This window comes from Chitinophaga oryziterrae, from assembly GCF_009758125.1.
GTDB lineage: Bacteria > Bacteroidota > Bacteroidia > Chitinophagales > Chitinophagaceae > Chitinophaga > Chitinophaga oryziterrae.
Genome location: NZ_WRXO01000004.1, coordinates 346029 through 461371, shown reverse-complemented (window position 1 = coordinate 461371; position 115343 = coordinate 346029). Strand labels below are relative to the sequence as shown.

Genomic DNA, 115343 nt, shown 5'->3' with positions numbered 1-115343 from the left:
TGTCCAGTGTACTGCATATCCGGCGGACCTTTACCATTATGTCGTTACTGATCATAAAAGGGAAACGTTGCATTCGCGGGCGTTCCTGTTTTATGAATTGCTTAAAGGGTACACGGGCCGTATTTTCATATCCTTCCAGGTAGCGGTTCCAGTATGTTTTACTGATACCGGCATCCAAACGGACCAGCCAGTTAATGTAATTCACATAAGGGAATACAGGATGAAGCATGGGACTGCCACCTGCCAGTATAGAACGGTAAATTACATATAGCTCGCTAATCAGCACTCCACTGCACCAGCCATCCATCAGGATATGGTGATAAGTCCAGATAAAAACATACTGATCTTTGCCTGTTTCCACAATGGATAAACGCATCAGTGAATCTGTATGAAGATCAAATCCCTGCTGAATATCACTTTCTTTACAGCTACGTATAAACACCTCTTCCTCAACATCTGCCGGCATCAGTATATGTTTCGCCTCATTACCAGCCTTTCTTTTTACTATCTGCAGATTTTTTTCTGCATAACGGTGCGTGAAAGAGGTACGCAGAATAGCATGACGGTTACACAAATAATCATAACTTTTCTTAATCACGTTTATGTCCAGTCGTCCGGATACCTGGTAAGACACCTGGTTTACATAAGAAGCAGAGGCTGGTGAAGATAACCAGTGATAATAAATCCCTTCCTGCAAAGGCGACTGTTCGTAGATGTCTTCTGTTTGCCCGGTGGGATTCAGTGACTTCAGTTCTCCTATACTGATCCCTTTAAAACTAAGATCTGCCGGTGTAACCCAGGTGTTTTTTTCCACAGCTAACCGGGAGATCATTGTTGACAGATGACCTTCCATCCCCTGTAACAATTTTTGTATAGTGGCCGGTTTGTATTGTGCACCGGAGAAACTGACACTGCATAACAGCGTTCCTTCCGCAATCACAGATGAGATCATTAATTTATGCCGTTGCAGATAGCTGCCGGAAGTTTCCAGGCCTCTGTAACGGCCAGACAAACTAAATACTTCTTTATCAGATGCTGTATCAAAAGTACCCAGGTAATTAAATGTAATATCCGGCAGGCGGGATAGTTTCAATGATTGCTGTAAATAGCGCAGCATCCCATACCCTATTCCTTTGTTGGGAATATTCCGCAATGTTTCTTTCAGTTGTACCAGGTTATCGGTAATATTCTCTCCGGGTATTGTAAGAACAAAAGGATACATGCTGGTAAACCATCCTACCGTACGCGAAACATTACACTCAGGTATGATCTCTTCGCGACCATGCCCTTCCATTTCCAGTAATACACTGTTTATTTTGAAAACATCTTTTAAAGACATTCCCAGCGCTAACAACAACAAGTCCTTTACATCCGTATTATAAACTTTCCCTGCTTCATTAACAAGGGAAGTTGTTTGTTCTTTACTCAAACTGAAAGACAGTGAAACAGGGTTTGTAGCCGGAAGATCAGCATCCTGTGGCAAAGGATTGGCGGCCATTGATTCCCAATAACTGATTTCGGAAAACAGTGTATTACTAACCTGATACAGTCCGGCAGCCCATTTAAGGAAAGAATCTGTTTTGGCCGGTAATTTTACAGGCTGCTGATTTTCCAGTTGGGCATATAACAGGGACAAATCTTCTATAATAATACGCCAGCTTACGCCATCTGTTACAAGATGATGCGCAACAAGCAACAGGCAATCATTTTCGGAAAAATGGAACAATACTGCCTTAAACAGCGGACCTCTAGCCAGGTTGAAAGAAGATTGTACTTCATCGCAGATCTCTCTCATCTCCTTTTCTACTTCCGGATGTTTGCGCAGATCATGCTCTTCCAGGTGATACGCCTTTTCATTATTGTTCCTGTTATACTGCTGCCAGCCAACATTTTCCTCAGTAAATACCATGCGCAGGGCATCGTGATGTGCCGTTAAATATTGCAGGCATTTTTCTATAATGCCGCTGTTTAAAGGGGAACTGCTTTCCAGTAATACGGATTGGTTGTAATGATGTTTATCAGCGTAATTATTTTCAAAGAAGGAAGTTTGTACAGGTGTCAGTAATACCTTCCCTTCTATTGTTTCCTGTATCGCAGCAACCGGTTGTACCGTACCTGTCACGAATCTGCATAATACTTCCAGTACAGGGTATTTAAGTATATCTCCCACCTTTACAGTATATCCGCGCTTTTTAAGCTGTGTGGCCAGCAGGATGGCTTTGATGGAATCTCCGCCGGATTCAAAAAAACTGTCTGTCATACCACCGGGCAATTCTCTTTTAATCACATGCTGGCAGGATTCAAGTACGGCTTGTTCCACTTCATTACGCGGGGCGGTATAATGTACCTGTACAGGTGATAAGATACCGTCTGGAGCAGGTAATGCCCTCCGGTCTGTTTTACCGTTTTTCATTAATGGCAGATGGTCCAGATGAATAAACCAGGCTGGCAGCATATACTCAGGTAGTTCTGCAGACATACCTGTACGCAGCACTGCGGATGTAAGGGCTTCCCCGGTATAATAAGCGGCCAGCGAATTTTGTCCGGTTGCATCTTTGAATACAGTAACTACGCCTCCGGTGATACCAGCCTGTTTTAGCAGCACATGTTCTATTTCCCCAGGTTCAATACGGTAACCTCTTACTTTTACCTGGTCGTCGGTACGGCCGATATAAAGAATCTCTCCTTCTGTATTACGGCGTACCAGGTCGCCGGTACGGTATACAATGGCACCGGGAGTAAAAGGGTCTGGTATGAATTTCTCTGCTGTAAGCAAAGGATTGTTCAGGTAACCAAGTGCTACGCCATCTCCTCCTATAAGTAATTCACCTGCAACACCCTCAGCACATAAGCGGAGATATCTGTCTGTGATATATACCTGTGTATTGGAATAAGGACGCCCAACAGGCACCTGTATATACGGACGGTCTATATCTACCTGGTGAAGCAATACACCGATCGTGGATTCTGTAGGGCCGTAATGATTAAATAAGCGCCCTTTATAGCCCGATTCTCTTATCCGCTTTAACAGATGATTGCTGAATGCCTCACCTCCGAATATGAGCACCTTATGTGGCAGTATCACGATATCCTCACCGGCATACGATTGCCAGAGGGAAGGAAAAATCTTAATCCCATCTATCCGGTTCTCTCCCAGGTATTCTTTTAGCAATACCCCGTTAAAGAGTATTTCTTCTGCAGGCAGATGTAGTTCACCTCCCTGTAACAGGGACGCAAAGAAGATGGTATAATAGGCATCCGCGGCAAGGGAGGCAAGAATAGCAAATGAGTGGCATTCATCCAGTCCGGTACGCGGGATAATATCCAGCAGGTGATCTGTAAGTGAATAATGCGCAATCACCACTCCTTTTGGTTTACCGGTAGAGCCGGAGGTATACATGACGTAAGCCGCCTGATCAGGCCGGATTGTAACGGAAGGTGCTGAGGGTGACATATGTGCCCAGTCCTGTGGCTGAATAGCCCTAATGCCCTCCATATCGCCTGTAATGAACCTGGCATTGGTATCTGCGATGATATACTGAAGCCTGTCTTCGGGCGTACCAGGATCTACAGGTACAAAAGCGGCACCTGCTTTTAGAATACCCAGTATGTTAATAACCAGCGAAACGGATTTACGGGCAATCACGATCACAGGTTCTTCACGTGAAGTACCGGTAGCCAGCAGGTAGTTGGCCAATTGGTTACTGCGTGCCTCCAGTTCCGCATAGGAGATTGTTTCCCCGGCTGCTATCACGGCTGTTTTTTCCGGTGTACGGGCGGCCTGTTCTTTAAACAGTATGATAATATGCTTATCACGGTTATAGACATGCCTGTTGATATTGATCCCCCTGGTTAAATGGGTATGTTCTGCAGCAGAGAGATAGTCCAGTTTCCATAAAGGTGCTGCCGGACTGTCTACCACTATATCAATCAGCCGGCGCAGGTGCTGTAATATTTTACGGGCATCAGTTTCACTGTATATATCAGCATTATAACGGAGGTCCAGCCGTATTCCTTTTCCTATCTGCTGAATATTGAACAGCATATCATATTTCACATGGATCATGCCTGTGGCAAAAATCTCTTCCCTGGCTGGAACATCTGCGGCATCACTATTGTCCTGCTGATTCTGCATAGTCATCATCACATCAAATAAAGGAGAACGGGCGGTATCTCTCTTCAGTTCCAGGCCCTCTACCAGTCTGTCAAAAGGATAACCCTGATGTTCATAGGCAGCTAGTGTGGTAGCTCTTATATTGGTGAGCAAATCTGTAAACCCGGCTGCAGGAATGATCCGCGTGCGCAAAACAAGAGTATTGATATAAAAACCTATCTGGTCTTCCAGGGCAGCATGTTCGCGACCAGCAACAGGGCTTCCGATAATAATATCTTCCTGCCCGGTATAACGATATATCAATGTCTTAAGTACGCCAAGCAATCCCATAAACAGCGTTGCATTATGTGCATTACACAGTTCCTGCAAAGGTGATACGGACGAACCAGGGATAAACATGGCTAATCCCTTACCATTCTGCGTTTGCAACAGCGGGCGTGGATTAGTGGCCGGCAATTCCAGTACGGGAAGATCTCCCTGTAATTGTTGTTGCCAGTATAACCGGTGTGCTGCCGCCTGAGGCATATTTAACTGTGCCTGTTGCCACGCTGCATAATCTTTGTATTGTATGGATAGCGGTGGCAGGATAAGTCCGTTCCCTTTTGTCTCTGCCATGTACAACTGTTGCACATCTTTCAACAACACCTCCATAGACCAGCCATCACTGATAATATGATGCATATTGAACCAGAGCTGATAATTGTCGTTGCTTTTGCGGATAAGGCCGGCACGGAATAATGGTCCGTGCCGGAGATCAAAAGGCCTGCAGGAGACTTCCGCAATATACCTGCTGATCTCCTGTTCATCTGTATCTTCCAGATGTATGTATTCCAGGTTGAATGGCATTTTATCTGCTGATAAAATCACCTGTCGTAATTCACCTTGCTCATTTTCACGGAATACCGTACGCAGTATTTCATGCCGGTTAATCACACCGGCGATCGCATTTTCAAGTGCGGGTATCGATAATGCTTCATTAAACTCAATACTTCCCGGTAAATGATAAGCACCGCCAAGCTCCTCCTGCTGTGCCAGTATCCAGAGACGGCGCTGTCCGTCTGATACCACATAATCCTGCTGTACAGGTAATACAGGGATGCCTTCAGATACAGCGCTGTTTTTACCTGCTATCAGCACTGCATGATCACGGATGGTCGTATATCTGAACAGGTCTTCCATAGAAAGCCTGATACCAAATTCCCGGTTGTAATGGTTGGTTAGTTGCATTAAACGCAGACTATGCCCCCCAAGACTAAAAAAGTCGTCTGTTACACTTACCCTCTCCTGCTTTAGTAATGACTGCCAGATATGGCTGACCCGTTCTTCCTGTTCATTAGCAGGTGCTATATATACCGCATTCCGGATACTTCCGGGGGCTGGTAAGGCATTCCGGTCAATCTTTCCATTCGGCGTCAATGGTAAATCAGCCACCTCTATAAAATAAGAGGGCAGCATATAATCCGGCAAACGTTGCTTTAATAAATTATATAAAACTTCTTCCCTGTAATTTTTCCTGACCGACAGATAACCGGCCAGCAGGTTATTCCCTGTTTCATCTTTCACTGCTACAACTACACACTGGCGTACTTCTTCATATGTATTGATTACGCTTTCTATTTCTCCTGTTTCAATACGATAACCTCTTACTTTTACCTGGTGGTCATTTCTCCCCAGTATTTCTATAGTGCCATCCGGTAGCCATCGCGCTAGGTCACCTGTAGCATATATTCTCCCTGTTTGAGCTAAGGTGATAAATCTTGCAGCGGTGAGCGCTTCGTTATTCGAGTAACCACGGGCAACACCGGCTCCGCCGATGTATAGTTCTCCGCTAATACCAACCGGGCATAATTGCTGGTTCTTATCAAGGATATAAATACCTGTATTGACGATCGGCTTACCTGCTGTCACTCTTCCGGTTTCCAGCTTTATTCCGCTCGACCAGATAGTGGTTTCTGTAGGACCGTAAACATTATATACTTTCGCCGATGTATAGTTCCTTACCCTGCTCAGTAAATCTTCCGGAAATTTCTCCCCGCCTACTATCAGATGCTGCAGGTTACTAAGGAATACATGCGAACCTGTATCTTCCAGCAACACACCTAAATAAGATGGGGTGATCTGCAAAGCAGTAACAGATGTATACTGATCAAAATTATTCAAAGACATACTACTGCTGCGAATCGTAATCTTCATACCACGACTTAACGTCCACAATAATTCCAGTATGGAAATATCAAAAGAAATAGACGTAATAGCCAGCAGATGATCATCTTGTGTTAATTCAAGAAGATGATCCATTCCATGGATAAAATTAACAAGATTACTATGGGGAATTTGCACACCCTTAGGATTACCCGTAGAACCGGAAGTATAAATCACATAAGCCAGTTGATCTGATTTAACCCTAATATCAATCAATGATGCATCCGGTATATGATCTGTTGTAATGATCTTATAACGGGCAGGACCATCCAGTTGATTTGCCAGTTCTCTATTCGTAATGATCACAGATGCTGCTGCATCATTCAGCATGTATTGTACACGCTGTAATGGATATTCAGGATCTACAGGCAGATAGGTACCGCCAGCTTTCAGGATAGCTAATATAGCTACTACAAGATCCGCAGACCTTGGCAGATACACAGGTACCTGTACTTCTGACGATACCCCTTGTTGTTGTAACCAGCCGGCAAGTGCATTACTATGCTTTTCCAGTTGCTGGTAAGTATAGCTGTTACCCTCAAATATTACAGCAGATGCCTCCGGACGTGCGCTAACCTGTTCCCGGAAAAGATCTATAACAGTTGTATCATGGGGATAATCAAATGCCGTATTATTAAATGTAAAAAGTAACTGTTCCTTTTCTTCCTGTAACAGATAATCAGCCTTGCTGATAGACTCTTCAGGACTATTCAACACAGACTGTAAAAGGCTATCAAAATGCATCAGCATGGATGACATATGTGCCTTATCATAGATATCCGTATTGTATTCAACACCCATATCCAGACCATCTGCCGTAGGTGTAAAATAAAATGTATGGTCAAATTTAGCGGTACACGCACCACCATCATATACCTTACCTGCTTCCAGCCGACTGCCTTCATTATTCTCCTGCTGATTATGAAGGATCATCATCACATCAAATAATACAGCCCTGCTGGTATCTCTTTTCAGTGGCAGGTCTTCCACCAGTTTATCAAAAGGATAGGCCTGATGCTCATACGCCTCCAGTGTAAGCCGCTTAATATTCTCCAGTAAAGCAGAAAAACTATCCTCTCCCTTCAGATGATTACGTAATGCAAGTGTATTGATATAAAAACCAATTTGTCCTTCGAGTTCACTATGATTTCTGCCTGCTACCGGAGAGCCGATAATAATATCCTCCTGCCCGCTGTATCGGTATAACAAAGTATTGAGTACCGCCAGCAATCCCATAAACAAGGTACTTCCCTGTTTATGGCAATAAGCCTGGAGTCTCCCGGTATTGACAGCATTAATCCTGTACAACAATACATAACCATGATAGGTTTTAACAGATGGCCGGCCGCTGTTACCCGGCAATTCCAATACAGGAAGTTCTCCTGCAAACTGCTCCTTCCACCAGTTAGCAGATAACTTCATTGGCTGCAATTGCTGCCAGGCTGCATAATCTTTATACTGGATGGCCAATGGCTTCAATACTGCAGGTTTACCTTCTTTCAATGCATTGTATACTGCAAACACTTCCTGTTGTAAAATCTGCATAGACCAGCCATCACTGATAATATGATGCATATTAAAACCACACAGACTACCACCTGTTCCCAGTTTTAACAGGCTAACCCTCAGCAGAGGGCCATTTGCCAGATCAAACGGTTGTTCAATACTTTCCTGAAGGGATAATTTTGCAGTGGCCAGATCTTTTGCAAAACCGGTATGTAAATGAAATTGCTGCTGATCTGCAGGTAATATAACCTGTCTCAACTCACTATCCGGGTTTTCACGAAAGACGGTGCGTAAACTCTCATGACGGGCTATTATTCTCAATACTGCCTCTTCGAATAAACCAGCATCATACTCACCTGATAATTCCAGATGACCAAACAGATGGTAAGAAACTGATGCATCTTTCAACTGACTTAAAATCCATATCCGCCGCTGTCCGTCAGACACTGCGTAATCCGGGGATATGCCCACAGGAAGAATAGGCGTATACTCTCCGGCTGCGCTGCCGGTTAATAACTTTGCATGTGAAGCGATCGTGGTATGCCTGAATAACAAGGGCATCGACACTTTTACATGGTATAATTTCTCATACTGATTGATCAGTTGCATTAAACGCAAACTATGTCCCCCCAGTTCAAAGAAATCTGATTCCACACTGATAACATCATCTTTCTTTAATAATTCCTTCCATAAAACACTTAACCCGGTTTCAAGACTGGTACGCGGTGCTACATAGGCGGAAGCAATTATACTGTCCGGTAAAGGCAATGCACGACGATCTACTTTACCACTGCCCGTCAACGGAAAACTTTCTACCTGTATGATCCTTACCGGAACCATGTAATCAGGTAAACGTTGTTGTAATGATTTCTTTAGTAATAACTCATCACATGTACCTTCTACATACCCCAGTAACATATCATTATGTACCACCACAATGGCGGCTGTAATACCTGGTTGTTCTGTTAACACATGTTCTATCTCGCCTGGTTCTATACGATAACCACGTAATTTTACCTGGTTATCCATACGTCCTATATATTCAATACTCCCATCTGACAACCACCTAACCCTGTCGCCGGTCTTATATAACCTTCCACTCCCTTTAAATTCATCTGGTATAAAACGCGCTGCTGTCAACTCAGGTTGATTATGATAACCTCTTGCCACCTGCACTCCTCCTATGTATAATTCTCCGCTGATACCAACCGGCAACAACTGTTGTGAATCGTCCAGTACATACAATTGTGTATTACTTACCGGGCCTCCTATAGTGATCAATCCTGTATCAAACGGAATATCATAATAACTTACTTCTACGGATGCTTCTGTGGGACCATACAGGTTAGACAATGGAATAGCAACCTGTTTATACCAAGCGGTAACAGTACTTAAAGGCAAGGATTCCCCACTGCAAAATACACGACGCAATGAACGCAGATCAGCTCCGCCACCCATATCAGTATTGATAAAACTTTGCAGCATCCCAGGCACAAAATGCGCTAAGGTGATCTGGTGAGAAGCAATCAGCCTTCCGATACGTTCCGGTGAATAAACATCTTCATCTTCACAAAGAACAAGACTGCTCCCAAAACACAATGGAGTGAAAATTTCAAATACAGATACGTCAAACGTGAAATTCGTTTTCTGTAATAATTTATCGCTAAGGGTATAGGCATAATGTTTTGCTCCCCATGCCAACCGGTTTAACACACTGCGATGTTCTACCATACAGCCTTTAGGACGACCCGTAGAACCTGATGTATAGATCACATAAGCAAGAGAACTATCCTGCTGCAACATTTCAGGAGCAGTAACCGGATAGGACGACTGTACTAATTCAAAACGTTCAATCTCTTCCTTGTCTAATACGATGCGACTACCACTATCCGCTATCACATAGTTAATACGTTCTGCAGGGTGAGAAGGATCTACCGGAACATAAGCACAACCTGCTTTTAATACTGCCAGTAATGAAATAATCAGCCACTCACTGCGTTGTAAACATACAGCTACCAGTTCTTCCGGCAGAAGATCATATTCTGCAAGCAGGTAATGTGATAATTGAGAAGATAAAACATCTATTTCTGCAAAACTGAAAGAGCGATCGCGGAAATACAAAACAGGGTGTGAACCATGTAATTGTACCTGTTCCCGGAAAAGTGACACCAGGGTATGACCCTGTTCTACAGGAACAACTGTATTATTAAATACTTCCAGTAATTCTTTTTTCTCAGCAACTGATAGATAGTCAACAGTAGAAATATTTACCCCGGGAAAGTTCACAAACGCCCGTAATAAATTTTCATAGTGTACACCAAAACGGCTAATAAAAGCTGCATCATAAATATCAGTATTAAACTCTACAGAAAGATCTAAACTATCATCGGTTACACTGAAAGAAAAGGAAAGATCGAACTGACTGGTAGTACGCAGATCATCTTCCATAAATATGAAATCTGACGAAACTTCAGATACACCAGTCTTACGCCTGTCATTAAACACCACCAGTATATCAAAAACTGCTGCATGGCTGCTATTATATTTTATATCCATCATCTCTACCATATAACTGAATGGTAACTGCTGATGTACATATACTTCTTCCAGTAAACGGTGTTGTTTTTCTACGGCTTTCTCCATACTATCTTCCGGAGATAACTTTGTACGTACCGGCAGGCTGTTTACAAACAATCCAATAACAGACTGCATGGACACATGTTCCCGTCCGGTCACTACGGTGCCGGTTAAAAGATCTGAATGACCGGTGTAGCGATAAAACAACACATTCAGCGCAGACAGTAATGCAGCATATAATGACACACGTTCTCCCGCACAATAAGCGCCTAATTGTATACGTAAGGCATCCTCTAAATGCAGCACAATACGGTCACCTCCATTTGTTCTTACAACAGGTCTTACGCTTTGTCTGAGCTGCAGCAAAGGCCATTCTCCCGACAATTGTTCCTTCCAGAAATTCTCTTCCTTTAACAATTGTCTATCATGAATAGCCGTATGTTCCCAGGCAGCAAAGTCCTTAAATGTATTTCCTGGTTGAGGTAACGAAGATGGCCTGTTTGCCAGCTTCGACTGATAAATATTCATCAGCTCCTGCTGGAAGATCCCACCTGAAAATCCGTCAAAAATGATATGATGTATATTTAGTAACAGGTAGCTCTGTTCTGTATCCTGTATGATAGTTGCTTTGATAAGGGGAGCTTTGGAAAGGTCAAAGAGTTCCATACTCTCCTCATACATAACAGTCTTTAGCGTTTCGTCCTGAATATGTTTATATTTTACAGATAACTTTACCTGGCAGATTTGTTGTCTTAACGTCCCATTTTCATCCCTGATGAAAGCAGTGCGTAAAGCCTCATGCCGGGTCACCATATCCTGTAAGGCTTGTTCCAGTACCGGAAGCACTACAGCCGGTCCAAGCCGGATGCTAAGAGGTATATTATATGCTCTTGAAGCATCCGGGTGCTGGCTCAGCAACCAGATACCTTTTTGTCCGAAAGAAACAGGGTAATTGTCTGCAGCTGCCGCTACAGGAAACACGGCCTTTTCTTTTTCGGCCATCTGTAAACGTTCAAGAATAGTATCTTTATGTTCTTTAATAGATGCGATCAGTGAAGCATTCAGTATGCCTTCCGCAGCTTTCACTTTCAGCTCATTCCCTTCTCTGCGAAGTTCAACGCCTCTTTTTCTTAATTCGCTCAATAACAATAAAAAATCCATAAAATAAAGACTAATTGTTTCGAATAGTATTATGTGCAGGTACGGGTTTAAACAAACGAACAATATAAAAGCCGGTAGCTGAACAAAGCAATGCAGTGATAATATTAACGCTGGCTACTGTGCCAAGTAGTGTTGCAGGAGCAATACCTGAAAAATGGGCAAAGGGGTACAGACTTCCTTTTACATCAACCACAAACGCGAAGTAACAGCAGAATGCCAGCAGCTCAGCAATCGCAACTGCCAGCAGGGGAAAACGGGTAATACGGGGTATAGCACCAAATACCAGACCTGTTAGGGCCCAGATAGCTATCATAGCCCAGTAGCCAGCAAAGAAATGCGCGATGACCAGTAAAAAAGGAATGCCGATATATTTTAAGTATGTCATAAAATGGGATCAATGATGAGAGAAAAGGATTGTATCTGAAATAGCGTGCAGTTTTGATCTGTCGCGGGTAAACTGGGTTTTATGCAGGTTATTTATTTCCCAGTCGGGCAACTGCTGCGCATAACTGGCATTGTTTACCCTGCCTGTTTGTCCCACAGCATTCACCATCCACGAAACGATTGCACTATCTTTTATCTGGATCAGCGTACGGATCACGGGATGTGCTTCGTAGTTAACATTCACGGTATTCTCATTTCCTCCCAGGCCGGCCAGCTTCATTTCAAATCCTGGCAACTGGGTGATCTGCGGGATGGAGAATGCATATGCCTTTCCTTTTATAGGATTACCTGCAGCGTCGCTATAGCGATCTTTATAAGTAGAATCCGTAAGTTGCATTAAACGGGTAAAACAGTTTTTTGCATCCACCTGCTGTGTACCGTTGTTCAGATGATCATAGTGCAGTAAGAAGTTGACCAATTGATCAAAATAGGGAGGTTGTTTCAGGTCCAGTTGCGCAGCCAGTTCTTTCCCCTCCTGTTTTGCCGCACGAAGGAAAGCACGATAAAAAACAGCTTCTTTTTTTTCAGGGTCTAGTTTTCCGTCCCATTTCATCATCAGCTCCCAGTTGCTACCGGGAGGTATAGCTGGCACATATTTCTGTAATAATAGTTGCAGGTCTTTTACAGAGAGGTCTACAATATCCAGTTGCAGCTGTTTCATATCTTCTGCATCCAGTACTTTTCCTGATGCTATCACTTCATTGATACGGCGTGGACGGTAGAGATCTTCAAACCAGCGGGATGAAAAATAATATGCAGTATGTAATGGTTCCTGGTTAGCAGTAACCAGATAACCCTGTTTGGGATTATAAACCTGCGGTAAAGAATCGAATGGTACATATCCCTGTAATGGCAACTGTGTACCATCCAGTAAACCTCCGGCATAACCGGCAGGTTTCAGCGGCATTTTACCTGCGCAGATCACGCCCATATTTCCCAGTATATCTCCATATGTAAAGTTTTGTGCAGGATAATCATAAGTGCGCAGGGCTTCCCTGAAATCATTCCAGTCTGCTGCCCGCATCAGTTTCCAGAATGAGACAACTGCCATGGCTGACTGCTGTGGATGCCATTTTAATGCATAACTGACCGTATCCTTTTTCTGCAATGGGCCCAGCAAAGTATTGGTAACAATAAGATGCCTGGAAGCCCCATTTTTCACGTGGATCACCTCCTCTTTTTTCTCTGTTTTTTCCCATTTGCCGTTAAACCAGTATTGATCTTTTTTTGCAGGATCTGTTTTTAACAGGTACTGTTCCGTTACATCCCATCCGCCATTGGTGATACCCCATGAAATGTTTTCATTATGACCGGTAACTACCATAGGGATACCGGGGATTGTATAACCATATACATGCAGGGATGGTGATTGTAACTGTAATTCGTAAAAGATATTGGGAGATACCAGGAACAGGTGCAGGTCATTACAAAGGAAAAGCTGTCCGGGAGCGGTATGTATTCCTCCTACTACCCAGCTGTTACTACCCAGGCTTCTGTTAGTTTCCTTAGAGGGGTACTTATTGCGGGAACCGGATTTGAACAGCTCTACCATTGGTTTTCCCGCACCGGTGAGTACCGGTTCTCTCAAACCGGCAGGAATAATGGTAGGTGCATTTTCCGGGCTGGAAGGATAAAGGATCTGCCTTAAAGTATCTGGCAGCTTCTCCAGTATCTCCTGTTTTTTAAAGTAATCATCATAGAAGGTAAGATCATGACTCATGTACCACTGGATAAGGAAAGAATATGTGGGTTTCCACACATGCGGTGCATATCCCCATATTACATACATTGGATCTCTGTGGCGCTGTTCCTCCTTCTGCATGTAATCATTTACACCTTTTGTGTATGCATTCAGATAAGCGGCCAATTCCGGCTGTTGTACCGTGATACTGTCCATCATCGACTGTGCACGTTGTTCCAGTCCAAAAATCCGCCAGTGCTCATCGGAGCGGATACCAGATTCACCTATCATTTCAGAGAGACGTCCCATCACAGTATGCGCAATCAGTTCCATCTGAAAATAGCGGTCCCTTGCATGTACATAACCAACAGCATAAGCGAGGGAATTATTGTCTGTTGCATATACAGAAGGGATGCCCAACGAGTCTATATATACAGCTGCAGAAATACCTTCTGCATCAATATTCTGTTTGCCTTCAAGCGGAATTGACGAAGGGCTTAGTATTCCATGTTTGTAGTTTGCAAGCTGCTGTGGGGTATTCAGTCCGCTGAAATTGCAGGTCGTATAATACAGCCATCCGCCTGTAAGCAATAATAAAGTGGCAACAATGATGATACGTTTCATATAATGAGGTTCTAAATTGTAAATTCTTCAACGTCTCCTGTCTCAACCGGCTGCCCTTCCTGTAGCCATTTAAGCCCGTCAATAGCAACTGCCAGTTCTTCTATTGTTTGCAGACGCATCAGGTCTTTTACAAGTATGGGGGCACCGAGTTCCTGTTTGATAGCTGTACGGATCTTCATCAGCGACATACTATTACCGCCTAACTCATAAAAATTATCTGTTATACCGATCTGCTGATGATGAAGGACCCGGCGGAAAATAGCTACCAGACTTTTCTCCGTTTCACTTACAGGTGCGATGTATTCTGCACCTGTGTTCATCAGCTTATCCATTGGCGCGGGTAAACGGGTACGGTCTACTTTCCCGTTTTTTGTAAGTGGCATGCTGTTTAGCTGTACAAAGTAAGCAGGTACCATATAATCCGGCAGGGTTTCTGACAACTCACGGCGTATACCGGCCACTGTCAGCGTATCACTGCTCACGATATAGGCAACGAGGCACTTTTGTGCATTAGCAATGATATGCGGCACCACAATGGCATCTCTGATCCCTTCTGTCTGTAATAGTATATGCGCTATTTCGCCGGGTTCTACACGGTAACCACGGATTTTTACCTGCTCATCTATACGGCCTGCAAATTCGATGTTCCCATCGGGTAACCAGCGGGCAAGATCTCCCGTGCGGTACATACGATCTCCGGTGAATGGGTTTGTAATGAATTTTCCCGCCGTCAGTTCCGGACGATGCAGGTATCCCCGGGCTAATCCGGGACCACTTACACACAACTCTCCCGGTATGCCAACCGGACAAAGATTCATGTGTTTGTCCACAATGTAACAGCTGGCGTTTGGCACCGGCTTACCGATGGGTGGCAATTCGTGACCAGGGTGATGGCCAACCGGATAATATGTTGTGTATACCGTATTTTCCGTAGGCCCGTACATGTTAATCAAGCGGAAGGAATAGCTGTCCTGTTTGTTCAGTTTTGTCTGATCTCCTCCTGTAAGCAGATAGCGCAACGCACTTCCCCTAAAATGTTCTCCACTGGTAAACAGTGGCAGCATACCGGTGGTTACGAACGTATGCGTGATTTTATTATCGATATAAAAGCGAGCCAGTTGCTCTTCTTCAAAACGAATGTCTTCTCCCAGAATATAGATACCGGCACCATTCAGCAGTCCTGCATAAATTTCCCATACAATGGCATCAAAACTAACAGAAGCCATTACACAACTGCGGCTGTCTGTGCTTATTTCATAGTCCCTGGCATGTGCCGTACATAAACTTACAATGCCTTCCTGCACAATGAGCGTTCCTTTCGGACGACCGGTAGACCCCGATGTATAGATCACATAGGCCAGGCTCTGAGGGGTTGCGTCACTGGTAACATCTTCTTTGGAACAAGCAGCTATCTGTTTCCACGCAGTATCCAGTACTAATATATTCACAGTTGTTTTAACTGCGCCGGCTGTAGCAGCTACCGCCAGTATCATTTTCACGTTTGTTTCTTCCAGCATCAACTGTTTCCGCTCTGCCGGGTAAGCCGGATCTACAGGTACATATGCTCCACCTGCTTTCAGTACCCCCAGTATTGCAACGATCATCTCTGTACATCTGCCTATGCAAACAGCTACCATATCTTCATGACCAATGCCATGTGCCTGTAAATAATGCGCTAACTGGTTACTGCGCTCATGTAACTGAAGATAAGTAAGGGACTGATCCTGAAAAACGACCGCCGTATGTTGCGGATACAATTTCACCTGTTGCTCAAAAACAGCCGCTATAGTCTTGTTTTCCGGATAATTTGCCTGACTGTAATTAAAGTCTCTCAGCAACATTGTCTGTTCTTCCGGTAACAGATAATTATGCGCATACACCGGTATTTCCGGAGAAGTTGTCAGTAATAGCATTAACTGTTTGAAATGTTTTATCAGTCCGGTTACATAGTAATGATCATAGATATCTGTATTAAATTCCACCCGCATATCCAAACCAGCATTCGTTTCTACGAACAGGAAAACAAAATCCGACTTCGCAGCACATACACCTTCATCAATGACCGTATCTCCGGATAATGCAGATTCCTTTTGCTGTTGCTGGTTCTGCAAGGCCAGCATAACATCGAACAAAGCAGAACGGGCAGTATCACGCTGTAATGAAAGCTCTTCAACAAGTTTATCAAAGGGATAAGCCTGGTGTTCATATGCCTGTAATGTTGCTTCCCGTACATTTTCCAGTAATGTTTGAAAATTGTCGCTTCCCTGGAAGCGTGTACGCAGTGGTAGCGTGTTCACATAAAAACCCACCTGGTTTTCCAGTTCAGGATGATTACGTCCTGCTACAGGACTACCGATGATAATATCCTCCTGCCCACTGTAACGATATAGTAAAACATTGAGCACGGATAGTATTCCCATAAACAGCGTAGCGTTATGCTCCCGGCAATACGTGTGTAAATGCGCGGTTGCGGCGTTACTAATGTTTGTAGCTAATATGCGGCCATTATATGTTTTGATAAATGGTCTGTTATGACTTGCGGGTAATTCCAATACCGGTAATTCTCCTGCAAACTGTTCCCGCCACCAGGCTCCTGATAACTGCATTTGCTGTGATTGCTGCCACGCAGCATAATCTTTATACTGGATAGACAATGGCGTTAATACTACAGGTTTGCCTCCTTTCAATGCCTCATAAACAGCAAATACTTCCCGCTGCAATAACTCCATAGACCAGCCATCACTAATGATATGATGCATATTAAAACTGCATACACAACCACCTGTAGCCAGCATTAGTAAACTTACACGTAATAGCGGACCATGTGCCAGGTCGTACTGCCTGTCCATTCCTGCCCGTACATATTCCAATGCTGAAGGCAGATCTGCTGTAATTCCATGCTCCAACCGGAATAACTGCTCATCCATTGGCAGTACTAACTGGCGAAGCACACCATCTGCATTTTCACGGAACACAGTACGTAAGATTTCATGACGGGCTATTATTTTCAATACAGCCTTTTCAAATAAACCGGCATCATAAATTACAGGTAATACTAAATGTCCTCCAAGATGATAGGAACGCGAGGCCTCTTCCAGCTGACTTAAAATCCATATCCGCCGCTGTCCGTCAGACACTGCGTAATCCGGGGATATGCCCACAGGAAGAATAGGCGTATACTCTCCGGCTGCGCTGCCGGTTAATAACTTTGCATGTGAAGCGATCGTGGTATGCCTGAATAACAAGGGCATTGACACTTTTACATGGTATAATTTCTCATACTGATTGATCAGTTGCATTAAACGCAAACTATGTCCCCCCAGTTCAAAGAAATCTGCTTCCACACTGATAACATCATCTTTCTTTAATAATTCCTTCCATAAAACACTTAACCCGGTTTCAAGACTGGTACGCGGTGCTACATAGGCGGAAGCAATTATACTGTCCGGTAAAGGCAATGCACGACGATCTACTTTACCACTGCCCGTCAACGGAAAACTTTCTACCTGTATGATCCTTACCGGAACCATGTAATCAGGTAAACGTTGTTGTAATGATTTCTTTAGTAATAACTCATCACATGTACCTTCTACATACCCCAGTAACATATCATTATGTACTACCACAATGGCGGCTGTAATACCCGGTTGTTCTGTTAACACATGTTCTATCTCGCCTGGTTCTATACGATAACCACGTAATTTTACCTGGTTATCCATACGTCCTATATATTCAATACTCCCATCTGACAACCATCTAACCCTGTCGCCGGTCTTATATAACCTTCCACTCCCTTTAAATTCATCTGGTATAAAACGCGCTGCTGTCAACTCGGGTTGATTATGATAACCTCTTGCCACCTGCACTCCTCCTATGTATAATTCTCCGCTGATACCAACCGGTAACAACTGTTGTGAATCGTCCAGTACATACAATTGTGTATTACTTACCGGGCCTCCTATAGTGATCAATCCTGTATCAAACGGAATATCATAATAACTTACTTCTACGGATGCTTCTGTGGGACCATACAGGTTAGACAATGGAATAGCAACCTGTTTATACCAAGCGGTAACAGTACTTAAAGGCAAGGATTCCCCACTGCAAAATACACGACGCAATGAACGCAGATCAGCTCCTCCACCCATATCTGTATTGATAAAACTTTGCAGCATCCCAGGCACAAAATGCGCTAAGGTGATCTGATGAGAAGCTATCAGCCTTCCGATACGTTCCGGTGAATAAACATCTTCATCTTCGCAAAGAACAAGACTGCTCCCAAAACACAATGGAGTGAAAATTTCAAATACAGATACGTCAAACGTGAAATTCGTTTTCTGTAATAATTTATCGCTAAGGGTATAGGCATAATGTTTTGCTCCCCATGCCAACCGGTTTAACACACTGCGATGTTCTACCATACAGCCTTTAGGACGACCCGTAGAACCTGATGTATAGATCACATAAGCAAGAGAACTATCCTGCTGCAACATTTCAGGAGCAGTAACCGGATAGGACGACTGTACTAATTCAAAACGTTCAATCTCTTCCTTGTCTAACACGATGCGACTACCACTATCCGCTATCACATAGTTAATACGTTCTGCAGGGTGAGAAGGATCTACCGGAACATAAGCACAACCTGCTTTTAATACTGCCAGTAATGAAATAATCAGCCACTCACTGCGTTGTAAACATACTGCTACCAGTTCTTCCGGCCGAAGATCATATTCTGCAAGCAGGTAATGTGATAATTGAGAAGATAAAACATCTATTTCTGCAAAACTGAAAGAGCGATCGCGGAAATACAAAACAGGGTGTGAACCATGTAATTGTACCTGTTCCCGGAAAAGTGATACCAGGGTATGACCCTGTTCTACAGGAACAACTGTATTATTAAATACTTCCAGTAATTCTTTTTTCTCAGCAACTGATAGATAGTCAAGCCGGGAAAGTGGTATTTCAGGATGTGTAGTAACTGCCTTTATAATAGAGCAGAAATGCTGCATCATACCAGTCACAAGCTCTTTTTCATAGATATCTGTATTAAACTCTACTTTTAGCTCAAGCTGATCAAAGTTTTCCACGAAATTGAAAGTAAAATCGAACTTGGCAGCAGCTATTCCCTCATCTGTAATAATATTTTCTTTTACAGCATCCTGCTGTTGCAACACATCCTGCCGGTTATGCTGATTATGCAGCACCAGCATTACATCAAATAAGGCAGAACGGCTGATATCTCTTTTTAGTGATAACTCTTCAAGCAGGCTATCAAACGGATATGACTGATGATCGTAAGCTGTAAGGGTAGTCTTCCATATTTTTGCTAATAATTCCGTAAAGTTGTCGGTACCGGCAAAACGGATACGTAAAGCCAGTGTATTCACATAAAATCCTACCTGTTCTTCCAGGTCCGTATGATTCCGCCCTGCTACCGGTGTACCAACAATAAGGTCTTCCTGTGCACTGTAACGATGTAATAAGGTAACCAGTACGCCGAGTATACCCATAAAAAGGGTACAGTTATTCTGCTGGCAAAGGGTCCGGAGCGCAGCAGTATCGACGGCACTGATCATTGTGGCCAGTATACGGCCGTTATATGTTTTAACGGCAGGGCGGCTTTTTCCTGCCAATAATTCCAGTACAGGAAGTGTGCCGGAGAGCTGCTGCTTCCAATAATCGCGCTGCGACGTCTGGTTACGGAGAATTGCCAGTTGCCAGGTGGCATAATCCTTATATTGTATCCGGAGAGGAGGCAATTGTAATGGCTTCTTCTGCACCAAAGCCGTATAATGTGCAAACACTTCTTTATGTAGTATTTCCATAGACCAGCCGTCGCTGATGATATGATGCATATTGAACCAGCAGAGAGAACGGTTATTTTTCAACCTGATCAAAGCAGCACGCAATAACGGACCTCGTGTAAGATCAAATATTTTATATGCGGCGGCTGGCAGATCATCCGGCTGAGCAATATCTTCCAGTTCAAAATCACAATCGTCAAGTACTACCTGCCGGGGTAAACCAGTACTGTCTTTCCTGAATACAGTACGCAGTATTTCATGCCTGTCTATTACCTGCCGGATAGCCTTTTCAAAAAGGACGGGGTCCAGCCTTTCATCCAGCAGCAGGTTGCCCTGCAGGTGGTAGGAACGGGAAGCATCATCATCCTGACTGAGTAACCATATGCGCATCTGTCCATCTGATAACTGGTAGCTATCTGCTTTTTGTGTAACAGGAATATCATCACCGGATATCATAATCTTGTTCTCAATCAGTATCGCATGAGATATAACAGTAGTATTGCGGAATAATTCTTCTATAGAGATTGTTGCATGGAAAGCCGACTCATACTTATTCGCCAGTTGCATGATGTTTAAACTATGGCCCCCTAAATCAAAGAAAGAATCATCTGTGCTGATATTCTTTACTGATAAAAACTCCTGCCATATAGCACAAATCTCTTCCTGCAGAGTAGTGGTGGGCAGACATATGTCATCATTAGTATTAATCACAACCGGAATATCAAGTAATGACCGCGTATCTGTTTTACCACTCTGTAACAACGGAAATTCCGGAACAGTTACCCATACTTCCGGTATCATATGAGCAGGTAGTTTGTCTTCCAGTAAACCGCGCCATTGTTTGCGGGTAAATTGTTTATTACCTGCATATTTCACATAAGCCACCAGTGCCGGTATATTATTAATATCCACCACCAGCACCCTTGAGTCTTCCACTCCTTCGGTTGCATTAACAACCGTTTCAATTTCACCGGCCTCTATGCGGTATCCACGGAAACTGAGCTGGGAATCTATGCGGTTGCAGAACAGAATGTTCCCATCCGACTGCATGATACCTATATCTCCTGTACGATATAGACGTTCAGCTAACAGCGGATGCCAAATAAATCTTTCTGTTGTCAGCTGAGGCTTACCTATATATCTGGTTGCCAGTCCGGCCCCTCCCAGGTAAATTTCTCCCGGTATGCCAAAAGGCTGGGGATTCAGCGAAGTATCAAGAATATAAACAGATCTGTTAGAGATCGCCCTGCCTGCAGGAATAGATATATCACCCGGTTGCACTTCATAATAGGTAGCACATACGGTACATTCTGTAGGGCCATAGGTATTATATACTTTTAGCGGCAACTGCAATAACCGGTCTATATCCGTCATCCTAAGCACATCTCCTCCACTGATAACAATACGCAGCGATGCAGGCATTACTGTATCGTTAAGATACCGGAGGACCAGCGGAGTGGTACTCAGTACTGTGATTTTCTCAAGAGAAAGTAACCGCTGCAAAGACTGTACATCCCTGCGGTTTTCGAGGATACATAACCTTCCTCCCACTGAAAGTATAGGAAAGATCTCTTCCACACTGGTATCAAAACTGAAAGAGGATTGTTGTAACACGGTATCTGCAGCCGTTAATGCAAAATATTCACGGAATGTACATACATAATCTGCCAGTGAACCGTGAGAAATGACAACACCTTTGGGTTGTCCGGTGGATCCTGAAGTATAAATAATATAACATGGATCTTCCGGTTGCGGGTAAATATCTGTACAGATGGCAGTATGCTCATACTCTTCTATACAGATGATTTCACGAGCAGGAATACCAGGATTCACATCGCGGCTTGTTAGCACAATATCACATCCTGCATCATCTACTATATAAGAAATTCTTGAAACCGGGTAATCCAGGTCTGCCGGCACATATACCATACCAGACAACATGCTACCCAGGATACCAATGATCATCTTTTCATTACGGGGTAATAACAATGCGATGTAACCGCCCTTTTTATAATAACGGCTAGCCTGAATAACAGCAGCCAGCTGCCTGGATTTGCTGTCCAGTTGAGCATAAGTAAGTCCTGTAACAGCTATTGCGGAAGCATTTGTTACTACGGAAGCAGCCCACATTTCCTGAAAAGAACTAAACGGGTATTTGCGAACAGGGCCTCTGCCTGCCTGTAAAATTTTCTGCTGCTGAGCCTCACTGATAAGCGAAATACTGTGTACAGGTTTATCGGACGTAAGAGTGAGGATAAGATGTTCCAGGCTTTCAGATAACTGATGCGCCATTTCCCTGCTTACATAGTCAGTATTGCAGATCATGCGGATATCAAATCCTTCGCCATGATAATCGCGCACGTATATTGCCAGCGGATCAGTTTCAGCAGGATTTGAAAATGCAGTAGCGGTAGCATGCAGTCCTGCAAATGAAGATGTAAAATCAAACTCTTCGTAAGAGACCCTTACATGATAGAGCAGTTTATGTTGCTGTTGCAGGTTAAGGTCGCTCACAAGGTTACCGAACTGGTAACGCTGGTGGCGCAGGAAAGCAGACATCCTGCTTTTCACTTCAGCAATCACTTCCTGCAACGAATTACTTGTATGAATGTTAAACGGAAGACATAGGAGGTTCATAAATACTCCTGCCGTTTGCCGGTATATTTTTTTAGTACGGTTTAATACGGGCACCCCAAAAGCAATTCTCTCATGACCGCTGGTCTTTGATAAATAGATCAGCAACAGGCTGATTATTACCTGAAAAAGCGAAGCCTTATTATTATCTGCAATCGTCTTCAGCTTTTCCTTTAAAGTTGCGTCAAGCTGTAATGTTTCAACAATCGTATTTCCGCCGGTACGCTTAGGGAAAAGATCTGCAGGAAGAGTACTGAACTGTTCCATCCAGAATTGCCTGTCGGTCTTTGCCATATCAGACGCATAATACGCTGCATCTTCCTGTGTATAGTTGCTGTACCTGTATTCCATTACGGGTAATGGTTCCCCGCTGTAAATACCCGCAGCCTGGTTCAGGAGCAGGCGGAACGACCAGCCATCGCTGATGAGGTGATGAATTTTTGCATACCAAAAGTGTTGCGTATCTGATATTTTCAACAGTTTAAAACGGAAGAGCAATTGGTTTTCCATCACAAACGGCAATAAAAAATCGTGCTCCATCCATTGTTTCGCGGCGTCTGCCGGCGAAGATGCATGAGAAAAATCAATGACTTCCATCCCGTATCCGTCAACCGGGGGATTAACCATACAGGTGACCAGACCAGCAGTATCAAAGAATACAGTACGGTATACTTCCTGACTGTTTAGTACTTCGTTAACGGCTTTATTGAAAGATGGATAAGACAGTGAGCCTTCAAGAGAAGCATAACCACCTATATTATATTTAGAGGAACGCGGGGCAATAAGCTGATCCAGCCATATAAGTTGCTGCGAAACCGTGCACGTTAACGGACTCATAGTAAATTTTGTAAATAGGCCAAACAATACCGGTTGTACTGAACCGGAAATAATACTTAAAAAACAAGAAATGATAATATTTAAATCAGCATCACTTTTTTGTTTGTAAAAAACTTTTCTTCAATGGAATCTATCACTTTCTGTGTTGACTGTTGATGGATAAATACCTGTTGCATATCAACTACTCTGTCCCTTATTTCATTATTCTGCAGAAGCTGCAACAGGTCTTCTTTCAATTGTGAAATCTCTAAATCCCGCAAATCAGCGGCAAGTCCCAGTCCGTGGTAAACAATACGCTTTGCATTCGAAGGCTGGTCGCGCGTGAATGGTATAACCAGCATAGGAACACCATAAAACAAACATTCCTTTACTGTGCCAAGTCCTCCGTGGATAATGGCTGCTGAGGCAACAGCAAGTATATCTATTTGTGAAATCCATGACACAACTGTTACGTTGGAGGGAATCTGTCCCAGCACTCCCTTGTCTGTTTCCGGGCCAATAGACAATACCATTTCCAGGTTGTCCATCCCTGGCATCGTCATTATTGCTATCAGCTGCTTTAAAAGGTCTGTTCCCTGCTTACCATAACTTAACACCTGAGAACCCAATGAAGCGAAAATAAGGGGCTTCCCAGCTGTTTTACCAAGTATTCCGGTAACCTGTGGATCATTCGAAAGACTGGTACGGATACACGGTCCTATATAAATGCGGTTATCTTTTATGGCAGTTGTATCAAAATCGATTTCCTGCGGGCAGGCTACCAGTTCTTTTAACTGGTCCAGTGGAGACGCCAGCTGTTCCATAGACCGGATATCAAGCCCCTGCTCATCCAGCCACTCCAGGAATTCCGAAATAAGATCCGGAGATGTCCGGAGCAGGTCTCCTATACAATCCAGCGAAAGCGTAACTCCGGGGTCCCTGAGATAAGTGGTAAAAACAATGGGCCGGATATTAAAACGGTAATAAAGCAGCAGCAGATCTATCCTGAGAAACGTACTTACAATATAAAGATCGGCCTTCAGTGTATCCAGTATATGTTGATATTGGCTTACCAGTGTTGAAAGGCTTTCATTATTTTCTTCTATTGGCCGTTCGTGCCGCAGCTTGTATTGCTCCCTGTAACCTTTAGGATACTTCTTTTCGAAAGCAGGTACAAAGCCGAACCCTTCTTCTTTTACCAGCATTTCATTATCACAGATGCTCAGATACACCACTTCATGCCCTTTGTGCTTCATTGCATGTGCCAGTGAAAAAGATGGAAGAATATGCCCTTCTTCCGCATCCATAATGATTATGATCTTTGCCATACCTGTATCAGTTTACCCTGTTGTCAATTTCGTTGGCACCGGTTTCTCTTTCTGCTCTGTTCTTCACTTTAGTATTACCGAAATTATAAGTATAGTTCAGTCTGATCACCCTTGGCTCATACCGGTAAAGAATCTTTACATCCAGGTTATTAGCAGGCTGATACAGGGTTAATTTATCAATGTTGGTCCAGAAGATATCATTTATATTCAAACGGATATTTCCTTTGCCCTGCTGTATTTTGCGTTGAATGCCCAGGTCTACGGAACCGGCGGCGGCAGTCTTTGAGATACCTGTAATGCTTGGTGTACGGTATAACGTTGATAACTCCAGTGTAAATTTGGCCGGTAGTTTAAAACGTTGTACAACATTCACACGTGCAGATGTCTGACGCCGGACGAAATTTTCATCCAGGTGACTGGTTTGCACTTCACGGTAACTACCAAGCACGTTCAGTTGCAGGTTCCACCACTGTATGATATTAACCGGTGCAGTAAATATCAGTGAATAGGTATTCCTGTATTTCAGGTTAAGTGTGGTCAGTATTTCCACACTGCTGCTGTCGTTTATAACAGGCTGCCGTTGTGCAAAAGCGTTTGACTCATGACTGTATTGCAGGGAAAGCAGATAACGGTCATATTTATAATCCAGTTTTATTCCATCTGCAATAGCCGGTAATAAAGCTGCATTACCATAGTAATAAGCCGTAGGATCAAGAAAGATAACAAAAGGAGCCAGGTCACTGAAGGCCGGACGTGTAATTCTCCTGCCGTAAGAAAACTGGATCGTATTTTTCTTATTGATATCGTGTGCAAAGAAAAAAGTAGGGAACAGGTTACTGAAACTTCTTGAAAGAGCAGTTTTAACATCCGTTCCTTTCAAAGAAATATCTGCATACTCATAACGCAATCCTACATTTAAACGGGTACTCTTACTGAATGTCGTATTCAAAGCAGCATATACAGCCCCGATGTTCTCATTATAAGGTGCAGAAACAGTAAATCCGGGTACATTAGCCCATTTACCATTCGATAATTCATCTAAAGATACATCGTTGGTAAACTTTGAAAACGAGCCTTTTGCACCTGTTTCCAGCTCCATCTTTTCACCGAGTTTCTTTGTATAATCCAGTTTTGCTACCCAGATATTTACAGGTGTATGCTTTTCGGCACGCAGGTTAGAGTCAATTACTACAGCGTCACTCTCATTAAAATAACGGTTCCTGTAGGTAGTAGGATTACTATTATTATAATATAAATAATCCGCATCCAAACTCAATGTACTTCCATCGGTCCAGCTATACGCCAGATAAATATTACCTGCCAGATTTTGCCAGCGGCTAGTTTCATGATTATTTATTTTAATGCCACCGGAAGAGATATTATTGGTATCTATGCTTACAAGGTTATCTGCATCCATCACCCATTTATTACTATAGGCCGATATATAACCACCTATTGTCAATTGCTTATTTACCATATAATCCATCCCAAATAAACCGGAATAATTAGTTGTAACAGGATCTCTTTCGCTCACAGTAGCGGTACCCACATTATCACCGGCAGAATGCACCATCCTTGAATTTTCAAAATGTTGTTCTGTATGATTACGATAAAAGGAAAGGTCGAGATAAGTATTTAATTTTTCTGTGCGGTGGTTGAGGTTAAGGCCTACGCCTGCTTTCTCATGCTTTCCATAACCCAGGATAATATTATAACTGCCTTTGGTACCAAGATCGGCAGGTTTCTTTAAAATGATATTAATGATACCACCATTGCCGGATGCTTCATAACGTGCACCTGGATTGCTGATCAATTCAATCCTGTCAATGTTGGAAGAACTCATGCTGCTCAGCATCTGAATTACTGCATCCATAGGTAACCGGGAAACTTTTCCATTGATCATTATCTGTACACCATCCCGTGCATTGAGGGAAATACTGCCACTCTGTCTTTCCACGCTTACACCAGGGGAACGTTCCAGCACATCTATAACGGTGCCGCCTGCTGTAGCAATATTATTACTCACATTCACCACAAGACGGTCAATCTTTTGTTCGTATAATGGCTTCTGTTCAATTATTTCCACCTGTTTCAGGTTACTGACAACAGTGATCAGTGAAATACTACCCAGTTGCAGTGCAGTATCTGCCCCTGTGAAAGAAAAATGTGTATCCTTTCTTTTGTAACCTGTCATACGCACAGAGATCACGCCCTCTTTTGTTTTTATCTGATCAATTCTAAAATAACCATTTGCATCTGTTAACACACCTTTGATCAATAAAGAATCAGCAGGTCTCAACAACAATATGTTGGCAGCGGGAATTGCCTGCCCCTTGTCGTCTGTCACTCTACCTTTAACGACCGATTGGGCCTGAGACGTTTCTGCAAATAAAACAATAACTGAAATAAATAGGGAGAATAGTCGTGTGATCATAGTGTGAATTTTGAATCCGGCTTTCAACAGTTAAAATATAACCGGAACAGCATTTACCTGCCTTGCTGGTACACAGGATTGACATTAGTGACAGTGCATAACTATGCATAACATAAGCGGCAGCTTGCTTTATAAATAATAAGTTTAGTTTTTATTAAATTCCCAGGGTGTATCTTTAATGATGTTAACAACAGTAGACAGATATTTTACCAGTTATAATGAGATTTAGTTATTAAACAATAATGGATTTCCGGGTTAAGAAGGGCTTAATCACTCTCTAAATGTTGATAGATTTCAGGGCCTTCATTTTTCATAATAGAGTCCGTAAATTATAACATAATTCGGATCTAACAAAAAAAAGTTGTCCTGTTTGAAAGTATAATTTTGATCAAGCTATTATGGACAATAATCACACAAGCAATTATTTAGTTTGTCTTCAACACAGCATAGTACTAAATTCAAGTACCGGTAAACATTCAACAAACTGCCGAAATCCTGCAAATTAAATATCCTGCCATTCATAAATTCATTTTTAAAAATCCGCAACTCATGATCTCATCATTTGCGAAACAGGAATTTCTTTTCCGCTGTTTTTTTTTGATACATGCAACATAAAAAAATTTCATAAAGAAGCCAGCATTTCCAACATACAAAGTGATTTCAGAGATACTTATTCTTTTCTTACACTGGAATTCTATCAGCAACCTCAAGCACTCTTTCCGCTGGATAGATATCAGCAAACAATGCACTGCGGCACAGGTAGAACAGGATTTCATGCATCAACCAGGACTCAGGGTACAGGTAATGCGTAAATCAGGTGGAATGTGGGGGCAAACTACCAAAACAGACCACCGGACTTTACAGCAGTTAAGTGAGGAAGCAAAGCCGGCAGAAAAATCTATCTTCTTTTATCCGGAAAAACCGGCAGAATAGTTCATGGTGGTATAAATAACAGGAACATATTTTCCATTATAAAATTTCATACTACTAATGATCTTTTGTTATTTTTTTTGGTAATCCCAAAAATATTCCTAGCTTCATATTCCAGACCCCGATATTAGTTCGCACCCCAAATTGATTTTCCATGTGTGTTTTTCGAGTCATAACTATTATGAACTATCTCGGATCTGTCTGAATAACTAATCACAATATTTAATTTAAAAATCATCATTAGTGTTAGCAAGGCGCTGTACTAAAGTCGTTCCATAGCCCCATAAGCTGCTGCCATAGCAGAAATACCGATCATATTTTTATTGGCGTATAACGTAATAGTTATGCGATCACTACCGTATGTATGAAAGAGCATTTGATCATTAAAGTAGTAGCTGATGTGCAGGACCAAATCCCCGCACAGGTACCTTACTGGCTCGACTTTATCAATGATAAAACAACCATCGTAGAACGGTTTCACCCTGAGATCGACAAGGTATTTGCTGCTAATAACTATAAGTTCTGGACCACCCGGGAATACAAACCCCATACCCGCGGCGAATGGAGCCAGGATGAAATGAATGCCGGCTTCCACCTCACCTATCGCCTGATACTACAACAGGATGGAAAATTGCCGGATAACCTGATCCAACAAATAAAACAACTCCCTTTTGTCGCAAGCCTGAGACCTTTACAAATAGGCACCACAGAATTCCCCGGAGAAGTGGCAGGTGCTATGACAGTGGTAGCAACTGATCCCGGCGATATGATCTATCTGCCTTACGCAAAGGAATGGACAAAAGGAGTAAAAAATATACGTGTAGCCGTTTTAGATACAGGCGCATACTTCAATCACCCCGAACTGGAAAATAAAATCGTACTAAGAAAGAACTTCGTAGACCTGCAGGGACTCGATACTTCCTCCTTCATCGGAGATGTACTGAATATTGATGCGCTGCCGGAAGACCAGGTAGGACACGGCACCCATGTATCCGGTATCCTGGCAGCCAAAGGATTAAGGATGAATGAAGGTGTATGCCCCTCCTGCAGCCTTATGGTAGTAAGAGTATTAGCGGCCATGAAAAGCGGGAACCGGATAGTAGGCGCAGGCATCATAGATAATATCAACAATGGTATCAAATGGGCCGTAGACAATGGCGCAGATGTAATCAATATGAGCCTGGGGATTAAACACTCCGGGGGCGGGCTCCCCCACGAAGATGTGGTGAAATACGCACTCAGTAAAAATGTGACAATAGTAGCAGCCAGTGGCAATGATGGTACCGACGAAAAGTACTATCCGGGCGCACTGGACGGCGTATTTGCAGTAGGCGCCGTTGATAACACCGGGCAGGTAACCGGCTTCACGTCCTACGGAGCCAACATCACCGTTGTAGCTCCTGGTTCCAACATCTACAGCTCTTACCTGAACAATGGTTATGCACTGTCTTCCGGCACTTCCCAGGCCTCTCCCTTTGTAAGTGGTTCCGTGGCATTGCTGAAATCCTATGCCTATGAAAAAGGCAAAAAACTGACACACGAGGAAATCAATTATATACTCAGAAACACATCCGACAGGCTTACCAGCAAAGTAAGGGATCAAAAAGCCGGTTACGGCTTACTAAACCTGGCAGATTCATTCAAACTATTAAACGCTATTTTATCATAAACTCTTTAAACAATTATGTCAATGGCAACGCTCAACTTTTTCCCTTCGACCAATGGCGTTAAAATACGCAGAACTAATGTTACCACCAATGGTGTCAGTGCAGACATTGACGCTAATATTAAAGAGCAGCTGGCGTACCTTGATGTTCTTTTAAGCAAACCTATCTTCACAAAAGATGATGGCGATGCCTGGATGGGACCGGACGGCGTGCCTATTGAAGACTTCATCACCGCACCACTTAAAGCCAGACGCTTCACCAACAAACACAAGGACGAGCTCCAATGGGAAGAAGGCAGTCTGCTGTACAATATTTACAATGCGATCAATTCAAACAGTTTCACCGCCAATAATATCATCACCAGCTCTAACTACAGCCTGGAAGAATATATAGATGCAGAAGATAAACTCTCCCTGCTGAAATATGATTTCAAAGACCGTTTAGGGAATAACTGGAATAACCTCGACCTCAATACCCGCACCATACTCAACTACCCGGGCGTAGCGAATTATCTGCTGGCCCTGGGTTATAACTCCGGTTATACAGAGATCAATGGTTTAACGAACTTCATCTTCGGCAACCGGTCCGGTAACCGTAGTGTAATTGCCTACGGACAGGTCAGCGCTGCCCGTGAATATATCCATGCCGAAAAAGTAGACGTGGAATATAATTCAGACACCTCTCCTGTTATCCAGGATATCCTCCTGGGTAATCCATCTTTCTCCTCTTTGTCTTTTAGCACATATGTGCAGAAGATAGTAGGGAATTATGTGTCCAACAGCAAGGAACTGGAACTGCTGAAATTCTCCAAATACTACAATGACATTCCGGTTGCCATGATCCCGAAGCTGATCAAACAGATCAAATCTTCACTGCTGCCGGTCACAAAACAAAACATAGATACCCTATTGCCCATCTTTCTCAATGAGATAGAAAATACTCCTGGATGGCAGGACGATGCGACAGATACGGATACTACAGATGATAACACGGCTGATTACAGCGTTACCTTCCTGGATGATGATGCCGCCGTTGTACAGGTGCTTACCAGCAATATCCGCTGCGCTGCTCAGATGTTCTATTCCATGACGCTGGGCGAAGAACTGGACATCTTCAACGTAGTGAATTACTTCACCCATAAATACATGGTCCGTGGTAACATACAGATAGCCGATACCCAGCTCAGGGAAGATCTGCAATTGTACGTTTTCTCCAACAAATTCACCCATCCTAAAACAGGTAAGGTCATAGACCGTACCCGTCCTGCAGAACGCCAGATGTTCTACAAACAGGTATTCAGCTATGGTAATGCACCTGTTACAGAAGATGTGGTAGTGAACAAAGAATTCCCTAAATACTGGCGTACGCTCATCATGGAAGTGGCGAAGTACATACAGCGGGCACAGGATAGTCCTAACCCGGACAGCTACGTATCCCGTCAGACAGTGATGCAGGCAGTGGAAGATTTACAGTATAATCTCTCTACACATTGCTCCGGTATGGCGAATGTAATTTCACCGATCATCTATGACGAGTTATACTTCGTGATCAAACGTATCCTTAATCATCCTGAAATAGTGAAACAACTGGTACCTGCCGGTGGTAACTGGTGGAAAGTAGTGGAACTGCTGTTTGAAGGAATGAAACATCAGCGTCCGAAAACGACCATCCTTTACAACAAAGCGAAACTGGGTTATGAAATCCTTAACTCAGTGGCCGATTACAATCCTGCTACTTTCGAAGATGATAAACTGTTCTCCAACTTTATCAGCAACGTGGATGCTTTCATTATCAGCCAGGCGCAACTGCAGGCCAAAGCTGACGATGATGATTCTCAGGAAGAACCTGAACATCACAGAAGGAACCGCGATAAAGATGAAGACAGCGCTTCAGAAAAACCATCTGCTCCGGCTGCGGGAAAAGATGAATGGGATTTTTAAGGAACAATTTGTTTGATTAATACTAAATGACAAACTATGGATATCATACCATCTAAAGCACAGATCAGAGAACTGGCCAGAGCGCAGGCCAGAGAGGTATTGGGAAGCAGTGATGTATTTAAGAATATGGGACTGGAAGATCAGAAAAGTATTTATCTATCCCTGATAGATGATTATGCTTCCAAACAATATAAGAAACATGGTATCGCGGAAAGTATGGAAACGGATAGTGGTAAACAAATGGGATATAAAGGGTATGATCCGGGACTTTCAGGAGATACCAAGGCTTTTACAGAACTGGTAGATGCAGTAGACTTTCCAAAGTTTGTGGCCGACCTGTTAAAAGCTGTGTTCGATGCTAACCTCAAGGTAATGAAGACACAGACCGACAGCTACATCAAACTGATGAAAGAAGCCACTAAATCTACCGCAGACTTCATCAAAAAAGTAAAGGATGATGATACGTTTGCCCGCCTGGCAGAATCCCGTAGCGAACAGTATAATGTAACTACAGAGAAACAATCGGACGGCAGCAGCAAATTAGCGTTAACAAATCCCGAAGGAGAAAAACACGACCTGGAAGATGCAGAGGTGAAGAAACATATTCTCGAAGCCAAGATCAACATGGCCAAAGAACACCGCGCTGCATTAAGGGAAGTACTGCTGATGGGTGTTACCCGCCTGGTAGTAGAAAAAGGTGAAATCGATGCTTCCGTTGAATTCACCATTAAGGCCAGTCGTGCCAGTACCGCACACCACGACGACCAGAACATCAATACCGTGAATGTACATGCAGAAGCAGATGGCGGTATACTAGGCTCTATCTTCGGTGGTCCTTCCGTTAGCACTGATATTACCAATACCAATATACAGGTAAATACTTCTGATAAAAAAGCCACAGATGATATGACAGCCTCCTTAAAAGGGCATGTTAACATCAAGTTCAAAACAGACTATTTTAAACTGGACAATTTTGCCAATATGTATGCAGATGGTGGTACAGCAGCATTGAAACCTGCTCCCGGCCAGCAGGCTATTGGCGCACCGGCGGCAGCCCATTAATAACTATTTGCCATGGCCTTAGCTATTTTACAATGGGAATCGGCCGACAGTCATGACTTCCGGTTTAAGATCGATATCGGTACCAATACATTCTACCGGTTCAAGATTGGCAAATCAGTCATTGACAGGGCAGGTATAAAATGGGTGGATGAGATCTCCAAAGAAACACCGTTCCGTCAGAAAACAAAGCTGACTTTTTTAGGAGATAGTGAAGAAGAAGTACGGCTGCCTAAGAATTACTTTGATAGTGAGAACTGTTATGTGCAGTTACTGAGTGCGAAAGATGCACAGGGTACTTCTCCGGCAGTTTCCAAAGTGATCAGAATTCCGATGGGATTGCAGCGCATTAATACAGGCAGACTTAATCCATTAACAAGAGCAAGTAGCATCACTATGAGTTATACAGATTTCAACCCGGTCAGAAATATCTCCCATGATGTGCAGTATCTCGCACATCAGTCTTCTATAGAAGATATACTGGGCAGTTTGGTGAAGGCTGTATTACCAACAGCTATCGGGATGCTCAATCCTGCTGCGGGGAATTCTTCCGGTGGAGCTGGTGCTGGTGCTGCCGCTTCCGCTTCCGGTGGAGCTGCACATGGTGATACCTCTTCCCTGCTCACCAGTTTACTGGGTGCGCTGATCAAAGCCGTAGCACCTAATATCCCCGGTCTGAGCGGACAGCAATCCATCCAGGAAGAACATAACCGCTTTCAAAAGCCACAGGCTATTAACAACCAGTTCTCAAGACCATTTGTATTTGGAATAGATGATGCCCTGCTGGCTACATTGGCCGGCCCTATCATCAAACAGGGCATGGAATTACTGCCGCAACTCATCAATGCCGCCAATCAGCATAAGTTACAGACCTTACAGGCCAATAACCAGTTGATGACCACCTTGGCAGGGGATGTACAACGCAGGCTCATGCTACAGCAGTTAATGCAGAATCAGCCCGCCAGCGCTGCTCCTGCTATAGACCCGGCGGTACTGGCCCAACTGATTGCACAGTTACAGGCCGCTCCGCCGGCTGCTCCGGCGCCTCCTGTGGCTACAGCTCATTCTCTTTCTGTAAATCAAAATGCCTATACGCTCAGCAATGGGTTGATACTCACTTTTGAATCACTGAAACTATCCTCCAGCAACGGGAAAGATGTACTGCTGTTGCAACTGACCGACAGGATGTTGTTTAAAATAAAACTGAATGTAAGTCAGGCCCCTAAAAAACCACTGCCCAAAGCGATCTATACATTCTACTTTAAAGATCCTGCTACCAAACAATTACTCTTTGAAAAGACTTTCAAGAAGAAAGATATACAGGCAAACACTATTATAGAATTTGAATTTATGAAGAGCGAGTTATCCAACATGCCCCTTCATAAAAATATAGAAGTCTTTGCAGAAATGCGCTGGCGTACGGCCAGTGAAAAAGAATACAAAGCTATTGGTAATACCCCGGTGGTATTTGTACAGAACTATTTTGTACAAAGCCAGGGAGAAGCAGTATCCGGAGAGAAAGAACTCTCTGATATGAAAGTTTACCGTTCTTTCTGGAATAAGATATGGCAATCCCCGTCTCTGGGCAAATCCAGATCTTTATGGGAGCTGAAAGTAGATGCCCGTTATACGGTCTCTTTATCTGCCGACCATACTGCTAACGGTGTTACCGGTACGAAGTTATCGATGGACGAAAAAGATCCTGACAGCATAAAAGACATTACTTCAGGCAGATTAAAAGCAGGCATAGAGCTCAGCATCACAGAGCTTAACAAACTGCTGGACGGCTGGGATGGTTCTGCGCCACTGGACGATGAAAAGCTCAGTGCTATCCGCAATGCAGACTTTGCCGCTTCCAATACCGCAGAAACAATTTACAATATTGAATTAAAGGGAAGGTCCTACGAACAGGGAATGATATGGGTAGTACCGGTATTCAGATTATTCGAGATCACGCTCGGTAAGGTAGAATCCCTTACTCCCGAAGGATATGTAAACCAGGTAAGCAGTACCAAAGTTAAATTCCCATTACCGGTGAGTGTAAGAATTCTCGGTATTAAATCCAATAAACAATAAATTATGGAAAAGGATACAGATACTACAGAAACCGAATACACCTTCGATGGATATGATATTGAGGTGAATGTAAAAGTGGTATTAAACCCCATTACTAAACCCGGCAAGCCATGATAGACGAAGCTTTCCTGCCCTTCGGAGACCTGGTAGACAAAATACTGGATATCCCCGGGGCTACGATCACGGATGATGTAAACGGTATTCATTCCTACATATACGAAATAGAAATCGGCACTCCCGTGGAATTAGATATCAGCGTGGATGAAAACGGGAAAGTAAGGATAGGCAGTGTTCCTCCTCTCTACAGAGTGAACAGCAGCTTCCGTCCTTCTTATCACAGCATTACAATAAAAGCTGAAAAATACACCCCTCCGGAACATGGCGAATGATAACATTTCATGGAACCTGGAAGACTTTGTAGACTCGCTGGTAGTAGAGCTGGATAAGACCCGCGAAACACTGGCTATCAAAGCCATCAACAAACCGCTCACCTACACGGTGAAGGACCTTGCTATTGACCTCAACATCTTCCCTACTTTCGATGGGGACCAGATCCGTTTTACGACAGCTCAACCCGGTCAGGAAGGTGCATCCAAGGTGAATATACAGTTGGGCTCTATCACTGATCAGCAGGTAAGGGCCACGACTAAAATGAGTGGGTTAAAAAATGATACTAAAATAGAGGAGATCGGAGTAGATCAGAAAACAAGGAATAAATTAAGGAAGATGGGCGTGAATTCTGTTGATGATTTACAGCAGATAGAAAAGAAACATGTAGATATTCAACGCGCCTCAGATAATGAAATAGATTATAAAACACTGGCAAACGAGATTCAGAAATCAAGAAGAAGTCAGACCCCGCCACGGGTAAATACAGTGAGCCTTTCTGTAGATGAACAGGACCGTCCTTTCCTGCATGTACGGGGAGAGAACCTCACATTAAATCCTAAGTATCCACCGGTGACCGTGATTAATCACAACCTGGCAGAAGTACTGGAATTTAATGCGAATGAGTTGAAGATCCTTTTATCGAAAGATCATATTACACAGGCAGAATCAGAGCTGATTATGACTTTCGATCCTTACACGCTTGTAAAAATGAATATCAGACTTTAAATGTTACTGGCATATGAAGAAGAAACATACCCCTTACACTTCTTACGATGATATGCTGTGCGAGTATTATGGTCATCATAAACCGCGCAGGAAGAAACATAAAGGCATGACTGAGAGTTTTGATAATGGCGAAATAATTCCCGGTAAAGATTCCGAACCTTTCCAGGAGTATGTGGTAGCTGCTTCTGTGGATGAAGACGGAGATGTTTTTGAGGAATATGTGGTGCAGTCTTCTCTTATCAATGACAGCAGTGAAGAGTATGTAGTATATGAAGCATCGTATGATGATACCGTATCTTATTTATCTGAATCTTACTCACCCGTAAGTCAGAACCAGGACCTGCATACGGATGTATTAGCGCCTTTTTCCAATAGTAAGGCAGTACCGGATGTATATAATCCGACTTACACACCATCTGATACAGGAGCGGATAAATCATCTTATATTCCTTCTGCGCCGAACGTCCCGGATACTGATACACATGAACCGGCAGCGCTTATGGATGATCTTAAAAAGATGAGAGGATCAGAAGCACCACCCACCGGCAGTGGTTCTTTATCTTCCAAAGAAGAAGATATCGTGAATGATTTACAGGCTATACTTTCCGGTAAAAAAGTCTATGATCCGACAGCTAAAAAGACAGTGAACAGGGATGATTTAGGTAAACAGCAATCTGCCTCTTCTCCTGAACCTGCGCCCGCCAACAATGAACCTGCAAAAAACGAACATGCTATATTCGACCGCATTGCGCAGAATATGAAGTTTGCCAATGCGTATAATTTAGGTACGATACAGGTAGATACAGAAGAACTGAACAACAGGTTTAATCAGTTTGAGGAACCGGCAGCACCCAAAAAGGCAGCAGCGCCTAAAGCTGCTACGCCAGTAAATAAAGTATCTCCGGTAAGCAAAGAAGAAGCCTTCGACCCTTCCGAGTTCTTAAATGACCTGGAAGATATGCACAAACAGCAAAGGTCAAATACCGTGGCAACTGTAACACCGGATAATGCAGAGCAGATGTCGGAAGACTTCCCGCCACGCCCCACCAACCTGCGGCCTGTTACCCCCCAGGAAAGGGCCACTGAATTCGGGACGTTCACTTTTGTAGCTGATCCTTCCACCTTTGATGGCGATGGTATAAGAGTTACAAATAACTGGTACCATGATAATATCACCGCTGTGAGCATTCCCCAGTTAAATGGAAAACGCTTCGGCAGTCAGGTCATCCAGAACGGTACTATCAACTTCCATAAAGCCGGTGCAGACAGACTTAAACGCTTATGGGCAGCCTGGGAAGCTGCGGGCTTATTAGACAGGATACAGACTTTCGAAGGCGGCTATGCGGCACGTTATATACGTGGCACACAGCAACGCTCTCCAAGACCGCTCAGTAACCACGCCTGGGGCACTGCCTTTGACATCAATGCACCCTGGAATGGCTTTGGTAAGGAACCGGCCCAGATGGGACAGGCGGGCTGCGTAAGAGAGCTTGTAGCAATCGCCAATCAGCAGGGCTTTTTCTGGGGAGGACATTTCGGTAAAAAAGACGGAATGCACTTTGAATTAGGAAAAGTAGTATAACAGCGCCTCGTAAATCCACCTTTGCAAAGAACACAAAAACAGGATGTACTCATCCGGATTTTTTAAGCACAATCAATCTCTTTCAACATGGAAAATCGTTTCTTCGAAATAAGTAACCAGCTTGGCGCCGGAAAGCGCAGGCAAAACGGTTATGCCCGCTCTTCTTCTATCGTAGAAAGATTTGCTAACTCGTTCGATGCGGTCAGTTACCAGGTGCCCGGTATCGTAGACCCTATCAGGCAGCCTACCGGTATGGTATGCTGGGCTACAGTAGCCACGATGATGATAGGCTGGAAGAACCAGCGTTCCGCCGCTATAGAAACCGTGATGGCAGGCATAGGCGCTATGTACGTCAATAAAGTAAAAAAGAACGAAGGCCTCACCGCCGCAGAAAAGATACCTTTCCTGAAGGCTGCCGGTCTTACTCCGGAATATCCCCAATCACTGACCATAGGCGGATGGGAACATCTGTTGCGTACCTATGGCCCTATCTGGGTAACTACCGCTGAAGGCTCCGATGCCAACTTCGGTATTCACGCCCGCATCATCAGCGCTATCCGCGGAGACGGTACCCCCGAAGGTACCAATCTCACCATCACAGACCCCGCTCAGGGCAATACCTATCCGGAAAAATTCTCCGACTTCCTCGTGAAATTCGAAAGAGAAGTACGCGTAAGCCAGGACTGGGACGGCAGGATACAAATCGTGCACTTCGCGGCAGGCACCACCGCTACCGCCAGTTCACTATCTACCAATAGCCTCAGCATCTCTTCCAACGGTATAGACCTTATCAAAAAACTGGAAGGGTTCCGCGCACAGAAGTACAACGACCAGGCAGGACACTGTACCATCGGTTACGGCACCCTGCTGCATAAAGGCAACTGCAACGGAGACGCCTCCGAACAACCTTATGCAGGCGGTATCTCCGATCAGCAGGCTACAGATCTGCTAATTGCCCGCATCAGCGATTTTCAACGCACCATCAATGATCAAATCACCGTTGCACTCAATCAAAACCAGTTTGATGCACTCGTGAGCTTCGTATACAATATAGGAGCCGATAGTTTCCGTAAATCCACTTTACGCAAAGTCCTCAACCAGGGCAGTTACACAGCTGTACCTGCAGAAATGAGGAAATGGGTAAAAGTACGGAAAAACGGAGCCCTCGTGGATTCCCAGGGACTCATCAACAGAAGAAATGCAGAGATAGAGCTGTACAATAACACCGCTACTTCTCAATCCTTCTCCTTCGACGACAGGATAAGATTCTCCGCAGACTTCTCCGTACAGGAAGACTTCATTCAGCAATATTCCCAGAACGCAATAGACAGCATGCGGCAAACACGTGTGCCTGCATCCGTAACACTGGCCCAGGCAGCCCTGGAATCAGGCTGGGGTAAAAGCGCTCCGAAGTTTAACTTTTTTGGTATCAAGGCAGGTAGCGCCTGGACAGGGGAAAAGCAACTGTTAACCACCACTGAGATCCACAGTGACAACGACAGAAGCAGACACCCCTATCCTGAAATAATATCTATCGAACAATTCACCGATAACAGCGGGAACACCAAATACCGGTGGAGAGTTAAAGATAATTTCAGGGCCTATGCCAATGCTGTAGAGAGCTTTAATGATCATGGCAACTTCCTCGTAAACAACGGACGTTATCGCGAAGCATTTAATCATACAGACGATGCCAAACAATTCGTAAAAGAAATTGCCAAAGCTGGTTATGCTACAGATCCGAATTACGCTACCAGCCTTATCCAGATCATAGAGCATAACAACCTCACCCGCTTTGATACCACTCCGGCTGTTTCCGGGGCTAATAGCAGCACTGTACAGGAGTTTGCCGGAGATATACTCTCTAACCCCGGCAGGGTATCCATACCGGCTAATATCAAACAGCAACTGGAATATATCAAAGCTAATGGCAACTATACGCTGAACGGCACCACCTTCACACCTTCCCAGAGCCTGTTGCAAAGTATTGCGCAAATGCTTTACTTCTCACTGGACCATAACAAAACCGCTCCTACGGCATTTGGTATCTTAAGTTATGTACGCCCTGCATCCTCTCATCATTCCAATGGTACTGCTGTAGACCTCACACATATTGATGGTATCAGGATAGATGTACGCAACCAGCAGCAATGCCTGGATGCCGTTATTGCGGCCATTAACAACCTGGCTCCCGGCAGTTATGCCCTGGGCTTACCAAGACCTCCATACGCTGATGGCGCGGGCGCAGACCACGACTTCAGTACTTACAACAAACATATCACCGTATACGCTAATACACAGCCACCTGTTTTGCTACCGGAATTCCAGAACCTGCCTACAAGCGGTAACTTCTTCCTGCCTAACCGCTGGAACGAACACTCCCCTACCGGCAGCACGGCTACAGACCTGAATCATATTACAAACGAAACATCCCGTGCGGCATTACGTACGGCCATTAATAACGCTTCAGGAAGAGGTGCTGTTATCAAATACTTATTTGCGGATGCGCTGGACCATCTGCATATACAGGCGCTATAAACCACAACGTATAAGAAAAAAGGAGTCTATCTGCATGCAGATAGACTCCTTTTTTTAAACTAAAGCATTAAGTATTACAACTTCACAAACTTCTTTCTCACTATCTTATTACCATCTTTGAACTCAACGATATAAGTACCGGCAGATAATCTGCCTACATTCAAAATACCATTTGTTGATTCCATCTTCGTTACCTGTGAAGTAGACAGGTTAATGATATTGAAGATGTGCGTATTTTTAATACCGCCAATCGTCAGCGTACTATAAACAGGATTAGGATACAGTTTAAATCCATCTGCTTTTGTTTCAGGAACATAAGCCAGGCTGGATGCACTGCTTAATGTACCATATACTTCCAGCTCATTGATAGAATAACCGTACTGTGTATTCCTTACTGTACCATAGATACGTACATATCTGCCGGTAGCCGTTAATCCGGTATAATCATTCAGCACTGTAGCATTACCAGTGATCGTCTTTACCGGTGACCAGTTAATGGAATCATTGGATACCTGTACTTCAAAATTCTTACCGTAGGCATTCTCCCAATAGATCTTTATTTCATTGATGCTGTAAACAGCGCCAAGATCTACAAAGATATACTGAGGATCAGCGAACGCACTTGACCAACGGGAAGTCTGACTGCCATCAACAGCATTGCTACCACCCATTCCACCATTTTCAACGGAAGAAACATACGCTGGTTTGTTCAGCGCCAGGTTAGTACCACCGCCACCTGGTACAGTGGTGTCTCCACTACCATTACTAAAGGTGACATAGTTGATATTAAAATCAGTAGCATCCAGTGCGATGCGTAATACTTTCACTCCTGCCGTTAAAGCCGGAGTAGTTACAGAAACCGTCTGCCATGCCTGGAACCCGTTTGTTGTCGGAACAGGGATATCTCCGGAAATATTCACGCCATCCATTTCCGCATGGAATGTCTTGGCAGCACCAGGATTCGCTACTCTTGCTGATAATGTATATACGCCCGGTGTAGTCACATTCACGGTATACTCCAGCCACTCTCCGGCTGCTACATAACCGATATTATATCCACCTTCTGAACAGTTCTCCAGATCTACATCTTCTGTAGTACGGTATTGATTACCAGCATTACCTGTAGAAGCATCATGGTAAGCGATACCTTCTCCTCCTAAATCAAAATTCTCTATTTCTATTTTACCAGGAATAGTAGCCGGTACGCCCAGATAAGGATTCTGTAATGCTGCACTTACTTTATAAGTAGCTTTATAGGTTGTATTCACAGCAGGTACACGAAGCGATTGCAATGCATCCCCACCATGTGCCCATGATACAAAAGCATAAGAAGAATCACCTAATACCTGTGGACTAACAGCCTGTAATACAAACGCAGAATTTACTACGTACGTCTTACTGAATGGGGTGGTTTCCTGTGTGCCAAGGATCAGTTTAAGACCAGCCGGAGTAGCATCTGCTGTAAGGACTACTTTATTAGGCTGGATATCTACAGAATCTGTTCCTGTACGGCCCTGGGAATCTGTAGCTGTTAATATGATACGGAACCAGATATTAGGAGAAGATTCACCACCATTATCAGCGATAAACGTACCTGATGTAATACCTGTTGGAATAACCGGACCAGGATGCCAGTGTTCACTGGTAGGATTATCTTTATGGAAGAAACGCACTTCCCAATGATAAGCAGATGCTGGTAAAGTACCATCTTCCAGGTCTGTTGCACTACCAGAGAAACGCACTGTATCCAGTACGTTCCAGGTAAGTGTACCCACCGGAGTAATGATATGAGGCACTGGTCTTGCATTAAACGGTGTCACCTTCAGCGTAGCTGCGGCACTGGTGATCTTACCGATACCATTGGTAACAATGACACGGTAGCTACCGGAATCTGCGGCAGATGTTTGTGCGATGGTATACGTGCTGGCAGTAGCACCGGTTATATTCACCGTGTCCTTCTGCCACTGGTAAGTAAACGGAGTGGCTCCGGAGGCAGTAACAGAGAAGGTTACAGGGTCCTTCGCTACTACGGTCTGACTTACAGGCTGATTAACAATAGCAGGCGCCTGGTTGTTATCATATTCTATTCTCCACACACTACCGGTACTATTATACTTAATATAATAGATGTTACCGTCTATGCCTACACTGGTACCTAAAATAGAACCAAAACCAGTAGCAGACAATTCCTGGTAACCACCTGTACCCGGATTCGTTGCATCTACACTTCTGTACCAGGCAGAACACCAGTCAGAGAAATAAAATCTGTTCAGGTACTGTGCAGGATAATTAGTAGCAGCAGGATTAAAGAATACACCTGAAGTAATGGCACAACCCCAATTAGTGTGCGGATATGCAAACACCGGTAAAATAGTACCTGCTGCCTGCTCAGGACCTGACTGACCATTCTGGTCCCATCCATAGTTATAATTCTTTGATGCATCAGGTGCAGTTACATCATCAATTTCCTCATAATTCCCACCCACATTCACTACAAATATTTTTCCTGATGCAGGGTCCAGGCTCATCTTCCATGGATTTCTCATCCCTATTGCCCAGATGCTTCTCTTCTGACGGGTAGCACCTGCCACATTATAATAAGGATTACCGGGTGCTGGCTGACCATCTTCTGTTAAACGCAGGATCTTACCACGGTAAGTATCCAGTTTAACGGCTTCTGCAGAGGAGTTACTTTCCCCGATAGCCACGTACAGTAAACCGTCTTTAAACAGGATAGCACCACCATTGTGGAATCCGTTAATGATGGGATCAAACTGCATGATCCTGGTGCTGGAAGTCACAGTGTTAGCTGTGCTTATCACGATCATGTCCAGGTAATGCACTGTCATTGAATCGTTGGTGTAGAAAATGTAACATTTTCCGTTAGTCGCAAACTGCGGATGCAAGGCGATACCTAACAATCCCTGTTCAGATGCGGTAGTCGTTGATACTGTATGCACAGTACTCACTACGCCATTCTGTAAAACTTTTACATTCCCGGAACGTTCTGCAATAAAGATCCTGCCATCGGGGGCATGCACCATAGCGGTCGCTTCATTGATCACGTCACCGGTTAATTTTTTCTGAATGAATCCTGCTGGCAACTGGCTATAAGCCGGGGCTGCAGCGAGGAACAGGCAGATGCTGACGGCACACAAAAGTTGGTAAACTTTGAGTAGGTTTTTCTTCATGATAGAAATTGTTGTGAATTGTTAATATAGGTGTTGGTTAAAGCAAATGGTTATTTAAGTCGGGTTTCCTGGGTCCTCTAAATATGGCATTCTATCCAAAGATAATTGAATTTTTATATTTTCTTTATATGTATATATGAACGGTATCCCATAATGTAAATCTCAGTTGATGATCAAACAGATAACATATCTGAAAGAAAAAAGTCACCCCGGATTGGGGTGACCTTGTTTATGAAGATGTTTGACTCCTATTGTTTAATAAACTTCAATAGTAACGTTTCATTTTTCGTATTTACTATCTGCAGAAGATACATCCCCTTTGGGACCAGACTTATATCCACCGGATAAGCACCGGATGAATACACCATCTTATCAGCCCATACCCTTCCACTCAGATCTACCAGTTTAACCTGCTTCAGTGTTTCACTGGATGACAACTGCACTTTACTGCCAGTTACCGGGTTCGGATATAAACTGGCGACCCATTTACCTGTTTTACTTCCTGCAACCGCTAACGCACTGGCACGCAATGAACCATAGGCTTCCAGTTCAAAGATAGAATAACCATATGGGGTAACTCTCGCAGTACCATAAATACGCAGGTAACGGCCATGACCGGAAAGCCCTGTATTATCATTCACCAATGCAGTGTTGCCTGTAATGCTTTTGAGGGTAGTCCAGGTGCTCTGATCTGCAGATACCTGTACCTGGTAATCTGCTGCCGCAGCCGTTTCCCAGGTGATCTTCACTTCATTGATATTATAATCTGCACCAAGATCAACACTGATCCATTGCGGATCGGCGAAAGCACTGGACCAGCGGGTATTGATATCGCCGTCAACAGCATTCGCCGCAACAGTACCAACATTTTCTGTGGTAGATACGGTCGTTGTTTTATTCAATGCCAGGTTTGGACCTGTACCGGTGGTAACACCTGTAGTATAATATACATTATCGATGTAGAAATCAGCGGCAGCAGCAGGTGCATCACCGGAGAAAGTAAATGCCTGTGTAATAGCACTCAGGTCTATTCCTGTAAATGTATTTACCGGGAAAGTGACTTCATGCCATGCACCATCTCTCACTAATCCTGATTTCTGTTCACCTGCTGCATAAGAGAAATCTACCTGGCCGTTAGAAGCAATGATGCTGAACTTAAATGAACCCTGGTAAGTTGTCTTAAACCAGAATTTCAGATAACCGCTGCTGAAATGCGTAAGATCGCGTACATCGTTTGCCACACCAAGACCAAACCAGTTACCGGCAGCTGCTGTAAACGCCATTACTTCCGTACCCTCATAAGGAACCGCATTTGCGATGCTGGTGAGGTTATTCCATACGTACAGGTTCGCATCCTGCCCGTAGGTGAGTTTAGTCGTAATAGCAGCATTGTTACTATAGATACCATAGAGATCAGACAATATTTTATTATCCTGTACAGTAAAAGTAACAGGTGATGATACCGTGCTGAGTTTACCATTATCATATGCTTTGGCAGTGATGGTATAAGTACCCATGTCCACGTTACTCCACGTGAAAGTATAGGGCGCTTTCGTCACAGTTCCCAGCAATGCGGAACCATTGTAGAACTCTACTTTATAGATGGAACCATCATCTGTGACATTTGCGCTGATAATCACTTTAGCCGGTTTAAGCAACGTAGTGGCAGCCGTAGGAGAAGTGATACTCACCTGTGGCGCGGTATTACCAGGAGCCGCAATGAAAACGGTCACCGGTTTGGAGGTGGTCGTTTTCTGCTGGTTGTCCGTAGCTTTTGCAATCAGGGTAGCAACACCTTGTACAGATGTTTGCCAGTTATAATTAAACGGAGCCGTGGTGACCGTAGCCAGATAATTATCTCCGTTAAAGAAATCGACCTTGCTGATAGAGCCGTTGCTATCTGTGGCGTTGGTCCTGACAGGAATAGTAGCCGGAGTGGTAAACAGGGTATCCTTCACCGGGTTAGTGACAGCCACTGTCGGCGCAGGATTCGCAGATACACCACCGGTATAGTATACGTTATCCAGATAGAAATCGGCAGCAGCCACAGGTGCATCACCGGCGAACATGAACAACTGGTTGACGGTCATCAGGTCTACTGCGCCGAATTCACTTACCGGAATGGTGACTTCATGCCATTGTCCGTCTCTGATAAGGCCATGTTCATTGCTGCCGGTGAACATCACCCATCCTTCGCCGGATTCCGTAGAGATCCCTACTTTAAAGGTAGTTGTTGACGTTGTTTTCATATTGAACTTGAGGCTGCCGGTAGCGTAGTTGCTCATATTCTTTGCGTCGTTGGCAACGCCTGCTCCGAACCAGTTAGCGGCATTGGCATGGAACGCCCATACGCTGCTACCTTCAAAAGGCACCGGGGACGCAATATCTGTGATATTATTCCAGTAGTATAAATTAGCTCCCTGGCCAAATGCTACCTTATCATTAACGGGTGTGTTATCCGTGAAGATACCGTAATTGCCTTCCGGTGCATTATCGGTTCCCAGCAGCAGTTCATCTCCCTGCGTGATATCCTGGTACAGGCGGATATAATCCACCAGCATATCTCCCGGTAAAGGCGCTGTTACATCTGCGGCGGAATGGATACCGGGATAATTACCCCCGACGGCCAGGTTCAGTAAAATGTAGAACGGCTGCTGAAAGGCATCCAGACCGTTACCTCCATCAATAGCAATTTTGTAATAAGGGCTGTTATCAAGATAAATAGTGATAAATGCCTTGTCCCAGGTAAGCTTGTACAGGTGATAATCATCACTCAGGTTGACCGTCTGGGTAACAGTATCCCTGGCATAGCTCGCATGCCCCGTATATCCGCCCGGATTTTCGGTCCACCAATGCGTTGCGGCACTGGCAGTCTGATTTACTTTTCCGGCCGCTATTGCGCCTGCAAATCCCATTTCCAACATATCTACCTCACCGTTGTGTGGCCATTCGCCACCGGTGCTGCCCAGCATCCAGAAAGCGGGCCATAAGCCATTGCCTACCTGCGGCACTTTTATCCTTGCTTCCAGGGTACCGTAGCGGAAGGACACACGACCGCTGGTTTTGATACGGCCGGATGTAAATGGCTGTCCGCCAACATTTTCACGTCTGGCTTCTATGACCAGGTGACCATTTTCTACTCTTACGTTATTAGTGCTGTTTGTGTAGTATTCCAGCTCGGAGTTACCCCAGCCGCAATTGTTTTTGGCGCAGCCATCGCCGGTTTCATAAGTCCAGTTCAGTGGGTTTAACGTTGTTCCTTCGAAGTTTTCTTCCCAGACCAGTTTTTGCTGGGCATTGGCCAGTACAGGGAACAAAAATAGTGCAATCAATAGAGGTGCTTTCATATGTATGGTTTAAAAAATGGCCAGGTAATTATTGGGCAACAAGGTCCTAGCCCCTTACTGGGAGACAGTTGTTACTTTGAGGGTGTCGCATATTATCTATTTAAAGATACAGGAAATTTTATATTTCGTGGAGACATGGATATCTGATGCTACCTATAAGGTACTATAAGCCCCATATAAGCCCCCTCATAGTCCCCTATAAGCCCACCTTATTTAAGGTGGGCTTATAGGGGGCTTATATTTGTAGTGATAGCAGATCTCAGGCAAATTGTAGCATATGCCACACACTATATGGGCCGACTTAGAAGACGGCTTCTTTCTGTATAGTTTCGTTTAATTAACCAAGCATTTTTAGTTCTCCTGAAAGATTATCTTTTGCATTACTTTCATACTTGTCAAAAAAAGCTTTTGTCTTAAACAATCGCTCCATGTTCAAAAAGTGCTGTAACACTTTTTTACGGCCAGGATTATATATCATATCGGGATATGTAGCATATTCCTTTCTGATCTTCTGAAAATATTCCTGGTATAATTCCCAGCTTTCTCCTAATATAGAAAGGTCTGCATCCGTAAATAAATTGGTATCATTATCAGGACTTACAGTATGCCCTTTTGTGGCAAGTATTTGTGCTACACATTTATCCGTTTCAAGACCTAATAACCGAAGCTTTTTCGCAGCACATTCAGCGCTCTTTTCTTCATTATCACTGCTGGTGGCATTATAAATGATATCATGATAATACAGGGAGAATAACAGCGTATCCCAGTCATTGACCTGTTCCTTTACTGCTGTCAATTTTATCAATAGGTATTCAAGATGATGGAGATTATGGTAGTAACGGTTCTCTTCTGAATAATTCGTTTCAATCTCTTTCCAGAGATCTTCCTGTAACTGGTTGTTGCCGGTATATTTCCCTGTCAGCTCAAGGAATGTTTGTTTAAGCGTTGTTGTCATAAGCCATTTTAAGAAATCCTCTCACTTCTTCATTAATATCATCTTTGCTATAAATCCTTACATGGTGGTTGACGTCATCACTGCCCGGTACGGGTTTAATTTTATGAAAGCATAAATTATCATCGTACCGTTGTTTAAAAGGAATCACCAAATCTATAAAATTCTTACCAAACTGTATAACGTACGCGAACTTCTTTGTAGCAGCAATACCTATCATTGTTTTAGCAGGATGTAAACTCACCGGCCCTATCTCATCAAATGATGAAACCAAGTGATTGAATAGTTCTATAGCAGGCTGCGGTTTGCCTTGGAGAAAATCGTTCATTTCTATCTTTTAGTGTTTGCGTAGCCATTTATGCCAGTCTCCTGCTACATTATCCCAGTTAAAGATATCATAGTTGACGGTGCCATCTTTATTTAAAGGGAAGAAGTTATGTTCTGTACCTATATATGCCTTAAAAGTAAAGTTCTTTCTTTTCTGCCTGATCATCTCCACTCTTAAATAATCATTAAAAGGAGCATTGGCATCCTTCGATCCATATGTAACAAAAACAGGGATCTTTAGCTTTTCAAGATATTGAAAGGGCGGTATGGAAAACTGATAGGTAACCTTATATGTATCACCATTATCTCCGTTCATATTTTCCGGGTCAGCGACAATCCTTTCCCACTTTTCGATGTCCTTTTCCGCTTCTCTTGTACTATCTGTTTCAATCGCCCTGTTACGTCCGATGATCGTCATTATCCTTCCCATAGCGCTACCACCTGAGTAGATCAGCGCCGTAACTCTTTTATCAGTAAGCGCCAGTTTAGCTGCAATAGCACTCCCTTCTGAATGACCGGCTGCTACCAGACTATCTTTCGAAATCCAGTTTTGTTTAAATAGGAATTTAATCACTGCCTTATCTCTTTCTACATAGTAATCCAATAGATTCCGTTGAACATACCTTCCGGTACTATCATTATAGGTTAAATCACTGTTTAATAATTTTCTTTTAACTATCAACGGTACGTAAGGTTTGCTAATAATTGCCAGGTGATAATCCTTTGATAAGCTGTCAGGATTAAACGGGAACACGCTGTAAATACCTTGCCGCCCATTTTCATCATAAGTAATCATCAAAGGAATAGGCAGACTTCCCTGACAAAAAAAGAACAGCGGTTTTTTCTTCTCTCCATCTCCTTTCAAAGACTTCACTAAGATATCAACGGTATCCCCTTTATAATTCATCTGAAGATGTCTGAAACCATAAGATTCCGGGACAATACTTTGTCCATATAGTGAGAATGATAGAAAAACAAACAACAATATACCCTTAGGAAATTTTGTCATAGCGGGAAGTTACTTAAATTTTCCTTCCGAGATATTCAACCACGCCACGATCTTTTATGGGTCTTTCTTCATAGCTGATCATTTCAAGGGATGATACTAATGCAAGTAGTTCTTCTTTTTGAAGCGGGGCATTTTCTTTGGGGATATTACTAAAAGCCTGTTTAGTAATGAACAACCCTCCTGGTTTAAGTGCGTTGAATATTTTAGGAAAGAAGGCCCTGTCGAAATGATAATACAGAATGATGAGGTCAAATGATTCGGGGGCCAGATCATAATCAGCAATGTCCATTATCAGCGTATGCACATTAACACCACTGGCAGTCTCTTTCAGTTTCTCAATGGCTACTGCCGAAATATCCACAGCCGTAGGTTTCCACTGATGCTCTGCAAGGAAAATAGAATGTCTCCCCAGTCCCGCAGCCAGGTCAAGTGCTGTTCCTCCTGAAGGATATGATTTGCTGATATACTGTTCGTACATCTCTATAAAAAAAGGATCAGGGGTTTCCAGTGAAGATAATCCCTGTGCAAATTTGCCGTCCCAAAGTTCCTTTACATTCATGAGAGACAAAGATAGTGGTTTGTGAAAGATTAATCTACAAACGATCCCATTTGTCATTTTCTGAAAGAGGAATTTATAAATCGAGTGATTAATAAATTCCATGTTATGTTTCAGATCTATCTTTTTCTTGAAGATATCCCCGATTCCCCAAAAGATTATTAAGCCAATTTTAATTTTGAATTTAATTATTTGCAACTATATTGCATAAAAATTGCAATAACGTTGCATTTAATGAAAATCTAAACAAGTATTGACTCATGATAAGTTTGAGAACAGGCGTGCAAATTTTACTTCTAATACTGTTCTCTCAGTATCTGTATGGCCAACAGTGTAATTACTTCATTACAGGAAAGGTTACAGGCAAAACCGGGCTGGAACTGCCCGGAGCAAGAATAAGCATAACAGGAAATAAACAGACGATAGCGGATAAGAACGGAGGATATACGATTAATAATATCTGTGCGGGCGATTATATCATTTCCTGTGCGATAGATTCAGGTCTGCCGGTTAGTAAGACAGTAAAAGTGGAAGGCAATATCCAGTTAAACTTTGTATTACAGGAGTTAAGTACTGATTTAAAAGAAGTTATTATCAGCAGCACAAGAGCGAAAGAACTCAGCACATTAAATACAGTGGGGTTGAATAATAAACAACTCTTTCAATCTACCGGTAAAACGCTGGGGGAAAGCCTGAAAAGCATTCCTGGCCTCAATAGTATTCAAACCGGCCCGTCCATATCAAAGCCTGTTATTCATGGCCTTCATAGCAATCGTGTACTCATCCTCAATAATGGGATCAGACAGGAAGGGCAACAATGGGGCAGCGAACATGCACCTGAAATTGATCCCTTTACAGCGGCACATGTATCTGTTGTAGAAGGTGCTGCCAGCATCCGATATGGCTCTGACGCGCTGGCCGGAGTAGTCATACTGGAACCGGCGGCGCTTCCAACAGATAAAAAGATAGGTGGTGATGTAAACCTCGTAGGTGCCAGTAATGGCCGTATGGGGGCTGTATCCGGTATGCTGGATGGTGCTGTGGATGGTTTTCAATGGAGGGTACAAGGCACGCTTAAAAGGGCTGGTAATTTCAAAACTGCCGATTATTACCTGAAGAATACTGGGGTAGCTGAAGACGATTATTCAGGAACACTGGCTTATCATAAAACCAATTATGGTTTTAATGCTTTCTATAGCCGGTATCATAGTAAGATGGGAATTTTTGATGGTTCGCATGTAGGTAATATACAGGATCTATATGCCGCATTTATTCGGCCTAAACCTATTACCGCTTCTTATTTCTCTTATAAAATTGATAGAAGCTATCAGCAGGTAACACATGATCTGCTGAAATTAAACAGCTATTATCAATTTAAAAATCAGGGTAAGATGGAAATCATTTATGCAAGGCAAACTGATCTCCGTAACGAGTATGATATCGATCTGCCCTACAGTGATGATCCTGCTGTGCTGGCAGCGCCACAGATCAGTTTTAAGATCAAAACGCATACTCTGGACCTCTTATATCATCAACCCGATAAAAATAATTTTAGCGGTACCTGGGGCATGAGTGGTATCACCCAGGGAAATGTATTCAAAGGGATACGCTACCTGGTACCAAATTTCCGGAATTACGGTGCAGGAATATATGGCATTGAAAAATACACAAAAGACAAATGGACACTGGAAGCCGGACTACGATACGATTACCGCTGGCTGAGAGTTTACCGGCGAAATGACAACTCTTTGTTTGTTTACAACAATACCAGTATCTACCAGAATGTGACAGCTTCTATAGGTGCTACCTGGCAAGCTACGGAACATTTTTCTCTAAGTGCCAACACCGGGACCGCATGGAGAGCTCCAAGTGTAAATGAACTCTATATTAAAGGCATTCACTTAAGTGCAGCTTCTTATGAACTTGGAGATTCTACGCTTCGTTCTGAACGTTCTTTTAATACCAGTATCAGCTTTAAATACAACACGGAAAAATTATTTGCACAACTTAACATATACGATAATGAGATCAACAATTTTATTTATGCCAAACCTTCTTTGCAACCTATTTCGCTCGTAAGCGGTACCTATCCTATGTTTACCTATACCCAGGCAAATGTACGCCTGCGGGGATTAGATGCTGAAGCAGATTATACCTTTCTGAAAAACTTCACACTGATCTCCAAAATATCCCTGGTAAGGGCTTTCAATAAAAGCATACACGATTACCTGGTATTTATGCCGGCCGACCGGTTTGACAATGCGCTTAAATACACCTGGCTGTCAAAGTATGTGAGCATCCAGTATGTGAAAGTATCCAGACAAACAAGGGTGCCACCCAACAGTGATTATGTGGCACCTCCTCCCGGCTATGGCCTGTTAAACAGTTCTTTTGGAATGGACTTGCTGGCAGGAAAACATATACTGAACATAGATTTTTCAGTAGACAATCTTACCAACATTGCTTACAGGGATTATCTGAACAGGTTCAGATATTATGCAGACGACCTGGGCATCAGTTTCGTATTACGTACAAAACTTACTTTTTGACTACATAATAAAATAAAACATGAAAAGACTACTCTACTCTGTTGCAGTGCTGATGGCACTGAGCGTGATCCTGCATTCGTGCAAAAAAGATGAAACAGCTATTGCACCTCCTGTTCCGGGAAATGAATTTCTGACAACCGTGGGACTGAAAGTGACCAATGCCACTAATACGGCAGATGTTCAATATGCCTACTGGACAGACACCACATTGATCCCTCATCCGGCAGACAGCATCAATACACCTGTATTAAATCTGAAAGCCAGTACAAAATATAATGTAGAAGTATTATTCCAAGACCGTACTACCACTCCATTTGGTGATGTAACAGCAGAAATAAAGGAAAGAGAAAATTATCATCTGATATGTTTTACTGTATCTCCCTCACTTAATCTTACAGTAGTAAGAACAGACAAGGATACGAATGTCCCCGCACTCGAAGTAGGTTTAACCGATACATTTACCACTGCTGCTGCCGGTACAGGCGAACTGAATGTACAACTCAGGCATCAGCCTAATGTTAAAAACGGTAGCTGTGAACCTGGGTCCACTGATGCAGACGTGACTTACACCGTACATGTAACTAATTAAGATTCTTAAACATATCATCCAATCAAAATGAAAAAACTATTATTTATTATAGCCGTTACTCTATTTACATTCAATGCCAGCGCGCAGAATAAAAGTTTCATTGGCATCACCGGTGGCTTATCCTTACCCGGAGGTAATTATGCAAAAGGTGATTATTACAATGATCAATCAGGATTTGCCAAGTCCGGTTTTAATATAGGCATAACCGGTGCCTGGTATTTTAAGAAATCACACTGGGGAGTAGGTGGTGTTCTCTCTTACACACATTACGGATTCAAAAATGCACAAGGACTGGCCAATGGCTATAAAGAAGCTTTTGATCTGGACAGCGCTACTGTATATATAAAAGGTTCCAATCAATCAGTAAATATACTGGTAGGCCCTTACTACAATATTGCCTTTGGTAAATTCAATCTTGATCTGCGTTTATTAGGTGGAGTTGTAAATGCTACATTACCAGGGAATGAAGTATACCTGGAAGATGGTATTGATAATCATCTCACACAAAAGAAATCAACGGCTACTACTTTTGGCTGGCAGAGTGGTGCTGCATTACGTTATGCAGTAACATCACATATCGGTATTTTACTGGGAGTAGATTACTATTATTCTAAACCAAACTTCACTGTAGAAAATGAAAACCGCCCTGTAAATGCGGGAAGGAAAATTGCGTCCTATAAAGAAGCCATCAGCGGATTACAGGCAAATGTTGGTGTAGTATATAGTTTTGGTAAATAGGGGTGATGAGTAATATACGGGGAAACGCAGTCTTTGGCTGTTGTTTTCCCGTTGCTCTTTAGTGGTAAAATTACAGCCGGATAAATATCCGGCTGTCCTTTTAATGCACTATTTGACGGTCTTAAAATACTCATTCTAAGCCAACCCAAATATGAAATGAAGGTATAACATTTACCTTTAAATGCAACATAGTTTCATTAAATACAGGGCTTTATAATCTATATTTTCAGGAATAACTTGTTACGATACAGCAGATATAAGAAGATCAACTGTACACTGGTAACAGATACTGCAATAAGTACAGGCTGCCATACCAGCGCTACCTGCCTGATCATTCCTCCAAAAATATAATCTGCTGTATATCCAAAATTCGCCAGTCCCTCTGCACACATATAGATTAAGATAGAGTTAGTACCAATAATGATAAAAGGAAAAGCCCATCGTCTGAATCCGGCTACATCAATGATCCAATAAAAGAACGATAACAATAATAAACTCCATCCACCAACATATACAACAAAAGAGCTTGTCCATAATCTTTTATTGATCGGGAAAAAGTGGTCCCATAAGAGCCCAATCGCTATTAAGATAATGCCTGATAAAAACAGGCTCAATGCTTTTTTAGACATAGAGAAGCCTTCCCAACGTAAGAAAGTACCCGTCAGTATTCCCATGAGAGCAGTGCCAATAGCAGGAATAGTAGATAGGATACCTTCCGGGTCATGTACCCCATCATGCAATTTACCTGGTAACAATAATCTGTCGATATACGATTCCAGTGAACCATCCATTGTCAATACACCAGCACCATAACCTGGTACCGGTATAAATGCCATCATTGCCCAATAACCGAATAATAAGAGCAATAACCATAGTACCTGTCTACGTACATCATTATTCAGATAAATCAGTCCTGCAAAAAACCACGCCAACCCAATCCTGCCGAGTACACTGGCAAAACGGGTATTATGATATCCTTTAAAAGCAAGTAATCCATTCACGATCATTCCCAGTATTAAAAGGATCAATGTTCTCCTTAACATAGAAAGATATAACCTGTTCTTTTCTCCCCGGGGTAATTCAAAAGCAGCAGTTACTCCTGCCAGCTGCATTCTTTTCTGCACGGAATAAGGCATCGATATCCCTGAAATGAACAGGAATAACGGAAAGATCATATCATAGAATGTAATACCATTCCATACGGTATGATGCAACTGTTCTGACATCCATATAAATATCTGCCATCCCGTGGCTTTAGCCAATGCGTGAATAATATGTTCTCCACTCATGATCCAGAACATATCAAAGCCTCGTAAGGCATCCAGAGACACTAATCTTCCTGAAGCAGGTTTACTCATTTCAACATATATTTAGGCCGGTATTTCCGATATAATTCCTGCGCAACAGTAATACTGTTCCCATGGGGGTTTTCGGGAAAAACTTTCTGTTCATTTACCCATTGCCATTCCCAGTTACTGATCTTTTTATCAAATCCACTGAAGTCTGCAGGTTTCCCCGATCTCAGGGATAGTTGTAACATATGGAAGAACTGTAACCAGCGCTGGCTGTAAAAGTCATTTAGCAAACCACTCCATTGCCGGTTGGAATATTCATGTAACGGGCTGGCAGCATCTCCCCATAATGTGATCAGATCACGGGCATTCCGCTCATACAAAGCTTTTTCGCTGTTATCATTCCCCCATTTTCTGGCAGATGATAACCAGGGTCCCAGCATAAAATCTTTTCTCGTTGCCAGCAGGCGGTCCATATCATGGATCAGTGAGATAAACTGCTGACTGTATTTTGAAAATGCAATGCTGTCTTTATCATTATAGGCTGTTACCCATTTCTGCTGCAATGGATGCGCATAGTTAGCCAGTACCTGCCTTGTTATATCTACCAGGTCATACCGGAACCCATCCGTCCCTTCTCCTTTAGCTGCTGCTTTTATAAACAGGTCCCATGCTGGTAATAAATCATTCCTGTCATAATTCAACTTTGTTCTTGTCCATTCAGTGGTGGAATCTAATGTTGGCCTTCCGGTGATAATAGATTCTGCACCATCTCTGATCAATTTTCCATTATAAACTGTTTGTCTTAATATCTGCCATGCCTTTACAAGTTCTTTGTCGTTACTTCCATAACGGTTCAGCACGTATTTCGTCAGCCATTCATCCAGTGCTATTGGTCCCGATTGCCATGTATGCTGCATCATCAGCTCGTACATCACGGGATTCTGCTCAATCGCCTCCATTGTTAAACCAATACCACTCAAGCGTTTTGAAGCAGTATCATTCAGCGCCAGGGCCGGGCCTGCAGCCACTCCATCCATACGCCCGAACAGGTTCACATTTCCGCCAAAGTTGTTTAGCATGTTCCAGATCCAGGGTTTGCCATAAAAGGCTGCGGTTCTCTTCCATACAGGCTCAATCTCTGCCGCCAGGTCAAGCAGGAGCATCTTATTGTCAGGCACCGCATTCAGTAATGCCTCTATCTGCGTAGTTCCCCAGAATTTGCGGTCACTATAAAATAACCATCCCTGCATCACCCAAACAGCTGCAGTATCTGCCTGCTGCATACCGGCATAAATTCTTGCACTTAATTTTGACAAAAAAAGAGAATCATTGGAAGGAGGTTCATTTTCATTAAAGGTATCAGCAGAATACAGATGATCTGTACCATATAATTTTGTCTGCACTTCCAGAAACCGCTTCCCTATCGAAGCAAACTGCGGATCTTCCGAATCAAGGATATAAGTATCTGCAAAGCCATTTTTCCAATTGGTCTCTTTCAGTTTTGCATGGGGGAACTTTCTTTTAAACGCGGAAGGTACATGTCCTGTAAACGCAGGCAATACCGGTTTCATCCCAAATTCCCTTTCCCGTTGCAGAATCTTTAACTGCAATTCTTTATGGCTTTTTATCCAGCTGAGAGGTAAAGGGCCACCCCAACCGTCCAGGTTCCCCATCCAGAACCAGGCAGTGTAAGCCGGACCGCTGAAAAAGCCAGCCAGGTCCTCATCACTAAAACCCATTTCCTTATACACAAGGTACCATGTATATTCCTCCCCTGTAATGGCCAGCGGCATGTTGATGCCATGCAGCGCCATCCAGTCGATCTCTTTTTCCCAACGTGCCCAGTCCCACCAGCTCATACTATAATTGAAGGTGCAATAGTTCAGGTAATAACGGTATTCGTAGGGAGTTTTACGTTGCACCTTTTTCTCCACTACAGGCAACTTTTCAGGGAGATGCAGATTTGTGCCATTCCAGGTAATCTGACAATGGCAGTATTCGTCCAGGTAATAATACAATGCCGAAGCAATGGCAGTTCCGTTATTTCCGCGTAGAATGATCTTACCATTCCTGCTCTCTATTTCAAAGACATCTTTACCCTCCTGTTCCGGCAGGGCTTCCACAACAAACAATGTTTTTTTAGCAGGTATTATCCGGCCTATCAGATCGTATGCTGTACTTGTTTTAAACTGGGCATAAGTATGAACACCGGAGAATATAAAAAGAATACAAAGTATTTTCTTCATCAAGATAGTCTTTAGTAGGGCATACAAATCATGTTTCCAGTACCTGTTTGTAAATCAGGTACTGGAAATATGATGTAATTTATTGATAACCGGGATTCTGTTTAAGTGCCGGATTGAGTTGCAGCGCAGTTGTTGGGATGGGGAATATACGATGATTGATATCTGCATCCGTTTTAAAGCCCCATTTACCTTCATATTTGCCAAAACGGATCATGTCATTTCTATGCCATCCTTCCCAGGCAAATTCACGGCATCTTTCAGCATATATATCGTCCAGCGTAACGCCGCTCAATGCAGCAGAAGTTGTTCTTTGCGCCCTCAGTCCATTCACCAGTGAAAGTGGGGTTTCTCCGGAAGTCGACGTGCCACCCCGCAGAATTGCTTCTGCTTTCATCAGAATAATATCTGAATAGCGGAAATAAGGAATATCATTTTTCTGATTCCTGTTTAAGGAAGTTCCATCAGGAAAGATCTTGATATTCCGATAGCCCATATTCCATCCGATTTCATCATTTCCAACATCAAATGACGCTACATCCTGACGAAGGGTAACCTCTGGTTTCAGGTCGATCTGGTAAGTATAAGGCGCAGCTCCATCAGTACCGGAATAAAACTTGTCATATCCCTGTTTGGTCGTTGTTACTGTAGCCGGAGTTACGCCATCATTCATGTATTGCAACCCTGTCAGCCATTGGCGATTGCGAACATCATTTGCATCATTGAAGTTGACATAGTATTCAGGTAAAGTACAGACAGCGGCATCTGGCGTAAAAGGTAAGTTGTATTTAGCAACAAGCCCCCTTGGTATATCATAACGGGCATGCAGGTTGTGCCCCCTGAAAGGGAAGGTATTCGTCCAGGAAGGATCAAATGGTATTGCAAAAATAAACTCCTTCATCTGTGGTCCGTTGTTCGGATAGAACATTTGCAGATAGGTGGCTGAAGGTTCCACTGCATACAAACCTGATTTTATAACATTATCGCAGGCACTGATACAATCATTATTACGTTCTGTACCTGTGTAGACCTCCGCATTCAGATACATTTTTGCCAGTAATGTATAAGCCATCCATTTATTTGGCCTTCCGTATGTTGATATCCCCGATTCACCACTCAGTAAAGGAATACACGTTTTCACTTCACGCTCTATAAATGTAAATACTTCTGCCCGGGAACTATTAGGCTTAGCTGTAAAATCTCCATTCACTGTATCAATAGGAACATTTCCAAAATTATCCATCATCATAAAATAGGCCAGAGCACGAACCATTCTCATTTCTGCAAGACCCTGCTGTTTAAAACTGCCTTCCGGCACATTTTTCTGCAGGATAGCAAGTGTTTGATTTGCTGTACCAATGATAGTTGACATCCAGGTCCAGTTACCTGTTACATTAGAATGGTCCCTTGTCCAGTTATGATAATGTAATTGCTGGAATTCAGCTCCGTTATACCAGTTTCCACCTCTGGCAGGGAAAATAGCTTCATCTGTGGTCAGCGTCTGCATAAAGAAGTATTCCACGGAAATATTACCTCTTAATGCAACATATGCAGGACCGGCAGCTGAAAGGAATTGTGCACTGTCAGTAGGAAAAACATCTGGTGTCAACTCCGATTTGATCGGTACTTCCAGTTTATAACAGGCACTTAAAATACACAACAGCACCGGAACGTATATATATTGAGTTATCTTTTTCATAATGCTTTTTTAAGAGATTCGATTAAAATGACACATTAACACCAAACAGGAACGTGCGCGTTTTAGGATAAAAGTTATTGTAGTCAACTCCTGGTGCAATTCCACCCTGATTTACTTCAGGATCTGTGCCTTTAAAGCTGGTAATTACAAAAAGATTGTTCGCTGTTACGTACACCCTTACGTTTTTTATGTATGGGCCCAGGTGTTTAAAATTATATGAAAGCGTGGCATTATCAAATCTCACGTAGCTACCGTTTTCAACAAAACGGGAGGAATACAGGTAAGCATTATAATCTGCCACACTTTCGCCAGCGGCATCCTTTAATATATTAGTATACTGCGCTGTATTTGGTCTGAAAAGGTCGGCCCTTGTAGCATTAAATATCTTATTACCGAACACTCCTCTTAAGAAGATACTAAGGTCCAGATTTTTATAATGAAAACTGTTAGACCATCCCATTAGTAATTTAGGTTGGGAATTGCCAATATAATGGTAGTCTGTACCGATAGTCGGGGTAGTAGTCAGTTTGCCATCTCCTCCTATATATTGGGATACGCCGTTAGCATCTTTTCCAGCATAAACAAGCGAGAAAAATTGTCCTAAAGGCTTTCCTTTTTTCAGGATCTCCAGGGAATGGCTTGATTGACCCAGACCTTCAGGGAATGCCAGCAGTACAGAGTCTCCACCTGAGAACAAAGGATTGGATAAACTTGTGATCTCATTCTTATTATGTGCAAAATTAATACTACTGGTCCAGCCGAAGTCCTTATGATCTATAACAGTAGCATTCAGGCTCAATTCAATTCCTTTATTGCTCATACTTCCTCCATTGGCCACAATAATACCTGCAGGAACCAGAATAGGATCTACCCTATAGGAATAGATCATGCCGGTTGTCTTCTTGTTGTATACATCCACCGAACCACTCAGCCTGCCTTTCAGAACAGTAAAGTCTACACCAATATTAGAAGTGCTGGTTTTCTCCCATTGCAGATTCGGATTAGCAGCCTGAATAGGACCACTGGCAGCTAAACCTGATCCATTATAATAGTATATACCCTGTGTACCAGAAATGAACTTTGCAGTGTAAGCATTAAAACCGGTAGCATTACCAGTAACACCATAGCTGGCTCTGAGCTTCAGATCGGTAAATACCGACTGGTTCTTCATGAACTCCTCCTGTATAATTCTCCATGCCACACCCACTGATGGGAAATAGCCCCATTGGTGATTTGCGCCGAAAACAGAGCTACCATCCCTTCTCAAAGAAGCCTGTAACAGGTACTTATCATTATAACCATAATTTAACCTGGCGAAATTGGAGATCAGGCGATTTTCCTGATAGACACCATCTGGTCCAAATCCAATCTGAAAGCCGGAAATTGCGTATGGATTACTTAATGCCAGGTTGGAATACCCAACATTATCAACAGGGAAATTACTGGTCGTTACCTGGAAGCCTTCACCCACTTTATTATTCTGCCATGAATATCCTAATACAAGATTCACAGCATGCAATTTGAAATTCCTGTTCCAGGTAAGAAAGGTTTCCAGGATCTTGCTGGAATTCTGATAAGAATTTCTCGTTGCCTGTCCGTTTGCCCCAAAGGTTTGTGGATTATGATATCCCAGACCTGGATTGGGATTATCATACATGCTGTTATAATTGGTGGTAAAGTATTTATTGTAAAATTCGCCATGCAGTGAAGTAAAGCCGATATAAGAAAGGTTCAGGTCATAAGTAAGCCCGAAAGGCAGCTTTACCTGTGTATTAAAACTTCCAACCAGGTTATTATACTTATCATTCATCTGGCTGTTATTGATCATTGATAAAGGATTATAATAACCTTGCGTAGCGAAGTTCTCAAAATAGCTGCCATCCGCATTTTTCACAGGAGAAACCGGCAGGTGAAGTGCTGATTGCAACAATACAACATTTCGGTAAGGGATATCATTCGCAGTACTGTTTGAATTGGTGACATTCAGTCCAAACCTTACCTTATCATTCAATGCATACTGTTCAACGCTAAGCCGGGCAATCACACGTTCCAGATCGCTGTTTAAAAGAATACCTTCTTTTTTTGTATAATTCAGACTTGCAGAATAAGTACCATGATCCCCACCGCCACTAAAAGAAATATTGTGATTATGAGATACTGCCTGATTCCGCTGAATGGAAGTCTGCCAGTTAGTATTTGCATTTTTATCATCAGCAGGAGAAAAAGACTCTCCATTCTTGGTAAGAAAAGCCCTTAATTCAGCGGCATCCATCATATCCAGCTTATTTGATACCTTTTCAATACCAACATACCCGCTGTAAGAAACGGCTGTCTGTCCTTTTTTACCTTTTTTAGTTGTTACCATGATAACCCCATTAGCCGCACGGTTACCATAAATAGCAGTAGCCGCAGCATCTTTCAATACATCAATGGAAACAATATCGTCCGGAGCAATGGCAGAAATATCCACACCAGGTACCCCATCGATCACATAAAAAGGTCCCTGGGAACTGTTTAAGGTAGAAGCACCACGCAATACCACTGTAGCAACCGCATTAGGGTCTCCACTGGCAGATACGTTCAAGCCGGGCACTTTACCTTGTAACAACTGTCCAACGTCTGTAATCGCCCCTTTATTCAATTCATCCGCTTTTACCGTATTTACAGAGCTGATCAGGTTTTTACGGGATTGCTTACCATATCCGACTACGACAACGTCCCCCAGTCCTATTGATGAAGTGACAAGGGTAATGGAAATACTGCTCCGCCCATTTACCGGCAGTTCCTGCGGCTGATAGCCGAGGTAGCTGAATATCAGTATGGCATTGGCATCTATCCCTGCCAGCTGGTATTCTCCATTGACATTGGTTTGTGCGCCTTTGGAGGTCCCTTTTACCTGAACAGAGACACCGGGCAGGGGTCTCCCCTTATCATCAGTGACCTTTCCTGATACCGTTACGTTCGGCATCACAGCTTCCTCCATCAGATCCGCATGCAGTCTGGATTTAACAATGATGGTCTTATTAACGATCTGGTAGGTAAAAGGCTGGTCTTTAAAGATCATGTCCAGTACATATGGCAGATCTGCGTTATCGATCCGGATACTTACATTTTTTGCATTACTCAGCAGGTCCAGTCTGTAGAAGAACTTATACCCGGTCTTTGCCTTTATCTCCTTCAACACTTCCTCCAGCGGCCGGTCTTTCAGAGACAGACTCAGTTTTTGTGCATATCCCGCCGCATTTACCTGTAAACAGGCAATTGTAAGCAAAATGACAATCATTTTCATAACAAGGAGCATTTTTCGTTGCCGGAAATATCCTGTTCTAATCCGATGGGCAACGATGCCATATTTAATTTTGGTTGAATAAAGCCAATTTACAGGCATGGCTTTTACATCATCATGCAATTGCATAGATTTGCAGTGTTTGGGTGTGAATGATAATTGATCTTCAGTGGATTTTTTTGTCACCCGCAGAACCCGGACATTACAGGGGCGGCCTCAATCGCCCCTGTTTCATTACAGGGAATGCAGGCATACGTCATTATGGTGGTCCGTTTTTCATAAAATGCCAGATTTAATTTTGGTTGAATACGACTCTATATATTGGCTACGCGCGTACTAATATCTTATGTCCCTCTACAGTAAACTTAACGCCACTTACTTCCAGTATTTTCAGTACCGTTGAAATATCTGCTGATCTGTCAATTTCTCCACGGAAAAGACCTTTGGGAACGCCATCAGGATAAACGACCTCGGCATCATACCAGCGGGCGATCTGCTGCATGACTTCTTCTATTGTTGCATCATTAAAGCTGAAGATTCCATTCTTCCACGCTATTACCTCTTCTACATTTACAGGTAATACATTCATTTCACCCGAATGCTTCAATTTTGCCTGCTGTCCGGGTTTGAGCAATACTTCTTTATTGCTGGCAGCCACTTTTACCATTCCCTGCAATAAAGTTGTTTTCACAACCTGCTCCTCTTCATATGCCATTACATTAAAATGAGTACCCAGCACTCTCACTTCCATATTATTAACACTGACAATAAATGGCTGATGCTCATTGGCAGCTACTTCAAAATAAGCTTCTCCCTTTAACTTTACGGTACGGTCCTTTCCGGTAAAAGCAGTGGGGAAAACAAGCGAACTGGCGGCATTCATCCATACCACAGTACCGTCCGGAAGCGTAACCTGGTATTGCCCTCCCCGTGGAGTAGAAAGCGTATTAAAGGATACCGGCTGTCCTCCATCCTTCCCCTGTCCATCTTTATAGGCCAATTGTCCGTTATTCAATTTGATGATCTGTACAGACCCCTGTCTGGCCAGTGTGCCACTATGTTCATCTTCCAGTGAGATCACTGTACCGTTTGAAAGTGTAAGTGTGGCCTTGTTACTACCAGGTAAGATATTGTTATGAAGCTTAGACTGATTGACTGCCTGTAGCCGCTCCTTTTTCTCTTTGGTATAGTAAATACTACCCGCAATAAATAATATCAATATCGAAGCTGCTGCCCAATACCATCTTCTGACAACCATTTTTTCTCCTCTTATATACTGGAGCACAGGAGATAACATCCGGTGTTGCAATTCCTCCCTGGAATGCACGGCGTCATCGTTCCACTCAACAGCTTCTTCAGGAAGAGTATTATACCATTTTTCAAACAATATCCTTTCTTCCGGACTAATAGTGCCTTTCAGCAATTTGTCCGCCAGTAAGGATATTTGTTCAGGAGTCAGATCACTCATTGTAAAGACGCTTTTATATATAGTCTTTGCAAGTGAACGGTTACCCTTAGTCCTGTTAAAAAAAATATTAGCTCAGAAGAAGAAGAAATAAAGATGTCTCAGCGAAGTACGCAGGGACCTGAGCGCCCTGCTCATATGTGCTTCTACGGTCTTTAAGGAGATATTAAGTGTGGCTGCTATCTGTTTTTCACTGAGCCCGTTTTCACGGCTCAACCGGAATACCAGCTGGCATTTTTCGGGTAAGGCCCTTACCGTATTTTCAAGTTCATCCCGGAGTTGATGGTAACTGAGCCACTGTTCGGTACTGGTATCTGTTTCAGACTGATTAAGCATAGACTGACGATCAGCTTCGGTCTTACGTCTGGCCAGCAAAGTGATGATCTTATATTTAAGTGCAGCAGAGATATATGTATGGAAAGAATGGCGTATATGTATATTATCTGATCTTTTCCAGATATCCAGGAACACCTCCTGTACTACTTCCTGTGCATCCATGGTAGATTGAAGACGGATATAGGCGAGGGTTACCAGCTTCTCCCAATAACGCTCATACAAAGATGTAAATGCAGCAGCATCCCGATCTAGTTGCAATCGTTGCAACAGTTCTTCATCACTGTCCTGATATTTGTGCATATCTGAGTCCCTTAGCTTAATTACATAGGTAAACTATCCCCCTATAAATATACTAAAACATATTTATTATTATTTTGACTTTTTTCCCATGTCAGTCTTAATAAGGAAATGACAGGGAAGCTGATTTACGCAAAGCGGGATGAAAGCTTAAAAATCAACCCTGGAAGCTGCTGAAATGCTACCATTGTTGTGATTCTGTATCAATCCTGATACTTCCCAGTTTTTAGTATCAAAACCTTTTGGCAGTATGATCTTTGTACTTCCTTTTGTCTTTAAGGGTTCAACCTGTAGTGCAGACACAATCTGTACATGTGAAAGAGAACGTCCTGCGTTTTCTCCACGTGCTACTTTGCTATGAGCCTCTTTCTGCACAATAACGATCACTAAATCATTCTCCTTTCCTGCCCCTGCTGACTGATATTCAATCAAGAGTTTTCCGCCGTCCTGATGAGCTTTCAGTACCAGTGTCGCATTTTTCTTAATTACCAGTTGTTCAGCAATCGCATGACGGATAGCTGATCCATCAGAGCCTACAAACTCAGATCTTCCATTTATAATAATCTGTGGTGTATAAATTTGTGGTGTATTTAACCAGCTCGCATATTGCGACTGTCTCCTCGAATAATCCGCATTACTGAAAGCATCCTTCCACCCTAACCTATCCCAGTAATCAACGTGATAAGCCAATAAATAAACGTCCTTACCTGCCGCTTCTTTCTGTATTTTAGCCACTAATTCATCTGCCGGCGGACAACTGGAACAACCTTCCGATGTAAAAAGCTCCAACACGGCAAAACCATCCCCACCGGCATTTTTAAGTGTATCCTGCCCCATACAGGCAGAAAGAGAAAATGCGCTTGTAATAAGAAAAGAAGTGAGTGCGAAAAATCTGATCGTTTTCATGTTTCCCTGATTGTTTCCACAAAACTATTTTAAAAACGGCCTCACGACCAGCAGAAGCTGTTCCATTCAGGCAGATTAACCGGGGAGTTAGTTAAATGAAGGGGTGAACCGGACAATAGGTTAAAGTGCACCTAACTGTGCTTTAACCTATATTCTAGTATCATTTAATTGTATAATTACCCCTTACGTATTGTTATTTTATACCATACTGCTCATCTGTCACCTGTTCCATCCACTCTACAGGCGAACCGTTTAGCTTTTCCTGAATGGCAATGTGGCTCATCGCTGTAGTTGCCGTTGCCCCATGCCAATGCTTCTCTCCTGGCGTAAAATACACAACATCTTTGTCTGGCGAAGTTACCCAGGTTGGAGACCGTTCCAGGCATCCATATTTACGCTGGAAGAATGAAGCAAATAGTCTGTTTACAAGAGAGCCGTTCCTATACCGGAACGGCTCTCTTATTATTTTATTCACTGTTCTATTAAACACCCTTGCGTAAACTTTCTGCATAAGCGTTTGGCAGAGGGCTATCTTCCACAGCTTTTGCAGCCTTCTCCACATCGTATTCAAAACGGATAAATTCAGTTTGAACAGTACTCTTATCACTGATACTGCTATCCTCATTAATGTGTAACATTACATAACCTCCACGTGGATCTCCATCTTTTGGCTTACCAACGGAACCTATGTTGATAGCATGGCGGTAATGCTGGCCTTCTTCTGTTAACACCCGGTGATAAGGTTTATGGGTATGCCCGAAACACATGATATCTGCATCAGCGTCATGCATAATTCTCAACATACTTTTCTCTTCCCGGTCTTCAAACAGGTACTCGTTAATCTTGCGGGGACTGCCATGTACCAGGAGCAGATTCAATTTATCATTGTTCAGCTGAAACTCTACTTTTATATGAGCTGGCAAAGTACGCAGATATCTGCGTTCATCCTCTTTCACTATCTCATTGGTAAATGAAATAGAAACACTGCCATTAGCCTTTTCAGTATCAGTTTTATATGCACAGCCACAATCATTGCTCGTACGACCGATACCAAAATCGTAATTACCAGCTATGGTAGGAATACCCCGTTTACGGATTTCGTTAATCACTTCATTAGGCCAGATATTGTATCCTACCAGGTCTCCCAGGCAATAAATAGCATCCGGTTTTCTTTCTTCCACATCCTTGAAAAAGGCTTGTAAAGCAGGCAGATTTGCATGGATATCACTGAATAATGCAATTTTCATATTTCAGGTTTTATTAAGCGCTTTGTAATTTATTTGTGTAGTATTTTTTCCTTAACCAGAAGGCAACATTCACAAGGCTGATCAATGCAGGTACTTCAACCAGTGGGCCTATTACCCCAACAAATGCCTGACCGCTATTGATACCAAACACCCCTATTGCTACTGCAATGGCCAGTTCGAAATTATTACCCGCAGCAGTGAATGCAATAGCTGCATTTTTGGAATAGTCTGCTCCCATTGCTTTACCAAGGAAGAAACTTACCAGGAACATGATGGCGAAATACACAGCCAACGGTATGGCGATCCTTATCACATCCATAGGGATCTGTACGATCAGTTCTCCTTTCAGACTAAACATGACAACAATTGTAAACAATAATGCGATCAGGGTAACCGGAGAAATAAAAGGCACATATTTTTCCTGAAACCATTTTTCTCCTTTCCATGCTATCAGGGTATACCTGCTTACAATACCCGCCAGGAACGGAATACCCAGATAGATAGCTACGCTTTTAGCGATCTCAGCGATGGTAACTGATACAGTGATCCCCTTCATACCGAACACCGTGGGCAACCAGGTGATGAATACATAAGCATATACACTGTAAAGCAATACCTGGAAGATGCTGTTCAATGCGACCAGCCCCGCGGCATATTCCCGGTTACCATCTGCCAGCTCATTCCATACTACCACCATTGCAATACAACGCGCCAATCCTATTAATATCAATCCTGTCATGTACTCCGGATAACCATGCAGGAATAATACGGCCAGACCGAACATCAGGATGGGGCCTATTATCCAGTTCAATAAAAGGGAGGCAGATAATATCTTTACGTTTTTAAAGACCTCTCCCAGATTTTCATATTTCACTTTTGCCAGTGGGGGATACATCATCAGAATTAATCCTGCAGCCAACGGGATGTTGGTTGTACCGGAAGAGAATGAATTAATAAATCCTGCGGATGATGGAATAAAATAACCAATGCCTATGCCTATGGCCATTGCCAGGAAGATCCATAATGTAAGGAATCTGTCGGGAAAACTTAATTGCTTTCGTTGTGCAGGATTACAGTTGCTGTTGCTCATGGTATATAGTTGTGAAGGAAGTAGTATTACAACAGGCAATACCACCTTTACGGATGGCCAATGCCCTGCTGATAAAGTAATAGATTAAGAACAACAATCAGGACCACAACAGGTTTTAGCTTCAACAGGCTTCTCTGCATATACCGTGATGCTATAAATACCCGTACTCCCTGCTCTGAATTGCTCAATTTCCTCTTTGCTTAAATATCCCGACAGAATATCATCAGGTACTACTATTGCCTTTTCTTTCTGAATGGTAATATTAGTGAAGCCATTATTCGCGATCAGGTCGATATATTCCTGTTTCTGAATAGCACCGGATACACAGCCGGCATACATTTCAGCAGCTTCCTGTATTTTGGACGGCAGATTCCCTGCCAGTACGATATCCGATATACTGAAATGCCCCCCTGGTTTCAGCACGCGAATGATCTCCTTGAATACGCCATCTTTGTTAGGCACAAGGTTCAATACACAATTGCTTACGATCACGTCCGCGGTATTTGCAGTAACCGGCATCTTCTCAATATCTCCCTGCCTGAACTCAACATTATTGAAATTGATCTTTTCAGCGTTAATACGGGCCTTTTCCACCATCGCCGGGGTAAAATCTATACCAATCACTTTTCCGCCTTCTCCTGTCTCCTGACGGGCAATAAAACAGTCATTACCGGCTCCCGATCCCAGGTCGATGACCGTGTCCCCTTTCTTTATTTTAGCGAACTGTGTAGGCAACCCGCATCCAAGGTTAAGGTCAGCATCCGGATTGTATCCTTCCAGCCTGGTATAATCATCACTCATGATGTTATATACTTCTGTGGAGCATCCACCGGCGCCACAACAGGAAGTTGCATTCACTTCCTTATCCTGTAAAGCAATTTCACTATACTTTTGCCTTACCATATCTTTTATCTGTGCATCTGTAGACATAAAATAATGTTTTTATTATTGTAATATTGCGATAGATATAATCAAAAAAAACTAACAGCAGGATTTGTCTATGTTAACGTCTTTAAAGAATGTGGTAAATATTGACTGATACTGTTTCCAAACCTTTGGATCTATACAGTAACAAACGCTGGCCCCCTCAATATTTCCCTGTATGATACCAGCCGATTTCAACTCTTTTAAATGCTGGGAGGTGGTAGCCTGGGCAAGCCCTAACTCCTCCACCAGATCACCACATACACAAGCATTCTTCTTTACCAGATACTGCAGAATGGCAATTCTGGCCGGATGTGCCAGCGCTTTAGCCATTAAGGCTAAATCATTCTGTTGTTTCGTAAATAAATCCGTCTTTGAAGCTCCCATAATACTATATCATTAACACATCGCAATATTACGATAGAATACTGATATTCCAAATTAATTTTTCTTCACTTTCCAGTAAGCGCTACTCCCCTGCTTACGCTCATCAGTTGCTTTTACAAGTAATGTATCTCCCTGCTTTAATTCTCCAAAGATCTCAATGCCCGTATCATTGGTCATGCCCTGCCGTACATCTACCCACTCTGCTTTTCCTTCTTTCAGACGAATGACAAATTTTCTCTCCTGGGTAGTAGCGATCGTTCCAGCCGGGACCATAAATGACAACGTATTACGTTCTATGCCAATCTTTATATACGCAAAAGCGCCCGCTTTCAGCTCATGATTGGTGTTATCTACTTCAAATTCCCATAACTCTGTTCTGGTTGCAGGGTCAATAGTTTCTGATTTACGCGCCAGCTTTGCTTTGAAACGTTGCGTAGGATATGCGTCCACCCGGAAATCAATGTTCTTTGATGTACTGGCAGCTGACACATAGATCTCAGGCACAGCAGCCCGTAAACGTAATATGCGGTTATTCTGAATGGTCAGCAGCATGGCATTTGTACCCACCAAAGCGCCGGGGTCCGCTTTACGCGCAGTTATTACACCATCAAACGGTGCTTTGATGTATAAGTAACCGGAGACTTCTTTATACGCCTGGGACTGTTTCCCCGCGGCTGCATACGTGGCACTGTCCGCCAGCATCTGATTACGGCTGTGCTCAAGATCTACCGGCGCTACGATACCCGGTGTCTTCGCTTTGGACGCTCTGTACAATCTTTCATAATTATCCTTACTGGACATCCATTTAGCTTTCGCAGATTGAAAAGTTGCTTCCGACTCTGCAAAACGACTGTTAATCTCCGGTGCTTCAATGACGGCAAGGGTCTGCCCTTTCTTTACATGATCTCCCAGATCAACTTTCATCTCGCGAACAAAACCCTGCACCTTTGCGAATAATTCTGCATTCTCATAAGGCACTAATTCCGCCGGTAACTCCACTACCTTTTTTAGCGTATCCTGTTGTAAAATAAATACCGGCACCGTATCCTGAGCAACAGTATCATTGGTTCTTTCCGGGCTGTTATTACATGCAGCCAGCAGTAATAATAAAGCGAGTGATCGCATATAATTGAAATTATTTGTCATAGTTAATACTGCTTTTATCATCGGGGTCAAGAGATATTTGTTTATAAGGGATACGTCCTATGACTGACTGATACACATAAGGCAGGAAAAACAGTATGCTAATAGCTGAAAAAAGCAGACCACCAATCACGGCAATCCCCAAAGGGGCCGTCTGATCTCCTCCCTCTGATAGTCCTAAAGCCATAGGGATCATACCGGCAATCATCGCTGCAGATGTCATCAGAATAGGACGTAAACGGTTTTCTGCTGCCAGCATAAAGGAGTTGTTATCGCCTCCTTTCCTGTAATGTTCTGCATTGGTGATAAACAGTACCCCATTGGCAATAGCTACCCCCACGGCCATAATAGTACCCATGTATGATTGGATATTTAAAGAATTTCCGGTGATAAAAAGAAAGAATAATGAGCCTGTTACCACTGCTGGTATGATAGATAAAGTAGCCAGTGCCACCCGGAAAGACTGGAAATAAACAGCTATTACCAGGAATATCACCAATACCGCCACCAGCAATCCTGCCTGCAAACTGCTAAGTGTCTGTTGTAATAATTCCGGCTGTCCGCGCAATAAAATTTTTGCGCCATCAGGCATGCTGCGGATAGCCTGGTTCACTTTTTTAAATACAGTACCCATGTCCTGTTTATGCACATTGGCCGTAATGGTAATATAGCGCTGCTGATTCAGCCTGTCATATTCACCGGGCATGTTTACATGTTTCCAGGTGGCCACCTCACTAAGGTAATGGCCACCGGATATAGGTATAGCTTCCAGTTGCCCGGTACTGTTCATCAGATATTCCGGATATTGTACCTGTACCTGGTATGCAGTGCCGGTCGCCTTATCCAGCCAGTAGTTAGGCGTGGTAAACCGGCTCGAAGAAGTCGCGGTGACTGTTGAACGGGCTATCTGTTCACTGGTAATACCCAGCTGTCCCGCTTTTACACGGTCTATATCCAGACGTATAGCAGGATAATCCAGCGGTGTACTGATCTGCAGGTCCCGTAAGGCCCCAATAGCAGAGAGCTTTTGCACAAGCAGGTCTGCTGTTTTCTTTCCTTCTGTAAGATTGCGGTTCACTACTGCAATCTCTACCGGGTTATTACTACCCAGATTCAATACCTGTTCCACTATATCCCCCGGTTCAAAAGAAATCTTAGCATGAGGCAGCTCTTTTTTAACGGCTGCTCTTAATGATTCCCTGAATGATTCAACAGGAATAACTCCTCTTTTCAGTTTTATCCGGGTAACAGATTCCTGCGGACCGCTTGTCCATAAATGAATATAGTTTACCGGGAAACTGGAAGGTTGTGTACCAATAAATGCAGAACTGATTTCCGTATTACCTTTCCCTGCAATGCTGTCTGCCAATGATAAAAGTTTTCTGGTTGCATCTTCCGTACGTTCAAACCGGGAGCCGACAGGCAAACGTAATCGTACCTGCGTTTGCCCGCTATCCGTTTGTGGGAATAATTCAGTTCCGGTGTATATAAACAACAACGAGACTAATCCTATAGCGGCAAATATAAATATAACCGTTATCCAGCCAAATCCTTTATTTATACGTCTTCCAGCTGTTATATATCGTTGCTTTATCCGGTGAAATACCCCCTCTTCTTTTTTTATTGCATGGTCCTTTAACCACCAGTTAGCAATGACCGGTACAAATGTCTGTGATAGCAGAAAGGATGCGATCATGGCAAAAGATACCGCCAGTGACAATGGCATGAACATCGCTTTAGGTACCCCATTCATAAATATGGCCGGCACGAACACAGCGAGGATACTTAAAAGGATAAGCAGTTTAGGCGCTGCTATCTCCTTTGCTGCATCCGCAATGGCTCTTGCTTTTCCTTTGCCGGATTCCATATGCCGGTGAATATTTTCTATTGTCACCGTGGCTTCATCTACCAGTATTCCCACTGACAGTGCGAGCCCGCCCAGGGTCATAATATTAATCGTCTGGCCGGTCAGATACAATACAGTCGCTGAGCTGAGTAACGCCAATGGGATAGTCAGAATGACAATAAGGGCACTACGCAAATCGCCCAGGAACAATAGTACCATCAGACCCGTAAGAATAGCTCCCAGTCCACCTTCAAACAACAGGCTTTTGAGGGAGTTGATCACGTACCCCGACTGATCAAATTCATAGGTTACTTTAATATCCGAAGGGATGGCAGCCTGCATATCAGGCAAAGCGGCCTTCACTCTTTGTACTACATCCCAGGTAGAAGCATCTGCACGTTTGGTTACCGGTATATAAACAGAACGTTTACCATTAATCAGGGCATAACTGGTGGTAACATCGGCCCCCATGCTCACATTGGCAATATCCTTCACATATATGGCCGGCCCTGCACCCAATTGAAGGGGTGTGTTCTGTAAATCCTGTAATGTTTCAATAACACTGTTCTGTGGTGTGATATAAGTTGTATCCCCTATCCGCACATTCCCTGCCGGAGAGATCGTATTGAACTTCGCCACCGTTTGTACTACCTGGTCCGGTGAAAGATTATAAGCCCTCAATTTTCCGGGATCAATCGTAATCAGCACTGTTTTTTGATTACCGCCAAACGGTGGCGGTGCGGATACACCCGGTAAGGTAGAGAACATGGGGCGTACCTTAAAGAGCGCCAGGTCGGAGATCTCACCTAACGACCTGCTTTCAGAACGAAACACCAGTTGCCCTACCGGTACACTACCGGCATCAAAGCGCGTAATAAACGGCGGCACTGTGCCTGGAGGCATGAATGCCCTTGCCCTGTTGACATACCCAACCACTTCCGCCATAGCCTGACTCATATCCGTGCCTTCATTAAACTCGAGTTTAATAATAGCGGCGCCCTGTATACTTTTAGACTCTACATATTTAACACCGGTGATATACAGGAAATGATATTCATAATACGAGGTGATGAAACCTTCCATCTGTTCTGGTGATAAGCCACCATATGGCTGCGCCACATATACCACCGGTAATCCCAGTCGTGGGAAAATATCTATTTTAGTATTTCTGATAGATGTATAAGAGAAAAAGAGGATGGCTATAACAGCCACCAATATGGTAACAGGATGCCGTAATGCTGAACTGATTAGCTTCATAATTATTTTATACTGTTTATAAACTCATCCAGATTACCATTGGCAACGGCAATATCAAGTAAGCTATGCCATAACTGGAGATATGCACCAGCCTCACCTGTTTCCGCCTTTAACAGGTCGTATTGCCCCTGAATAAGTCTTGTAAAATCTACCAGACCCGTTTCATAACTCAGTTTCAATCCGTCAAAAGCATATTGCGCGGCCTGCGATTGTACCATTGCCTGACGCACGATCAACATATTCTGCCGGTAATTATATTGGGCCGTTTCCTGTTGTTTCTGCAAATTCAGGGTTACCTGGGCCAGTTGTGCATCATCTGCTTTTACGATCGATTGGTACTGCTTCTTCTGAATATTTACCTGCGAGAATTGCAGCAGCGGAAAACTCAGTTGTATACCTGCTCCATAATTCTTCTGCGTAAGCGACCAGCCGGCAGATTTATTGACACTGCCATCTGCTGCCACACCAGAACCTCTCGCATAAGCATTCGCCCATATATCCAGCCTGGGACGCCAGGCGCGTTGTACTTCTTTTAATGCAGCTTCACTGACCGCTTTTTTAGTCTGGTAATATTGCAATACCGGATGTGTACCCAAAGCAGTGGTTGTATCCGTAACAGAAGGCATCTGAGAGATCAGCAGCGTATCTGATAACTGAATATTATCCGGCTGATCCGGCAATCCTGTAAGGCGGGTTAATTCAGCAAGCTGTGCGTAATATCGCTGTTGTATAGTCAGTAAATCAGTTTCCACCTGCGCCAATGCTGCCTGAAACTGTGTAGTATCAATACCAGGGCGTAAACCCTGTTGTGCATATATAAGCGATTGTTGCAGTCCTGCTTCCGTGCGCTCTTTATTCGCCTGATAATTTTGCAATTGCTTACGGAGATATACGGCATCCAGGTAGGTAGCAATGGCGGTAAACTGCTGCCGGAAAAGGAAATCGTTATAATAGCTGGCGGCTGACCGGTATTGCGCGGCTGCCTTTTCAATGGCTGCCTGCCGTTGGCCGAAGGTGACAGGGTTCCACTTTAACAGGGCAGTCAGGGCAGTTCCGGGTACCGGATCATACGTATTCCCGGCAGAGGGTGGCCCACTGATGGGCAGTATTAAACCCGGATAACTCATACCTGTAATATTGTTATAGGTAGCATAACCAGCCTGGTACCCGGCAGTAACCTCCGGCATCAATGTATTCTGCGCCACTTTTACAGCATAACCAGCCGCGGTGGCCTGCTCTTTATAACTTTTCAGTTCGGGCTGTTGTGTCTGTATCAGTGATAACACTTCTTTAATAGAAAGAGGATGCTGTTGTGCGAAGCTCTCATTTGTTATTACCAGCAGGCAGCAGACTACAAATAGCTTCACCAATGGGTTTAAACGACGATTATCTTTCATATTAAATGCGATATTAACGGGCACAGGTATGCTGCGCTAAAATTAGACATCGCTATTCGCATAGTATGGTATATTTGAAAATACTCTGGTATCTGCTATCTCGCATCCCGGAATGATTGAGGCGTATGCCCGGAAAGCCTTTTGAAGTATTTCACAAAGTGGGAAGGGTCATTGAAATTCAATGAGAAAGAGATTTCGGATACTGTTTTATCCGTATATAACAGTAAGCGCTTGGCTTCATTCATGATAAACCCGGCAAGAACTTCCGCTGCGGGAAGATCAATTGCTTTACGGCAGGCGGCATTGAGATTCTGGGGAGTGGTATTTAAAATGCCTGCGTAATAGGATACTTTGTTCCTTATAGGATTATGCTGGTTGAGTAGTTTCAGAAAAAGCTGGTACAGATCTGCTTTCTGAGAGATTTTATCCATCTCAGGGCCCGCTATCTGCTGCACTTTACTCAGCAAGGCTTTTAACAAACCTTCAATAACGTGAAAGGAGCTCTCTGTTTCTGTTTTGTTCTCTTCTGCCAGTAATTCAAATAAACGGTCCAGGGTGGCATTCTCTTCTATGTGAAGACAATGTAAAGTACTTATGCTATCGAGCAATCCTTTTAACTGAAGGTCCAGGCTTTTTTCTATGAATGATTTTTTAATAATAACGACATATCCATCCGGTTCACTTTTCAGGTCCCAGTTGTGCACCTGGTCCTGTGTAATGAAAAAAAGAACGGGCGGCTTTACCTCATATTGAATACCATCTATCCAGTGAGCTCCGCTACCTGTTGTTATAAAAACGATCTCGAAATACTGTTTATGTTTATGAGGTTCTGTAGTACGGGTCTCTTTCCTGAAAGTTTCAGCTTTTATATGCTTTTCTGCGTTGATCTTGTTTTTTACCGGAATGTTCTTTTCCAACTGACATGCGTTATTAATTGCTAATATAGCAGAAAAGCCGCGTAAATCATATGATTTACGCAGCTTTTCCCACGTATCGGCCTCGCGGACTCAATTTATACTGGATTTACAAGACTCATTTCCATCCCCCGCCTAAACTTTTGTACAGTGTTACCAATGATGTCAGTTGTTGCAACCGGTCGTTGATGCTGCTTAGCTGTGCAGATAAGTACCCCTGTTCAGATGTTAATACATCGGTATAGGTGACGTAACCATTTTTAAGCAATTCGCGGTTATAATCCACAGATCTGAACCAGGCATCAAGTTGCAGCTTACGGGTGACGGATTTATCTTCCACTGCTTTGTAGGTGTATAAGGCGTCAGAGACTTCGCGACCGGCATCAAGCACCGTTTGCTGAAACGTTGCGACATACTCTTCGTATTGTGCTTTGGCAAGTTGCATCCGTTGTTTGTTCAGGCCTTTGTTAAATATAGGCTGTGTTAAACCTGCCGCAACATTGCCAAAAATGGTAGCGCTTTTAAACAGATCGCCAACGGTTGACGACTGCCAACCACCCTGGGCAGTAATACTAAGGGAAGGATAAAAGTAAGCGCGGGCTACATTGATCTGCTCAAAATAGTACCTGACATTATACTCCGCCTGCTGTACATCGGGTCGGTTGCTCAGCAATTGTGCCGGCACACCCGTTTGTAAGGTAGTGTCTACTTCCTGCGCATCAAGTATGTTCCGTTGAACGGTACCCGGATGTCTTCCTATCAAAACGCACAGTGCATTTTCAGTTTGCCGGATATTGTTTTGCAGATCGGGTATGGTAACCTCTGCTGCGTAACGGTTGGCTTCACTTTGCGCAACTGATGCCTCATTTACACGGTTAGCTATCTTTAGTGCTTTATTCGTTTCTACATCTTCTTTACGATTGTCTACGGTTTGTATCGTTATAGCCAGTTGCTTATCGTAAGCCAACAGGTTATAATAATCGGTAGCAATGTCGGCAATCAGTTTCGTCTGGACAGATCGCTGATAGGCATAACTCTGTAAAAGCAATGCAAGTGAACCTTTCCTGGCACTGCTCAATTTCCCCCACAGATCTATATCCCAACTGGCATTGCCTGTTACCGCGTAAACATTGTCTGGCGTAAATCCCAGGTTGCCGCCTTGTATAGCAGCAACTTTTTGCCTGGTGTATTGCGGCCCAACACTTAACGTTGGCAAAAACGCAGCTTTCGCCTGGCGCAAATTGGCTTCAGCCTGTTTGATACGGGCAACGGCTATTTTCAAATCGTAGTTATTGGTAATAGCTTCCTGTATCAAAGTCTGCAATTGGACATCCTTAAACATTTGTCGCCAGGATATATTTGCGATGGTAGTAGTATCTGTAGTATATCCCCCGCGGTACAAACTATCCGTTTCAACAGCAGGACGTACGTAAGTCTGCCTCAGTTTACATCCGGGCAATATCAGTACAGCTACTGCAATTACAGCAGCTGTACGTGTAAAATATTTTAAGTTCATGTTGTTTGATTTAATTAATGATCATTAATCCAATGCAGGAGTTAGCGGATGAACGGTTGTCTCATCAGACTTGTTTTTTCCGCTGAATTTTTCCTGTAATGTTTGAAAAATGATGTAGAGCACAGGGGTAATAAATACCCCGAATATTGTTCCTGTCAGCATCCCGCCTACAGCACCGGTGCCAATAGAGCGGTTACCGGCAGCACCAACACCAGAAGACAACATAAGCGGCATTAAGCCCACTATAAACGCAAGCGACGTCATTAATATAGGACGCAAACGTGCTGTGGCGGCCTCAATGGCAGCGGCCACAATGGCCATTCCTTTCTCCCGCCTTGCAACTGCATATTCGACTATCAGGATGGCATTTTTCGCGAGTAAGCCGATCAGCATCACTACAGATATTTGCATGTATATGTTGTTATCTATTCCCATTATTCTGGCGAAAAGGTAAGTACCAGACAAACCTACCGGCAGGGAGAATAAAACAGCAAACGGTATAATGTAACTTTCATAAAGAGCGCTCAGCAAAAAGAATACAAACACGATACAAAGTATATAGATGAAGACTGTCTGTCCTCCCGAATTTACTTCCTCACGCGACAGGCCCGAATAGTCAAAGCTGTAACCGGCAGGCAGGGTTTTAGCCGCGGTTTCTCTTACAGCAGCAAGTGCGTCCCCACTGCTAAACCCTGGTTTAGGACTGCCAATGACAGATATATTATTATATAAGTTGAACCTCGACAAACTTTGCGGTCCGTTAACAGCTGTAAGGGTCACAAATTCGGATGCAGGCGCCATGTTACCGGCAGCATTTCTCACATACACGTTATTGAGGCTCTGTGAATTGCTCCGGTATTTAGCATCAGCCTGCACCATAACCCGGTATTGTTTACCAAACTGGTTAAAGTTAGAAGCATATATACCACCGTAATACCCCTGCATAGTTGCCATTAAGTCACTGGTTAAAATACCGGCTTCTTTTGTTTTGGCAACGTTTATATTCATCAAATATTGAGGATAGTTAGGGTTAAAACCTGTAGCACCGTATAAAATTTCGGGGCGTTGATTGATTGCTCCCAGAAAGCCACCGGCTACTTTACTGAAGTTTTCTATGCTACCACCTGTCTTATCCTGCAATTCAATGGTAAAACCACTTGAATTACCAAAGCCCGGTACAGTGGGCGGTGCAAAGAAGATGATTTTCGCATCTTTTATGCCGGCAGTCATTCCAAACAGCTGACCAATTACATCATCTACTTTTACTCCCTCTCTTTTGTCCCACGGCTTTAACTTGAATATGAGCAATCCAAAATTACTACCTGTACCATTGATAATGCTTTGCCCGGTTATTTTTGCCCGGTTAACAACGACAGGTATATTCTTCGCCATATTGTCTACCATATTGGCAACCTGCATGGTTTTCTCAAGAGAGGAACCCGGAGGTAAGCTGATATCAGCGAAAATGGTACCCTGATCTTCATTTGGCACAAAACCGGCCGGCGATGTTTTCATAAAGAAAACCAACAGTACTGTAAATAAAACCACTGTGGATGGAATGATCCATTTTTTGCGGCTTAGAAAACCTATTGACTTTTGGTATTTACCCTTTAAGGCATCAAAACCTGTATTAAAAGCAGTGTAAAACCTTTGTAACAGGTTTTTCCTGGTTCCATCATGTTCCTCATGCGGTTTCAAAAACAAGGCACACAAAGCAGGACTAAGTGTTAAGGCATTGATTGCTGAAATAACAATTGCCGAAGCCAACGTTAAACCAAACTGTTTAAAAAACACACCCGAGCTACCGCTGATAAACGAAACCGGGACAAACACAGCAGCCATTACCAATGTGATAGCTACAATAGTTCCGCCCAATTCAGACATAGCATCCACAGATGCATTATATGCTGATTTATACCCTTCATCCAGCTTGGCATGTACCGCCTCTACTACTACGATGGCATCATCTACCACAATACCAATTGCCAGCACCAGTGCAAAAAGAGTAAGCAGGTTAATTGTAAAGCCAAACAGGCTGAGACAGGCAAACGTGCCGATGATGGACACCAATACTGATATACCGGGTATCAGGGTTGAGCGAAAATCCTGAAGAAAGATAAAAACGACAATGAAAACCAGAATATAGGCTTCTATTAAAGTGTGTACCACTTTCTCTATAGATGCACCTAAAAAATCATTCACGTTCAGCAAGGGCACATAACTTACACCTTTGGGAAAAGATGTGGATGCTTTATCAAGTGTAGCTATGGCATCCTTAATAATGGCCTGGGCATTGGAACCAGCCGTTTGGCTTATGGCAATAATGGTTGCCGGCCGATCGTCTGTATTCATGGTGGATGAATAAGTGAGGGAACCCATTTCCAGCCTTGCAATATCTTTTAAGCGTAATAACTGGCCATTAGTTTTGGTACGCATAATAATGTTACCAAACTGCGTGGTATCTAACAACCGGCCGGTATATTTAATGGTGTATTGAAAAACCTGGTCGCTGTTTTCTCCAAATTTACCCGGTGCAGCATCAAAATTCTGTTCTGCAAGTGCGTTGTTCACATCTGCAGGGGTTATGCCGTAAGTGGCCATTACGTCCGGCTTCAGCCAAACACGCATTGAATAGTCTTTTGTACCGAATGACACCACGCTGCCTACACCGTTTATCCGTTTAATTTCCGGTATAAGATTTATGTTGGCATAATTGCTTAAAAATGTCTGGTCATATGACGGATTATCACTTTTAAGCGCAAAAATAAGCAGGTTACTACTTTGCTGCTTATCTACGGTCACACCTGCTTTGGTTACTTCGGCAGGCAGAAGATTAGTGGCCCTTTGCACCCTGTTCTGCACGTTTACAGCGTTTATATCAGCGTTTGTGCCTAGTTTAAAGTACACGGTTATTGTTGCATCCCCATCATTAGTGGCTGTAGATGTCATGTAGGTCATTCCTTCCACACCATTTATCTGCTCTTCCAGCGGCACAATAACGTTTCTTTGAATTACATCTGCACCGGCACCGGTATAAGTAGCCGACACCTTAACAGTAGGCGGGGCAATTTCAGGATATTGGGTAACAGGCAGTCCTAAATAGGCCAATACTCCAAGTATTACTATGATTACCGATATTACGGTAGATAAAACCGGTCTTTTTATGAATATTTTAAGCATGATATTTTAAAGTTTTGTATGAATCATAGATTTACCGGCATCAGCATATAAACTGTCGGGATTAGAAAGCAGCGGTTTAACGGCCATACCCGGCCTTAAATTACCTACACCTTCTACTACAATCTTATCACCCTTTTTCAGACCGCTTTCCACCACATATAGATTTCCTATAGGGTTTGCAGATACACTTATACCGGTATTTACAGTACTATCTTTATCGTTTAGCGTATAAACAAATTTTTGGCCCTGCATATCATAAGTGGCATTTTGAGGAATCAGCAAAGCATTCTCTATTTGAACGGGTACTTTTATCGTAGCGCTGCTTCCGCTGAGTATTAAGCCTGGTTTGTTGGGGAAATCAGCCCTGAAACTTACTGATCCTGTTTCTGTACTGATCAGACCACTGACTGTAACAATTCTTCCTTTCTCCGGATACTCCGTTCCATCAGCAAGTATTAATGATACATCGGCCATGGTAGCCAGTTTTTCTTTAAGAGTCGCGCCTTTTAGCGTTCTTGAAAATTCAAGCAGTTGTTTTTCATTTAAAGAAAAGTATACGTAAATGTTATTCGTGTTATAAACAGTGGTAAGTGGGTTCGCCGATGTGCTGCTTACCAGACTGCCAACCTTATAGGGTATGGTTCCTATAACACCGTTAGACGGGCTTGTTAAATAGGTATAACCTACATTCACGTTAGCGTTAATCAGTTCGGCCCGGGCTGATGCCAATGAGGCTTTTTTTGAATTTAAGGTATACTGTTTTGATTGTAACTCATAATCGCTGATGATCTTTCTTTCTACCAGGGGTCTTACCTTTTCTACATCCATTTCTGCTGTCTGAACATCGGCTTCTGCTATTTTAACAGCTGCAACGGCACTTCTTACAGCGGCTTCGTATTGCGGGTTCCGTAATGCAAACAATGGCTGACCTTTATGCACGGTTGCTCCCTCATCTACAAATATATCTTGAATAAAACCGTCAACTTTGGGACGTATTTCAACATTCTGCTCACCTTGTACAGTAGCAGGATAGCTGTAAAACATGGTAGCTGGTCCTGCGTATACTTCTGCAGTTTTATAAGGCACAGGTCCGGTGGGGCCACCCGCTCCCGGGCCACCGGCCTGGGGTCTCCCCCCGCATGAAGTTAACGCTGTCAATGCTGCTGACAATTGAAAGATCAGTAGTACGGTGTTCTTTGTTATGGGCATTTTCATACTTATATGCATTAATTGAAGTGATTATTAGCGTGTATCCTTTTAATTGACGGCACAAAGTTGAGCGTTAGACAATCGTTAAAAAATGTCTGTAAGGAGTGAAAGCATGTGTATATGTCGCATTAACCATTTACCTGTATTCAAATGAGCCATTTAGACATATTGTTACCACATACAGACATGGATGCATCCCTTTTTAATACCAATATTTGTATTGCTTTTACAAGCAGTTAATCTTTATAACATGTCATTGAAAAATAAAGTCGCGGTTTTAGCGGGAAGTAAAGGGGCAATAGCTATAAGCATTGCAAAAATGCTGTTGAAAGAAAATGCAATTGTTATAGTACCCGCGCAAAGCGCAAAAGATCTGTTATGGATCAAACAAATTGAAGCAGTTACCGGCAGCGGTTCAATCATCACCATGCTGGCCGATTATCCCGATTTTTATAGGGCGGAGCAAATGACAGATGATATCATCGAACGTTTTGGCAAAATAGACTTGAGTATTGCCTGCTTTGAAAGCTCTTCACTCACTAAACCTCTTAACCAGGTAGAAATTACAGATTGGGAGCGCACTATTGAACAAAATATAACCGCTTTTTTTGTTGCGGCCAGACTATCCTTTATTGGTATAAAAAAATCCCGGCGAGGTATGTTTATCAGTATCGATTTCACCAACCATACTTTAAAAACAGAGCAGGCTAAACTTACCCGCTTATCGCTATGCATGCAAAAGGAAATGGCAAAAATGTTTTTCGAAGAAATAAAGGATACGAATATGGAATACTATCATTTGTATGTAGATCCTAACAAGAAAAAAAACAAGTCTCAAAATAATTATATCCATCCGGATGAGCTGGGAGCACTAATACTGGATCTATACGACGGCAATACAAAAGGTAAAGACCCGCTGTTTCATTGGATGCATAATGATCATTAATCAATAAATAAATTATGGCGCACACTCAAAAGAAGGTAGTAATAGTAGGCGGTGGTTTTGCCGGGTTAAACCTGGCTAAAAATCTACAAAAAAGATCCGGTTATCATATTACATTGATTGACAGAAATAATTACAATTTTTTCCAGCCGTTGTTATACCAGGTGGCTACGGGCTTTTTAGAGGTTTCCAGTATAAGCTATCCTTACCGCAAATTGCTGCAGGGTAAAAAGAATATTAACTTCTATTTAGGCCGGCTGGTCGAAATTTTACCGGCAGAGAATAAAGTATTGCTTGATGCAGGTGAGATGGAATATGATTACCTTGTTTTAGCTACCGGTACTAAAAGCAATTATTTAAACCTGAAAAACATCGAAGCAAATGCGTTACCCATGAAAACATTGGATGACGCTATCAATATGCGTAATTATCTGCTTCAGCAAATTGAAACAGCCACCAGGGTAACAGATATTGTTGAAAAGAAAAAGTTAACTACTACCGTTATTGTAGGTGGCGGGCCAACAGGGATAGAAATAGCCGGCATGCTGGCCGAAATGACAAAAAGTATTTTCCCCAAAGATTATCCTGAACTGACTGATCATGCCGGCGGTATCTATTTGGTAGATAGTCATCACTCCTTATTATCTGCCATGAGTGAAACCTCACAAACCTATACTTATAATAAATTACAGGATATGGGGGTAAACATTAAGCTTGGCGCACGTGTAACAGATTATGTAGATGATTCATTAATGTTATCTACGGGTGAAATTATACCTGCTAAAATTTTAATATGGGCTGCTGGTGTTACCGGCGAGGTATTTCCAGGCATTCCCCAAAGTTCATATGGAAATGGGAACCGTTTAAGGGTGAATGCGCACAATACTGTAAATGGGTTCTCTAACATTTTTGCTATTGGCGATATCGCTTTGCAAACCAGCGATCCAAACTATAGCAACGGCCATCCCCAGGTAGCACAGGTAGCTATGCAGCAGGGTAAAAATCTCGCTCATAATTTGATGGCTATTAATAGTAACAAACCCCTTAAATCATTTACTTATTTTAATAAGGGATCGATGGCTATTATTGGCAGTAAAAAAGCGGTAGCCGATATGCCAAAACAAAAAATGCATTTCAACGGATTCATTGCCTGGGTGATGTGGCTGTTTATACATTTAACCTATTTAGCCAATCATCGTAACCGTGTTAAAACTTTTTATAACTGGATGCTGGCCTATTTTACAAAAGACCAGGTATTACGTATGATCATCAGACCATCCTCAAGAACGTAAATTGTTAAATTCCATAAATAGGGATTGAGAAGAATACAGAATCTGGTTTAATTTAATTAATTTGGTTTTCATTCGTGTTAATTGTCATGTTAAGTTTATGAAAGCCAATTCTCCTTCTATTCACACTTTTACCATAAGTGAAATGAGTATTGATGCTGGCCGAAAGGACCCGGCTAAAGATTTTCTTACTTTCAGGAATGATGAATTTAAACCCAGGGAGGACATATTAGGGAGACCTTTACGTTCCAATCATTTTTCGATCGGGCTGGTAATTGAGGGGGAAGTGGATATTCAAATCAACCTGATTAATTACCATATAAAAAAGAACAACCTTGTTGTTATTCCTTTCAATGCTATACACCAGTTTCAAAACCATAACAATGAATTCATCATTATAGCGGTTAGCTTTTCGCATGATTTTTTAGGACAGGCCCGATTTGGCGAAAAACATATATCATCCTTTGGTTTCTTCTCCTTACAAAATAACCCTTGTTTATTACTGCAGCAGGAAGATGCAGATGCATTACATGACGTTATAAAGATGTTGCGTAAAATGGAGGATCCGGCATATGAACATCCGTTTAAGACCGAAATAATTCATCATGGGTTTAATATTTTTATGTTTGAAGTAGCTGCTTTGTTTAAAAAGTACCGGCCGGATGAGCAGGTAAAAACAACCAGGAAAGAAGAGATATTAAGATCATTTGTAAAGTTGCTCTTTCAGCATTTCAGGGAAGAACGCGGGGTACAATTCTATGCAGATGCGCTCTATATAACGCCTAAGCATCTTACTAAAATAGTGAAAGAAATAACCAATAAAACCTGTGGTGAAATGATTGATGAAATTGTGATTATGGAGGCAAAAATAATGTTGGATGATCTCGGGCTGTCAGTTGCGACCGTAGCGGAACAATTACAGTTTAGTGATCAGTTTTTCTTTAGTAAATTTTTCAAAAAACATACAGGTATCACTCCAAGTAAGTATAAAGGCGCAGCAAAATAAAACCTGTCAGAGCCAGTCTTAAGAAGTTCATATTAACGCAACTGTTCTCATTCCCTATCGCAGGTAGTGACTCAGTTTAAATATTATAACAGCGTAGATTGCCAGATGTTGTTGATCATAAATACACTGCATCTGACTGTTGGTGGTATCGGATATCTATCGAAAACAGGTCTTCTGGTCAATAGCACAAAATTGAGAAAAAATACTATCTTCAAGTTTTAGGTTCATGATTTCCCCGTGCGCCTACAAAAAGGCTAATTTCCTACACGAAGACATACTTATGAATAGAATTCGGGTTAAAATTCTTTCCTTATTTTTTTTGTGCATCATAAATGCATTTCTGTGCCTGGCGCAAAATGAAGAAAGTATCATTACCTTCAGGCAAAACCTCAGAAACGACCTTCCAATTTTTAAGCAGTTGATCACGTCTCTTCATCCTATATATAATAAGCCGGGTATAAGGGAACAGGTTTCCAGAAAAATCGATTCTCTCTATCGTCTTGGTCAGCCTATGACAATTTCTCAGGTGGCATCTGTTTTCAAATATGTCGACATAGGCGATTTCTGTGCTGACTCTCATAGCTACTTTCAATGGCAGCAAACGGGATTTAAAGTTTGGCCTTATGCAGTCCGCATTATCGGCAACAGTCTTTATATCAACCAGGACAGCGTGGATATACCTTTCGCGGCGGAGATCACTGCCATCAATGGGCACACGGTAAGACAGCTGCTCGACGCTCTTCACTCCTCCGGAAACAGGTACGGGGCCGATTCAGTAATGGATCTTTCGGGAATTGAGGCAGCGTTGCCCATCATATGGTCGGAGGAATATGGGCCACAGAGAAGCTTCGATGTTGAGTACAGGTACGAAAATCAGAAAAGACATGCGACAGTTGAGGCTATTCCCATGGAGACTTATTTGCAGGTTATGTATCCCAGGAGAGTGACCCCCTCTGCTTTCTGGAAAAGCAAGGAAGGAAAAGCGATAGATTATGACATCGATAAGGCAAACCGCACCGCTACCCTGTATTTGAATACTTTCTACTTTCCTCCGGATACATTGAAGACTTTTCTGGACAGCTTCTTTGGTAAGTTGGGGAGAGATAGTATAGGCCGGTTGGTTATTGACCTCACCCGTAATGGTGGCGGCCTTATGAATAACGTGCCGCTGTTATATTCTTATCTGACAGATCGCCCCTTCAGCTTTTCCCTGACATTGAGTGCGGATAAGAAGGATATACCCTACCGTAAATATCTGACGGGAATCAACTACAGCCCTTTAAACGGGCAAGTGTCCCGTGATGCAGAGCGGGCATTGTGGGGCGGCTTCCGAAAGACCGCGACGAAAACGTACGAGAAAAAGCTCTTTCAGACGCCTTTGGAACCAGTAGCAGCAGAGAAGCGGTTTACCGGGGCTGTGTATATTCTCATTTCCGGGCAGACCTATTCCGCAGCTTGCGCCTTTGCCACCCTTGCCAGGGTGAATAAGCGGGCGCTTTTATTCGGCACGCAGGCCGGCGGTAATGTGCATTTCATGAATGCAGCGATATTATTGCAATATCGGCTACCCAATAGTGGATTGGTATTTTCCGTTCCCGCCTGCTACGTTAATCTTGATTTTGCGGATAGCTTGCCGGAGAATAAATGTTCGGTAGTCAAGCCGGATCAGAATGTAACTTCAACCCTCATATTACAGATGTTTTTAAACAGGAACGGCAATCCGCCTGCTTTGAATAAGCTTCTTGAATACAAATTGGATTAACGTCAAGGTCCGACATCGAAAACAAAATTACCTATATTGAAAAAGATCGACCTGGAAGACAATAATTCACAAATGGGCAATACAATTCCATCAGCAAAAAGCCACGTATCAGTTTCATCTCAATGCACACATCTTATCCGTAGAACGTATACTACCAGTAAAATACATCTGTTTTTTCAAAGGTTACGTCCTTTATAATAGTACACAAAATGTATTTTACCGGGAGCATACTTTTACCAACAGGTTCATATGTAGTGAAGATTACTCATAATGGAAAGACATATACGAGAATAATTACGAAACAATAGAGACACTTTGAAATAATAAAGGGTTTCAGCAGATTTGCTGAAACCCTTTACTGTGAATACGATCCCAGGTACCTGAACCACAGGCCAAATTGATGCAAAACGGTTGTTCTAAGTCCCTAAAACTGTTTCGGTTTCAGTTTTTGGGCTGCAAGTTCTGCTATTTCACAAATTCGTTTTTGCCTCGTTTCCGGTCGTTTCGCAAGAACGAGCCATTGCAAAATGCTTTTCCTGACAGATTTACTTAAACTTAAGAAAAAGTCCTTTGAACCTGACTTTGCTTTGAATGCTGTTTGCAGGTCGTTGGGTATTTTCAATTCTTCTACATTGTCCAGAATTGTCCACCAACCATTTTGTTTTGCAGTTTCAATGCTTTCGTAACCAGCTTGCGTCATAAGATCTTCCTCAATTAATCGCTGCACCTTTCCCTTGTTTATTTTTGACCAGACACTATTGGATTTTCGTTTGCAGAAGAATTGCATAAACGTTTCACTGTCTATAGATTTCTTTGTGCTGTCTATCCAGCCAAAGCAAAGGGCCTCGTCAACAGCATCACTGTAAGTTATTGTTGGAACACCAGACCTCTTTTTATAATAAACAAGCCAGACAGATTGTTTTGAATGATGGTTTTCTTTTAACCATTGTCTCCAATCTTGTCTGCCTGCCGGGCAGAAAGTTGCTATTCCCTTTTTCAGCATTCCTTCTATTTCATTGTAACCAAAATGATACTCACCATCAAAATACCTAATAAATGATAGGTCCCACTTATAACTCCATAGAGGATTGGCCGGGGAATATTGGGATTGATGGCAATATTGACGGTATTGGCAACCAGATATCCAACACCAACAAATAAAGAAAATTCCAACGCAGCGCTAAAAGACTGAATATGCAGGGCATAAATTAAAACCGCAGTTGCAATTGTAATCACCAGAGAGCAAAGTGCAGGTCCGACTATAAAAATAGGTTTGTTTGGCAAAGTTTCGTTATCACGACCCAAAGAAATTTTGTACTGCTTACTGAAAAACAAGGTGAACCATAAAGCTCCGAGTAAAAAATACACAACAAATGCGACTAAAACGCTAATCCAATTTAAGTTTGCTAATTGACTAATCATAATCTGATTTTTGAATTTATGCTGCAAATCTAAATTGGTCTTGTGACAGCCCTATGTCAGGGGTTAATGATAACGATCAAAATATTCTTGTAAGGTCATTTTGTGAGGGGAAAACTTCTCGGTAAGAATATCCAGTTTTTTAATCCTGTCAAGTCGAAAAAACCGAAACTCATTACGCAAACGGCACCACGCAACTAATAACCAATTCTCATGTGTACTTAACAATGCAAAGGGTTCGATCAATCTGCTTGTGGCTTTGTCCGATTCATTGGTATATTCAATTTTTGTCAGACAAAAATTTGTAAGGGCAAACTGCAAATCAGATAGGTTATTGCTATTTTTCTCACTATTAATGTTTTGGCTAAACCGGGTCCGCTCGGAAAGCAGATTAGCTTTGTCTTTTACATTATGCCCTAATACGGCTTTTATTTTCTCGATAGCTTCTGAATAGTCTTTAACAAAAGAAGCGTCTTTGTTTTTTAATACTAGTTGCTCCGCAAGGATTAAAGCGTTGGCCTGGTTTTCGGTAAACATAACAGGTGGAACTCTGTATCCTTCCATTAAGGTATAACCTTTGCCCTCTTCAGTCAAAATTGGAACTCCTGCTTGTTCCAATGCCTTTATGTCCCTGTAAATCGTTCTGATACTTACCGAAAATTTGCTGGCCAATTCTGTTGCCGTCAAAAGTCGTTTCGTTTGCAATTGGGTTAAAATTGCCGTCAGTCGCGAAAGTCGTTTTGTATCATTATCATTCATTATTGAAACTTTTCAGAAGTTGGATTTTTGTTTATGATGTATGGTACAGCTTTGTTTTCATACAACTATAATTATGATATGCATAAAAAGAAGCTGCCAGTGACAGCTTCTTTTTTATTACAAACAGATAAATGCGTTTATGGCAGGGATTACATATTATCTTCGGTTTTCTGTTTTCTTTTAAAGAAGAAAGAAAAAGTAAATGTCAATAACAGAGATATGAATATGCATGTCCCTATTCTCTCTACGGAGAGTGGAGGGTCCATAATTCCGAAAAATGCAATAAACACTACCAGTGTTAATGCGAACTCAATAAAAAACATTGTTATCTTTTTATACTTCTTCATAAACCGTATTTATGACCAGGCAAATAAGGACATTAACAAATAAATGACTAATTTGAGTTCCCTGGATTTTGTTTGTATGAATATAAGTATATTTTTATATTTTTTTTATATCTACAGGCCGAATCTTATCATGCAAATAACAAAGCTGCCGGATGAATTGATGCGGGATAATACTTCGCTATTAGCTGAATATCATCCATATGTTTTAATTTTAATAAACCAAAAGCTTATTTGCTGGCTATAAATATAATGTACAAATGAATAAAGATCAAACGCCAACAGAAATTCCGTCTTCGACAAAAACTGATACAGGTATTTTAATTGAGAGATTGCTAAGAGTTACTGCCGGCACCGACCACCGCCTAAGTGATATGGCGGATAATAAGGCTCAAATATTGATCACGGTGAATTCTATCATCCTCTCCGCTGTTATCAGTCTGGTCCTGGGACGCTTAAAAGATGTTCAATATCTGGTCCTGCCAACTTTCATTCTGCTGGCAACCAGCCTGCTTACTTTGATCCTGGCTATTTTAGCTACCAGGCCTTCCCTTCCTAAAGGCAAATTCACGGCATCGGATATAACCGACAAAAAGGTGAACCTGCTTTTCTTTGGGAATTTTTATAAAATGAAAATAAAGGAATATGCTGCTGGTATGACCCAAACCCTGGGAGACGAGGAGTATTTATATCAAAGCCTGATCAAGGACGAATATGCGCAGGGTGTGGTATTAGGAAGGAAATACAGGTTATTGAGAGCGGCATACAACGTTTTCATGTTCGGATTGATCATTGTTATTTTTGCGTTCCTTCAATCCGTATTCCATAATACAAATCTGTTTGTTGGATAGTGTCTCTTTAATGATATTATCCAATCAAATACGCTAATCCGTCTGTAACTATTTCACAGACATCGCTTACCTTTTTTTGCTGGCACAATGCTTTGAATTGATCTCTGATTTTCCCGTAGTCATTATGAATGGGACATGGCCGGGTAGCAGAACATTTACTTAAGCCAAGCCCGCATTCATTAAAAACTTCCTTACCATCAATAGCGTCTACAATATTAAAGAGTGGTTGGTGCATTTGTTTTGCTGTAATATAAAACCCGCCGTTGGGTCCCTTGACGCTGTTAATCACTTTCTTTTTTACCAGGGTTTGTAACATTTTACCTACAGTATGTTCGCTGGCATCTATATAATCTGCAATTTCTCTGATACCGGCTTTTTCGGCCGATTCAAATTTTGATGCAAGGTAAATAACTGCTTTAATAGCAGTTTTGCAGGTAAGGCTGAGCATTTATCTTTCGTTTAAAAATTCACGTCCTTCTTTTGAAATCATTTCATGATTCCAGGATGGATTAAATGTTAATTCTATGGTTGGATCATATCCGGGGAAAGCAGATTTTAAGGTTGCTTTTGCAGCATCTGTAACGGATTCACCCATGGGGCAAAATTGTGTGGTTAGCGTCATCATGCAAAATATTTTCTTTCCTATTTCATCAAAATCAATTTGATAAATCAAACCAAGGTCTACCACATTCAATCCAATCTCAGGATCCACTACATTCTGCAATACTGCCAATGCAACTGTGCTTTTTATATTGCTGTTGTTGATGATATTCATACAAAGACTGGTTTATGCATCAGCAATTTTATTACATTCACGTTATACAATAAGGACGTGCATACTAATAATGCTGCCGCAACTTGCCGCACATACTCATATCCCAGGAAAATACCTGCCGTAAACAGTATAAAGCCCAAAATGTAACTTATTGCCATACATTGAAAAATGCGGTTATTGAATAAGTCTTTAGGATTCGGGGAACCTCCCCTGCCAGCCAATTGATGATATACTTTATTCCAAACAATAAAAGGCAAGGTCTTAAAAGTCATTCCTAAAATAATAGCAGTGACCCATCCAAAAAAAATAATAAACCCATAAGCAATCACCAGTTGGATATTTTCCGCAGATGACATTATTAACAGAGCAACAATGACAATAACGAAGATGACAGGCAAAAGCATCATCAATACAGAAAGCAAAGAAACCTTCATCTGCTCATCCACCTTTTTTCGAATGCGTTGCTGATATGACTTATAGCAGTAATTACCAAATAGCACAATAGCTATTGCCACAAATGATAATGGGAAAAGTAACAATGATCTGCTGCTTGTATATAAAAAAATAAAAACGAATGCCAGTAGCCCTCCATTGATCAAAGCATATATGCTCCAAAGCCTCCGCGGATTATTGTATTTGGAAATAAGGAACATAGGGATTAACCGGGAGCCAACCCCGATTATTAATAATAAAAACCACCCGATAATGCCAACATGTGCATGTAACGGAAGAAACTCAACAGAGCTGGCCGGCATAAAATGATAGTTAAAATTATATACAAGCATTAATCCTACAGTCGCAGTAGCCAATAGCCAGATCGTGGCTGTTAAAACAAAAATGGCATGAACATTTCTATGCCTGCTTTTTGTAATACTCACAGCAAGGTTAATAAGATAAGCAATAATGGCTAAAAAAATTAATCGCCCTCCCCATTTAGCAGGCCATCCCATATTAAATAAATAAAAACCATACACTAATAAAGGAATACCTATGGCTGCAAGTACAAATGAAGTATAAGCCAGTTTGTTACTATACAACTTTCCTTCTATCAATACCGGGACCAGTTGATGACCTGCACCAAGAATTATCATAGTCCCCCAGCCAAGCGCCATGATATGCGTGATCGCCAAAGCATGGGGATGAAAATAATGCTCAGTAATAGAAGTTGCAGATAATAGCAGTAAAATAGTTGCCACAAAAAAGGCAACAGCGGCATACAGATAAAACGGAAGTACAACCCGGTAAGAGGTAGTCGTGGACGTTTCGGTATTTCCAGTGACAGTAAACATATCAATCTTTATAAATTAGCAGATTCACCTCTTCATCGCTGATTTCCCTGATGTGGTAACTGAACTTTTGTTCTTTCAGTTCGGACAAAAGAAAAACCGGGATTCGCTTATGATAAACAAACAAAACTTTCTCAGCCGGTAATGTTTCCAATGCTTCCATTATTGTAAGCATAGGCAAAGGCATTTCCAGGTGTCTTACGTCAATAGTCTCCGGTTCGCCATTAAAACGTTGCAGGACCTCATCCCAGCTCTCTGAATTTCGGCTCACATTATCTGCCGGATTCAACATCGTATTTGTTTTTTTATAAAAATACGTTTGTACCAGTTCGTCAGTTACAATTTCACTATAAGATTCAAATCCCTGCCTTCCGAGCAGGTGCATCAAAGGAGTCGGTTCAAAACTGTTGACGATCTTAAGTACCTGCCCTCTGTCAAGCGATTTCACCTTCTGCAGGATAATGTTCAGCGGGTCCTTTCCCGCTTCAATAACAGGCCGGACATCTAATTCAATGATTTTGTCCGGGGTAATATCCTTCAGGAAACCGGGAACCGGTTCTACTCCGGCTTTCTCACCCAGGCCAAGGTTATCAATCTCAAAACCTAATGGTTTGAGGACGTTGAAAAAATTATCCACCCCGCAACCCCCAATTTTGGATGCCATCGCAATACTGGCCCTGCCTGCAATTACTTTTCGTAACAGCGGATTTCTGAGTTTGACAAATTTTGGAGAAATACTTACAATGGCCTCCAGGGTTTCGGGGTTATGCCTGATTAAAGCGCCTATTTTAGTATTGACGTTGATAATCATCTTTATCAGAATTATGGTATAAAACTAATGTAAGTATCCTTATCTCACTTGAGCATCCACTTTACCAACTAACCCAAAAACATCTTCCCATTCTTCATAGATTTAATTGTTGTTCTATTTCCAGTGCTTTTGGGAACAGGATATTATTTTCCAGGTGAATGTGCAAATGCAGGTCCTCTTCAAATTCATCCAGCATATGGTACAGCAGGCTGTAGCTGGCGCAGGCATCCTCAGGTAATAAATAATTGTCAGATAACTTCCTGATTTCTTCAAGATTCTTTCCAACCATTTCATGTTCCATCTCCATCATACTGATCGGATTCTGTACCGTTCTGAAATGTGTTACATGCAATGGCTGTGCATTATTTTTGGCGGCTTCCAATTCTTTAATATAGGGGAACAATACTCTTTCTTCTTTTACCATGTGCGCCATTAATTCTGTATTTACATCTTCCACTAATTGATGGATGCGTAACAACTCAGGATGATGATTACCATGCACCTTCATCACTTTGTCCGCATAAGCCCTTATATCGGGTAAGGTTTTCTTTACGTAAGTATGGTGCGTGTTGACGATATAATCAGCCAGGAAACCCAGGCTCCAATCCCCGTATGGCAGCGGGCGGGAAGATGGTAATTTATCAGCCTGCTGAAGTTCCTGTTCAACTTTAGTTACATCTAATCCCTTTTCTGCACAGGCTTCCTTTACGGTTTTCTTCCCTCCGCAGCAAAAATCAAGTCCATACTTTTTAAATACCTGCGCTTTGTGTAAATCTTTGGCAACAATCTGTCCCAGGGTCTCATCATTCTCTCCTGTAATTCGTTTTGAAATTTTCACTTTCCACAACGCAGGCCCTTCTTCCAGGTATTCCCAGGTAAAAATATTGCCTCTTTCACCCAATAATTGATAATAAAGAGGTTTGGGATCATGATCGTTATGTATGACTAAGCTTTCACCTTCTGTCAGTTCATCAAACCGGGCGAAAATAGTAGGATGCTTTTGCCTTGGTTCAAGGATAGTTACATCAAGAATATTTTCAATTACTGCTTGCATATTGTATAGTTTGAAATTATTTGATGAAACAAAGATCAAGCAATAAAAGTATTTAAATGCTTTTATTATCGGGTATTTTGACTAAACTGACGACAATCATGTTTTTACCCAGTATCATATGATAACGGTCAGGTTGAATAAATAAATCCCGGGGATTTTGGGGTAAACGGTCATGGCATCAACCTATTACCAGGTTCTATGACATTCAATCAGGATCAATCACTATCGGATTATGCGGGTTAACCAGAATAGCCCCTTCCTGCAATAAAAATTCAGATCTACTGTTTTATCTTTCTTCCTTCATTAATTACTTCTTGATTAACGGCTCTAATCCTTTCCACTTCCATTTTCTCAAAAGCGCGATCGTATGTTAATATCCCATTGACCTCATGTTCAACGTCGGTAGTTTGCGTATAGATTGCAACACTCAATCCCTTATATTTCATCAACTGCTCAACCTGATCCATCAGGAGTATGTAGCGGTCAGTGAGGGCAGATTTTGTAGGTTCAAAACCGTAGGCATTATTTTCTACGGGCCACATATGCCCTCTTACAAAGAGGCCCAGGCCACCAAATTCGCCTAATGACGCAGCTCGTTTTTCATCAGGCAGGGACGCTCCATTGGGACCTATATAAATATGGGTATCTACAAAATCGCCATTTCCCGGATCTCCATATGCTTTCTGATAATCGGGGTTATTATTAAATCCGGAATTACCGTTCACCAGTCTTGAGGGATCATATCTTTTTACCCAATCGGTAATTTCTTTTACATCGAATGCGCCCCAGTTTTCGTTAAAGGGAACCCAGGTAATAATGGATGGCGAGTTATAATGATCGTCGATAATGGCTTTCAATTCATTTCGGAAAGCAGACCTGGTTTTCGCGGTGTCTTCATCCTGATACCATATCGCCGGCATATCCTGCCATACAAGTAAACCAAGTTTGTCCGCCCAGTAATAAAATCGTTTGGGCTCGGTTTTCATATGTTTTCTGATCAGATTAAATCCGGCCCTTTTGGTAAATTCAATATCATATTTTAGTGCATTTTCTGTTGGTGCAGTCAAAATACCGTCTGGCCAGTAACCCTGATCAAGCATGCCGATCTGCATCACGAATTTATCATTCAGTAAAGGTCTGACTACACCGTTTACCTTATCCAATCTGACATCACGCATTCCAAAATAACTGGTTATCTCATCTGTGACCTTACCATTTTTATCGCGTAAACTAAGTTTAAGGTCATACAAAAAAGGCTCATCAGGAGACCACAACTTCGGATTTTTAATGGGAAGATAAAATGTAGTACCCGCCTCTCCTTTAACTTCAGTAATCACTTTGTCGCCATCAAGTGCAATTGCAGATACCTGCGCAGGATCAGCATCCACCAATACTTTTAAGCGGCTGTTTGCCAAATCAGGAAGTATACGGATATCTTTGATATAATTTTTATTAACCGGTTCAAGCCATACTGTCTGCCAGATACCGGAGGTAAACGTATAGTCACCCCTTGGACCATTTTTACCGGATGGAGTCCTCCCGTTATTCGGATCATGCGCAGCAACGATTAGTGTATTATTTCCTTTACTCAAAAATGGTGTAATATTTAAACTAAAGGCATCATAACCGCCTGAATGCGTCCCTGCTTTTTGTCCGTTTACAAATATGGTTGCGTCATGGTCAACTGCCTCAAAATGGAGTATCACCTGCTTATTGTTCCAGGAAGCAGGAAGCTCGAAACGCCTGCGATACCACATATTGATTTCCTGGCTGCGCTTAATACCCGAAAGGAAGGACTCCGGGCAATAAGGAACAAGTATTTGTTCAGTGCTATTCTCAAAACTGATCGGTTTTGAAGGATAAAGAGCAATCGCCACCTGCTGGCCACCCATATAATCCCATTTACCATTCAAACACATCCAATCGTTACGCTGCAATTGCGGCCGTGGATATTCAGGGAAGGGAAGTGAGGACTCCATCGCAGATTTAGTCCATTGGGTAGGTAACTCGGGGATCTGCGCGACCAGACTTTCGAACGTGCTACAAATCAGCAATACAAAACAATAGGCAAATTTCCTGATAATATTCTTCATGGCATTTTTTGAGAAAGGAGACTATAATTTTCAACTAATTACATAATATTTCCGGAACGTAATAACTTTATTTTTAAGATTGCTGTTCCTCCAATTCTTTGCAATCTGGGTATCATCTCCATACTCAGTCCTAAACCATGCACAATATCCTTTCATTCGGATTTTTCTCACTTTACTGCTTATTACAGTCAAAACTCTCCCTTAGTCCTTTCAGGTTTGTCCAGACCGGATTAGTGAAAGGTTGTGGTGAAAGCTGATGGAAAACAATTGTATTAATCATTCCCGGACATTTGATAACGTGTACCATACAATTTAGCACCATAGGTTTTTTAGCCATATAATCAAGCATGGTGACAGTACCGGAGTAAGTGGCCGCATCGCTGCCTTGTGGTTTTCCAAGTTTCCTTATCCGGGTGTCTGTTTTGGTGACCATACTCGCAGGAATGTTCCGTTTTTCTATGTTCCGGCTGATCAAGCCATCGTAATACGCATTTAAATTTTTATCAATGATTTCAGCATTGATTTTCTGCGCTCCTTCTATATACCATAAAAAGGAATACGACCAGTAATTCTGATTACCAGGTTCGCCCCAACCCTGGGCAAAACGGATATCCTCTACGCCTTTATAAGGAATAGTGGGTGCAAACTCAATCGGCATCGCGAAACGCTCGATTCCCCATCCTTCGACAGGCAAATGGTATGGAGCCTTCCATGTTTCAGGATTGAAACTGTTTTTTTCCTGTCCGAATGAATGCAGGGACCAGAGACAGAACAGTAAAAGAAAAGGTTTTTTCATATTCATTGGATTTATGCCCAGACAACATGTGCCACGGATGTTTGCAAACAACAATGACTATGCCTGTCTTAAAGAATCGCGGTAGCTGCAAATGTGGGCGATATTATGACAGCAAAACTGTTCATGAATGAACGGTCTCTGTTCGTATTCGTACATAGAAATGATAAAAAGGGTATTTGTAGCAGTGGCTGCCGGTTATATTTACTCCGAAGTAGAGGGTATAGCAAGAGATTTCGTAAGGCTATTGCTGAAAGCTGTGCGCTAAAGTACAGGCATTACCGATGCGACGTCTATAGTGGCAGATGGGTTAATATAGAACTTCTAGAAACCCATTCCCCAAATGGAATAACAAAATGCGTTTTGTAAGTCTGGATGCGGTAATGGCTTATGATTCTCAGAATCGCCGGGAGAGGAAAATGATAAGGCCTTTATATATTTATTTTCTATTATTACAATAGCCAGCTCCCTAAGGGGAACTATGATACTAAATGCATGATTCATCACTTTTGCTCCGGACTCCTTCATGTTGATGTTTGCATAAGGACCGACAGGCTTATTAATATAAACATCAGTATTATCTGGACAATCAGGGAGATAACCGGTGATTAGCATCTGTTGGGTAAATGCAGTTATGGGTAATAACAGCAATAACAATATTTTCTTCATTTGATTCCTTTTACTATACATCTTATAAAGGGTATGGCCATTTTACATGACCATACCCCAATAATAATGGATTTCAATTTGTTCATAGCTACCTATCTGAAAGAGGCTTAGTTTGCCCCCATCCTTTAAAGGAGAGTCGTGTTTTATCTATACCTTTTATAATAAGAGCATCCATCACTTTTGTTCACCCAGTAGAGATGCGATAGAATAATGGGGCTAAATAGAAGTACTCATTTAATTTGAATAATGCCTATTCGAAGCAGCCTTTTGTTATTTTATCTGTCCCAGATATAAGCTGTTTGTACATAATATGCTATTCTCCGCTTTAAATGAGAGGTAGGTTTCTATCACTATTCCCTTCCACAAATCATGGGGAAATTTTAATACATCCGTCCCTATTCTTCTTTCAGCACCAAATAAAGTATATACTGCTTCTTTTAAAGAGGGTGCATAAGCTATCAGTATTACGCGATCATTGTAATGCGTATAACCCTGGTCGGGTGTCCATGAAAATCTTAATTGATCCCCTTCTGCCATCACTGATGCGTTGATCCCTTCAGTGCTCATTGGGCCTTCTGTAAATCTTACGTTTGGATAATCTATCTGGTAATCGGGATATTGTCCTATAACGGCATTTTTAAATTGGTAAGAGGACGCTAAATTATTGGGGGTTTTTGATGTTCCTGCAGATGCATATTGAAAGCCAATGTTTATCAAATCTGTAAAGTACGGATGTAAAAAATCAGTTACGGCCTTCATTTTTCGCAGTGGAGCCAGTTGCTTTTCTGAAAGTGGTTTATTGCTCTTTTGACGGCGCGAACGGAGAATATACTGACCTCTGAGCATATAACCATTAAGGGGGCCTAGTACTCCTGATATGCCTCCTAAAACGCCATTTTTTAAACGTGCCATTGTAATCTGTATTGAAGGGTTGAAACAAGGGTTACTATAGACTGATACTATTTCCAGGAAGGAATGATAATTACCAGGCTAACACAGGCAATTTAATGAATACCGGAGACTATTTCTTGTCTGATTTAGTTATAATAAGCAGGTACTAAGCGGCAGGTAAGCAGCACATAAACAGGAGGTAAACAGGTGTTGAGCGAACTAACACCTGTTTACCTCCTGTTTATGTGCTGCTTAGTACCTGTTTACTATACTCCCCTCATCAGAAAATACAGCGTTCCTATTAAATGAAGAGGTCATCCCCGTCTGTTGTTAAAGCTATTGGGGGTACGCCTATATTATCCCGAACATCTATAAGGTGGGCACTTTCTATCAGCTTTTCAAGGTGTTTCTTTATACCAAGCATATCAAAATCTAAAGTTTCATCGAAGAAACTACTGCGGGATAGGCCCATAGAGAATAATTCGCGCAATAATTCCCGCCATTCACCCAAAGATAGAAAGGAAAAGAGTTTTCCGAAAACTAAATAGGGGCTAGAAAACTCTTTATACGTAAGACTTCTGGAAAAATTGTCCCATGCCTCGCGGGGTGAAACAGATTGCTTTTCTTCCCTAATAAGCCAAGCACAATATAAATGCGGAGTCATGGAACTTTATTTCCGGCTGATCTTTAGATTACCGATTACAGTGTCGCATTAGTCCTTACCTCAAGAGCTATAGCTAAATCAACTTCGAATGCATATCTTTCAGTAAAAATTTCCATTAAAACAGTACAATTATGGTATGTCAGATTGAATAACGATTTTTATATAGGAACGATAGTGAGCTCTCAAAAAACAACGAGTCTTTATACATTTAATGTCTATTTACTTTGAAACTTTTTATTAGCCATGGGAATACATGAAATTATTTTACAGGAACTAAAAAGATTCGAAGATGATCCTCAAAGCGTTATTGATTCAGAGGATAACATACTTTCGATTATAAGAGCTAAAATCCCTGAAGGAACGGAAATTGATGACTATTCTATGGCCGAAGTGCGTGCATTTTCCTTTATTGAAAACAGTGATTATGGACAGAAAAACTGGAAGACATATTTTGGTCCAACTTATCACGTTATATCCGATAATGAGTATGTAGAACATTTCAAGCTCTCCGATATAACCGATAAAACAATTGGTTATTGGGAAACAAGATCAATATCCTGTAAACATCCGGCCCTGATCGCCAGATACGCCGGACTAGTTTGGGTGTTTAAGGGTAAGCTGACCGCAAAAAAGCCAGAACCTAGTACGACAGGAAAGCTATATATAGAAAGCCTAATAAAATGTTTTAAGGAAGGACGTTATTCTAGTTCAAATTCCCTATACACCAAATTGAGAAGAGCCGCAGAACTTGCATCAACACTCAAATTTGAAGATTTAAAAATGGAAGCCATCGATTCCATCATTGATTTGGAAAATGCTATTGTACGGATGGATCTAGCGGGTACCTGGTTACGAAGTTTTGAGATTCTTGTCGACAATAAACATATTCCAATATCGGATGAGATGACAAATAACCTTATTGAAAGACTCGAAAATGCCTTTATGTTATGCTTAGAAAAAGAAGGGCAACGTTCGTATGAGCGACACTCCGCTGACGAGGCATTCAAAGTTCTGGCAAAATATTATCTTCGACATAAAAGAACGGATGATTTGATAAGAATAGTTAGTAAAATCCATAAAGTATATGATGAGTTGATTGATAATGCCGAAGAATTTAGAAAACATATATTGACCGAAAAGCTATACTTCCATATTAAGAAATATGGAAGTAAGGATCAAATTAACGCTCTTCTGAAAAGATTGCGAAAGAACGAATCAACCCTGATCCGGCATCTAAAGCCCTACAGTATTGAAATGGAGATCCCAAGGGATGTATTCATTCATTATTCTGAAAAAGCCCTTGCGGGTTCTTTTGAAGAAGTACTTCATAGGATCGCGTTGGAATCTATTCCAAATACAGATCTTATTCCAACCCAAGCACAGGGCATTTATGATTTAATCAACAAAAGTATACACGATGAACATGGCAGAAAATTGTCCAGCATCAAAGGATTAAAAGAAGATCCAGAAGGCAATAAAATACACTCTCTTTCTAAGCATCTTGACCTTTCATCGGTATTTTTAAGAGATGTTATAAAAAAAGGAAAAGAAAGACATATAATTACATTAGAGAATGTCATGTCACACATGCGGCAATCGACTATTTTCTATCCAGAACGTCATAAGATACTAGAAAAAGGCATACATGCATTTCTAAAAAGAGATTTTACTATAGCAATGCATCTTATCATACCCCAGATTGAATCCGCATGTCTAAATTTACTAGATCAGGCAGATGGCAACGTCAGAAGAGAAGGTAAAAATAATGGGATGAACGTGAGAATGTTTGACAGCATCTTATCTGATCACACATTTGTTAATACTGTTTCACCAAACACTGCAACCTACCTACGAACTGTCTTAACCTCAGACCAGGGCTGGAATTTAAGAAATATTGTTTGCCATGGTCTTTCAACTGGTCAAACCTTTTCGGAAAAACATGCAAACAGGCTGTTCGTCATTCTGCTATACCTTGGGGTATACGTGTATACGGATCATGTTCCCGAACCTTAGCTGACCTTTTAACCTGCTCTATCAGCCAATCAAAAGATTTCACGATATCCCATTTTGGCTAATGTTATGTAAGTATTGGACATCTTTGAATAAGTGATGGCTGCTTCTTGTGGTTGTAATTTATGTTGTTTGAGGTATAATTTCTTTAGTGATTCCGCTTTAAGTAATAGTGCCATTGGATTAATAGAATGGTATTTGAGTACTAGGTCGCAACATTTTAATATGAATCCGTCGGTATAATTGTGCGTTTGAAATTCATAGCCTTTGGCTAGGTCTAGAACACATAATGCAATGGACTGTTGATTACTGAGAGTATCCATATAAAGACCATTACGAACAGCTTCTGATGGCGTATTTGTTGTAGTCATTATCCAAGCGTCAGTAGGGAAAGTACCACTAGTTAATTCGGTATTGTACCAACCATGTTTTTCGCTGTAGTTACGAATATAAATATGATTAGGTGCTAAGGAGAGCCAACATTTGACGTGCAATTCATCAGCTAGAATCTTATATAGATAGACAAGACTATGGCAGTTCCCTGTATGAGTTAATAGTAGTTTGAAAACAAACATGTTGCTCCATGCATCCTTAGCAGAAGGGTCATCCTCATCATATTTGAATGGGAGATGTAATGTAGGAAAAGAATCAGATTTGTTGATGAATATAGAAGTATCACATAATAACTTGAAAATTGCATAATTTCCTATAAAGTTTACAGAATCAACTCCTTTATCTTCATTAGTAATATTATCTATGTTCAGCTTGCAAAGTAACGCATATTCAGTAATAAAACCCTGAAATATCTGTTTGCTATATCTATTGGCCTTGTAGCAATTTTCTGCAATAAATACAGCATTCTTAAAAGAAGAATTATTCTTAAGACAAGAATCTAATAGGTCATATGATTGTTCATAGCTTTTTTGGATTGATGCGTTATTATCCGTTTGAGCATAAGCACAAAAGAAAGTATTAAATCCCGAGGTATATAAAATTAAAATGAGTAGTTTCTTACTGATCATAAGGTGTTGCTAATTTACAAATCACCGTGTCGTAGGGTTTCCCAAAAAAAATAACTGTATCGGGAATATTTTGGGCCTTGGCATTTATAACAACTCCTTCAAGCAAAGAATTAATTCTTCTTTCGATCCTATTATAATCTTCTTTGGTTAGGCTTTCTTTTCGTGTTACCCAATTCATAGACATTTGTGGATTATACACTTCTTCAAGGTGAAACAGTCCAATTGAGGAAAGATGATATGCTTCAAATGGACTATCAGCAAAATAGGCTATTTTATTTATGTCTGGGAAGTATTTCAAATCACCTCCATTAGCTAAAAAGGGATACCCTTTGGATGTGTCAAGTTTACTATTGATAGTATCCAGATATCTATAGACTAATTTATCATTTACGTTAGTAGTGATTTTTAAATCCATAAGAGGAACCCTATTGCCTGCTTTGTATAAATTATTGCAAGAACAGAAAAATATTATCAATATCACAATTGAGATGCGCATTCCGCAAATTGCTTTCATTCTATAACTTATTTAGAAGGTACTATAGGTGTATTATTATCTTCGTTCCACATTCCTGCTTTCCTACTCCAATCTCCGTTCTCATCTTTTTCCATGTATTTATCCAGAAATAAATTATAGTTATAATTCATATCCGATGTTCCAAAAACTCCTTTATTTACATGATTAAGAGCTTCCTTCGAATAATTTTGCTGCATCCAGAAGGATATTGCTCCCTTTTTACTACCTACTACATCGCTGAACAGTGTTGCACCTCTCCATGCTGCTTTTCTTTCACCTGTAGTAACAGCCTGACCATTATAAGGATCACTACTTCCTGTTTTATATTTATCCCTAAAATCATTCCACCCATTTAATGCTGCTTCATCTATAGGAGTTGTTCCCCAATCACCAAATAAGGAATTTGCACCAACTGCATTTAATTTATCATACGCAAGATCATGTTGCTGAGCCAAAAAATCCACCTGATCTACTGCTGGCAAATCATAATTATATGTATTACTACTACCCAATCCATCAGTGTTTGGATTAAAAAGAGTGGTAGCACCCATATAGTTCCCATATTCAGTACTTATTCCTAATGCACTTGCATTCCTCGCAACAAAATATGCATTCTGCCCAACTTCTTTGCCTTCAACCTGATATTTCATAATATATTGAACACCTTGCCCTAAACTGCCATGGGCATTATGTTGATTAGCATTATACCATACATAGCTGGCGCTCGCAAGGTTTCCTAATTCCGGGTTATTGTTTCTTTTATCTAAGTTGAAAACATAGGTATATGTTACATATTCCATACCATCAAGATCAATACCATCAATGGGTCTGTTACTTGCATATTGATACGGACTTAACATTGGAAAACTCCCTGTAAGAGGATCTGTACTTAAAAACCTACTGCTGGTAGAATTATCAGGTCTCCTTCGGATCTCAGTATTTTCATCCATTAAATGGACGACCTGCATTGTATTGATATTTATTAATGCGGTACCGATCTTTTGGATACTGTCTTCATCAAATAATTCTGTATACTTACCACTAGTCAAGGTTGCAATACTTGCTTTCTTACCAATCTTTTTGTATGGATTTTTATTTTGGGCAATTGATGATATAGAAAGTAGAAGAATGATAATTAAATTCAAAGGCCTTAGGTTACGCATCTTTATTTATTGAAAAATGAAAATTTATTTTTTGAGCTTGTTGGTTAAACTATTCGGAACCACCTGAAGTTTTTTAATTTCTATGTTCATTTTTTCTTGTTCATATTTCTCTTGCTCCTTTGTTTTTTCATCTTTTAAAGTTTCCTGCCACTTATTGTATGCTTCAGGAGGCATTTCCTGAAACCCTGTTACTGCAATTGCCTGTTGCGTTAATTTGGCATTATTATAAGCTAATTGTAAGTCAGGATATTTATAAAATTCCTTAATTGGAGGGTATCCTTTTGAACGAGCCAATTTTTCAAATGTGGTAATATAATAATTAGCACGTACCATTAATGCTGTTAGATTTACCGAATCCTCTTTCAAAATCTTATTTATCAGGCTTTGAGAGAAGCTATCGTAATTTACCTTTAATTTTTCCTGGTAACATAAAAGCAAATCAGCTAAACATTGCGCATATAATTTTCTACTTGAGAGTGTATCAAGATAGATTTTGTTTTTATAAGCAGTAGAGTTGACGTATGTTGATTGCATTAGCCAAGAGGTTGAAACTAGATGGGCATTAGTTGTTTCATAATTATATCGTTTGCCAGATTCATCAAAGAATTGTATAAAGGAATGATTAGGAGATAGTGAGAGATATGCTTTCGCTCCTAAATGCTCTGAAATGCATAAATATAATAATGGTAAAGAATGACATTGCCCCTTATTAGTTAATAGTAATTTGGTGACAAACATTTTTGTCCAATCATGTTCTCCCATTGGGTCTTCAAAGTCATACCTGATTTTATCTACAGTATAATACTTATTATGCACAGGATCCTTAATATCATTCAATTGGCCAAATAGCTTTTGTATAGCATAATGGAGTGCTAAGTTGCTTTTCTCATTCAATCCTTCCTGCTTTAATATAAATTTTACCAATTGTGCTTTTTGTTCAATCACTTTTTCAAATTCAGAATAATTATAGGATTGATTGTAATATGGCATTTCAGAAAGATATACTGCCTTGGTAATAGAAAAACTATCGGGATTTATTTGCAAAAATTGTTGAAAACTTTTATTAAAGTAACTTAAAGCATCCGTTCTATTCTCTGGATCAACGGAATTCGCACTATACATCGCCTTCACATTTTCTTCGTTTACTTGATTAATCTTTGGCGATAAGGGATATGTACTTTTTATTTTCCTTTCTTCCTCCTCTTTATTTTGGATCAGTTTATTTGTGCTTTCAGATACTTTATTGGAATTGGGTTTGTTTGTAACAATCGACTCGAAAGATTGAAATTTAGGGGTAGAAATTTGAGAAAAGCAAAATAGCGATTTTATCAAAAAAGCAGAGAAGAAGAGTATGTGTTTTATTTCAACTAATAGTTTCAAGGGCGTCTTAAATCAATAGGTATGTGAATAATTACTTAAAAGCACTAAATTTAGTACTAATATCTATAATAAGTATATTTGGCAATGATACATTGGTAATGGCTTATCTACTTAAAGGGATTTTTTACCGTTAATTTTCCATCAATAACCTGTCCGTCATGTAAGTCTTCTGAATAAAGCATATTACAGTTGCTTTCCAAAGCCGCAGCAACGATCATGCTATCGTAGAAGGAAAAGCCATAGCGATCTGCTATTTGGCAAGCCTGCAAAACGGTATCTTCTGTATTGGTGTGAAGGTTATTATTTTGGCTGCATTCCTTTATGGCCGTAGCTGCCTGTTCGTAGCTGAACTTGAATTTTCGAGTAACAATATTGCACAGTTCCTGCAAAACCTGCGTACTAATAAAAGAGTTGCTATCAGTAATCAGTTTCGGGGCAATTTACAAGAGGAACTCGATTAAACACTCGACTAAAATAGAAAAACCCGCGATTATCGCAGGTTTTATCTTTTCGGTGATCCCGCTGGGACTCGGACCCAGGACCCATACATTAAAAGTGTATTGCTCTACCAACTGAGCTACGGAATCATTCGCTTCTCTATCAAAGCGGGTGCAAAAATAGGAATTATTTTATTTACTCCAAGTTTTTAGAAACTTTTTTTCAAACAACTTTACAAATAGTCAAATTGCTCCCCTATTTTTGTGATGCAAAAAAATCATAATGCAAAACAAAGTCGTAGTTATCACCGGTGGGACATCCGGTATTGGTAAAGCGTTAGCAATAGCTTTTCTCCAGGCAGGTGCAAAAGTAGCTGTATGCGGCCGGAAAAAGGACGCATTGCAGGCTTTACAGCAGGAACTATCCTCTCCCGCATTATACACACATATAGCAGATGTAAGTGTGGAAGCCGATTGTAAATCCTTTATAGAGCAGACCATAGACCGGTTCGGTAAGATAGATATCCTCATCAATAACGCGGGGATCTCCATGCGCGCATTGTTCCGCGATGCCGATGTTTCCGTGCTTAAACAACTGATGGACATCAACTTCTGGGGAACCGTCTACTGCACCAAGTACGCCTTACCAGCTGTTTTAGCAACCGGAGGGACCATCGTAGGTGTGTCTTCTATCGCTGGTTACAGAGGTCTGCCGGGACGTACAGGCTACTCTGCCTCCAAGTTTGCCATGCAGGGTTTCATGGAAGCATTACGCACCGAAAATCTGCATACAGGCATTAACGTAATGTGGGTATGCCCGGGCTTTACTGCTTCCAATATACGCAACACTGCTCTCAATGAACAGGGTAAAATGCAGGGCGAAACCCCGCTGGACGAGGGCAAACTAATGAGCGCGGAAGCTGTGGCACAGGCGATTATCAAAGCAATTGCCAAACGTAAGCGTACACTGGTACTGACCGGCATGGGTAAACTGACGGTATTGTTAAGCAAGCTGCTGCCAGGACTTTCCGACGGATTAGTGTTCAATCACTTTAAGAAAGAACCGGGATCCCCACTGAAATAAGGCCCTCCTTCCCTATCCAAATAAATCTTTTACAGGACGCAGAACGCTTCATAAAGCGTTCTGCGTCCTGCTTTTATACGTAACCCATTAACCCTCAGCTACTTTATAGTTATTCACATCTGAACAATTATTTGAGGGCTGAAACACGGCTGCATGCAGATTTTATCTTTCTTTGCAGTAATATTTACACCAAGCCCCCAATGGCATTCTTTTTGGGTATTAGGAATTTTTCTTTGCATGTCCATTATTACACTAACATCTGACATAGGATTACAGGATTACCTGGTAGGCGCTATCAAAGGGCAGCTGTGGCAAAACTGTCCCGGAGCGCAGGTAATGGACATTACTCATCAGATCTCTCCTTTTAACCTGCCACAGGCTACATACATCTGTAAAGGGGCTTTCGCTTACTTCCCTCCCAAAACGTTTCATATCGTTCTCATTAACCTGTTCGACCGCAAAGCAGACTACGTCCTGCTTGCAGAACACAACGGGCAGTATATTGCCTGCGCTGATAACGGTCTTACTACAATGATCGCAGACGGAATGCCGGTGAGGGTCGTGAAACTACCATTAGACAAACAACTGCCTAAAGATACCTTCAGCATCATCAAACGCTTCTCCCAGGCCTACCAGGAACTGCAAAAAGGGAAAGACCTGGCGGAACTGGGCCAGCCGGCCACAGACTATATCGTCAAAAATAACCTGCAACCCATGACCGGCCAGGATTATATAGACGGACAAATTATCCATATCGATAACTTTGAGAACGTGGTCGTGAACATCACCCGCAAACAATTTGACGAACACCGCCAGAACAGGCCGTTTTCTATTTTTTTCCGCAGAGATGAAGTAATTACCCAGATAGCGGAGACTTATGCAGATGTCCCCGAAGGACATAAACTTGCCCTGTTCAACGCTGCCGGCTACCTCGAAGTAGCCATCAATAAAGGGAATGCTGCCGGCCTTTTTGGCCTGCAAGGCTTCCATCGCGATCAGCTTACCAGCAATTCAGGCTATCAGCAGCTCTCTTTTTACCAGACTGTAAGAATTATCTTCGGATAACCATTTACCCCCACAATACCTACAGACTGCCCAAAACATACGCTATATGCACATATATAATCGACCAAACCAATCACTTACGAAAATCCCGCAAAAAGGTAAAAAATAACTTATTAAAGAAAAAGTTAAAACTGTTATCCTTAATTATCATAATTTGCCACTTTTTCTATTTTTGTCGGACCTAAAACATCTCTATGAATTTTAAAAGGACCAACAACATTGTGGGTTGGGTTATTTGTATCATTGCCTGCACTGTCTACTTAATGACTATGGAGGCTACCGGCAGCTTGTGGGACTGCGGCGAGTTCATTTCCAGTGCCTACAAAGTGCAGGTCCCTCACCCACCAGGTGCGCCACTGTTTGTGCTGTTAGGTAGATTATTTACCATGTTCCTGAAGCCATCACAGGCTGCATTAGGTGTTAATGCAATGTCTGCCCTGGCCAGTGGCTTCACTATTCTTTTCCTTTTCTGGACTATCACTCACTTTGCCCGTCGCCTGATGGTAAAGAACGGTGAACCCATCTCCGGCGAAAAAATGATCGCTATCATGGGCGCCGGTGCTGTTGGTGCATTGGCTTACACTTTCTCCGATTCATTCTGGTTCTCCGCTGTTGAAGGTGAGGTATACGCGATGTCCTCCTTCTTCACAGCTATTGTATTCTGGGCCATCCTTAAATGGGAACATGAGGCAGATGAGCCTTATGCGGACCGCTGGATCATTCTCATCGCCTTCCTGATGGGTCTCTCCATTGGAGTACACTTACTGAACCTCCTCACCATACCGTCTATTGTAATGGTCTATTATTTCAGACGTTACAAAGTAACCCCAATGGGTACCTTCTGGGCCTTCCTGGTAGGTTGTGCTGTTACCGGCATGGTACAGAAATTCATTATCCAGGATACCATCAAATCCTCCGGTTACATGGACGTGTTCTTCAAGAACACCCTGGGCATGCCTTTCTTCTCCGGTTTTGCCTTCTACTTTATCGTACTGATAGGTATACTGCTCTATGGGTTAAAGAACCGCAAATTCGGTATCTACGCGCCACTGATCCTCGTTGCTTCCGTGATCATCATCCCGGCTTTCAATGACGGCGATGGTGGTGGTACCGTATTCGTGAAACTGGTATTAGCTGCGATCGTTCTGTTCGTTCCTTATTTCCTGCGCCTTTTTGGTGTGAAACTGGATACGGCCGGTGCATGGCACATGACCAAACTCACCATCTACTCCGTACTCTTCCTGTTACTCGGTTACTCTACTTACATTACCACCATGGTGAGGTCTACGGCCAATCCTTCCGTGGATATGTACAACGTAGATAACCCGATCTCCCTGGTAGGCTACCTTGGCCGTGAACAATACGGTGACTTCCCGCTGATTTATGGTCAGGTGTTCACTGCACACCCTACCGAATACAAGGAAACCGGTAACGTATATGCCCGTGGTAAGGATAAATACGAAATTGCCGGTAAGAAACAGGAACCGGTATATGCTGCTGAAGATAAAATGTTGTTCCCCCGCGTATGGGATGGAAGTAACGACCAGGGCCATGCTGATTACTACCGCAACTTCCTGGGTTTACAACAGGGTGAACGTCCTTCTTTCGGAGATAACGTGAAATTCTTTGTAGAATACCAGGTAGGTTTCATGTACTTCCGCTACTTCATGTGGAACTTCTCCGGTAAACAAAATGATACCCAGGGTTACGGTAACGTACGTGATGGTAACTGGATCACCGGTATCAACTTCATCGATAACATTTTCTATGGCGATCAGTCAGCAATGCCTGATAGTCTGAAAGATAATAAAGCTCATAACAGACTCTTCATGTTACCTTTCATCTTAGGTATCTTAGGACTGTTATATCACTACAAATTCCATCGCAGGGACAGCCTGATCGCTGGTCTGCTGTTCTTCTTCACCGGCTTCGCTATCGTCCTGTACCTTAACCAGGCAGGTAACCAGCCTCGTGAACGTGACTACGCATACGTTGGCTCCTTCTATGCTTACGCCATCTGGATAGGTATCGGGGTACTGGCAGTATACGAGTTCCTGAAGAAGAAAACGAAACTCTCCGTTGCGGCGCCTATCGCTACATTGGTATGCCTGCTGGCTGTACCGGTACTGATGGGCTTCCAGGAATGGGACGACCACGACCGCTCTACCAAAACAGTAGCCCGCGACGTGGCCAGTGATTACCTCAATTCCTGCGCTCCTAACGCGATCCTCTTCACCGTAGGTGATAACGATACCTACCCGCTGTGGTATGCTCAGGAAGTGGAAAATATCCGCCCTGACGTTCGTGTTATCAACCTCAGCTTACTGGGAGTTGACTGGTACATCGATCAGCAGCGCCAGATGGTAAACCAGAGCCCTGGAGTACCAATGAGCTGGACTCCTGATAAATACCGTGGCGAAACACGCAATTACATCCGTTTCTATGACGCCGGTACCTTCCCGCAGGATAAGTTCTACAACCTGAAAGAAGTAATGGATTTCATGGGTACAGATGATCCACGCGCCAAGCTGACCACCCAGGATGGTGAACAACAGAACTACCTGCCTGCGCAGAAGCTGTTTATCCCTGTTGATGTGGCCCAGGCTATCAATAGCGGTGTAGTGGATATCCACGACAGCGCCAGGATTTTACCACAACTGCCTTTCCAGATCAGCAAACAATACCTGCTGAAGAACGACCTGGCAGTATATGATATCATCACCGCTAACAACTGGAAACGCCCTATCTACTTTACCAGCCCTACCGACCTGGGTATCAACGATTATCTCCGTATGGATGGTCTTACCTACCGCCTGGTGCCGCTGAAGAAAGAAGAAAGCAACGATCCGATGGGTGCTGAGAAGAATGTGAACGTTCCTATGATGTATAACAACCTTATGAATAAGTTCTCCTTTGGTGGTGCTAACATAAACGGCACTTACTTCGATGAACCTAACCGTAAGCTGCTGCAATACGTAAGGAACGCTTATACCCGTCTAGGTACAGCACTGGCAATAGACAACAAGAAGGATTCCGCATTAACCGTGCTGAATAAAGCAGATAAAAACCTGCTGGAAAATACCTTCCCTTATGCAATGACCACACCAGGACAAATGTATAACTACAGCTCTATGCAGACTGTATACGCATACTACCTGGCTGGTGATAAGAAAAAAGCAGATGAAATTGCTCAGAAGATCATCAAGGATTGCAACCAGCAGCTGAATTATTACCGCCAGCTGCCTTCATCCAAAATGACCAGCGATCTTCAACACGATGGTCAGATGGCCGAACAGTTCATCTCCCTGCTGGGACGTATGAAACAGGACTTCAGTGATTCCACACGCAGAGGTGTGCAGGAACAAACTCCGGTTATCAGTACCCAGGAAGATACTACCAACAAATAATATAGCTGATCAATAAAAAAAGCCCCGGTCGAATATCGACCGGGGCTTTTTTTATTGCTGGATTCGGGAATTTGGGTAGTAACTTAGTTTGATTATATAATCTTCGCACCAGATGTTATTGTTCATAAATACACCTTATCTGACGTGAATATCAGGTGAAGTTAAATTGAAATACAAATCCTCAACCCGTATTCCAAAGCTACATCAGAGAACTAAACAGTCAGATGCAGTGTATTTATGAATAATAACATCTGCCAATAACATTCAAACTGAATTTGATTTACATAAAAGAGGAACAAAACGGCTCTTGAACAGGTTTATCCTCCGTTTATCCTCCGTCTTTTAACGGAGGATAAACGGAGGATAAACCTGTTCAAGAGCCGTTCAGAACCTATTCAGGGTATAATTATAACTTATTCACCTGTGCCCACCAGTACTTCACACTTTCTTTTACCTCAGGAACACTGTTCTCCCAATGATACTCATATTCTACAGAGAACATTCCCCTGAAATGCTGTGCTTTTAACTCAGCCAGTACACCTGAAATATTGGAAACACCTGTACCCCAGACAACATCATGTGCATCAGGAGATTTTTCGTTGAGATCTTTGAAATGAGAATGTAACACATGGCCTTTCAGCATTTTCAGACACTCAACAGGGTCCAGTCCTGAACGTACCCAATGCCCGATATCTGCGCAGGAACCCATCAGCGGGCTACGTCCTTTGATAGCGACGAGAACGCTGTCCGGATGCCAGTAATGACTTGGTTTCGGATGATCGTGGATAGCTACCTTGATCTGGTACTGATCACACAATTTAGATACCAGGTCCCAATGTTCGCGTTTAGGCTCTGCTGTTATTACCTGTATTCCCATTGCTTTTGCAAAATTGAATACATCTACCCATTCTTTTTCATCCGCAGGAGATAACACACCATATGCTACCAGCACCTTATTCTTTTGCTTAAAAAGCGCTTTTACCCTGGCCTGTTTTGCAGCATCCATTTTCCATTCGAAAACACCCTCAATACCACCACCTATCTTCTGACCGTTATAACATTCCACATAATGAACGCCTACGCTGTCCATCTTATCCAGTGCCTCTGCCAGTGTAAACCTGTTAAATGTATATGCCTGTGAGCCCAGTTTCCAGCCAAGCTTATCTGCCTTCGTCTGTGAAAAACCTAACGTGGACACCATCATCGCGCCAGCTAACAAAATTCGTTTCATCATCTGCTATATTTTTTTAATTGATAATCAGGAAAAGACCGTTAGCGAAAAATAGCTGCTTTCGGTGAAGAAAGCAAATAAGTTACTTATTTATATAGTTATCAATACTTTATATCCCTTCTAATTACCATTGATCATGGACTATCGCGCATCCCAACTAAATTCATTAATTTAGAACTATTATGAGAGGCATACATTTTTCCAAATTTGAACCCGAGGAGCAGGGAAAATCGCCATTTGAGAAGCTACTGGACGTGTTTACTCAATTGCTAACCTACACCAGCGGCGACGTTAGCGAAGCGCTGCAGTGGCTCACCGAACTCGACAAAGAGTATCAACTTACAGACAAAGATTACGGGATCGGGGATTTCATACAGGAACTCAAAGAAAAAGGATACCTGAAAGAAAATGAAGGCACAGGTGAAGTACAGATCACCGGCAAAACAGAACAGGATATCCGCAAAAAAGCCCTGGAAGAGATCTTCGGCAAATTAAAAAAGACCAACGTCGGCAACCACAATATCCGTAAATCAGGACAGGGAGATGAGCTGAACGCCGATACACGTCCATATCAGTTCGGCGATGCCCTCGAACAGATCGATATCACCGCTTCTATCCGGAATGCACAGATCAATCACGGGGTAGAGAGCTTTAATATCAGTCAGGACGACCTGGAAATCCAGGAAACGGACTTTAAAACACAAACGTCCACCGCCCTGATGATAGATATCTCCCATTCCATGATCCTCTACGGGGAAGATCGTATCACGCCCGCCAAAAAAGTGGCCATGGCACTGAGTGAACTGATCACCACCCGCTATCCCAAGGATACACTGGATATCATCGTGTTCGGTAACGACGCCTGGCAGATAGAGATCAAAGATCTCCCGTATCTGCAGGTAGGCCCTTACCATACCAATACCGTAGCAGGACTGGAACTGGCCATGGATATTTTAAGACGCCGCCGTAATCCGAACAAACAGATCTTTATGATCACAGACGGGAAACCTACCTGCCTGAAAATCGGTAAAGACTACTACAAAAACAGCTTTGGACTGGATCGCAAAATCCTCAACCGCACCCTCAACCTCGCGGCCCAATGCAAAAAACTGAAAATTCCCATCACCACCTTCATGGTAGCCACAGATCCGTGGTTACAGAAGTTTGTAACGGAATTCACAGAAACAAACAACGGGAAAGCCTTCTTTTCCGGCCTTGACAAACTGGGACAATTTCTCTTCTTCGACTTCGAAAACGGGAAACGAAAAACAGTGTAATAATTTATTTAAAATTGTATATGAATAACATCCGAACGTTAGGTGAGTTAAAGAAGAGTGGCTACAAACCCAAATCCGTAAAAGAAGAGATCAGGCAGAACCTGGTAAGTAAACTGCAAAAAAAAGAGAATGCTTTCCCAGGGATCATCGGTTATGAAGATACCGTTATCCCCGATACAGAAAGAGCGCTCCTCTCCCGTCATAATATCCTGTTCCTGGGACTTCGCGGACAAGCAAAAACCCGTATGGCCAGGCAGATGGTTACCTTACTGGATGAATTCATCCCCATCGTGGAAGGCTCTGAAGTAAATGACAATCCGTTCGATCCGCTGTCCCGCTATGCACGCGACCTGGTAGCAGAACTGGGTGATAAAACACCTATCGCCTGGATACCAAGAGAAGCGCGCTATGGCGAAAAGCTGGCGACCCCGGACGTTTCCGTGGCCGACCTGGTAGGTGATATCGATCCTATCAAAGCTGCCAACCTGAAGCTGAATTATGCAGATGAAAGAGTGATCCACTTCGGTATCATCCCCCGCTCTAACCGCGGTATCTTCGTTATCAATGAACTCCCCGACCTGCAGGCCCGTATACAGGTATCCCTGTTCAACATCCTCCAGGAAGGCGATATACAGATCCGTGGTTTCAAAGTAAGGATGCCCCTGGATATCCTGTTCGTGTTCACCGCTAACCCGGAAGATTACACCAACCGCGGTTCCATCGTAACACCTCTGAAAGACCGTATCGAAAGCCAGATCATCACGCACTATCCTAAGAATGTAGAGAACTCCCTGCTCATCACCGAACAGGAAGCCAACGTACACGAGGAACAGCGGCATGTACAGATCAGCGATATGATCAAACGCCTGATAGAACAGGTGGCCTTTGAAGCCCGTAACAGCGAATACGTGGACAAAAAGAGCGGTGTCTCTGCCCGTCTTACCATCGCAGCTTACGAGAACGCAGTGAGCGCCGGCGAACGCAGGGCTATCATCAACAAAGAAAAAGATACACATGTTCGTATTGCCGACTTACAGGGTATTATCCCCGCTATCACCGGTAAAATAGAACTAGTATATGAAGGCGAACAGGAAGGACCACTACAGGTGGCCGTAAACCTGCTGGATAAGGCCGTACGCAGCGTCTTTGCACAGTACTTCCCTAATCCGGACTCCTTCAAGAAACGCAAACAGAACCCGAATGCCGAAAACCCCTATCGCTCCGTTATTCAATGGTTCGATAAGGGCAATGCAGTACAGCTGTTACAGGACGTGAGCGACAAGCAATATGAAACTTCTCTGAAAAAAGTAGAAGGACTGAAAGAACTGGTAAAAGCGAAATTCCCCGGCGCTGCTAATAAAGAGCAGCTACTGCTGATGGAATTCGTATTACACGGTCTTGCTTCCTACTCCCTCATCAGCAAGAAAGTAGTAGAAAATGAAACACGTTTCAGCGATCTGCTGGGTACCATGATGAACTTCGGTACAGGCACAGAAGAAGAAAACGAAGAGTTTTAAATCCAATAAAGGAACAGAAAGCTCCCAACGGCTTTCTGTTCTCATTTTCACCTCCACGATTAAACAACACGTATGAACAACTCCAGACGAACCTTTATTCGTTCTGCTTCCGCTATCGTTGCCGGGGCAGGACTGGTTTCCGCACTCCCCTCTTCCCTTCGCGCAATGGCTCCCAGCGACCGTCTGAACATTGCCGCTATCGGTATTAACGGCATGGGCTGGAACGACCTGAATGCCATTCTAAAGAACCCTGCTGCCAGATGTGTAGCCCTCTGTGATGTTGATAAGAACGTGCTGGACAAAAGAGTGGCCGAACTCACCCAACGGGGATATGCAGTAAAGGCCTACAGCGATTACCGCAGATTACTGGAAGACAAGGACATTGATGCGGTAGTTATCGGCACTCCCGACCATTGGCATTGCCTGCAAATGACAGACGCCGTATCGGCCGGAAAAGACGTTTACGTAGAGAAACCCCTCGGCAACTCTATCGCTGAAATTAAGGCCATGGTAGCCGCACAGGAACGCACCAAACGCGTAGTACAAGTGGGCCAGTGGCAACGCAGCCAGAAACACTTCCAGGATGCCGTTGCCTTCGTGCATTCCGGTAAACTGGGACAGGTACGCCTGGTGAAAGCCTGGGCATATATGGGCTGGATGCATTCCATTCCCAAACAACCCGATGGTACTCCCCCTCCG

76 protein-coding genes and 1 tRNA gene (2 of these 77 cut by a window edge) are annotated in these 115343 nt (G+C 42.4%); 25 read left to right on the top strand and 52 right to left on the bottom strand.

Features of this window, described 5'->3' with window-relative positions; all coding sequences use genetic code 11:
- From GO495_RS16810 to GO495_RS16785, 6 genes are all read right to left on the bottom strand, one after another.
- Window positions 1–11560, bottom strand: partial view of a non-ribosomal peptide synthetase gene (locus GO495_RS16810; protein WP_157300877.1) — the 5' portion only. The gene continues 2441 nt to the left of window position 1, outside the view; the window shows 11560 of its 14001 coding nt (coding positions 1–11560); it begins with the start codon at window positions 11558–11560; its stop codon lies off the left edge, out of view.
- Between the two features lie 10 nt (window positions 11561–11570).
- Complete coding sequence (locus GO495_RS16805) at window positions 11571–11945, bottom strand: hypothetical protein (protein WP_157300876.1); 375 nt, start codon at window positions 11943–11945, stop codon at window positions 11571–11573.
- 9 nt (window positions 11946–11954) lie between these two features.
- The gene (locus GO495_RS16800; RefSeq protein ID WP_157300875.1) at window positions 11955–14309 is read right to left on the bottom strand and encodes a penicillin acylase family protein; all 2355 of its coding nucleotides are present in this window, start codon (window positions 14307–14309) and stop codon (window positions 11955–11957) included.
- A gap of 11 nt (window positions 14310–14320) precedes the next feature.
- Complete coding sequence (locus GO495_RS16795) at window positions 14321–23584, bottom strand: non-ribosomal peptide synthetase (protein WP_157300874.1); 9264 nt, start codon at window positions 23582–23584, stop codon at window positions 14321–14323.
- 80 nt (window positions 23585–23664) lie between these two features.
- On the bottom strand, window positions 23665–24891 hold the full coding sequence (locus GO495_RS16790; RefSeq protein ID WP_157300873.1) for a glycosyltransferase: 1227 nt from the start codon (window positions 24889–24891) through the stop codon (window positions 23665–23667).
- A gap of 7 nt (window positions 24892–24898) precedes the next feature.
- Window positions 24899–27325 (bottom strand): outer membrane beta-barrel protein, encoded by a 2427-nt coding sequence (locus GO495_RS16785; protein WP_157300872.1) that lies wholly within the window; start codon window positions 27323–27325, stop codon window positions 24899–24901.
- Window positions 27326–27979: 654 nt separating this feature from the next.
- Between GO495_RS16785 and GO495_RS16780 the strand changes: the two genes are divergently transcribed.
- The 9 genes from GO495_RS16780 (at window position 27980) to GO495_RS16740 (ending at window position 40233) form a co-directional block, all read left to right on the top strand.
- Entirely contained in the window at window positions 27980–28258 is a 279-nt protein-coding gene (locus tag GO495_RS16780; protein WP_157300871.1) for a hypothetical protein, read from the top strand.
- 361 nt (window positions 28259–28619) lie between these two features.
- Entirely contained in the window at window positions 28620–29924 is a 1305-nt protein-coding gene (locus tag GO495_RS16775) for a S8 family peptidase (protein WP_157300870.1), read from the top strand.
- A 21-nt stretch (window positions 29925–29945) separates the two neighbouring features.
- Window positions 29946–31862, top strand: a complete 1917-nt coding sequence (locus tag GO495_RS16770) for a hypothetical protein (protein ID WP_157300869.1) — start codon at window positions 29946–29948, stop codon at window positions 31860–31862.
- Between the two features lie 36 nt (window positions 31863–31898).
- Window positions 31899–32924, top strand: coding sequence for a hypothetical protein (locus GO495_RS16765; protein WP_157300868.1), 1026 nt, complete (start codon window positions 31899–31901; stop codon window positions 32922–32924).
- Window positions 32925–32936: 12 nt separating this feature from the next.
- A complete protein-coding gene (locus GO495_RS16760) occupies window positions 32937–34997 on the top strand; it encodes a hypothetical protein (RefSeq protein ID WP_157300867.1) in 2061 nt (686 codons plus the stop codon).
- A gap of 110 nt (window positions 34998–35107) precedes the next feature.
- Window positions 35108–35386: a hypothetical protein gene (locus tag GO495_RS16755; protein WP_157300866.1), complete on the top strand. Its 279-nt coding sequence runs from the start codon at window positions 35108–35110 to the stop codon at window positions 35384–35386.
- Window positions 35376–36113 carry a hypothetical protein gene (locus GO495_RS16750; RefSeq protein ID WP_157300865.1) on the top strand — a complete coding sequence of 246 codons (738 nt, stop codon included), beginning with the start codon at window positions 35376–35378 and terminating at the stop codon, window positions 36111–36113. The genes GO495_RS16755 and GO495_RS16750 overlap by 11 nt, the downstream gene beginning before the upstream one ends.
- A 13-nt stretch (window positions 36114–36126) precedes the next feature.
- Entirely contained in the window at window positions 36127–37695 is a 1569-nt protein-coding gene (locus tag GO495_RS16745; protein ID WP_157300864.1) for a M15 family metallopeptidase, read from the top strand.
- Window positions 37696–37782: 87 nt separating this feature from the next.
- Window positions 37783–40233: a glycoside hydrolase family protein gene (locus GO495_RS16740; protein ID WP_157300863.1), complete on the top strand. Its 2451-nt coding sequence runs from the start codon at window positions 37783–37785 to the stop codon at window positions 40231–40233.
- 74 nt (window positions 40234–40307) lie between these two features.
- On the opposite strand, the gene GO495_RS16735 is transcribed toward GO495_RS16740, so the two are convergent.
- The 6 genes from GO495_RS16735 to GO495_RS16710 form a co-directional block, all read right to left on the bottom strand.
- Complete coding sequence (locus GO495_RS16735) at window positions 40308–43424, bottom strand: PQQ-dependent sugar dehydrogenase (RefSeq protein ID WP_157300862.1); 3117 nt, start codon at window positions 43422–43424, stop codon at window positions 40308–40310.
- Window positions 43425–43672: 248 nt separating this feature from the next.
- A complete protein-coding gene (locus GO495_RS16730) occupies window positions 43673–46771 on the bottom strand; it encodes an Ig-like domain-containing protein (protein ID WP_157300861.1) in 3099 nt (1032 codons plus the stop codon).
- Window positions 46772–47108: 337 nt separating this feature from the next.
- Window positions 47109–47726: an HD domain-containing protein gene (locus tag GO495_RS16725; RefSeq protein ID WP_157300860.1), complete on the bottom strand. Its 618-nt coding sequence runs from the start codon at window positions 47724–47726 to the stop codon at window positions 47109–47111.
- Window positions 47710–48051 (bottom strand): DUF5655 domain-containing protein, encoded by a 342-nt coding sequence (locus GO495_RS16720; RefSeq protein ID WP_157300859.1) that lies wholly within the window; start codon window positions 48049–48051, stop codon window positions 47710–47712. Before GO495_RS16720 ends, GO495_RS16725 begins: the two co-directional genes overlap by 17 nt.
- A 9-nt stretch (window positions 48052–48060) precedes the next feature.
- Window positions 48061–49059 (bottom strand): alpha/beta hydrolase family protein, encoded by a 999-nt coding sequence (locus GO495_RS16715; RefSeq protein ID WP_157300858.1) that lies wholly within the window; start codon window positions 49057–49059, stop codon window positions 48061–48063.
- Between the two features lie 13 nt (window positions 49060–49072).
- The gene (locus tag GO495_RS16710; protein ID WP_157300857.1) at window positions 49073–49618 is read right to left on the bottom strand and encodes a class I SAM-dependent methyltransferase; all 546 of its coding nucleotides are present in this window, start codon (window positions 49616–49618) and stop codon (window positions 49073–49075) included.
- A gap of 257 nt (window positions 49619–49875) precedes the next feature.
- On the opposite strand from GO495_RS16710, the gene GO495_RS16705 reads away from it, so the two are divergent.
- The 3 genes from GO495_RS16705 to GO495_RS16695 are packed head-to-tail and all read left to right on the top strand — an operon-like array spanning window position 49876 to window position 53491.
- On the top strand, window positions 49876–52164 hold the full coding sequence (locus GO495_RS16705) for a TonB-dependent receptor (RefSeq protein WP_157300856.1): 2289 nt from the start codon (window positions 49876–49878) through the stop codon (window positions 52162–52164).
- 19 nt (window positions 52165–52183) lie between these two features.
- Complete coding sequence (locus GO495_RS16700) at window positions 52184–52753, top strand: hypothetical protein (protein ID WP_157300855.1); 570 nt, start codon at window positions 52184–52186, stop codon at window positions 52751–52753.
- Window positions 52754–52780: 27 nt separating this feature from the next.
- Window positions 52781–53491, top strand: a complete 711-nt coding sequence (locus GO495_RS16695; protein WP_157300854.1) for a hypothetical protein — start codon at window positions 52781–52783, stop codon at window positions 53489–53491.
- 218 nt (window positions 53492–53709) lie between these two features.
- Here the strand turns inward: GO495_RS16695 and GO495_RS16690 are convergent, their stop codons facing one another.
- The 19 genes from GO495_RS16690 to GO495_RS16600 form a co-directional block, all read right to left on the bottom strand.
- Complete coding sequence (locus tag GO495_RS16690; protein ID WP_157300853.1) at window positions 53710–54849, bottom strand: acyltransferase family protein; 1140 nt, start codon at window positions 54847–54849, stop codon at window positions 53710–53712.
- A complete protein-coding gene (locus tag GO495_RS16685; RefSeq protein ID WP_157300852.1) occupies window positions 54846–57032 on the bottom strand; it encodes an alpha-N-acetylglucosaminidase in 2187 nt (728 codons plus the stop codon). Before GO495_RS16685 ends, GO495_RS16690 begins: the two co-directional genes overlap by 4 nt.
- Window positions 57033–57111: 79 nt before the next feature.
- Window positions 57112–58728 (bottom strand): RagB/SusD family nutrient uptake outer membrane protein, encoded by a 1617-nt coding sequence (locus tag GO495_RS16680; protein WP_157300851.1) that lies wholly within the window; start codon window positions 58726–58728, stop codon window positions 57112–57114.
- Window positions 58729–58750: 22 nt separating this feature from the next.
- On the bottom strand, window positions 58751–62017 hold the full coding sequence (locus GO495_RS16675; protein WP_157300850.1) for a SusC/RagA family TonB-linked outer membrane protein: 3267 nt from the start codon (window positions 62015–62017) through the stop codon (window positions 58751–58753).
- Window positions 62018–62339: 322 nt separating this feature from the next.
- Window positions 62340–63482 carry a FecR family protein gene (locus GO495_RS16670; RefSeq protein ID WP_157300849.1) on the bottom strand — a complete coding sequence of 381 codons (1143 nt, stop codon included), beginning with the start codon at window positions 63480–63482 and terminating at the stop codon, window positions 62340–62342.
- A gap of 72 nt (window positions 63483–63554) precedes the next feature.
- The gene (locus GO495_RS16665; RefSeq protein ID WP_157300848.1) at window positions 63555–64115 is read right to left on the bottom strand and encodes an RNA polymerase sigma-70 factor; all 561 of its coding nucleotides are present in this window, start codon (window positions 64113–64115) and stop codon (window positions 63555–63557) included.
- Between the two features lie 147 nt (window positions 64116–64262).
- Entirely contained in the window at window positions 64263–65018 is a 756-nt protein-coding gene (locus GO495_RS16660; protein ID WP_157300847.1) for a DUF1223 domain-containing protein, read from the bottom strand.
- A 193-nt stretch (window positions 65019–65211) separates the two neighbouring features.
- Window positions 65212–65529, bottom strand: coding sequence for a cupin domain-containing protein (locus tag GO495_RS32195; protein WP_240915247.1), 318 nt, complete (start codon window positions 65527–65529; stop codon window positions 65212–65214).
- The gene (locus GO495_RS16650) at window positions 65501–66265 is read right to left on the bottom strand and encodes a metallophosphoesterase family protein (RefSeq protein ID WP_157300846.1); all 765 of its coding nucleotides are present in this window, start codon (window positions 66263–66265) and stop codon (window positions 65501–65503) included. Before GO495_RS16650 ends, GO495_RS32195 begins: the two co-directional genes overlap by 29 nt.
- 13 nt (window positions 66266–66278) lie before the next feature.
- A complete protein-coding gene (gene arsB / locus GO495_RS16645; RefSeq protein ID WP_157300845.1) occupies window positions 66279–67355 on the bottom strand; it encodes an ACR3 family arsenite efflux transporter in 1077 nt (358 codons plus the stop codon).
- An 84-nt stretch (window positions 67356–67439) separates the two neighbouring features.
- A complete protein-coding gene (locus GO495_RS16640) occupies window positions 67440–68285 on the bottom strand; it encodes an arsenite methyltransferase (protein WP_157300844.1) in 846 nt (281 codons plus the stop codon).
- Window positions 68286–68336: 51 nt separating this feature from the next.
- Window positions 68337–68666, bottom strand: coding sequence for an ArsR/SmtB family transcription factor (locus GO495_RS16635; protein WP_157300843.1), 330 nt, complete (start codon window positions 68664–68666; stop codon window positions 68337–68339).
- A gap of 54 nt (window positions 68667–68720) precedes the next feature.
- Window positions 68721–69791 (bottom strand): efflux RND transporter periplasmic adaptor subunit, encoded by a 1071-nt coding sequence (locus GO495_RS16630; protein WP_157300842.1) that lies wholly within the window; start codon window positions 69789–69791, stop codon window positions 68721–68723.
- Between the two features lie 10 nt (window positions 69792–69801).
- A complete protein-coding gene (locus tag GO495_RS16625) occupies window positions 69802–72912 on the bottom strand; it encodes an efflux RND transporter permease subunit (protein WP_157300841.1) in 3111 nt (1036 codons plus the stop codon).
- A gap of 2 nt (window positions 72913–72914) precedes the next feature.
- The gene (locus GO495_RS16620) at window positions 72915–74309 is read right to left on the bottom strand and encodes a TolC family protein (RefSeq protein ID WP_157300840.1); all 1395 of its coding nucleotides are present in this window, start codon (window positions 74307–74309) and stop codon (window positions 72915–72917) included.
- A gap of 95 nt (window positions 74310–74404) precedes the next feature.
- Window positions 74405–75226 (bottom strand): helix-turn-helix domain-containing protein, encoded by an 822-nt coding sequence (locus tag GO495_RS16615; RefSeq protein ID WP_157300839.1) that lies wholly within the window; start codon window positions 75224–75226, stop codon window positions 74405–74407.
- 115 nt (window positions 75227–75341) lie between these two features.
- The gene (locus tag GO495_RS16610; RefSeq protein ID WP_157300838.1) at window positions 75342–76739 is read right to left on the bottom strand and encodes an efflux transporter outer membrane subunit; all 1398 of its coding nucleotides are present in this window, start codon (window positions 76737–76739) and stop codon (window positions 75342–75344) included.
- A gap of 24 nt (window positions 76740–76763) precedes the next feature.
- Window positions 76764–79919: an efflux RND transporter permease subunit gene (locus GO495_RS16605; RefSeq protein WP_157300837.1), complete on the bottom strand. Its 3156-nt coding sequence runs from the start codon at window positions 79917–79919 to the stop codon at window positions 76764–76766.
- Between the two features lie 6 nt (window positions 79920–79925).
- Window positions 79926–81134 carry an efflux RND transporter periplasmic adaptor subunit gene (locus GO495_RS16600; RefSeq protein ID WP_157300836.1) on the bottom strand — a complete coding sequence of 403 codons (1209 nt, stop codon included), beginning with the start codon at window positions 81132–81134 and terminating at the stop codon, window positions 79926–79928.
- 244 nt (window positions 81135–81378) lie between these two features.
- On the opposite strand from GO495_RS16600, the gene GO495_RS16595 reads away from it, so the two are divergent.
- The 4 genes from GO495_RS16595 to GO495_RS16580 all read left to right on the top strand — a co-directional run bounded on the left by GO495_RS16595 (window position 81379) and on the right by GO495_RS16580 (window position 86128).
- Complete coding sequence (locus GO495_RS16595; protein ID WP_157300835.1) at window positions 81379–82074, top strand: SDR family NAD(P)-dependent oxidoreductase; 696 nt, start codon at window positions 81379–81381, stop codon at window positions 82072–82074.
- A gap of 14 nt (window positions 82075–82088) precedes the next feature.
- Window positions 82089–83363 carry an NAD(P)/FAD-dependent oxidoreductase gene (locus GO495_RS16590; RefSeq protein ID WP_157300834.1) on the top strand — a complete coding sequence of 425 codons (1275 nt, stop codon included), beginning with the start codon at window positions 82089–82091 and terminating at the stop codon, window positions 83361–83363.
- A 97-nt stretch (window positions 83364–83460) separates the two neighbouring features.
- The gene (locus tag GO495_RS16585) at window positions 83461–84366 is read left to right on the top strand and encodes a helix-turn-helix domain-containing protein (protein ID WP_157300833.1); all 906 of its coding nucleotides are present in this window, start codon (window positions 83461–83463) and stop codon (window positions 84364–84366) included.
- 418 nt (window positions 84367–84784) lie between these two features.
- Window positions 84785–86128, top strand: a complete 1344-nt coding sequence (locus tag GO495_RS16580; RefSeq protein ID WP_157300832.1) for a S41 family peptidase — start codon at window positions 84785–84787, stop codon at window positions 86126–86128.
- A gap of 424 nt (window positions 86129–86552) precedes the next feature.
- Here the strand turns inward: GO495_RS16580 and GO495_RS16575 are convergent, their stop codons facing one another.
- From GO495_RS16575 to GO495_RS16560, 4 genes are all read right to left on the bottom strand, one after another.
- Window positions 86553–87131, bottom strand: coding sequence for a YdeI/OmpD-associated family protein (locus tag GO495_RS16575; RefSeq protein ID WP_157300831.1), 579 nt, complete (start codon window positions 87129–87131; stop codon window positions 86553–86555).
- 5 nt (window positions 87132–87136) lie between these two features.
- Complete coding sequence (locus GO495_RS16570; protein WP_157300830.1) at window positions 87137–87550, bottom strand: DUF1761 domain-containing protein; 414 nt, start codon at window positions 87548–87550, stop codon at window positions 87137–87139.
- A 63-nt stretch (window positions 87551–87613) separates the two neighbouring features.
- On the bottom strand, window positions 87614–88306 hold the full coding sequence (locus tag GO495_RS16565) for a helix-turn-helix transcriptional regulator (RefSeq protein ID WP_157300829.1): 693 nt from the start codon (window positions 88304–88306) through the stop codon (window positions 87614–87616).
- A 149-nt stretch (window positions 88307–88455) separates the two neighbouring features.
- Window positions 88456–88653, bottom strand: a complete 198-nt coding sequence (locus GO495_RS16560) for a hypothetical protein (protein ID WP_157300828.1) — start codon at window positions 88651–88653, stop codon at window positions 88456–88458.
- 257 nt (window positions 88654–88910) lie between these two features.
- On the opposite strand from GO495_RS16560, the gene GO495_RS16555 reads away from it, so the two are divergent.
- Window positions 88911–89501, top strand: a complete 591-nt coding sequence (locus tag GO495_RS16555) for a Pycsar system effector family protein (protein ID WP_157300827.1) — start codon at window positions 88911–88913, stop codon at window positions 89499–89501.
- 16 nt (window positions 89502–89517) lie between these two features.
- Here the strand turns inward: GO495_RS16555 and GO495_RS16550 are convergent, their stop codons facing one another.
- From GO495_RS16550 to GO495_RS16520, 7 genes are all read right to left on the bottom strand, one after another.
- Window positions 89518–89949 (bottom strand): RrF2 family transcriptional regulator, encoded by a 432-nt coding sequence (locus tag GO495_RS16550; protein WP_157300826.1) that lies wholly within the window; start codon window positions 89947–89949, stop codon window positions 89518–89520.
- Window positions 89950–90276 carry a metal-sulfur cluster assembly factor gene (locus tag GO495_RS16545; RefSeq protein WP_157300825.1) on the bottom strand — a complete coding sequence of 109 codons (327 nt, stop codon included), beginning with the start codon at window positions 90274–90276 and terminating at the stop codon, window positions 89950–89952.
- Window positions 90273–91565, bottom strand: coding sequence for a heme-copper oxidase family protein (locus GO495_RS16540; protein ID WP_157300824.1), 1293 nt, complete (start codon window positions 91563–91565; stop codon window positions 90273–90275). Before GO495_RS16540 ends, GO495_RS16545 begins: the two co-directional genes overlap by 4 nt.
- 1 nt (window position 91566) lies before the next feature.
- Window positions 91567–92373: a DUF2249 domain-containing protein gene (locus tag GO495_RS16535; protein ID WP_157300823.1), complete on the bottom strand. Its 807-nt coding sequence runs from the start codon at window positions 92371–92373 to the stop codon at window positions 91567–91569.
- Window positions 92374–92467: 94 nt separating this feature from the next.
- Window positions 92468–93427, bottom strand: coding sequence for an iron-sulfur cluster repair di-iron protein (gene ric, locus GO495_RS16530; protein ID WP_157300822.1), 960 nt, complete (start codon window positions 93425–93427; stop codon window positions 92468–92470).
- 278 nt (window positions 93428–93705) lie between these two features.
- Window positions 93706–95520, bottom strand: coding sequence for a glycoside hydrolase family 2 protein (locus GO495_RS16525; protein WP_157300821.1), 1815 nt, complete (start codon window positions 95518–95520; stop codon window positions 93706–93708).
- A gap of 172 nt (window positions 95521–95692) precedes the next feature.
- Window positions 95693–96316: a hypothetical protein gene (locus GO495_RS16520; RefSeq protein WP_157300820.1), complete on the bottom strand. Its 624-nt coding sequence runs from the start codon at window positions 96314–96316 to the stop codon at window positions 95693–95695.
- Window positions 96317–96443: 127 nt separating this feature from the next.
- On the opposite strand from GO495_RS16520, the gene GO495_RS16515 reads away from it, so the two are divergent.
- On the top strand, window positions 96444–96581 hold the full coding sequence (locus GO495_RS16515) for a hypothetical protein (RefSeq protein ID WP_157300819.1): 138 nt from the start codon (window positions 96444–96446) through the stop codon (window positions 96579–96581).
- A 56-nt stretch (window positions 96582–96637) separates the two neighbouring features.
- Here the strand turns inward: GO495_RS16515 and GO495_RS16510 are convergent, their stop codons facing one another.
- The 3 genes from GO495_RS16510 to GO495_RS16500 all read right to left on the bottom strand — a co-directional run bounded on the left by GO495_RS16510 (window position 96638) and on the right by GO495_RS16500 (window position 98537).
- Window positions 96638–96982: a hypothetical protein gene (locus GO495_RS16510; protein ID WP_157300818.1), complete on the bottom strand. Its 345-nt coding sequence runs from the start codon at window positions 96980–96982 to the stop codon at window positions 96638–96640.
- A gap of 270 nt (window positions 96983–97252) precedes the next feature.
- A complete protein-coding gene (locus GO495_RS16505) occupies window positions 97253–97894 on the bottom strand; it encodes a DUF6266 family protein (protein ID WP_157300817.1) in 642 nt (213 codons plus the stop codon).
- 280 nt (window positions 97895–98174) lie between these two features.
- On the bottom strand, window positions 98175–98537 hold the full coding sequence (locus GO495_RS16500) for a hypothetical protein (RefSeq protein WP_157300816.1): 363 nt from the start codon (window positions 98535–98537) through the stop codon (window positions 98175–98177).
- 243 nt (window positions 98538–98780) lie between these two features.
- Here GO495_RS16500 and GO495_RS16495 point away from each other — a divergent pair, with 243 nt between their 5' ends.
- On the top strand, window positions 98781–100550 hold the full coding sequence (locus tag GO495_RS16495) for a DUF4209 domain-containing protein (protein ID WP_157300815.1): 1770 nt from the start codon (window positions 98781–98783) through the stop codon (window positions 100548–100550).
- A 29-nt stretch (window positions 100551–100579) separates the two neighbouring features.
- On the opposite strand, the gene GO495_RS16490 is transcribed toward GO495_RS16495, so the two are convergent.
- From GO495_RS16490 to GO495_RS16465, 6 genes are all read right to left on the bottom strand, one after another.
- Window positions 100580–101569 (bottom strand): hypothetical protein, encoded by a 990-nt coding sequence (locus tag GO495_RS16490; protein WP_157300814.1) that lies wholly within the window; start codon window positions 101567–101569, stop codon window positions 100580–100582.
- Window positions 101559–102083, bottom strand: coding sequence for a hypothetical protein (locus GO495_RS16485; protein ID WP_157300813.1), 525 nt, complete (start codon window positions 102081–102083; stop codon window positions 101559–101561). The genes GO495_RS16490 and GO495_RS16485 overlap by 11 nt, the downstream gene beginning before the upstream one ends.
- 8 nt (window positions 102084–102091) lie before the next feature.
- A complete protein-coding gene (locus GO495_RS16480; RefSeq protein WP_157300812.1) occupies window positions 102092–103228 on the bottom strand; it encodes an RHS repeat-associated core domain-containing protein in 1137 nt (378 codons plus the stop codon).
- 42 nt (window positions 103229–103270) lie between these two features.
- The gene (locus GO495_RS16475) at window positions 103271–104626 is read right to left on the bottom strand and encodes a hypothetical protein (protein ID WP_157300811.1); all 1356 of its coding nucleotides are present in this window, start codon (window positions 104624–104626) and stop codon (window positions 103271–103273) included.
- 107 nt (window positions 104627–104733) lie between these two features.
- Window positions 104734–105051, bottom strand: a complete 318-nt coding sequence (locus GO495_RS32730) for a PIN domain-containing protein (protein ID WP_420808922.1) — start codon at window positions 105049–105051, stop codon at window positions 104734–104736.
- Window positions 105052–105140: 89 nt separating this feature from the next.
- Window positions 105141–105213: transfer RNA gene (locus tag GO495_RS16465), tRNA-Lys, on the bottom strand.
- 133 nt (window positions 105214–105346) lie between these two features.
- Between GO495_RS16465 and GO495_RS16460 the strand changes: the two genes are divergently transcribed.
- The 3 genes from GO495_RS16460 (at window position 105347) to GO495_RS16450 (ending at window position 110619) form a co-directional block, all read left to right on the top strand.
- Window positions 105347–106147, top strand: coding sequence for an SDR family oxidoreductase (locus GO495_RS16460; protein ID WP_157300809.1), 801 nt, complete (start codon window positions 105347–105349; stop codon window positions 106145–106147).
- A gap of 237 nt (window positions 106148–106384) precedes the next feature.
- Entirely contained in the window at window positions 106385–107212 is an 828-nt protein-coding gene (locus GO495_RS16455; protein WP_157300808.1) for an SAM hydrolase/SAM-dependent halogenase family protein, read from the top strand.
- Window positions 107213–107406: 194 nt separating this feature from the next.
- Window positions 107407–110619 (top strand): glycosyltransferase family 117 protein, encoded by a 3213-nt coding sequence (locus GO495_RS16450; protein ID WP_157300807.1) that lies wholly within the window; start codon window positions 107407–107409, stop codon window positions 110617–110619.
- Window positions 110620–111025: 406 nt separating this feature from the next.
- Here GO495_RS16450 and GO495_RS16445 read toward each other — a convergent pair whose 3' ends face one another.
- Entirely contained in the window at window positions 111026–111853 is an 828-nt protein-coding gene (locus tag GO495_RS16445; RefSeq protein WP_205691280.1) for a sugar phosphate isomerase/epimerase family protein, read from the bottom strand.
- Between the two features lie 179 nt (window positions 111854–112032).
- On the opposite strand from GO495_RS16445, the gene GO495_RS16440 reads away from it, so the two are divergent.
- The 3 genes from GO495_RS16440 to GO495_RS16430 form a co-directional block, all read left to right on the top strand.
- On the top strand, window positions 112033–113127 hold the full coding sequence (locus GO495_RS16440; RefSeq protein ID WP_157300806.1) for a vWA domain-containing protein: 1095 nt from the start codon (window positions 112033–112035) through the stop codon (window positions 113125–113127).
- Between the two features lie 20 nt (window positions 113128–113147).
- Complete coding sequence (locus GO495_RS16435) at window positions 113148–114644, top strand: magnesium chelatase ATPase subunit I (RefSeq protein WP_157300805.1); 1497 nt, start codon at window positions 113148–113150, stop codon at window positions 114642–114644.
- Window positions 114645–114716: 72 nt separating this feature from the next.
- Window positions 114717–115343, top strand: partial view of a Gfo/Idh/MocA family protein gene (locus GO495_RS16430; RefSeq protein ID WP_157300804.1) — the 5' end (the start) only. Its footprint extends 678 nt past the window's final position; 627 of the gene's 1305 nt are visible here — the first part of the coding sequence; it begins with the start codon at window positions 114717–114719; its stop codon lies beyond the right edge, outside the window.

Coding starts and splice junctions, on each gene's coding strand:
- GO495_RS16675 (WP_157300850.1), bottom strand. CDS start 62,017: ATGAAAATGATTGTCATTTTGCTTACAATTGCCTGTTTACAGGTAAAT.
- GO495_RS16710 (WP_157300857.1), bottom strand. CDS start 49,618: ATGAATGTAAAGGAACTTTGGGACGGCAAATTTGCACAGGGATTATCT.
- GO495_RS16495 (WP_157300815.1), top strand. CDS start 98,781: ATGGGAATACATGAAATTATTTTACAGGAACTAAAAAGATTCGAAGAT.
- GO495_RS16630 (WP_157300842.1), bottom strand. CDS start 69,791: ATGCGATCACTCGCTTTATTATTACTGCTGGCTGCATGTAATAACAGC.
- GO495_RS16765 (WP_157300868.1), top strand. CDS start 31,899: ATGGATATCATACCATCTAAAGCACAGATCAGAGAACTGGCCAGAGCG.
- GO495_RS16800 (WP_157300875.1), bottom strand. CDS start 14,309: ATGAAACGTATCATCATTGTTGCCACTTTATTATTGCTTACAGGCGGA.
- GO495_RS16740 (WP_157300863.1), top strand. CDS start 37,783: ATGGAAAATCGTTTCTTCGAAATAAGTAACCAGCTTGGCGCCGGAAAG.
- GO495_RS16505 (WP_157300817.1), bottom strand. CDS start 97,894: ATGGCACGTTTAAAAAATGGCGTTTTAGGAGGCATATCAGGAGTACTA.
- GO495_RS16715 (WP_157300858.1), bottom strand. CDS start 49,059: ATGACAAAATTTCCTAAGGGTATATTGTTGTTTGTTTTTCTATCATTC.
- GO495_RS16650 (WP_157300846.1), bottom strand. CDS start 66,265: ATGAAAATTGCATTATTCAGTGATATCCATGCAAATCTGCCTGCTTTA.
- GO495_RS16690 (WP_157300853.1), bottom strand. CDS start 54,849: ATGAGTAAACCTGCTTCAGGAAGATTAGTGTCTCTGGATGCCTTACGA.
- GO495_RS16730 (WP_157300861.1), bottom strand. CDS start 46,771: ATGAAAGCACCTCTATTGATTGCACTATTTTTGTTCCCTGTACTGGCC.
- GO495_RS16660 (WP_157300847.1), bottom strand. CDS start 65,018: ATGAAAACGATCAGATTTTTCGCACTCACTTCTTTTCTTATTACAAGC.
- GO495_RS16570 (WP_157300830.1), bottom strand. CDS start 87,550: ATGATTAGTCAATTAGCAAACTTAAATTGGATTAGCGTTTTAGTCGCA.
- GO495_RS16510 (WP_157300818.1), bottom strand. CDS start 96,982: ATGAAGAAAATATTGTTATTGCTGTTATTACCCATAACTGCATTTACC.
- GO495_RS16725 (WP_157300860.1), bottom strand. CDS start 47,726: ATGACAACAACGCTTAAACAAACATTCCTTGAGCTGACAGGGAAATAT.
- GO495_RS16705 (WP_157300856.1), top strand. CDS start 49,876: ATGATAAGTTTGAGAACAGGCGTGCAAATTTTACTTCTAATACTGTTC.
- GO495_RS16490 (WP_157300814.1), bottom strand. CDS start 101,569: ATGATCAGTAAGAAACTACTCATTTTAATTTTATATACCTCGGGATTT.
- GO495_RS16555 (WP_157300827.1), top strand. CDS start 88,911: ATGAATAAAGATCAAACGCCAACAGAAATTCCGTCTTCGACAAAAACT.
- GO495_RS16720 (WP_157300859.1), bottom strand. CDS start 48,051: ATGAACGATTTTCTCCAAGGCAAACCGCAGCCTGCTATAGAACTATTC.
- GO495_RS16585 (WP_157300833.1), top strand. CDS start 83,461: ATGAAAGCCAATTCTCCTTCTATTCACACTTTTACCATAAGTGAAATG.
- GO495_RS16625 (WP_157300841.1), bottom strand. CDS start 72,912: ATGAAGCTAATCAGTTCAGCATTACGGCATCCTGTTACCATATTGGTG.
- GO495_RS16750 (WP_157300865.1), top strand. CDS start 35,376: ATGGCGAATGATAACATTTCATGGAACCTGGAAGACTTTGTAGACTCG.
- GO495_RS16455 (WP_157300808.1), top strand. CDS start 106,385: ATGTCCATTATTACACTAACATCTGACATAGGATTACAGGATTACCTG.
- GO495_RS16560 (WP_157300828.1), bottom strand. CDS start 88,653: ATGAAGAAGTATAAAAAGATAACAATGTTTTTTATTGAGTTCGCATTA.
- GO495_RS16540 (WP_157300824.1), bottom strand. CDS start 91,565: ATGTTTACTGTCACTGGAAATACCGAAACGTCCACGACTACCTCTTAC.
- GO495_RS16755 (WP_157300866.1), top strand. CDS start 35,108: ATGATAGACGAAGCTTTCCTGCCCTTCGGAGACCTGGTAGACAAAATA.
- GO495_RS16770 (WP_157300869.1), top strand. CDS start 29,946: ATGGCAACGCTCAACTTTTTCCCTTCGACCAATGGCGTTAAAATACGC.
- GO495_RS16670 (WP_157300849.1), bottom strand. CDS start 63,482: ATGAGTGATCTGACTCCTGAACAAATATCCTTACTGGCGGACAAATTG.
- GO495_RS16500 (WP_157300816.1), bottom strand. CDS start 98,537: ATGACTCCGCATTTATATTGTGCTTGGCTTATTAGGGAAGAAAAGCAA.
- GO495_RS16620 (WP_157300840.1), bottom strand. CDS start 74,309: ATGAAAGATAATCGTCGTTTAAACCCATTGGTGAAGCTATTTGTAGTC.
- GO495_RS16565 (WP_157300829.1), bottom strand. CDS start 88,306: ATGAATGATAATGATACAAAACGACTTTCGCGACTGACGGCAATTTTA.
- ric (WP_157300822.1), bottom strand. CDS start 93,427: ATGCAAGCAGTAATTGAAAATATTCTTGATGTAACTATCCTTGAACCA.
- GO495_RS16775 (WP_157300870.1), top strand. CDS start 28,620: ATGAAAGAGCATTTGATCATTAAAGTAGTAGCTGATGTGCAGGACCAA.
- GO495_RS16695 (WP_157300854.1), top strand. CDS start 52,781: ATGAAAAAACTATTATTTATTATAGCCGTTACTCTATTTACATTCAAT.
- GO495_RS16640 (WP_157300844.1), bottom strand. CDS start 68,285: ATGTCTACAGATGCACAGATAAAAGATATGGTAAGGCAAAAGTATAGT.
- GO495_RS16600 (WP_157300836.1), bottom strand. CDS start 81,134: ATGAAAATGCCCATAACAAAGAACACCGTACTACTGATCTTTCAATTG.
- GO495_RS16525 (WP_157300821.1), bottom strand. CDS start 95,520: ATGAAGAATATTATCAGGAAATTTGCCTATTGTTTTGTATTGCTGATT.
- GO495_RS16575 (WP_157300831.1), bottom strand. CDS start 87,131: ATGCTGAAAAAGGGAATAGCAACTTTCTGCCCGGCAGGCAGACAAGAT.
- GO495_RS16760 (WP_157300867.1), top strand. CDS start 32,937: ATGGCCTTAGCTATTTTACAATGGGAATCGGCCGACAGTCATGACTTC.
- GO495_RS16605 (WP_157300837.1), bottom strand. CDS start 79,919: ATGCTTAAAATATTCATAAAAAGACCGGTTTTATCTACCGTAATATCG.
- GO495_RS16665 (WP_157300848.1), bottom strand. CDS start 64,115: ATGCACAAATATCAGGACAGTGATGAAGAACTGTTGCAACGATTGCAA.
- GO495_RS16745 (WP_157300864.1), top strand. CDS start 36,127: ATGAAGAAGAAACATACCCCTTACACTTCTTACGATGATATGCTGTGC.
- GO495_RS16535 (WP_157300823.1), bottom strand. CDS start 92,373: ATGATTATCAACGTCAATACTAAAATAGGCGCTTTAATCAGGCATAAC.
- arsB (WP_157300845.1), bottom strand. CDS start 67,355: ATGAGCAACAGCAACTGTAATCCTGCACAACGAAAGCAATTAAGTTTT.
- GO495_RS16635 (WP_157300843.1), bottom strand. CDS start 68,666: ATGGGAGCTTCAAAGACGGATTTATTTACGAAACAACAGAATGATTTA.
- GO495_RS16435 (WP_157300805.1), top strand. CDS start 113,148: ATGAATAACATCCGAACGTTAGGTGAGTTAAAGAAGAGTGGCTACAAA.
- GO495_RS16520 (WP_157300820.1), bottom strand. CDS start 96,316: ATGAAAAAACCTTTTCTTTTACTGTTCTGTCTCTGGTCCCTGCATTCA.
- GO495_RS16680 (WP_157300851.1), bottom strand. CDS start 58,728: ATGAAAAAGATAACTCAATATATATACGTTCCGGTGCTGTTGTGTATT.
- GO495_RS16440 (WP_157300806.1), top strand. CDS start 112,033: ATGAGAGGCATACATTTTTCCAAATTTGAACCCGAGGAGCAGGGAAAA.
- GO495_RS16595 (WP_157300835.1), top strand. CDS start 81,379: ATGTCATTGAAAAATAAAGTCGCGGTTTTAGCGGGAAGTAAAGGGGCA.
- GO495_RS16685 (WP_157300852.1), bottom strand. CDS start 57,032: ATGAAGAAAATACTTTGTATTCTTTTTATATTCTCCGGTGTTCATACT.
- GO495_RS16550 (WP_157300826.1), bottom strand. CDS start 89,949: ATGCTCAGCCTTACCTGCAAAACTGCTATTAAAGCAGTTATTTACCTT.
- GO495_RS16700 (WP_157300855.1), top strand. CDS start 52,184: ATGAAAAGACTACTCTACTCTGTTGCAGTGCTGATGGCACTGAGCGTG.
- GO495_RS16485 (WP_157300813.1), bottom strand. CDS start 102,083: ATGAAAGCAATTTGCGGAATGCGCATCTCAATTGTGATATTGATAATA.
- GO495_RS16545 (WP_157300825.1), bottom strand. CDS start 90,276: ATGAATATCATCAACAACAGCAATATAAAAAGCACAGTTGCATTGGCA.
- GO495_RS32195 (WP_240915247.1), bottom strand. CDS start 65,529: ATGCAGAAAGTTTACGCAAGGGTGTTTAATAGAACAGTGAATAAAATA.
- GO495_RS16610 (WP_157300838.1), bottom strand. CDS start 76,739: ATGAACTTAAAATATTTTACACGTACAGCTGCTGTAATTGCAGTAGCT.
- GO495_RS16795 (WP_157300874.1), bottom strand. CDS start 23,584: ATGAGTCCGTTAACGTGCACGGTTTCGCAGCAACTTATATGGCTGGAT.
- GO495_RS16735 (WP_157300862.1), bottom strand. CDS start 43,424: ATGAAGAAAAACCTACTCAAAGTTTACCAACTTTTGTGTGCCGTCAGC.
- GO495_RS16790 (WP_157300873.1), bottom strand. CDS start 24,891: ATGGCAAAGATCATAATCATTATGGATGCGGAAGAAGGGCATATTCTT.
- GO495_RS16805 (WP_157300876.1), bottom strand. CDS start 11,945: ATGACATACTTAAAATATATCGGCATTCCTTTTTTACTGGTCATCGCG.
- GO495_RS16445 (WP_205691280.1), bottom strand. CDS start 111,853: ATGATGAAACGAATTTTGTTAGCTGGCGCGATGATGGTGTCCACGTTA.
- GO495_RS16450 (WP_157300807.1), top strand. CDS start 107,407: ATGAATTTTAAAAGGACCAACAACATTGTGGGTTGGGTTATTTGTATC.
- GO495_RS16785 (WP_157300872.1), bottom strand. CDS start 27,325: ATGATCACACGACTATTCTCCCTATTTATTTCAGTTATTGTTTTATTT.
- GO495_RS16460 (WP_157300809.1), top strand. CDS start 105,347: ATGCAAAACAAAGTCGTAGTTATCACCGGTGGGACATCCGGTATTGGT.
- GO495_RS16515 (WP_157300819.1), top strand. CDS start 96,444: ATGAACGGTCTCTGTTCGTATTCGTACATAGAAATGATAAAAAGGGTA.
- GO495_RS16590 (WP_157300834.1), top strand. CDS start 82,089: ATGGCGCACACTCAAAAGAAGGTAGTAATAGTAGGCGGTGGTTTTGCC.